This window comes from Staphylococcus lugdunensis, assembly GCF_002901705.1.
Taxonomy (GTDB): Bacteria; Bacillota; Bacilli; order Staphylococcales; family Staphylococcaceae; genus Staphylococcus; species Staphylococcus lugdunensis.
On sequence record NZ_PPPV01000012.1, the window covers coordinates 625,479 to 725,493 of the forward strand.

The following is a 100,015-nucleotide window of genomic DNA, read 5'->3' on the forward strand; positions in this document are numbered from 1 at the left end:
CCTGTGAACTAAATGCCTCATTAATTTCAAATGTATCAATATCATTTATAGAAAAAGGCGTTTGTGTTAATAATTGTTGGACAGCAGCAACTGGACCAATGCCTAGCATGGTTGGATCAACACCTTTTGTTACAGCTTGCTTAAAGACGAGTCCTTCGCTAAATCCAAATCGTTTTGCGAGTTGTTTCTCTAAGACCAATATCAAAGCTGCACCATCATTTTTCATACAACTATTTCCTACAGTTACCGTTCCTCCTGGCAAAAGTGGCTTAAATCGACTAAATTTAGCTGGTGTTAATCGTGGTTTTAAACTTTCATCTTGCGCAAAAGTTTGTCCTTTTGAGTGAATCGGAACAATCTCTTTCTTAATTTTACCGTTTTGATAAAAGGATGCAGTCTTCTGATGACTGCGAAAAGCAAATTCATCTTGTTCATCACGGCTTATATGATAATGTTGCGCTACATTTTCAGCCGCTTGAATCATTGAAACATCTTGATTATCAGGTGCAAAAGAAGCACGCTCATAAAATTGAGGTAAGTTAGTATCATAAACTGATTGAGGTCTTTTAATTTTCCATGGCGCACGACTTGTACTTTCAACGCCACCAGCTAGATATACTGACCCTGCACCACATTGAATCATCCGACATGCATAAATGACACTTTCCAACCCCGAACCACATTGGCGATCCAATGTTAAACCAGGTATGCCGTATTCTAAATTTGCCGTCAACAATGATTTACGTGCCACATTACCTCCATTCCCTACTGTATTACCAATGATAACATCCTGAATATGACCACATATATTGGGATATTTATTCTGATAAAATTGAAATAGTGGAAGTAATAATTGTTCTGGTTCTAAATGTTTAAGTTGACCCGCATACTTACCAAATGCTGTGCGTTTGGCTGCAACAATAACGGCTTCTCTCATGTAGATAATTCCCCTTTTATGTATTTTTCTTGCATCATATGCCGTGCTATTTTACCGCTTTCTGTATAAGTCATTTCTTTAACACGTTGTACGATTGAAGGTATTTCATATCTTGTCACTTTTGAAATTAAATACTGTCGAATATCTTGGTAAGTTAATGCAACCTCTCCCGTATAAAGCAAAACTGCTACTTCACCAAATTTAGCATGCGGTCTACCAATGATGATTGCTTCATCTATATCCGGATGATTATGTAACAGCCGTTCAATACGTGCCGGATAAATATTGTTACCACCAATGATTAAACGTTCATTGTGCCGACTCATTAAATAGAGAAAGCCTTGTTTATCCACATAAGCAAAATCTCCCGTCTCTAGCCAATCAATATGATTGTAGTTTGTATGATCTATATAGCCACTGAAAGCCATTTTACTATTAATGGATAACATACCAATGCCTTGTTTATCTACGTGTGTCAACTTTATATCAACACTTTCACATATCTTTCCAACCGAATCTAATGGCGCATGACGGTTATAGTTATAACTGATAAAACTTGCTTCAGAAGTACCAAAGAATTCTACAACATGAACCGATGGCATTATATCTTGAATACGACGATAAAGTGATGTAGATAATTTTGCGCCACTGCTCAATATCGTGCCTATTGAAATATGCGACAAGTCATAAGTAAGGATTGTCGACAACATGGTAGGTACAACAAATAAGGCCATTGTTGCCTGATTTGTGGATTCAAGTGATTGAATTAATTGCTTAGCATCAAAATCATCTTGCCCGCTAAAAGTACGCCCACTATAAAGTGCATACATACATGTGTAAAGTGTTAATGAGTGCTCTATTGGCCCAGGTGCCACTAAAACATCATGATTTTGACTGATGAGTGTTTCGTTCATTTTATAAGACGCTATCCAAGAAGGTTCATTTCTGTAATAAGCTTTTGGTAACCCTGTTGTCCCTGAAGTAAAACCAATGTGCAATAACTGATTAGGCTGTTGTATTAACGTATCATCATCATAGTATTCCGTTTTATGATAGCCTGAAGCATCAATAATCATATGAATATGACATTGAGTTGTTACATCAGCAACTATAGACTGATGCCATTGCGAATTCATCATTACTGGAATACCTCCAAGTTGATGCACCATAAAATAATGTACTATTCTCACCATTGACGATGGGTGCATTAAGCCTACTCTTTTATTATGTATCGAGTAAGGCATCTCACCACATGCTTGTATTATTTTATGATTAAGTTCTTTATATGTTAAATGATTATTATTTATGATTAATGCACGATTATGAGGTTGTGTTTTACTATATTGCGTTATTTTTGTCATTGTTTCAATCATTATCATCACCATATTGTTAACTATAAATAATTTCGTGTTTACAATTATACATGATGCTATTACTTTTTGGCTAAAAAAACATACTAAGATTACAAATGGGGACATAATTCCAAAATAAGCGCATAAAATGATTTGAAATTAAAAATCGTCTTTATGCTCCTATGATAGTAGTTAAAAGCACTGAACATTGTTTTAATAGCGGTTAATATAAAAAAAGAAGCAGGCAATTTCTATTGAAAATTAATAGAAATTGCCTGCTTCAACTTGTTAACAATTATTTATTTCCAGACTGATTTTAATGGGTTTAAAATGGTAAATTCATACCTTTTAGCATATTTTGCATTTGACTACGTTTACCCTTTTTACCCTTGCCACCACCAGTAAATTGTTTCATCATTTTCTTCATATCATTAAATTGTTTCATTAAACGATTGACCTCTTGTAATGAACGTCCAGAACCTTTAGCAATTCGCTTTTTACGTGATACGTTTAACGTTGCAGGATTTGCTCTTTCCATTGGCGTCATGGATTGAATAATTGCTTTAATATGGTCAATTTGCTTATCGTCCATATTTAACTTATTCATACCTTTCATCTTGTTCATACCAGGAATCATTTTCATAATATCATCTAGCGGTCCTAAGTTTTTTACCTGATCTAATTGGTCTAAGAAATCCTCTAACGTAAATGAGGAATCACGCATTTTTTTCTCTAAATCTTTCGCTTTTTCTTGATCAACATCTTGCTGCGCTTTTTCTATTAAACTTAGAACATCACCCATACCTAAAATACGTGAAGCCATACGTTCAGGATGGAACAGCTCTAGTCCATCCATTTTTTCACTCATACCGACAAATTTAATTGGTTTTTGTGTCACTGAACGAATAGATAACGCTGCACCACCGCGTGTGTCCCCATCTAACTTTGTTAATGTCACACCAGTTACATCTAGCTGTTCATCAAATGATTGTGCTACATTAACTGCATCTTGACCTGTCATTGCATCGACAACTAACATGACTTCATCTGGTTTAGAAATCGCTTTAACTTCTTGTAATTCATTCATTAATGCTTCATCGATATGCAAACGACCAGCTGTATCGATAATGACAAAATCTAAATGTTCCTCTTTGGCATGTTTTAAAGCATTTTCAACAATTTGTTGTGGCTTAACTTGATCACCTTCACTGTATACTGGAACATCTAGTTGTTTACCCACTGTTTGTAACTGATCTATAGCAGCTGGACGATAAATGTCTCCTGCTACAAGCATTGGCTTTTTATTGTATTTTTTACGCATTAAAAGGGCTAATTTACCAGCAGTAGTTGTTTTACCTGCACCTTGTAAACCTACCATCATCACTACAGTTGGTGGTTTGTTTGCCATTTTAATCGTCGTATTTTCACCACCCATGAGCTGTGTTAACTCATCTTGGACTATTTTTATTACCTGTTGACCAGGCGTTAATGACTGCATGACATCTGAGCCTAATGCGCGTTCTGACACAGTATTAATAAATTGTTTTACAACCTTAAAGTTAACATCTGCTTCTAACAATGCGAGTCGTACTTCACGCATCATTGTTTTAATATCAGCTTCTGTTACTTTTCCTTTACCACGCATTTTTTGCATCGTGGCTTGCAATCGCTCGGACAATCCTTCGAATGCCATGATATTGCCCTCCTTATTTATTCTAGTTCTTCTAATTGTTCAATATAGTCTTTTACTTTATCTGGTTGATGTATGACTTGCTTCATTTGATAGTATAGTTGACGTCGTTGTTCAAATTTTTCATATAGTTTAAGCTTCTGCTCATAATCTTCTACTAGATCACCAGTTCTTCTTATATTATCATAAACTGCTTGCCTGCTCACTTCAAATGTATCCGCAATTTCGCTTAATGAAAAATCTTGTAAATAGAAGAGTTCCAAGTAATTGCGTTGTTTTTTGGTTAATAATGCTTGATAGAAATCAAATAAATAATTCATGCGTAACGTTTTGACTAAATCATAATCACTCATGGTTATTTCCCTCATTAGCTGCTGTTTCTTGTTGTTGCTCAGGTATTTCTTCATTTTGTTCAATCATATCGGCAAATAAACCATATACATAGCTTTCAGGATTGAAAGGTTGTAAATCGTCAAGTTGTTCACCTAGACCCACGTATTTCACTGGAATATGCAATTCATTTCTAATGGCTAAGACGATACCACCTTTAGCAGTACCATCAAGTTTCGTAAGCACAATACCTGATACATTTGTAACTTCTTTGAATGAACGGGCTTGTGATAACGCATTTTGTCCTGTCGTAGCATCCAGACATAGTAATGCTTCATGCGGTGCACCTGGCACAGCTCTACCAATAACACGTTTCATTTTATCTAATTCTTGCATCAAGTTCGCTTTGTTTTGTAAACGTCCAGCCGTATCACAAATTAAAATATCCACACCTTTATTTTTCGCTGCATTAATAGCATCATACATGACAGCTGCAGGGTCTGAACCTTCACTTTGGCTTACAACATCAACGCCAACACGTTCTCCCCATACTTTAAGTTGTTGAATAGCGCCGGCTCTAAATGTATCTCCAGCAGCGAGCATTACTTTTTTGCCTTCCATTTTATAACGATATGCTAATTTACCAATAGTTGTTGTTTTACCCACACCATTAACACCAACCATTAAAATAACATTCAAGCGACCATCTTCGAGATTCATCACTTCTGATTGGTCATCCTCTTGATGATAAATTTCGACAATTTTTTCAACAATTACTTCTCTTAAATCAGCTGTGTCTTGAATATTACGTCGTTGTGCTTCCGTACGCAATTCATCAGTTAACTGCATTACCGTATTGAAACCAACGTCAGCAGTGATTAGCATTTCTTCTAAAGCTTCAAAGAAATCTTCATCTACTTTACGATAGCGTGCTATAAGATTATTTAATTGTTCTTGGAAATTTTGTCGTGACTTTTCAAGACCAGCTTTAAATTTAGCACCAATTTTTTGTGCCTCAATTTCTTCAAAGTCTTCAATTGATATTAAGCCATCTTCATCAAAATCAGCTTCGCTCAATTTTCTCGGTTTCTTTTTAGCTGGTTCTGAATCAGCTGGACTATCGGCCGATGTATCTGATGAGAGTTGTTGTTCCTCATCACTTATATCTGTTAAATCTCTTTCTTTATCATCATTAGGCTTACTAGAAAACTTATCTTTTAATTTTTTAAAAAAACTCATTCTAGTTCCTCCTTCATTACTTCATCTATAGTGTTTAAATTTACGCTAACTAAATTCGATACCCCAGATTCTTGCATCGTAACACCGTATAGTCTATCAGCATATTCCATCGTACCTTTACGATGTGTAATAACGATAAACTGCGTTTCATTAGATAATTCATTTAAATACCGGGCATAGCGAATAACATTAGCTTCATCAAGCGCTGCTTCAACCTCATCTAAAATAACAAAAGGTGCAGAACGAACTTTCAATATTGCAAAGAGTAAAGCAATCGCACTTAATGCGCGTTCACCACCACTAAGTAAAGATAGATGTTGTAAATTCTTACCTGGCGGTTGCACAATAATATCTACACCTGCTGCTAAATAATCATCTTCGGTCAATTCTAACTTAGCATGCCCACCACCAAATAGCGATTTAAAGACGTTTGTAAAATGTGTTTGCACTTGATGGAATGTTGCCTTAAAGCGTCCTGCAACCTCTTGGTCCATTTCTGAAATAATTTGTTCCAGTGTTTCTTTAGCTTCTCTTAAATCGGTACGCTGCTCATTTAAAAAGGTATAGCGTTCATTGAGTTCCTCAAATTGTTCAATTGCATTGATATTGACATGTCCTAGTTCATCGATAGACATTTTTGTAAGTTTAACCTTTTTACGCAATGACTCAATCGGCTCTTCAGCTTTATATAAATCACGTGCACGCTCAACAGTCAATTGATACTGTTCATTAAGGTGTTCAATTGCGTGATTAATCAGCACATCAAGTTTAGATTGCTTTGCTTTAATATCTTGGTAATAACTCTCTATTGATAAAATATCTTGATGATAGCTTTGTAATTGCTGTTCGCTATCTTCAATATTATTATTTAATAATTGTCGCTGTTCTTTAAGTTCCGTTAATTTATCGTTTAATATGGTTCTTTCTTGTTGTTTATCATTGATTTGAGCTTGTAATTTATCAAATACTTCTTGCCCCATCATCTCATCTGAATTAAATAAATTAATTTTGTCAGCAACATTGGTCATTTCTTTTGTTGTTTGTGCTTGTTGCTGTGTGAGACGTTCTAAAGCATCACGTTGCGTTTGAATGCGCTCTTTGATAACTGCAAGATCTGAACGTTTTTGGTTCAATATTTGCTGTGTTTGAGTCGTTGATGCCTTATCTTCTTTTGTTAATTGCGTATAATGCTCAATGTCATTTTCTAATTGAGTTAACTTTGTTTGTATTGTCTGTAAACGCTGTTGTTTCTCTACTAAGGTTTGACGACTATTTTCACTTCGGTAGCCATCATTTTTCTCAAACTCAAATTCTTCATGTTCATCTTTTAAATGTTGTTCTTGTGTTGTTAAGCGGTCTAATGATAATTCGTAATTGTGTACTTGCGCTTTGAATTGATTAAACTGTTGACTTACTTCTAAATATTGATTACCTAACTGTTCAGTTTGCGATTTCTGTTGTTGTAACGCTTGTTCAAATTGTTGAGTTTGTCTTTCATATTCTTGTAGTTGTGCACGCATTTGACTTAATTCATCTTTTTGGGTCAATATGCTTTTCGTTTTACGAGCGCCTCCACCAGTCATAGAGCCGCCTGGGTTAACAATATCTCCCTCTAACGTCACAATACGCGTCCGATAATGAATTTGACGAGCCAAATCATTCGCGTGTTTTAAATTATCAATAATAATCGTGTTTCCTAATAAATTCTCAACAATATTGCGATATGATGCATGAACATTAACCGCATCTGCAGCAATATTCACAAACCCTTTTGCTTGTTGTGCAGTTTGTTTAATTTCTTGCGCAACTCGGCGAGGTTGTATCACATTCAGCGGTAAAAACGTTGCACGTCCTAAGTTACGTTGCTTCAAATATTGAATTGCATGACGCCCATCTTGTTCAGATGTCACAATAATATGTTGAAGTGAAGCACCTAGAGCCGTTTCTATCGCTTGAGTTAATTGCGAAGGTACTTGGATAACTTCGGCTACAGCACCATGGATTCCATCTAATGCTTTATCTTTCGCTTTTAGCACATGTTTGACCCCATTAAAGAAATAAGTATAATCCTCTTCTTGAATAGCTAAACTATCAATTCTTGACTTTAACTTATCTGTATAACGATAGGCTTGATATAATTGATTTTCTTGTTCTGTTTGACGTTTTTTAGCTTGGGTCATTTGTTGCTCAAGGCGTTTAATTTCATTTTCAGCATGGGTTAACTTTGATTTAGCTTGCTTATATGCTTTTGTAGTTTCTGCCACATCATTTTGTATTTCTTTTAATTGGTTAAACGCTTCTAGTAATCGTGAATCAAGACGTGATTTTTTAGCTTCATTTTCACTAATTGTATGTTCTAAAAAGCGAATATCATTGTTGACATCTGATTGTTCAGACATCAAAGCGTAGTAGTCGTTTTTGATGTTCTCTAATTTTTCATCATGTTGTTCATCCGAAGAATATAACTGACTCTCTAACGTTTGAATTATTGAATTTAACTCTTTTTGTTTCTTTTTTAGTGTTTCAAGTTGTTCCTTTGCTAGCTGTTCTTCTATCTTTAGCTTGTCTAATTGTTGTTGCAAATTGTCCTGTTCTTCTTCATAACGGGCATTGGTAGCCGACTGATTCTTTTTGCGCTCTTCAAGTACATTCAATTGACCAGAAAATTTTTCATAATCTTCAGTTGTCTGTACTAAATCTTTATTTAACTGTTCCAGTTGATTGTCTATATGTTGACGAGTACCTTTATATTTTTGTAATTGTTGTTTTACTTGTGCTTGACTGCTTTCCTTTTGAGCTTGTTGACTTTTTAGCTCGTTCAAGCGTCCATCCAACTGCTCATTGTCTTCAGTGTAAGTATCGATATCATAAACAGTAACGATGACATCGCTTTCTTTCATTTCTTTCATCAATTGCAAATATTCTTTTGCGATGGCAGCTTCTTCTTTTAAAGGCTCAACGCGTCCCTCTAAATCATATAGAATATCTTCCACACGTGTGAGGTTATCTTCAGTTTGATCAAGTTTCTGAACTGACTCTGCCTTACGCTTTTTATACTTTAATACACCTGCAGATTCTTCAAGAATTTGACGACGATCTATTGGTTTCGCGTTTAAAATTTCATCAACTCGACCTTGTGAAATAATGCTAAAAGCATCTTTACCTAACCCAGAATCTAAAAATAAATCTACAATATCCTTTAATCTAGCACGCTCATTATTTAAAAAATATTCACTTTCACCACTGCGATATAAACGTCGAGTGACAACGACTTCATCTGCATCTATTTGCAAATCTTTTTTGGCATTATCCAAATGTAGTTTTACTTCAGCAAAATTTTGTGCCTTACGATGTTCTGCACCAGAAAAAATAATATCTTCCATTTTAGAACCACGTAAAGATTTGGCTGATTGTTCACCCAACACCCATTTAATCGCATCGGTGATATTACTCTTACCGCTTCCATTTGGCCCTACGATAGCAGTGACGCCTTTATCAAACTGTACATTTGTATGTTCTGCAAATGATTTAAAGCCAATGGCATCTATTGATTTTAAATAAACCATGTTAATCTCCTCAATCTTTACCTCGTTGTTAAGTTATAAACATAAAGCTTGTTAACAGCTTATTTTAAACATTGTCGAAATGCCATTATTTATGTTGTCGCATAATATGATATGCGCGTTCAGCTGCTTTTTGTTCTGATTCTTTTTTAGTCTTTCCTTGACCATGTGCTATCGCTTGTTGTTCTAATATCACTTCAGATGTAAACAAACGGTGATGTGCTGGCCCTTCTTCTTTAACAAGACGATACATCACATCCCCTTTATTTTGACTATGAACAAATTCCTGGAACTGCGTTTTAAAATCTACAACTCCAATAAGTTCATCATCTTCTACATAAGGGAAAATTACTTTTTCAGCAAAATGCCACACAGCTCCTAATCCTTGATCCAAATAAAGTGCACCGACAAATGCTTCAAAGGCATCAGAAATAAGTGAAGGGCGTGTGCGACCACCCGTTTTTTCTTCTCCTTTACCTAATAATATTAATTGGTTTAATTGAATTTTATTAGCAAATATTACAAGTGAGGGCTCACATACAATTGTTGCACGCATTTTTGTCAAATTGCCTTCCGGTAAGTTCGGATGTTTATCAAATAAATAACGTGAAACCGTCACTTCTAATACCGCATCTCCTAAAAATTCTAATCGTTCATTATGCTCCAAACGATTCATATTAAAATCATTAATAAAGCTAGAGTGAGAAAACGCTTGTTGGTACAATTTTATATTATCAAAATGGATACCTAATTCATTCATCTTTTGTTCAAACCGTTGTCTGAAATCTTTAATCATCTCATCTTTTTTTACGTTAGCCACACAGATACCTCCTAATTCAGTGTATAATAAAACACTTCACTCCCTATTTTAAGTGAATTAAATTAAAAACTAAAGAAAAAATCTGAGCCATCTCCTCGACGACCCAGATGTCATTTTATTATTTTTCAAGACTGTTAATATATTTAACAGCATCACCAACAGTGTTGATTTTTTCTGCTTCTTCATCTGGAATTTCAGTACCAAATTCGTCTTCTAATTCCATTACTAATTCAGCGATATCAAGTGAGTCAGCGCCTAAATCATCTTTAAAAGATGCGTCTTCTGTTACTTTATCAGCATCTACACCTAAACGGTCAACGATGATATCCTTTACTTTGTCGAAGTTTTCCACGTCGATTCACCTCCTTTAAAAAGTCCATTCATAGACTATTACATTTTCCCATTTTAAAAGCCAAAATACAAGCTAAAGTTTTATGGTAATTTTAAAATGCTGCTTGAATTTTAGACATAGTTAAATCTGGTTATTCTACTTAGCATGACGTAAATATTTTAAATGAACATGCGATATATACTTTACATATACATGCCGCCGTTAACATGAATGGTTTGACCTGTAATATATTTAGCTTTATCTGATGCTAAAAAGGCGACAGTATTAGCGATATCAGTATCTTGACCAAATCTAGCTAATGGTATTTGTTGTAGCATTTGTTCTTTAAGATCATCGTTAAGTGCGTCGGTCATATCTGACACAATAAATCCTGGGGCTACTGCATTAACAGTAATGCCTCGTGAAGCAAGCTCACGTGCAGCAGATTTAGTCAAGCCGATCACACCTGCTTTAGTAGCAACATAATTCGCTTGTCCTGGATTTCCTACTGCTCCAACAACACTAGATAAATTGATAATTGCACCACTGCGTTGACGCAACATTTGTGGCGTCACTTTTTGAATACAATTGAATGTACCTTTTAAGTTGGTATCAATCACATCATCCCATTCTTGTTCTTTCATACGCATTAATAAATTATCTCTTGTAATACCAGCATTATTAACAAGCACATCAATCGCGCCAAATTGTGCTACAACTTCTTTTATCATCGCTTTTACTTCATCACCATTTGCTACATTTGCTTGTATCGCAAAAGCATCCACACCAAGTTCTTTTATTTCGGATACGACTTCCTCTGCTTTTTCTTTATTGCCAGCATAATTTACTGCAACATTGTAACCTTCACTTGCTAATTGTAATGCAATGCTTCGTCCAATTCCGCGAGAAGCACCTGTAACTAATGCACTTTTAGCCATTTTGATTCCATCCTTTCACATCTTCTATAGTTTGAATTGACGTTAATTTAACATCTCGGTTAATTTTTTTGATTAACCCTGATAGTACTTTTCCTGGTCCTATTTCAATAAAATGATCGACACCTTGTGCAAGCAACCATTCAATAGATTGAATAAATTGTACTGGTGAATATAATTGCTTAACCATATTTTCTTTAATCACTTGTGCATCTGTCTCACCCAGTGCATTCACATTTTGTACTACTGGGAATTTGGCATTCTGCCATTCAAATCGATCAATATATGTAGAAAATGCATCTTCAATGACCTGCATCATTGAAGAATGAAATGGTCCAGAAACAGCTAAAGGCATTACGCGTTTTGCTCCTAAAGCTTTTCCTTCTTCTACAAGCTTATCTATTAAAGTTTTATGGCCAGATACTACAATTTGTCCTGGACAATTAATGTTTGCTGGTTCGATGATTTCATCTTGTGTAGATAAGGTTTGGCATATGTGGTTTACCTCTTCATAGCCTAACCCCAAGACAGCTGCCATGCTACCTACACCATTAGGAAAAGCTTGAGCCATTAATAGACCACGTTTGCGCACAATTTTTACAGCATCCTCAAAGTCAAGTACGCCGGCTGCCACTAAACTAGCATATTCGCCTAGGCTATGTCCTAACGTATAATCTGCATCAATATGTTCTAATGCATGCAGTAATGCAATACTATGCGTAACAAGCGCGGGTTGCGTATATTCTGTTTGACTTAATTTTTGTTCTTGGTCTGTAAACATGGTTTCGAATAAATCAAAATCCATCACTTCTTGGGATTGATTAAGTATCTTCGTTGCAGCTTCATTATGTTGATATAAATCTTCAGCCATACCAACTTTTTGCGCACCTTGACCTGGAAAAATTATTGCTGTTTTACTCATCGTTTGCACCTACCGTTTCTCGCATTGTTTGCACAATATGTTGTTCCCCTGCAATTTTTGCTTGTCTAATTGCAGAGTAAAATGCTCTAGCATTTGATCCTCCATGTGCTTTGACTACCGTACCATCAAGGCCTAATAGCACTGAACCACCGTATTCGGCATAATCCATTTTTTTAGCAAAATGAGCTAAATCTTTCTTTAACACTAAAGCAGCTAATTTATTTTTAAAGCTACTTAATAATGTTTCTTTTAACATCTTGCCAATTGACTTTGCTGTACCTTCAATATTTTTTAATACCATGTTTCCGGTATAACCATCGGTAACAACAACATCTGTCCTGCCATCCATCAACGTCTTAGCCTCAATATTACCAGTAAAATTAAAACTACCATCATCTTGTAATAATGTATAAGATTTTTTCGTTAGGGTATTGCCTTTAGCTGCTTCTGTACCAATATTCAATAATGATACTTTAGGTTCAGCAATACCGCGTATTTTTTGTGCATAAATATTACCTAATTGTGCATATTGCAATAAATGTTCTGGCTTAGCATCAGCATTCGCGCCTACATCCAAGAACACAAATCCTTTACCATTTATTGTTGGCAAAGTAACAACAAGTGCTGGTCTTGCAACACCTTTAATACGTCCAACAATAAATAATCCCGCTGACATTAAAGCACCTGTATTACCAGCAGAAACACAACCATCTGCTTCGCCATTTTTCACTGCTTCAGCCATGCGGACCATAGAGCTATCTTTTTTTCGTTTAATTGCTCTTACAGGCTCATCTTCCATTTCAATTTTTTCCGTACAATGCCTAAATTCTATACGTTCATGATTGAGTGTATATTGTTGCTTATCCCCAAATAGAATGATTTCTAAATCTTTGAAATCTTTAATTGCTTGATCAACTGCTTCTAAAACAATACCAGGTGCATCGTCGCCACCCATCATATCAATTGCAATTTTAACCATTATATTCATCCTCGCTTATATAGAACATTTTAAAATGACCTTTAAAAACTAATATTTCTTTAACATATGATGTAACATCAATATGATAATAGTTTTCACTATGCTTTACCACTTTAGCGCGTGCTCCTACCGTATCATTTAATTTCACTTTCTCGACAAACGTTACATTACTTTCAGATGTTAATGCAGTCGGTTTATGAATTAAAGCAACACATAATGAATTCGCTTGCGCAAATAAAATATGTCCTCGTGCGATATTATTCTTTGAAAAGACAGAATCTGAGGCAATATGAATGATCGATTCTGCCTCGATATTGGGATTCATCTTAATGATATCACCAAATATTTCATTTGCTTCTAGTGATTGTAAATGTTGATAATTTTGTTCAGCAACCAATTTAATTCGCTTGCGCAACTCTGGAATTTTGAGATGTGTACGATCTAGTCTTATCGTCTGTATACTGACGCTGAATTGCTCACAAAGTTCATGATCAGTGATAAAAGGGTTATGCTCAATCGCTTGTTGAATGGCGATGCGTCGTTCATTTTTTTTCAATTTCATGCCATCCCCCCTTTTATTTAGTACCAAGTCTTAAACATCTTCACATATCATAACATTTTATATTTAAAAAGCTCAACAAATATCCTAAGTTGAGCTTAAAATTTGCATATGTCATTAGTCAAAACTTGTATGCAACAAATGATCTTCTATAAAGCTGCGTAAATGATGATATGTTGCTGTAAAAAATTCACCAGATTGTATTAATTCAGATGCCTCATCTCGGGCAACTTCTAGCATGCGATAGTCTTCAACTACATTGGCAACCATGAAGTCAGATAGACCACTTTGTTTGACACCGAAAAAGTCACCTGGACCTCGCATTTCTAAATCACGTTCACTTAGCTCAAATCCATCGTTCGTCTGTGTCATTATCGTCATGCGTTCAATACCAGTTTCAGTCTTTGGGGAAGCGATTAATACGCAATAACTTTGATGTTCACTACGACCCACACGACCACGCAATTGATGTAATGTCGACAATCCAAAACGATCGGCATCATAAATCATCATAAATGTCGCATTTGGGACATTCACGCCTACTTCAACGACGGTTGTTGATACTAGTATATCTATTTGATGACAACTAAATTGATTCATTACGTCGTCTTTATCTTCTGTTGATAATTTCCCGTGTAATAGTCCCACACGTTCAGCTCCATAATAGTGCTGCAGCGATTCATAAATAGCGACAACATTTTGCACATCTTCGAGATGTTCAGAACTCTCAATCAACGGACAAATCACATAAGCTTGGCGACCTTTTTGTAACTCTGAAGTCATTTGATGTAATACTTGTTCGTATTGCTCGTGTTTCGCCCAGCTTGTTTTAATAGGCTTTCGTCCTTTAGGCAACTGTTTAATAGAGGATACGTCCATCTCTCCAAAAACAGATATAGCTAATGTTCTTGGAATAGGTGTTGCAGTCATAAATAAGACATTAGTCATTGCACCTTTTTCTCTCAGTAATTGTCGTTGATTAACACCAAAACGGTGTTGTTCATCAGTGATTACTAATCCTATGTTATTAAACTGAACATCTTCTTGAATCAGAGCGTGTGTACCAATTACACAGTCAATCGTACCTTGTGCTAATTGCTCTAATAACAGCTGACGTTTCTTACCTTTAACCGAACCAGTTAACAGTGCAACATTCATACGTTCACCAAAAAGTTTAACTAAGCTTTCTGCATGTTGCTCAGCTAAAATTTCCGTTGGCACCATAAGTGCAGACTGATATCCAGCTGTTTTTAAGGCATACATACAAATCGCAGCAACTACTGTCTTTCCTGATCCTACATCACCTTGCAATAAACGATGCATTCGAATAGGTGCTTTTAAATCTCTAAATATTTCATTCACACTTTGTTTTTGTGCATCTGTTAAATCAAAAGGCAACACATCTATAAAGTCTTTAACTTGCCTTAAATCATAATTAATTTCTATTGCATTATCTGCGGCCTTTTCTAATCGGTTCAACCACTGCATGCGCAACTCAAACATGAACAATTCCGTAAAGGCATATGTACGTCTTGCACGCAATAACGCAGCCTTATCTTTTGGGTGGTGTAAAATTTTAATTGTTGATTCGAGAGATTCTAGCTTATATTTTGCTTTTAGATCCTCAGAAAGCCATTCATGAATTGTCACATCACGAAGTGCTTCACGTATCATATCTCGCATATTTTTTTGTTTAATCCCATCTTTAATACGATAAATGGGTTCGAGTTTGTCCTGTTTACTGTTAGACTGATTAAAGAACATACGGTTACCATTTATTTCTTGCTTAGCACGATTCCATTTCCCTTTAACCGTAACTCGTTGATTTAAGGCGATTTTATTTTTTAAATAAGGTTGATTGAAAAACACACATTTAACAGCAATATTGTTAATCATTAAATGTATCGTTAATTTTGATTTATTACGTCCAAAAAATGCAACGGTTGGCATTGAATAAACTTCACCCTCAACTGTTACCATCGTTTGATCTTCAGCCGTCGATAAATCAACTACTGTATTGTCTTCATAGCGTGTAGGTAAATACAACACTAAGTCACCAACTGAATATATATTTAGTTCATTTAATATTGCTATACGTTTAGGGCCTAGTCCTTTTATATGAGACAATGGATACGGGCTCTCTATTAAATTTACCTTAGTCATATCAATCACCTTATTATATCTAAATTATGACAAGCTTTATTTATATTCGATTCGTTTATTTTTCATATTATTCACTACACTTATGTTACCATCTTATGTTTTAAAATAGAAAGAGAGCGCACAGATAAAAATTCTGTAACACTCTCATCATATGAGTTGACTTATGGATACACATCGTAAAAATAATACAAATCTCACTATATATCATTTAAATTGTCAACCGTTCACTAATAAATTATCTTCACATATCTGCAATTGAGAACAGATGGTTACAGACTACTCAACTGATAATAAATAGTTGTATATTGGTTGACCACCATCATGGAGTTCAACCTCTAAGTCTGGATAACTTTCCTCAAGCCATTCCGAAAGTTCATCTGTTACGGCTTGTGTTGCATCTTTCCCAGTTATAACCGTTAAAATTTCGCTATCATCTGTTAGCAATTGCTTTAATAAGCCTTGTAATGCAGCAAATTCATCGGCATCACTAATCACAATCTTGTCTTCTGCTAAGCCCATAAATTCATCTTTTTTAATTTCAACACCATCAATTTTAGTGTCTCGAACTGCAAACGTTAAAGAACCAGACTGAATAGTTTCAAGTGCCGTTTCCATGTGCGCCTTATTATCTTCTAATGACGAGCCTTCATCATATTGGAATAAAGCTGCGATGCCTTGAGGAATGGATTTGGTTGGAATTACGATTGCCTCAGCATCAACGATACTTGCTGCTTGTTCACTAGCCATTAGAATATTTTTATTATTTGGCAAAATAATAGCACGTTTACATTGTGACTGTTCGATTACTTTAACAATATCTTCTGTTGATGGATTCATCGTTTGTCCACCGCTAATAATGTGTGTTGCACCCATCGATTTAAATAATTCTGAAATGCCTTCACCCATAGAAATAGTAATAATTGCTGTTTCAACTGTTTCGTGCTTATCTTGTTTCTTTTGATTCCCACTAGCTTCTTTGCGAATTACTTCTCGATGTTGCTCACGCATGTTCTCTACTTTTAGCTTGATTAATTCACCATACTGTTGTCCATAGTTAAAAACGTCACCTGGCGTTTCGGTATGTACATGAACTTTTACAATTTCATCATCGTTAATGACAAGTAACGAATCGCCGAATTTACTCATATCACTTCTAAATTCTTGTTCATCGAACGGCTTTTTGTCTTTGCCAAAGCGCACCATCATTTCTGTGCAGTAACCATAAATAATATCTTCTGTATTAATTACACCATGGAAATCATGTTCCTCATTGACAAATGTTTCTGTATCTAATTTAGGTGCCTGAGCTTCAACTTGCTCACCTTTTAGTCCTTTTAAAAAGCCTTCATAAACACATAGTAAACCTTTGCCACCGCTGTCAACAACACCAACCTCTTTTAGTACTGCTAATAAATTAGGAGTGTTATCCAATGATTTTTTAGCTTCTTCAATTGTATGTGTCATAATTTCAACAATGTCACTAGTCTCTTCCGCTTTTGCCACAGCACCCTTAGCAGCATCTTTAGCTACAGTTAAAATTGTCCCTTCAACCGGCTTCATCACTGCTTTATAAGCTGTATCTACCCCCGCTTGAAAACTAGCTGCAAATTGTTGTGCATCTATGACTTTAGCATCTTCGATATTTTTACAAAAACCTCTGAATAATTGAGACAAAATAACGCCTGAGTTTCCTCGTGCACCCATCAATAAACCTTTAGAAAACGTTTTGCCCAATTCTCCAATATTTTGAGAAAGATTATTTTCAACTTCTTCTCTTCCAGACGTTATCGTCAGATTCATATTTGTGCCTGTATCACCATCGGGTACAGGATAAACGTTTAATGAATCTACCAAATCTGCATTATTAGATAAATTTTGTGCCCCTTGTATAATCATATCGGCAAATAATTTACCATTTATTTCGCTAATCATTATGATTGTCCTCCTAAACCTTCTTGCCCTTAGTATTCACTCGTACACCTTGTACAAATATATTAATTGAATTTACCTTTACATTAAGTGCTTGCTCTAATGTATATTTCACTGTAGATTGAACATTATTAGCTACTTCAGAAATTTTCACACCATAGCTAACAATGATATACATATCAACATCTAAAATACCATTGTTTTCATGAACTACAATGCCTTTAGCGTAATTTTCATGACCTAATATTTCAGCAATTCCATCGCGCACTTGCTGTCTGGAAGCCATGCCTACAATTCCATAACTTTCTACGGCTTTACTACCGACCACAGATGCTATTACTTCATTTGAAATATCAATTTTGCCATATTCGTTTGAAATTTCTAATGTCATCTTAAAGTCCTCCTGATTATTGGTTAAATATAAAATGACGCATGCTGAGATGATGGCTAAACATTGTCTTATGACAAGCCATTACATCTCTTTCAACTTGAATTTAACTTGGTCGACAAACTCTGACCGATTCATCTTATTTACTTATTCATTTTGGAACTTTGCTATTTGCTTTAGCTATGTCCTCACATTCACTATACTTTAACTTATCTTTAAAAGTATCATACTATATAACTCCACAGCTAACAATTATATCACAAAAATTTGTAAACGATAGATAATAATGAAAATCAAACGAAATTTTCTTGCTTATATAGTGTGATTATGGTATCTTATTCAAGTATATAAGTATCTAAGTGTATTTATATTTATTAAAGGAGGTACTTTGATGGGTAAACAATGTTACGTAACTGGTCGTAAAGCATCAACAGGTAATCATCGTTCACACGCTTTAAATGCGAACAAACGCAGATGGAACGCTAACCTTCAAAAAGTTAGAATCCTTGTAGACGGAAAACCTAAAAAAGTTTGGGTTTCTGCACGTGCTTTAAAATCTGGTAAAGTTACTAGAGTTTAATAAATATAATGCACACATTAACATGATTATATGTGGTGACCATGTTAATTCACTAGTTTGATTATCTAGTCATAAAGGAGCACATCGTTTTAAGTCGATGTGCTCCTTTTATGTTTACTCTTATGTTAATCATTATCGCGACTCCTTATTTGCAATACTTGTCCTTGATGTATGTCGATCCATGCATATGGATGATTAATTTCATTTGAAATTGTTAAAGTCGAACCAATTTCTAATTGTCGTCGTTCTAAATTGTATTTAAAACCTTCTAATGAAAGTACGACTTCACCGTTGACAGGTATAAATGAAATATAAGGGAAATGTTCATCTTTAGCTATTTTGTGTCGTCCCATTTCCAACAATTGAATGACATTTTGGGCATCAACCATTTTAATAGCAATTCCGTGGCGACGATAATGTTTTTTAAGTAATATCTGAAGTGCTCCCATAAAATGATCTAAACGTCCACCCGTAGCGCCATAGATAAAAATATCCGTATAACCATGTGCTACAGCTTGCTCCACTCCCAAAGCTAAATCCGTATCATCTTTCTCTGCTTTAACAGGATGAATATCTAATTTTTCAATTAATTGTTGTCGCTCATGCTCGCTAACTGAATCAAAATCTCCAACCGAATAAACTGGGTTTATTCCATGTTCGACCAATATAAGCGCACCACGGTCAATACCTGCCCACGCTTCATTACGATTCTGTTCTAATACACCTACAGGTAAATGTCTATCCGCACAAAGCAAATTGATTTTCATGACGTCTCAACCTTTCAAATCTTGAGTTACAACTGCATAGTCATGATGTTTAAAGAAGTAAGAACCAGCGACAAACATTGATGCACCAGCTTCAGCACACAGTTTAATTGTTTGATCATTAATGCCACCATCGACTTCAATATCAAAATCATAGGAATTGATTGCTTTAAGTTCTGCCAATTGTTGAACTTTTGCAACACAACTTTGAATGAATTGTTGTCCACCAAATCCCGGGTTTACTGTCATCACTAAGACATAGTCAACAATACTTAACACCGGCTTTATCAGTTCTACTGGTGTACCTGGGTTAATTACAACGCCTGCTTTAATATTTTGTAACTTGATGAGTTCAAGTGCACGATGAATATGTGGCGTTGCTTCAACATGAACAGAAATAAAATCGGCCCCAGCTTGAGCAAATTGTTCTATATAACGTTCAGGTTGCGCAATCATCAGATGTACGTCAATTGGTAAAGTAGTCTCACGTCTCACAGCCTCTAATACTGGAAACCCAACCGATATGTTAGGCACAAATTGACCATCCATCACGTCAAAGTGAAGACCATCAACGCCTGCTTGTTCTAGTTTGTGAAGTTCTTGATTTAATTGGCTGAAATCAGCTGATAATAACGATGGATATAATTTTTTCACTAGTATCTTACCTTTCTGTCTGCAATTTCATTATAAAGTTGTAAATAATGATCATATCTAAATTGTGCAATCTTGCCTTCTGATAGTGCAGCTTTTACTTGGCATTGGGGTTCATTAATGTGATTACAATTTCTAAACTTACAATGTTCACCATACTGATTAAATTCTACAAAATAATGTTTGATTTCATCTTTCTCAATATGATTAAAATCTAAAGCACTAAATCCTGGTGTATCGGCAATATATCCTTGATTACGATCAAATAATTCAACATGTCGTGTTGTATGTTTACCGCGATTTAAAGATTTTGAGATATGATTTGTGGTTAATTGTAAATCGGGACGATAGTGATTGATAAACGTCGTTTTTCCAACGCCAGACTGACCACTCAATACGATTAATCCTGATGGCCATTGTTGCATCATTGTTGCTTTATCATCATCTATACCAACAAATTGAGTCATATAACCTATTTGTTTATATATGTTTAATACTTCTTCAATATCTTTAATTTGTTGAGAATTTGCTAAATCTCTTTTTGTTACTAAAATAGATGGATGAAGTTTATAAGAATGTGCAATAACGATAAAACGGTCTAACAATTGTGTTGAAAATTGCGGTTCTACGGCACTCATCACGATAACTAAACCATCAATATTGCTAACTGGCGGACGTTTTAAAGCATTTTTACGCTCTCGAACATGCTGAATATAACCTTCCGTGTTATTTTGTACTTCAAAATCTACAATATCTCCAACCACTGGTGAAAATTTATTTTTTCTAAATAATCCGCGTGGCTTAGTATTAAACCGATCACCATTGACATCTACTTGATACACGCCACTTATTAATTTAACGATGCGTCCTGTTTTCAAACTGACACCTCTCAATTTTTATGATACGAGGTTATTATATCAAAACGCACCATATTAATATATCTGTAATTCACTTATTATATAATATTTTGTTGTCTAGACATTAAAAAAACGGATAAACAAAGTTAACATTATCTTTGTTTATCCGGTAATCATATAATGGTGACTCAACACTTAATGAAATTAATAATCCACATCTTTATCCAATACAATTTTATTATCAACACGCACTGTATAGCCTGCCGTTGTTCCTTTTTTTATTTTCAAAGAAATCGTAGTGGTTTTATCATCTTTAATTTTAAAACTTCGTGCAACTTCTGACGCTTTATGGTCCTCATCACGAATGTAAATATCTACTGTTTGGCTTTCATCATCTTTTCCAGAGTATGGAATATCTACTGTTTCAGAATGGGTTTTAACATCATCTGAATCACCATCTTCATCATTTTTATCCTCGTCTGAATCTGTATCTTCGCCTTTTGAAACTTTCAATTGAATCGTCGAACCTTCATCTACTTCTTTATCTTTTGGTGATTGTGAAATGACGTTTCCTTTTTTGACACTATCACTTGCTTCTGTAGTTACTTTAACTTTTAAACCATCTTCTTCTAATTCTTTTTTCGCAGTTGAATAGGCTTTGCCCTCATAATCTTTAACAAATACTTGTCTAACACCTAGGGATTCAATTAGTTCAATATGATGGTCATTAAGCCTAACCTTGCTGTCAGCTGGTAGATTTTGTTTTGCTATCAATCCTTTAGCCACTGTGCGACTGTAATCTTTTTTGATAGAGATATGATTCAAACCTAATGACTTTAATTTTTCTTGGGCTTTTGCCTTTGTCATTCCAACAACATAAGGCATTGTGACCTTTTCAGGACCTTTTGATAACACAATATCTACTGCATCACCTTGATTGATACGTGAACCTGCTTCTGGCTTAGAGTTAATGATTTGATTTTCCGCATACTTATCACTATAACTTCTAGATATATTGCCTAACTTCAAATGTTTCTCTTTGAGTAATTGTTCTGCTTCTTTTTCCGTTTTACCACTTAAATCTGGTGTTTCTTCATATTTATCTCCAAAGACACCCCATGCGATAAAACCAGCTAAACTAGCAATTAATAATATTATGATTAAAGCAATTAAAAACTTTTTCCCTTTTGACGATTTTTTCTTTTGAGGAACAAAAACATGCTCCTCTGCTGATTGAAATTGTCGTTGATTTACAATAGGTATTTGCATTGTTTGCGCAATTTTACCTTTATTGTCAGATTCTTTCATTTTACTTTTAATATCATTTTTATCGATAGCCAATGTTTTTACAGTTTCTTCTTCGTGTTGATATTTATCCTCATTTGCACGGCTATCGATAAGTGCACTACTCAAATCATCCATCATAGCTTGTATATTAATATAACGATCGCTTACATCTTTTTCCGTCGCTTTTAAGATAACATTGCTAAGTGCTTGAGGTACATCTTGTCTAATATCTGTAACGTTCGGAATTGCATCTTGGATATGTTTAATTGCAATACTAACTGCCGTTTCTCCATTAAAAGGTGGCTCACCAACTAACATTTCATACAATACGATGCCAATCGAATATATATCGGTTGATTCATCTGTTGACTCACCTTTTGCCTGTTCTGGTGATAAATATTGCACGGTACCTAATACGTGATTTGTTTGAGTTAATGATGTCTCACTTAGCGCTTTTGCAATCCCAAAATCAAATATTTTTAGTGTTTTATTTTTATCGATTAAAATATTTTGGGGTTTAATATCACGATGAACAATTCTTTTATGATGCGCTTCCTGAATCCCATTCAATATTTGTTGCGTGAACTGAATTGCAGTATCAATGTTAAGTGGCCCGTGTGTATGTATATATTCAGATAACGTTGGTCCATCAATATATTCCATAATTAAATAGAAACAATCGTCTTCTTCATCAACATCATAAACATTGACGATATTTTCACTGAAAAGTTGCGTCGAGTTATTCACTTCACGCTCGAAACGGCGAAGAGTTTCTTCCTTTTCGTTTGGTGGAATAGAAATTGCCTTAATCGCTACTTGACGTTCAAGAATCATATCTTCAGCCAAGTAAACCATACTCATTCCGCCGCCACCAAGCTTATCAATCACTTTATAACGATCACTAATTATTTTTCCGATCATACTTTGTCACCTTCTATAGCTGCAAGAATTACACTTATGTTGTCTCTAGATTGATAATCAAGTGCTAATTGTATGAGCTTATTTCCTAACTGTTCTATAGTTAACTCTTCTAAAAGCGCATCCTTGATTACGTCATTTCTTATATAATCTGTCAATCCATCAGAGCATAATAATAAATAATTATAGTAATTGATTCGCTTAAAATAAATATCAGGTGTCACATGTTTATCTGTTCCCATTACTCGTGTAATAATATTTTTTTGCGGATGATGAAATGCTTCTTCTTCAGTAATTTGACCTGTCATCACTAGATGATTAACAAATGAATGATCCTGTGTAAGCTGTTCTATCTCTCTTGAATTGACGACATATGCTCTTGAATCTCCAATGTTAGCAATAACGACTTTTTTCTCAAAAATCAAGGCACAGACACATGTCGTCCCCATGCCTCTATATTCTGGGTCTTCTTGTGCATAATAATATAATTCGAGATTAATTTGTTTTAATGTTGTACGCAACCACGTTTCAGCTTGAGACTCTTCAATCAAATTTTCTTGTTCAAAACGCGCTTGAAGTTCATTTGTTACAAACTGACTCGCTATTTCACCCGCTTGGTGACCACCCATACCATCACATAATACTAACAATTGCTGATGCGTTTTATTTAAAAATATACCACCAGCATCTTCATTTTTATCTCTATGTTGACCTGTATCAGTGAAAAATTGTGCGTTTAGCATTGTCTCTTACCTCGTTTCTACTTGTCGTTCCTTTGCTCTTAATTGACCACATGCAGCATCAATATCTGAACCTTGTTCTCGTCTTATTGTAGCATTTACACCCAATCTTTTTAATTCTTTTTCAAACTTAAAGATATCATCTTTTGATGTTTTTACATAATTTCGCTCTGGAACATGATTGACTGGGATTAAATTAACATGACAGTTTAGATTTTTAATTAGATGTGCTAATTCTCGTGCATGTTCAAGTTGATCATTGACGCCACCAAATAAGCCGTACTCAAATGTAATACGTCGGTTTGTTTTTTGTTGATAATAACGGATGGCTTCCATTAATTTATCAACATTATAAGCGCGATTGATTGGCATTAATTTAGAGCGTACATCATCTTTCGCAGCATGCAAGCTTACAGCAAAGTTAATTTGAATTTCTTCATCTGCAAAGTCATAAATGCGCGGCACAATTCCAGAGGTAGATACCGTAATGTGACGTGCACCAATGTTTAGACTATTATCATCATTAACTATTCGTAAAAAGTCCATCATTTCATCGTAGTTTTCGAATGGTTCACCAATGCCCATAATTACAATTTGTGATACTCGTTCCTCTGTTGCATCGAGCGCTTTTTGTACTGTAAGTACTTGTGACACTATTTCTCCAGCCTCTAAATTACGTTTTAAGCCACCTAAAGTAGACGCACAGAATGTACACCCAATGCGGCAGCCCACTTGTGTTGTTACGCATACAGAGTTGCCATAATCATGACGCATTAATACGGTTTCTATTGTATAACCATCTTGCAGTTCAAATAGAAATTTAATAGTGCCATCTTTACTTTCTTGTTTAACCACTGTCGTTAATGTCGTCATAACAAAATGATCTGCCAGTAGTTTACGCAAATCTTTGGATAAGTTAGTCATTTCTTCAAAAGAATTAACCCGCTTTTGATATAACCATTCATAGATTTGTTTCGCTCTAAATTTTTGTTGCCCCTGCTCAACTAGCCATTGTTGCATTTCATCAAAACGCAACGAATAAATCGATTGCTTATCAAAATCAGGTAAAAACTTATTCTTCTTCTTTTTTTGAGTGGTTATCATGCTTAACTTTCCTTTCTTTTTATCTTCGTGATAAAGAAGCCATCTGAATTAAAATCTTGAGGCAAAATTTGAAGGGTTTTGATTTGCTCACCTGTTTGTGGGTGTATCATTGGCTCAAATTCGAAATCTTTATTTTCCTTTAAAAAACTATAAATTACATTTTCATTTTCTAATTGTTCAATAGTACAAGTTGAATAAATAATTGTCCCACCAGGTTTTAAATGATGTCTTACATTATTTAAAATGTTTAATTGCAAGTCTACTAGTGCTTGTGTGCCTTCTTTGGATTGCGTATATTTAATTTCTGGCTTATGTCTCAGCACTCCTAAACCACTACATGGTGCATCCACCAAGATTTTATCATACATCTCTGTATATGGTTGAGTTGCATCATGTTGAAATGCATGTACGTTGTCTAAGCCTAATTTTTTGATATTATATTTTATTAAATTAATTTTATGTGCATGGATATCTGTAGCATCGACACTCCCTGTTGGAGCTAAAATTTCTGCCATGTGACATGCTTTACCACCAGGCGCACTACAAGCATCTAACACTTTATCATGTGCTTGTAAATTTGCCAATTGTGCTACAAACATAGAACTTTTATCTTGTATGGATATTAAACCTTCTTTAAATGCACGTGCCTCAATAACGGGGCGTCCTTGTATATGCAAGCAACTTAATATATCAGAATCCTTTGTAACCGTGTACCCGTCTTGTTCTAATGCATCAATAATATCATTTATTGACGCTTTAACAATATTAGCCCTAACAGTCGTCTCTGTGGGTGTGAGCAATGCTTGGCCTATACGATGCGTTTGAGCTAGGCCATAATGAGTTACCCAATGATCAACAATCCATTTAGGCAAGCTATATGCAATTGACATTCGCTTCTTTTCATCAGTTATATCATCCACATTAGGTAAATCACTACGCATTATCTGACGTAAAATAGCATTAACAATATTACCGTTGTGTGGCCCACCTCTATGTTTAGCTATTTCAACAGCTTCATTGATAATCGCATGATTAGGTACTTTATCTAAATAAACATATTGATAGATGCTCATCCATAGTAATTGTCGCACCCAGCCTTTAATTTTCGTTTGTACAAAAGGTCTCAAGTAATAGTCTAGTGTGAATTTTCGTTTAATTGTTCCGTATACAAGTTCAGTGTATAACCCTTTATCAACAGCTGACAAGTCTTGAGAGCTAAGCACATCATTGATTTCTAAGTTACTATAAGCCCCTTCATTCAATATCGCATGGATACTATCTAGTGCATGGCGTCTTACAGATTGTGTCATATTAATTTCTTCCCAACTAAAGAGGTTTGAACACCACTTAAGTAATTTGAAACGGGCATACGTTTTTTACCAGCCAACTGCATATCCGTTATTGCAATAGCATCATCTGATTGCGTACCAACAATGATTGCTTGCTTTGTTGTTGCAATGATTGTTCCTGGTTCCCCAGCTTTATTTTTAATGATATGTGCAGCAAAAATTTTCATATTTTTATCATCCATTGTAGTATATGCAACCGGCCATGGTGCAAGTCCTCTAATATGGTTATGAATCTCTTGAGCGTTGCGCTGCCAATCAACACGTTCGTCGGCTCGACTAATATTTGAAGCAAATGTTGCCTTAGAATCATCTTGAGGAATACTCTGATTCTTTCCTTCTAAAATGTCCGGCAATGTTTTTTGTAATAAATCTGCACCTAAAATGCTTAATTTATCATGCATAGTACCAACGTTATCATCTTCAGTAATACCAATAGCTTGTTGCGCAATGATATTACCAGCATCAAGCTTTTTCACCATGTACATAATGGTTATACCCGTTTCTGTTTCACCATCAATAATGGCTTGATGGATTGGTGCGCCTCCTCGATATTTAGGTAATAAGGAGGCATGAACATTGATTGCACCATATTTAGGTTTTTCGAGTAATACTTCTGGCAATAACTGACCAAAAGCTGCAGTGACAATTAAATCACTATCCAACTGTAATAATGCTTCCAACTCTTCAGAACCTTTTAGCTTTTCTGGTTGATAAACTGCAATATCATGTTCGAGCGCCACTTTTTTTACAGGTGGTGGTGTCAGTACACGTTTTCTACCTACTGGACGATCAGGCTGAGTAACAATGGCAATCACTTCATGTTCCTTGATTAACATTTCTAATATTGTCGTTGAAAAATCTGGTGTGCCCATAAATATGACTTTACTCATTATCAAAATACGCCTCCACTTCTTTGTCAGTTAAAATTTTTTGTGCTTTATTTGTAAATGCTATGCCATTCATTTGGTCAATAATATGTTGCATCATGCGTGCCACATCATCATAAGCCGTTAATTCTAGAGTATTTCCCTGTACATCATAACTTTGAACCACAATCATCTGACTACGTGCTACTTCACCATAAATGCCGGGTAAACTAATAGAGCCTTCAAGATCAATGACCTGTTCGTCAGAAACTTTTATAATAGTAGGATTGATAAGTTGTAATAAACCTTCCATTTCCATATCAACGATAGCCACTTGCTTATCTATCCCTATTTGAGAAGCGCATAAAGCTGAAGCTTCTTGTTGATATAACGTGTCTTCAATATCTAACAATAGTTGTGTTAATGATTTATCAAACTCAGTCACTCTTTGTGCTTTCCTTTTTAATAAAGGATGCGTCGATTTGATTAATGGTTTAACTGTCATGTATAGACTCCTCTTTAAAATTCATCATATCATTATAACTTATCTAACAAGAAATTGCGACCGCTGTTCAAATAACACCATCCATTTTAACATATGTCTTTAACCTGAAATGAATTATTTCTTAAATGCGTTGATTATTGTTCCACTTAAAACAAGCGAGCAGGACAGAATTCATTATGAATTCGTAGTCCCGCCCTGGAAAAGTTGACTAGGATTGAAAAAAAGCTTGATATAAGTGTATTTTCAATCCAATCAACTACTGTCAATATTTAGTTCATAACTTAAAACATCAATGATGTCACAGACTGTCAGGTTACTTCTGTTTTATAATTTAATATTCTTAAAATGTCATTACATCATGACTTGTGGATCGATATCTATTTTCAATGAGAGTTTATCTTTTATATATTGTTCATGATAGTAGTCATCTAAATATTGTAAAGCTGTTAATAGTTCTGGTTCTCGTTTGTATTTAACTAAAATTTGAAAACGATATTCATTATTTATTCGAGATAATGCTGCTGGAGAAGGGCCTAACACATATGATTTTGAGGTGAGATGTTGCAATAAAATATGATGAATATGCTTAGAAGCCTCCATTACTTTTTTCATCTCTTTATGTGAAATAGTGAAGTTAATTAAAAAATAATATGGTGGGTATTTTCCTAATTTTCGATAAGTCATTTCTCGTTGATAAAATGTTAAATAATTATTTTGTTTAACATCTTGAATTGCATAATGCTCTGGATTATAGGTTTGAATGATAACTTGACCTTCTTTTTCATGGCGACCAGCACGGCCTGCAACTTGTGTTAATATTTGATATGTTCGTTCACTCGCTCTAAAATCAGGTAAATTAAGCATAGTATCAGCATTTAAAACACCAACTAAAGTAATGTTAGGATAGTCTAAGCCTTTGGCAATCATCTGCGTACCTAATAAAATGTCGCCTTTTCCTTGTTCAAAATCGCTTAGCAGTTTTTCGTGTGCACCTTTACGTGATGTCGTATCAACATCCATTCGTATGATACGTGCATCCGGAAATTCTTGCTGCAACAGTTCTTCAACTCTCTGAGTACCTGTTCCCATTTGTCTAATGTGTTCGCTTTCACAATTAGGACATTGATTAGAAGGCGTTTCTTCATAACCACAATAATGGCATTTCAACTGGTCAGTGGTTTTATGATAGGTTAATGAAATATCACAATTAGGACACTGAGGTACATGACCACAATCTCTACACAACATAAATGAAGCGTATCCTCTGCGATTTAAAAACAACACAATTTGCTCTTTTTTCTTTAATCGTGCATTCATTGCATCTCTCAAATCATTTGAAAACATAGAACGATTGCCACGTGACAATTCTTCTCGCATATCGATAATATCAATATTAGGAAGCGCTTGCTGATTGACTCTATGTGGTAATGAAAGCAACGTGTAAACCCCTTTTTCAGCACGTGCAAATGATTCCAAACATGGTGTTGCACTGCCTAAAATAATTGGACAGTTATGGTATTGACTTCTCCATTGAGCGATCTCACGTGCATGATACCGTGGATAGTCTTCTTGTTTATAGGTAGATTCATGTTCTTCATCGATGATAATTAATCCGAGTTCTTTAAAAGGGGCAAAAATACTTGAGCGTGCACCCACACTTACTCGAGCACGTCCATCTCGAATTTTTTGCCATTCATCATACTTTTCTCCTGTCGATAAACCTGAATGTAAGACAGCTACATCATCACCAAAACGTCGTTTAAAACGTAACACCATTTGCGGCGTTAAGGCAATCTCTGGCACGAGCATCATAGCTTGTTTACCTTTATTTAAAACTGCTTCAATAGTTTGTAAGTAGATTTCGGTTTTTCCTGAACCAGTGACGCCATGTAATAAAAAGGTACGGGCTTCGTCGCCATCGAGCGTTGTTTTCACAGTGTCAAACGCATGTTGCTGTTCTATAGTGAGTTTTTGTTTAACTTCTTGTTCAAACACGCGATCTGCAAATGGATCTCTATCAATTTCTGCATCATATTTTTCAACGTATCCCTTTTTAATTAGTGCATCGAGACTCGAATTTGAAAATCCCATATCGTTGATTTCTTTTAAAAAGACAATATGTTGCTGCTCATCTAATAAATATGCATACAAATCATATTGTTTTATATATTTTTCCAACTTCGCTAATACTTCGTCTGGATGGTATCCTTGGATAATTTTTACCGCACGCTGTGTTTTTTTCTTTAATTTTTGTGATAATAATGTAACCTCTCGTATGTCACCATTATTCAACAACTGCACCAATTCAGCTAAATCATTGTTTTTTTGTGCATCCTTATATAAGTAATGACCTTCTTTATTAAATTTTACGCATAAACTTTCAGCAACTTCTTGTTCTTTCACAAGTTCAAATGCTTTTTGATATTTCGCTTTTATGGCACTTGGCAACATTGCTTCAAGCACCGAAATTCTTTTGGTAACATGATAATTACTCATCCATGCACTTAATTGTATTAATTCCGAAGTTAATTCTGGTTGAATATCTTGTACTTCTTTGATTTCCTTAAGCTTAGTTTCATCGATATCTTGATCTGGATGTGATTGTATATCCATAACATACCCTTGCACTGTTCTTGGTCCAAATGGCACAACAACTCTAACACCTACTTGAACAAATGCAGCTAATCGTTTGGGTATGACATAGTCAAATGTGAAATCAACACTCTTTGACGGTATATCAACAATAACCTTTGCTATCATTAATGCCACCTAGTTTCTAATTCATCTAAAATTCGTTGGGCTACGTCTATTTTTTTCCCTTTACTTATATCAATTTGTAAATGATTTTTAAAATGCATTGTTAACTCGTTATCATCCGAACTAAAACCAATCGATGTATCACCAACATTATTAGAAATAATTACATCTGCATTTTTACGTGTTAATTTTTCTTGTGCATAACGCTCGATATCTTGCGTTTCAGCAGCAAATCCCACTAAATATTGATGCGCTTTATGCTCACCTAAATATTTTAAAATATCCGGGGTGCGTTTAAAGACAACGGATAACTCACCATCTTGCTTCTTCACCTTATGGGGTTGAACCTCTTTAGGCGTATAGTCTGATACTGCTGCTGCCTTGAATACAATATCCTGGGTCTGATAACGTGCTGTCACTTCTTCAAACATTTCTTCAGCACTTTGAATATGCACAACTTCAATGCCTTGTGGGTCGTCTAGTTGTGTTGGTCCAGTGACTAATGTCACTATTGCACCGCGTTGCTTTAAGGCTTGTGCAAGTGCATAACCCATCTTGCCAGATGACCGATTTGATACAAAACGCACTGGATCTATAACTTCAATTGTAGGACCAGCTGTTACTAATGCGTGTTTACCTTTAAACGTACTTTGTTGTAAATGTTCTTGCTGATCAAAATAACGATTAATTACGTTTAAAATTTCCAGTGGTTCTTCCATACGACCTTTAGCAACATAACCACAAGCTAAAAATCCATCACCAGGTTGAATAAAGTGATACCCATCGTCTTCTAAAATGCTTATATTGTGAAGCGTGCGTGGATTCTCATACATATGTACATTCATCGCTGGTGCGATAAATTTTGGCGTCTTTGTTGCCAGCAATGTTGATGTCACCATATCATCTGCAATACCAGCACTTAACTTAGCAATCGTATTTGCTGTTGCCGGTGCCACAACAATAACATCTGCCCAATCTCCTAATGCTACATGTTGAATCTCTTCAGGGTGCGCTTCAATAAACGTGTTTGTATATACATGATGTCTACTAATTGCTTGAAACGCCAGTGGTGTAACAAATTGTTGTGCATGTTCAGTTAACATGACTTTCACTTCATAGCCAGCTTGTGTTAATTTGCTTGTTAAATCAATTGCTTTATATGCCGCAATGCCCCCTGTAACCGCTAATAATATATGCTTCATTGTTTGAACTCCTCTTTAATCTACTTAGCCATCCTTATTTATCTTCATTATACACAAATGTATGTAAGATGAAAAAAAGATAACACAGCAATAATTGTCAGCTTAACTAGTGCTAAAAAGATAAAACACACCTTTTAACCAATGCCTAAGTTGTAGTCTCATTGACTGCATTGTATTTAAAGGTGTGCTATTTGTATGACATCAATATGATTATGAATTAAAAGGATTATCCACGATATTCTGCAGGAATTTCTGGTACGATTTTACCACTTGCAATTTCTTCAAGCGCTTTGCCAACAGGTTTAGCTGAATGATAATTTGCAAGTAATGCCGTATTCGCTTTTTCATCTAATTCACGTGCACGTTTAGCTGCCGTAGTGGCAATCAGATATTTAGAATTAATTTTAGCTGTTAATTGATTTAACGGTGGGTTTAACATTATTTTTTGGCCTCCAATATCATTTTTCTATATTTTGCTTCAATACGCTCTCTCTTCAAATGCTCTGCTTCAACAATCGACTGGATTCGCTGTTTAGCCAAATTAACTTTATCATTGACTACAACGTAATCATACAAATTCATCATTTCTACTTCTTTACGTGCTTCACTTACACGTTTTTGAATCTTTTCATCAGATTCTGTACCACGACCTACTAATCTTTCTCTTAGGTGTTCTAAACTTGGTGGCGCTAAAAATATAAAAAGTGCGTCCGGGAATTTCTTCCTTACTTGCTTAGCACCTTCAACTTCAATCTCTAAGAAAACATCATGTCCAGCTTCCATCGTATCTTTGACATATTGAACAGGTGTGCCATAGTAATTACCAACGTATTCAGCATATTCGATAAACTGATCTTGTTGTATTAATGTTTCAAATTCTTCTTTCGTCTTAAAAAAATAATCTACGCCATCGATTTCTCCATCACGTTTATCACGTGTTGTCATAGATATAGAGTACTTATATGATGTGGTTGGATCATCAAATATTTGCTTACGTACAGTTCCTTTTCCTACGCCCGATGGTCCGGAAAGAACTATGAGTAATCCTTTTTCATTATCCATGCCCTACGACCTTTCTATGCTATTCTTCTATTATTTTAATATGATATCACATTGTCATTAAAATTGTATAGCATATCTTAATTAAACTTCTTTCATGACGATAGTCGTCTATCATGTTAAAATATGATGAATGAATTAAGATGAAGGTGGCAAAAAATCATGGCATTTGATGGATTATTTACAAAGAAAATGGTAGAAGCATTACAATTTTTAGTGTCCGGACGTATTCATAAAGTGAATCAACCTGAAAATGATACCGTCATATTAGTAATTCGACAACAGCGACAAAATCATCAATTACTCATGTCGATTCATTCTAGCTTTTCAAGATTACAATTAACATATAAAAAGTATGACAATCCATTTAATCCACCAATGTTTGCAAGAGTATTCCGTAAACATTTAGAAGGTGGTATTATCAAAGCAATTCGCCAAATTGGCAACGATCGTCGTGTTGAAATTGACGTTGAAAGTAAAGATGAAATTGGCGATACCATCTACCGCACTATTATCTTAGAAATCATGGGTAAACACAGTAATCTTATCTTGACAGACCATGATGGAAAAATACTAGAAGGCTTAAAACATTTAACACCAAATACAAACCAATATCGTACTGTTATGCCAGGCTTTAAATATGAAGCACCACCAACTCAGCATAAGCTTAATCCTTTTGAGATTACTGGACAACAAACGTTAAAATATATTGATTTTAATGCAGGAAAAATTGCCAAACAATTACTTAATACCTTTGAAGGTTTTAGTCCATTAATTAGTAATGAAATCGTACAACGACGTCAATTTATGACTAACGAAACGTTACCATTAGCCTATGATGAAGTCATGCAACAAACATATAATCAACCACAGCCTATTTTCCATAAAAATCATGAAACTGGTAAAGAAGATTTTTACTTTATGCCGTTGTTACAATTTTCAGATGATGTATCTGAATATGCATCTTTGCATGAATTATTAGATCGTTACTTTGATGCCAGAGGTGAACGTGATAGAGTAAAGCAACGTGCAAATGATTTAGTGCGTTTTGTGCAACAGCAATTAAACAAAAATGAACATAAGTTATCTAAATTAATTTCAGAATATGAGGGAGCTAAAGATAAAGAAACACAACGATTATTCGGAGAGCTTATTACAGCAAATATTTATCGAATTAAACAAGGTGATAAAACGGTAACTGCACTCAATTATTACACAGGAAACGACGTCACAATACCATTAAATCCAACTAAATCCCCTTCTGTAAATGCACAATATTATTATAAGCAATATCAGCGTATGAAGACACGCGAACATGAGTTAAAACATCAAATTCAACTAACGAAAGAAAATATTGCTTATTTTGAAACAATAGAGCAACAGCTACAACATATTACTGTTGATGAAATTGATGAAATTCGTGATGAACTAGCTGAACAAGGCTTTATGAAACAACGCAGACAACGCTATAAGAAAAAGCAGACAGCCATACGTTTACAAACATATTTATCCACGGATGGAGATACTATTCTTGTCGGCAAAAATAATAAACAAAATGATTACTTAACTAATAAAAAAGCGCATAAATCACATTTATGGTTTCATACAAAAGATATTCCAGGTTCTCATGTTGTGATTTTAAATGCGCATCCAAGTGAAACGACGATTAAAGAAGCGGCAATGTTAGCGGGTTACTTTTCAAAGGCGGGACTATCTGGCCAAATCCCTGTAGACTATACAGAAATAAAAAACGTGCATAAACCTTCAGGCGCTAAACCTGGATTTGTAACTTACGACAATCAAAAAACATTATATGCTACGCCTGATTACGATAAAATTCAAAGCATGAAACAATCTTAATATCAGTAGTTGCGAGTCTGGAATATAATTATATTTTAGGCTCTGAGTTCTATATTGGCAGTAGTTGACTGGATTGAAAATACGCTTATACCAAGCTTTTTTCAATCCTAGTCAATCTTGCCGGGTCGGGACTACAAATTCATTATGAATTCTGTCCCGCTCCCATAAACTTATAACACATACAAAACTAGCTTAAGTTTCTTTTTGTTGGAGGCTCCTGTGCGAGCTGAAAGCTAACGCCATACTTGTCTTGAACCCAAGCAAATTGTTTATATGGCGGCATTTCTGTTTTAGGCATGAGGATTGCGCCTTCTTTTTTTAGTCCATTGTATAGCCGTTCCATTTCGGCGTTGTCTTTTACTGTAACATATAGTGATATCGCTGGGTTCATTGGAAGTTCTTGGCCACTGTTTGCATCAATAGCCATAAAAACTTGACCATTTAATGTAAAGATGGAATGTTGAACTGTTCCAGGTTCTCCTGGACCATCTTCATCATATTTAACCATCGTTATAATCTCGCTATCATCAAATAATGACGTATATAAATTTATTGCTTCTTCTGCTTGATTATTATACATAAGAAATGTCGTAATTTTAGGGATTTCCATTTATCTTGTCCACCTTTAAGTTTATTTTTCTTTGCTCTTATTTTAATATATATACAAGTCATAAATAAATTAAACTTATGCTTTATTAAAGTACGTAACTAGATATTGACTAGATGTTGATTTTTATATAAAAGGTAAAAATCAATTCTAAATGAAGGGAGTCTTATTAATGTCAATTGGAATTATTTCGCTATTAGCCTTTTTTATCGTTTTGTTTCTAGGATGGTTATGCGTCAAATTCTTTATTCGATAATTTAATCACTTTTATTAAAAATGCATGTCACATAAACGCGCACTTACCTGCTTATGTGACATGCATTTGTTTAATTATATATGACCCTTTTCTCTTAAATTAGCTTTGGCTTCTTTAAATATATCACTTGGACGTACAAAAACATCAATTTCTTGGTGTATGTCTTGACTTTGTGACGAGTGTCGTTCATATTCTTCAACATTTTGTGCAATCGGAGAGTTAAAGTCTTCTGGTCTTTGTAAAAATTCATTTACATGCTTAAGCTGATGATAAAAATCATTGCCTTGGTTACTATCATTAGACATTATTGTCCCCTCCTTTTATACACTATATTATGCTAAATTATCGCGCCAATCAACTAATGTTTTGATATCTTCTTCCTTAATTGCACCCATTTCACGTGCAACCTGAATTAACTCGTTGTAGTGGCTCAACGTGTAAAACGGCAATTTTTGTTCCTCAAACATTTCATCTGCTTTAGCTAAGCCATAAGTAAATATAGCAACAACACCTAATACTTCTGCACCAGCCTCTTCCAATGCTTGTACGGCATTGATAGAAGAACCACCTGTAGAGATTAAATCTTCAACAACAACAACCTTTTTCCCTTTGCTTGCAGCACCTTCAATTTGATTTTGTTTACCATGACTTTTACTTTTAGAGCGCACATAATTCATTGGTAGATTCATTGTTTCTGAAATATATGCAGCATGTGGAATACCTGCTGTAGCTGTACCAGAAATAACCTCAACCTCTTCAAAATGCGCTTGAATTAAATTAACTAATCCATCTCTAATTTGACGACGTACTTTTGGAAAACCTAACGTTACTCGATTATCACAATATATCGGAGATTTAATACCTGAACTCCAAGTAAATAACGCATCAGGTGATAATGAAACTGCTTCAATTTGTAATAAAGCTTTTGCAATCTCTTTTGCCATTTAACTTAACCAACTTTCTTTTATAGAATGATAACTTTCAACTGGGTGTTCACTTTGTGTAATTGGTCTACCCACAACAATATGAGTTGAGCCTAACTGCTTAGCGTCTTCTGGTGTTGTAATACGCTGTTGGTCGTCCGCTGTTACGCCTTTTGGTCGAATCCCTGGTGTCACTTTTAAGAAGTCAGCACCTAAATGTTCTGTAAGTAATCTGGCTTCTAGCGGTGAGCATACCACACCATCTAAGCCAGCTTGTTGTGTAAGCTGTGCATAGTTTAATACGGCCTCTTCAATTGATGTTTGAATATTTTGCTCTTGATGTAGCATCGCTTCAGTTGTAGAAGTTAGCTGTGTAACAGCAATTAGTTTAGTGTTTTGATTAAACACGCGTAACCCTTTCATTGCTTCTTGCATCATAAGTGTTCCACCTGCTGCATGCACGTTAACTAAGTCTACATCAAGCTTGGCTAAACCTTGCATCGCTTTATTAACGGTATGTGGTATATCATGCAATTTTAAGTCTAAAAAAATATCATGGCCTCGTGCTTTAATATCGCGAATAAACTGTGGTCCACTTTGATAAAATAATTCCATACCTACTTTTACAAATAATGGCTCGTTAAATTGATTTAAAAAGTCATTGACTTTGTCTGTAGACTCAAAGTCTAATGCAATAATTGGTAGATTTTTCATGTTAAATTTCCACCTCCAATTCTATCTTGAAATATGGGTCTGTTTTAGGATACAAACTAAATATTGGCAGTAGTTGACTGGATTGAAAACACACTTTTACCAAGTTTTTCTCAATCCTAGTTAACCTTGCCAGGGCGGGACTACGAACTCATAATACATTCTGTCCCGGTCCCTAATTACATATTTCTCATTGTAAAGGTCATGCTCTCTATCACATTTGTTAATGCATTTGCTGTATCTAATGATGTTAAGCAAGGCACACCATTTTCAACTGTTGTGCGACGGATTTGGAAGCCGTCTCGTTCTACTTCTTTACCTTTAGTCATGGTGTTAATAACAATTTGAACATCACCATTTTGAATGCGCGTCAACAAATCATTTTCTCCACCAATTTTACCAACTACTTCAGCTGGAATATGATGCTGAGCAAGTTTATCCGCTGTGCCTTTCGTCGCTAAAATTTTATATCCCACTTCATTTAAGCGCTGTGCGAGTTTAACTATTTCTTCTTTGTCTTTATCACTCACTGTCATGAGCACCGTTCCGTGATCTTTAACTTCAACACCACTGCCTGTCAAGCCTTTGAACAATGCTTTTTCAAGTGTTAAGTCTTTACCCATCACTTCACCTGTTGATTTCATTTCAGGTCCGAGTGTTACATCGACATTTTTTAGTTTATTAAAACTAAACACCGGTGCTTTAACAAAAACACCTTCACTATATGGTTGCACACCTGGTTGATAACCTAAATCTGCTAATTTCTCACCTATAATTGCACGCATTGCTAATTGTGCCATTTGTATATCCGTAATTTTACTTAAAAATGGCACCGTACGACTAGAACGCGGATTTACTTCTAATACGTAAACACCATCATGAGCTATCACAAACTGAATATTAATCAACCCTACAATATTTAACCCTTTGGCTAACTTGATTGTATAATCTTCTAACGTATCAAGTTCTTCTTGTGATAATGTTTGCGGTGGATAAACAGCGATTGAATCACCACTGTGCACGCCAGCACGCTCAATATGTTCCATAATACCTGGAATGATAACTGTATCGCCATCACTAATAGCATCGACTTCTATTTCTTTACCCGTCAAATATCTATCAACTAATACAGGATGTTCTGGACTAGCTTTTACCGCTTGTTCCATATAATTTTCTAATTCTTGATCATTGTCGACAATTTCCATAGCACGTCCACCTAGTACGTACGACGGTCTTACAACTACTGGATAACCAATTTCACGTGCATTATTTAAAGCTTCTTGTGGTGACGTAGCCGTTTTTCCTTTTGGTTGTGGCACATGAATATCTCTTAACAATGCTTCAAATTCTTTTCGATCTTCAGCTCTATTCAAGTCTTCTAGTGAAGTACCTAATATTTGAACACCATGCTTTGTTAATTTATCCGCTAGGTTAATTGCTGTTTGCCCACCAAATTGCACAACCACACCTTTAGGTTGTTCTAAATTAATGATATTCATTACATCTTCTTCTGTTAACGGTTCAAAATATAATTTATCTGAAATTGAAAAGTCTGTTGATACGGTTTCTGGATTATTATTAACAATAATTGCTTCATAACCTGCTTGCTGAATCGCCCATACAGCATGAACGGTTGCATAGTCGAATTCTACACCTTGGCCGATACGAATAGGCCCAGAACCAAGTACTAAGATCTTTTCTTTATCTGTTACAACTGATTCATTCTCAGTTTCATATGTTCCATAATAATATGGCGTTGATGATTCGAATTCTGCAGCACATGTATCTACCATTTTGTAAACTGGTTTAATTTGATGTGCCATGCGCAGTTGATAAACCGCTTCTGTTTCCATATCCCAACGATGGGCAATAACTCGGTCACTAAAGCCATAATCTTTAGCATATTTAAGATAATCTAAATCTCCAGGATGTGCTTTTAATTCATGCTCAATATTGATAATGTTTTGGAATTTATGTAAGAAGAAATAATCAATTTTAGTCATTTCATGTATTTCTTCTAATGTTGTACCCCGACGAATTGCTTCACCAATAAAGAATAAACGTTCGTCATCTTGATGACTAATTCGCTCTTTAATATAGTCTAAATCAAAACTTTCACCATTAGGTAGTCCAAGGTGATGCACCCCATACTCTAACGAGCGAATCGCTTTCAATAACGATTCTTCATACGTGCGCCCTATCGCCATCACTTCACCTGTAGCTTTCATTTGTGTACCTAATTCACGTTCACCTTTTTCAAATTTATCGAATGGAAAACGCGGAATTTTCGATATAACATAGTCTAATGTAGGTTCAAATGCTGCATAAGATGTGCCTGTAATAGGATTAAGCATTTCATCTAATGTTAATCCTACTGCAATTTTAGCGGCTAATTTCGCAATAGGATATCCCGTTGCTTTAGAAGCTAATGCTGATGAACGAGACACACGTGGATTAACTTCTATAATGTAGTAATTAAATGAATGCGGATCTAAAGCGAGTTGAACATTACAACCCCCTTCTATTCCTAAGGCTCTAATCACCTTCAGTGAGACATCACGCAACATTTGATATTCAACGTCTGATAATGTTTGACTTGGTGCTACAACAATAGAATCCCCAGTATGAATACCTACTGGATCAATGTTTTCCATATTACAAACCACGATAGCATTATCATTTTTATCGCGCATCACTTCGTATTCGATTTCTTTAAATCCTGCGATAGACTTTTCAATCAAACATTGCGTTGCTGGACTATAATGTAAACCATTGCTAACGACTTCTTTTAGTTCTTCATCATTGTGACAAATGCCGCCTCCGGTACCACCCATCGTAAATGCTGGTCGCACAATTAACGGATAACCAACCTGTTCTTTAAAACTAAACGCTTGTTCAACCGTATTAACGATATCACTTTCTGGTACTGGCACATCCAAATCATTCATCAAAGTGCGGAATAGTTCTCGATCTTCTGCTTGTTGAATTGACTTTAATTCTGTGCCTAACAATTTAACATTATTCGCCTCTAACACACCACTCTCATGAAGTTGAATTGCCATGTTTAATCCCGTTTGACCACCTAATGTTGGCAATAAAGCATCAGGTTGTTCTTTGCGAATAATACGCGCAATAAAATCATGTGTTAACGGTTCGATATATACTTTATCTGCAATTTCTTTATCAGTCATAATCGTAGCAGGGTTAGAATTAACTAGAATGACTCGGTAGCCTTCTTCTTTAAGTGCTAAACACGCTTGTGTACCTGCGTAGTCAAATTCTGCTGCTTGTCCAATGATAATTGGTCCTGAACCTATTACTAAAATCGTTTTGATATCGTCACGTTTAGGCATGAGTATTACGCTCCTTTTCTTTAAACTCATTAATCATTGCTATAAAATCATCAAACAAATAATTAGAATCACTTGGACCTGGTCTTGCTTCAGGGTGATACTGCACTGAAAAAGCTGGTAATGTTTTGTGACGTAAACCTTCAACCGTATCGTCATTTAGTGCAATATGTGTAATTTCTAAATCAGTTTGTGCTAATGAATCTTTGTCAATCGCATAGCCATGGTTTTGACTTGTAATATCTACTTTTCCAGTTCTCAAATCTTTAACTGGATGATTAGCACCTCGATGACCAAATTTCATTTTAAATGACGATGCCCCTTGTGATAATGCAAATAGTTGATGTCCTAAACAAATACCAAAAAATGGTATTTTCCCTAAAATTCCTTTTATCATGTTGATGGCAACTTCAACAACATCTGGATCACCTGGTCCATTTGATAGCATGACGCCATCCGGTGACATCGCTAAAATTTCTTCAGCAGTTGTATCGTAAGGAACCACAGTCACATTACATCCTCTTAAATTGAGTTCACGTACAATATTTTGTTTTTTCCCAAAGTCTAATAATACTACGCTAAGATTCGAACCAGTAGATACATATGGTGTCTTTGTTGATACTGTCATTACTTCGTCTCTCGGTAATTCCGTTGACTTTAATTTGTTAATAAGTTCATCAATATTTTCTCTGCAATCTGTAAACGCTGCGCGTAATACACCATGCTGACGAATTTTGCGTGTAATACTACGTGTATCTACGCCAGAAATTCCAGGTATCTTGTATTGAACAAGTACTTCGTGCAATGTTTTTTGCTGTCTAAAGTTACTTGGATGTGTACTAGCTTCTTTGACGACAACACCATTTAAAGTTGGTGTTAACGCTTCAAAGTCATCTCTATTAATTCCATAATTACCAATAAGTGGATAAGTAAAGGTAATAATTTGTCCAGTATATGACGGATCAGAAATCGTCTCTTGATAACCAGTCATAGCAGTGTTAAAGACGATTTCGCCTATTGATAGTTCATCAGAACCTAACTTATAACCTTCATAGAATGTTCCATCTTCTAATACAAGATAACGTCGTTCCAGCATATTACACTTCCTCCTTATATTTAACATCGCCTGCTACCATTGTTAACACAGGGTTCCCGTATACTTTATACCCTATAAATGGTGTGTTATCAGCTTTAGACAAGAAATCTTCTCCTCTGATTTCTCGCTCTTCATCAAGGTTGATGATTGTTAAGTCAGCAAAACTTCCTTCTTCTAATCGTCCGTATGGCAAATCAAAAGTTTGAGCTGGTTTAATAGTTAAATAATCAACTAATTGTTGTAATGACCAATCCCCATTTTTAACAAAATGTGTGTAAAGTAATGGAAAAGCTGTTTCACTACCAACGATACCAAATGGCGCTTTCGTCATTGGTTGTGCTTTTTCTTCTTTTGCATGAGGCGCATGATCTGTTGCAATACAATCAATTGTACCGTCTAACAAGCCTTCTAATAATGCCTCTCTATCTTCTTTACTTCTTAAAGGAGGATTCATTTTAAAAATCGCATTATCTCCAGGTACATCATCTTCTGTTAATAGCAAATGATGTGGCGTTACTTCTGCAGTTACATGAATGCCCGCTGCTTTAGCATCACGAATGGCTCTAACGCTTTCTTTTGTTGAGACATGACAAACGTGATAATGGCAATGAGCTGCTTCAGCTAATAGCACATCTCTCGCAATTTGAACGGCTTCACAAATATTGGGTATACCTGGTATGCCTAGTTCTTCACTCCGCTTACCTTGATGCATTGCACCACCGTATATTAAGCTATTATCTTCACAATGTGCAACAACCGCTTTATTAACTTTGGCAGCGGCCTGCATTGCTTCGTACATCATTGCAGATTCTTGAACACCTACCCCGTCATCAGTAAAAGCAAATGCACCATCTTGAGCTAACGCTTCAAAATCAACATGTTCTTTACCTGCTTGTCTCACTGTAATAGCAGCATAAGGTAAGACTCTAACTTGTGCAGTTTCTTTAATTAATTGTTTTAAATTATCAAAATGCGTCACTGAATCAGGCACTGGACGCGTATTGGGCATAGGACATACTGTTGTAAATCCACCGCGTGCGGCTGCCTTAGTTCCTGTTTCAATTGTCTCTTTATGTTCTCCACCCGGTTCTCTCAAATGAACATGAACGTCTACAAATCCTGGTGCTACAAATTGTCCATGAGCATCTATCACTTCAACGCTATCATCTATGTTAATCGTGTCATTGATTTCTTTAATGTATTGTCCATCGATTAAAATTGACTTTTGTTTAAGTTCGCCATTATCTAAGATTTGTGCATTTTTAATTAATTTCATTAGTGATTCTCCTTTTCCTTTAAAAGTTCATTAATGACTGCCATGCGTAAGTACATACCATTTTCCATTTGCTTAAAAATACGAGATTTAGGTGCTTCAACCAAAGATGTATCGATTTCAACACCACGATTTACTGGTGCCGGATGCATAATAATCGCACTATCTTTTAATCGTTCATATCTTGACTTTGTCAAACCAAATTGTTCATGATAATGCTGCGCTTCAAAAGATGTTTGTGACGCTGCTTCATGACGTTCATGTTGCACACGGAGCAACATCACGATATCTACTTCTTCAATCACATCATCGATATCAACATATGGTGCTGATAATGTATCATCAATCCATTGTGGTGGACTTGAGAAACAGACATGTGCACCTAGTTTAGTCAAACTATCATAATTGCTACGTGCAACTCTCGAGTTCTTAATATCACCACAGATGAGTATGTTTAAACCAGCAAAATCTTTAAATTCTTCATAAATGGTCATAATGTCTAATAAACTTTGAGTTGGATGTTGACCACTACCATCTCCTGCATTAGCTATTGGGATATTAATATCTGCAAGTTCTTTGTAATAAGCATTCTGCGGATGTCTGATAACTAATAAATCTACCCCTATATGCTCTAATGTCTTACATGTATCATATAAAGATTCACCTTTTTGAACTGATGAAGTTGCTGTTTCAAAGTTAACTAGTGATAAACCTAACTTTTGTTCTGCTACTTCAAAACTACATTTCGTGCGTGTTGAATTCTCGAAGAATAAATTAGCAACAAACTGTTGTTGATGCGCCTTATCAGGATAATGTCCAGCTTTATATTGACTCGCAGTTTCAATTAAATGATAAATTTCTTCAATACTTAATTCTTCCATAGACAGTAGATGCTTCATCATTCATCCTCCTTATACATTCATTATTTTATTTGCTGTGCTTTTTCTTTTGGTAAAATCAAATTAAGTATAATTCCAGATAAAGCGGCTAAAGCCATACCTTCTAATTGAAGATTGATGCCAATGTCCTTTAAATTAATCACTAAGTTTCCTATACCCACAACTAAGACAACAGAAGCAATCACAAGATTACGATTATCCGCGAAATTAACATTGCTCTCAACTAACATGCGTAAACCACTTGCAGCAATAATTCCGAATAATAGAATGGACACACCGCCCATAACTGGTGTCGGTATAGATGAAACTAAGGCCGTGAATTTACCTATAAATGCTAAAACAATTGCGATGACAGCTGCACCACCTATAACATAAATGCTATATATTTTCGTAATAGCTAGTACACCAATATTTTCACCATAGGTTGTACTTGGTGGTCCACCAATAATACTTGCAAACATAGTCGAAATACCATCACCAATAATTGATCGATGCAAACCTGGATCTTCGAAAAAGTTCTTCCCTACAATCTTATTTATTACTAATTGATGGCCAATATGTTCACTTACAGTTACAAAGACAACTGGTATTAAAACCAAGATAAGCCCTAAATGAATAGACGGCTCATAATCTCTAAACGGTAAATAGATATGAGGCACATCTAACCATTTAGCTTTAGCTATAGGTGCAAAATGTACAAGCCCCATAAATATTGCAACGATATATCCAACAATAATACCGCACAATACCGGAATTAATGATAAGAAACCTTTAAAGAAACCTTGAACAACAATCGTAACTAGCAAAGTGATAAGTGCTACGACTAAATAGCTCAAGCTATAACCTTTCATATGTGCTGAATCTTGATAAACAGCCATATTCACTGCAGTCGGCGCTAAACTTAAACCGATAACCATAATTACTGGTCCTACAACTACAGGCGGTAAAAGATGCATTAACCACCCTGTTCCACTTATTTTAATTAAAATACCAATGATAATGTACATCACACCACTCATAAATAATGCGACAAGCATATCACCTAAACTATGTGTACTTAATCCAGTAATAATTGGCGTAATAAACGCAAAACTAGATCCAAGATATGCTGGAATCTTAGCCTGTGTAATCAATATGTATAATAATGTCCCAATACCAGAAGCTAACAAGGCTGCTGATATAGGAAGTCCAGTCAAATAAGGAACCAATACTGTTGAGCCAAACATTGCAAATAAATGTTGCAAACTTAACAGTCCCCACTGAGCCGGTCTAGGCTTATCCTTTACATCTAACACGGGTTTAACCGTGCGTTCAAACATTTGTTCATTCTCCATATTTGTTCTTCCTTTCTTATAAAAAAAGCTCTTTACATTAATTAATGTAAAGAGACTAAAAATCAAATTTATAGCACATTCTTACTCAAGTCGTGCTCAAATGATTAAAATGAAGTATGGTATTATACACAATCGGTAACGGTTAAATCTACTTTGCAACTAAATACAGAAATGCTTATCAAGGTTAACTTCTGATAATGTTGCGCTGCTTTCATTAATACAATCGGATTTTTGTGTATATTCATTTACTTCACCTTTTCCAGTCTCTCGTACTGCTTTAAAAGGCGGCTATGATATAACGACTGCCGTACGCGAATCTTTTTCTGCTAAAAATACTGAAACTGATTCGTTTTTGGAAGTCGGTATGTTTTTTCCAACAAAATCTGCGCGAATTGGCAATTCTCTATGTCCTCTATCGACAAGTGCAGCTAAGCCAATTTTGATTGGCCTTGAATGTTTAAGTATCGCATCAAGTGAAGCTCTAACAGTCCTACCCGTATATAGAACATCATCAATGATAATAACTACTTTACCAGTAATATCGACATCGATATCATAAGCAAGTTGCGAAGACGTTTGCTCAGTCAGTTCAATATCATCTCTAAATGATGTAACATCAATTGTTCCAGTAGGCACGAGTTGTTGCTCAATTTTTAATATACGTTCTTGAATGCGTTGTGCTAAAAATTCTCCACGCGTTTTGATGCCTAAAAGCACTAAATTGTCAGTGCCTTTATTATATTCTAAGATTTCATGTGCTATTCTTGTCACTGTACGTTGAACAGCTGCTTCATCCATAATAATACGTTCTGACACATTAACACCTCTTTTAAGAATTACAACACAAAAACCTCATGTCTTACAAGACATGAGGTTATCTATACAAAAGGTGTACAATATTTCTCAAGCAACTATAGTGAAATAGGCTATTTAAAATCGACAAATACACCATACATATATTAAACGTTATCATGCCTTTGAAGTCTCTCTGGACGTTCAATTAAAGACGTTGTTGGTTTTAAACTGTCCTTAGTTTACCGTTATTTTAGTAGCTTGTCAATCATGTTTTAATGCTACAGTTATCTCATTTTAAACCTCAAAGAAATGGTCACATCATACGCTACGCATCTCTCTTGCGAATGTCTTCAAGCAACTGTTCAAATGCATCAGGAAGTGCTGCTTGACGTTCAATATACTCCCCAGTTACCGGATGTTCAAAGCCAATTAAACCAGCATGCAAGGCTTGACCACCGATATCTAAAGTTTTTTTCGGGCCATATTTAGGATCTCCCACCAAAGGATAACCTATATACTTCATGTGTACTCGAATTTGATGTGTTCGGCCAGTTTCTAATTGACATTCTATCAACGTATAGTCCTTAAAGTGTTCTAATACATTGAAATGTGTCACAGCATCCTTTCCGTCATCTACAACATCCATAGACTGACGATCTTTTTTATTACGCCCAATCGGAGCATCAACTGTACCATAGTCATGAGGAATATTACCATGAACTAACGCAGTATATTTACGTTTAACCGATTTAACTACAAGCTGATCAACTAGACTACGATGCGCAATATCATTTTTAGCAACCATTAACAATCCCGATGTGTCCTTATCAATTCGATGTACAATGCCGGGTCTGATTTCACCATTGATGCCCGATAAATCTTTGATTTGATACATCAAACCATTGACTAACGTACCGCTATAGTGACCTGGAGAAGGATGAACCACCATGCCTTTAGGTTTATATACAATAGCAACATCTTTATCTTCGTAGTAAATATCTAAATTTAAATTTTCTGGTTGAATATCTGCATCAACCACTTCCTTTTCGGTAATGACAATAGAATCATGTAACTTAACCTTATAATTTGCTTTAATTGCTTTCCCATTCACGATTACTAATTCATGTTTTATCCAATCCTGAATTTGACTTCTGGACCAGTCATGATTATAGTCAGACAGCAACTTATCTATGCGTTGTCCTGTGTGTCTAGTATCTGTAATTTCTATACTATGCGTTGTCATTAAATTAACCTCCCTATTCTTTTTTAGTGTCTTTAAGTAAAGCGATTATGATGAGTAACACACCTATAGTTAAGCTAGAATCCGCAACATTAAATATTGGAAAGTCATATCCAAAAATATTGGTGTCAATAAAATCTACAACTTCTCCATTAACGATACGATCTATAAAATTCCCTAATGCACCCGCAAAGAGTAGACTAATTGCTATTTGCATAAATAAATGATATTGTGCTTCTTTAATAAAAAAGAGGACAAGGATGGCTAAAATGATAATTGTTATAATATAGAAAAATACCATCTTCCCACTCAATATACCCCAAGCTGCACCATTATTGCGGTGTGATGTAATATTTAAAAATCCAGGAATTACCTCATATGAATCTCCAATAGACATTGATTTTACAATAAGCCATTTCGTTAATTGATCAAATATAACTAACGCTAATACAACCAATGTTGAAATGCCAACATAGAATTTCTTTTGCATCTATGTTCCTCCATTCGATACTTGTTTCTTTACAACACACTTCATTATAGCTTACTCAACCATATAAAAAAAGAGAGAGTGACATTCAGTCAGAGACCTGCCACGCTCATCATACTTTATAAAATAAAGTGCAATGAATTCATGTTGTATATTCTTCTAAATGATTTAGCCTTTAATGCAAACAAAACCAAACATTTACTTTCATTAGCGAAACCTTTCATCATATCTTTATTTTCTATGACGACAACTATTGCTAGTAATATCATTAAAATGCTGGCGACGATTAGGATGATTTCTTTGTTCGTATCATGATTCTACTTTTATAAAATTAAAGCGAAATTGTAAACCATCTGGTCCTTTTAACCAAAGATGTGTTGTTTCTGGATAATAAAAATCAATCAATGCTAAACCATAAGTGTGTTCATTATCAACGCGCTTAACTCTAGATATCCAATGATTGAGTGCGATGTGATGGTGATAATACTGTGAAGCTAAAAAAAGAGACATCTTATCCAATTGGGCGCTTTTCTTTAAACCAAAGTAGGCTTTATAATATTGTTCAACTTCAGATAATCGCGTTGTTTTTAGATGGATATTGCCGATTTTTGTATCTTTAGGTATACCCTGCCAGCCAACTTCTGTCGTGTAACTCAGTAATTTAGGAATATTCATAGCTTTAATATGCATTGAATGCAGATGCGTGCGATATAGCCAATCTTCAAGAGGATAATCAACATAAAATTTTAACATGTTGCCTTCTGGATCTTCGACAAAGAGTGATGTTGATGTACTTTGCTCCCCGCCATTCATCGGAATATCAAAATCACTAAATTGAACCATAAGATTTGCTAAATCGCTATTATGCGGCAATAATATCCCTATGTAAAATAACCCTGCCTCAGTTAGTTGAGGTTCACGTCCAGATGATATCTCTTGTAAGGTAAGGATATGATGAGATAAGCCTACATCATACTGCACACAATTAATAGAAGCAGTTACTACTTGAAATCCAATAACATCCTCATAAAAAGGCCGTAAAGCTGCTAAATTTTTTACATTTATTGTTATACCATTAACAAAACGAGCTTCTGCTGAGTGAAACATAGGTCACGCTCCATTTTTATTGAATCTAAAATATATACGGTATATTTTACCTTTACAGTTTAAGTGTACATATTTAAAATTATTTTGGCTGTTTCCTACATTATATTATGAAACCTACAATGGGATATCAAGCATAAACTTAAATTTCAAATTTAACACGATGACATTGAAAGAAAAAAAGCAGCAGTGAAAATTAAAATCTGTGTAGACTTAATTAATCACTACTGCTTTTTATATAAGTTATTTACTGTTATATCAGCGTTATTTTATAATTTATTACTATTTAGTTATTGTAAAAACAATCCGTCTATGCCAAAGTTTTTACTTTTAAATCTAAATATTTTCAATTATCACAGCGTTATACTTCTATCATCTTTAAACTAACGTTTTTACAACTTCTTGACAACGTGGACAAAGATAATCTAATTCACCTACAGAACCTAAATGTTCACTATAATTCCAACATCTTTCACATTTATCGCCTTGTGCATGTTCAATACGAATATCTCCATGCTGATATGTTATACCATTATCAACTGAATCAACAACTTCAACTTGAGACACAATAAACAATTGATGCAAATCAGCAAATTGTGCTAAGAAGTCAGTAGCATTGTAGTTATCATTGTTTCCAATAATGACTTTCGCTTCTAATGATTTTCCAATGACTTTATCATTACGTGCCGCTTCTAATGCACGATTAACGTCATCACGTAAATACATAAATTGATTCCATTTATCAAGAAGCGCACGATCGACATCAACGACTTCAGGCATATCAGCTAAATGTACACTTTCTTCTTTAACATGTGGCGTATGTGACCAAACTTCTTCAGCAGTATGCACTAAGATTGGTGCTAATAATTTAGTCATATCCACTAAAATTTGATATAACACCGTTTGCATACTACGACGTTTATGTGAATTTTTCTCTTCGATATAAAGAATATCTTTACCATAATCTAAGTAAAAGTTACTTAGTTCAACATTGATGAAGTTTTGAACTTCTTGATAAATATTTAAATAATCGAAGTTATCATAGTGATGGATAGTACTTGCTGTAAATTCTCTTAAACGATTTAAGAGGTAGCGATCAACTTCAAGTAAATCTGATTCTAATACTGCATCTGTATCTGGATTAAAATCATTCACGTTACCTAACATAAATCTTAATGTATTTCTAATTTTACGATAAACATCAGATGTTTGTTTCAAGATTTCATCGGAGATACGTACATCAGCTAAATAGTCCGTACTACTCACCCATAAACGTGCAATGTCAGCACCTTTTTGTTTTACAACTTGGTCTGGAACAATAACGTTACCAAGTGATTTACTCATTTTCTTACCTTCTCCGTCCATAACGAAACCATGAGATAATAAGAATTTATATGGCGCTTGACCTCTCGTAGCTACTGCTGTAGTGATTGAAGAGTTAAACCAACCACGATATTGGTCACTACCTTCAAAGTATAAGTCCGCAGGGAAACTGAGTTCTGGACGGTTTTCTAATACACCTCTATGAGATGAACCTGAATCAAACCAGACATCCATGATATCCGTTTCTTTCGTGAATTCACCGTTAGGACTACCAGGATACGTAAATCCTTCAGGTAAGAGTTCCTTAGCTTCACGTTCAAACCAAACATTTGAGCCATATTGTTCAAATAAATCAGCAACATGATTAACTGTTTCTTTAGTCATAATAATATCGCCATTTTCCGCATAAAATACTGGTAAAGGTACACCCCAAACACGTTGACGTGAGATGACCCATTCACCACGGTCACGAATCATATTATAAATACGCGTTTTACCCCAGTTAACTTTAAATTCAGTTTCTTCTATAGCATCTAAAATATCTTGTCTTACTTTATTGATTGATGCGAACCACTGAGGTGTTGCTCGGAAAATAACTGGTTTTTTTGTACGCCAGTCATGTGGATAACTATGTGTAATAAAGCTTAATTTTAATAATGCATCTTTTTCAGTTAATAAATCAGTAACTGCTTTATTAGCTTTGTCATAAAACATACCTTCAAATTGACCGCCTTCTTCTGTGAAGACACCTTTATCGTTTAGCGGACTAATAACTGGCAAGCCGTATTTTTGTCCTACGATATAGTCATCTTCACCGTGTCCAGGAGCGGTATGAACACAACCTGTACCTGCATCTGTTGTAACATGGTTACCATTGATAACTAATGAGACACGGTCTAAGAACGGATGTTGTGCTTCGACATATTCTAGTTCTTTACCCATAAACTCTTTCTCTAATTTGATGTGATTTTTATCCCAGTCTAATGCTTCAGCAACTTCGTCAGCTAATGCTTCGGCAATAATATATTTTTTGCCATTCACATTATACTGACCATATTTAAGTTCTGGATGAACTGTAATAGCAACGTTTGATGGAATTGTCCAAGGTGTAGTTGTCCAAATAATGAATTGTGCATCTTCATCAACAACGCCTTTTGAATCTTTGACATCAAATGCAACATAAATAGATGCTGAGCGTTTATCATGATATTCAATTTCTGCTTCAGCAAGTGATGATTCACTTGATGGTGACCAGTAGACTGGCTTTTTACCTTTATAGATTAGGCCTTTGTCAGCCATTTCACCGAATAGGCGAATTTGAGCTGCTTCGTATTCTGGTTTTAAAGTGATATAAGGATTATTGAAATCCCCACGAACCCCTAAACTTTTAAAATCTTTCTTTTGTAATTCTACTTGCTCAAGCGCAAATTCTTTACATTTTTCTCTGAATTCGGCAATTGACATTTTTTTGCGGTCTACACCTTTTTTAGTCAATGCTTGTTCTATAGGTAAGCCATGCGTGTCCCATCCTGGCACGAAAGGTGCATAATACCCTTGCATTGTTTTATATCGGACAATAAAATCTTTAATAATTTTATTTAAAGCATGTCCCATATGAAGATTACCATTTGCATATGGCGGACCATCATGAAGTATATATGTTTGATTACCTTTATTTTTAGCTAAAGCTTTTTGATATTGATTGTCAGTGTCCCATTTTTCTTGTATTTGAGGCTCTTTTTTCGGTAAACCTCCTCGCATTGGAAAATCTGTTTTAGGCATTAATAATGTTTCTTTATAATTCATACTATTACTCACTCCTTATAATTAAAAAAGAACTCTAAGTTCAATTAATAGGGACGGAAAATGCCGCGGTACCACCCTGCTTAACTCAACTTAGAGCTCTCTCTTGTCATAATTCTTTTTTTATTAAATCAGTGATATAAGAAGTCATCGTTTGTCAGGCTTCCACCAACTCCTGACTCGCTTTAAAACGTGATATCCTTCTTACGTGTCTGACTTAAATATTATTCATTATTTAGGTGATGACTGATCAGTGTTATCTTGCGTTGTTTCATCTTCTGCTGATTGAGATGTATGATCTGGTTGCTGCTGTTCAGCTTTAAGTTGTCGTTCTTCTGCTGTTAAATCTTGATCATTTAAATGTTGCACGTTCTCTCGTGTAATTTGTTCAGCATCTAAATCATAGTTTAATAAGTAGTCCCAATCATCATTTTTTAATAAATCAAGCTGCGCCTCAACTAACATGCGGAAGCGTGATCTAAACACTTTAGATTGACGTTTCATATCTTCAGTTTGGAATGATAAGCGACGTGCCTTTTCGATAGCATCGTTAACAATTTGATCTGCTTTCGCTTGTGCTTGTGCCAACGTTGCTTCAGCTTGCTTTTCAGCTGCTGCTTTCGTTTGTTCACCTGCTTGTTGCGCTTGAACAAGTGCATCACTTACAGATTGATGAACACTTTGATAAGACTTAATATTAGTATCGCGCTCTTCTATCACTTTTTCAAGTTGTTTTTTATCTTCTTTAAGTCTTTCAATTTCATTGCTTAATTGTTTTAAATAATCACTCACTTCTTCAGGTTCAAGACCATTTTTTACACGAGTGAATTCTTTATTTATAATTTCATTAGGTGTAAAAGGCATGCTATATCCTCCTTCGATTTACACTATTTAAATAATGTTTGATACGTAATGTAGTATTTATCCTTTTTAGTTCTACCACCGATTTCCAACAATTGTGCACGCCCATAGCCTTGAATAGATAATAAGTCATTAGGCTCCAGCTGAAAATCCGATGCTTCAACAATTGTATGATTCACCTTGACGCGTTTTTTCTCAATCAATTGTTTCGCAATTGACCTTGATTTATGAATCATATCTTTTAATACAACGTCTAAGCGCATTGCGCTGACTGTAGTATGTTGAATTTTCCAATTCTCTTCTGATTGTATCATATCTTGTAATGGAATAGAATTAAGTTTTACTGTTGCGCCTTTAATTCGAGTTAATTCCATCATGATATACGATTCTAACTGTCTTGTCAAAACAAATTGAATACGTTGCGCAACATGTATATCTCCTACTTGCTCTCGTTCAATACCTAAAGACATTAATGTTCCCAGCACATGTTGATGTTGCAACGTAACAAATTTTTCCGGATAGTCAATCTCTAAACAACATAACTCAAAGTCTTCAACCCGCGGTTCATAATATGACGGGGCAATGATAGCTCGCTGTCTTTCTGCATAAAGCCCACCATTAAATGCGACTTGTATATCTTCATAACTTCCCACTATCACTGATAGTATATATTGTCCTCTTGGATCTAGAAAATTTGTTAATACCGGGGCATATTGTTGTGCTGCCTGATCGCATTTGTCAATTAATCGATCTATAAGCTCATGTTCTTCAGGGCGAAAATGCTGATAAATATCGATGATAAGTCCTCCTAAACGTACCAATAAAGTTCGATAACGTAATAAAACGAGGTTAAGTAGATTGTACTTCCCTCGTTTAACCGCAACTAATGCGTAGCTACATAAATAAGAATTGCTCTAAATATACTATCTAGTCCCCATTGGAATAAAATAAGTACAAAGAGTGCTACTAAAGATGAAATATCTATCATACCAAGAGGTGGAATGATTTTTCTGAAAGGTTCTAAATACGGTTCATAAATACTACTCAAAAAGCGGCCTACGACCGACTCACGTATATTAGGAACCCATGAAGTAAAGAAATAAATAATCATACCAAAATAATAAACAGTAACTAAAAATGATATGAAGTTAAATATCGTTGCTAACAAGCTAATGCTCATATTTAATCTCCTTATTCGTACGGTTGTTCCATATTTTCAATATGGTCTGTAATACTACCAGCCACTTCAACATTGTCCGGTGTGCATAAGAAGATATCTGTGCCCACGCGTTGGATATCGCCGCCAATAGCATAAACTGTTCCACTTAAAAAGTCTATAATACGTTTAGCTGATACTTTATCGATTCTTTGTAAATTAACTAATGTTGCGCGTCGATTTTTTAATTCGTCTGCAATATCTTGTGTATCAGAAAAGACACGTGGTTCAAATAAACACATTTTAGAACTTTCTTGTGACGAATAGTCTGATGATTGATCCATAGTAACGACGTTTTTAGAGCCTGATTTTGATAGTGTGTTCATTCGATAATTCCTTTCTTCATTATTTTGATTTCTTGAAGATCTTCTATTAGGTACTGATCTTAGTTCGCTTTGATTAGCTGAGAAATTCGAATTTGACTGTGTTGCTTGTGGTGTACGTGATTGTGATGGTTTTTGTGATTCTTTTTCACGATATTGTTCTGGTTCTTCGACAACTTCTTCTTCGTCAGTAAACTCGAAGAAATTATTAAATAAATCTTTAATTGCCACTGATGGCTCACTCCTATTCTCCTACCAATTTAGTTCCAATTCTTATATATGTTGCGCCTTCTTCAACTGCTACAGGGTAATCATTACTCATTCCCATAGATAATTCCGTACACGGTGCATAAGTTAATTGTCGTTGTTGTATGTCATCCCGTTTTAATCTTAATTTCTTAAATAATTCTTGAATATATTGTGTATCATCTGTAAATGGTGCCATTGTCATCAAGCCTACAATTTTAATATTCTCATAAGCTTTAATATCATCTATAAACTTGTCCACTTCATTTAAATGGATTCCATGTTTAGACGCTTCACCTGAAACATTAACTTGTAAAAAACAAGAAATAGTATGGTTCGCACGTTTGTTGATTTCTTTAGCCAAACTCATTCGATCTAGCGCATGGAAATAATCAACTTCATTGATGACATCTTTAACTTTCCTAGATTGCAATGAACCAATAAAATGCATAACAGCATCTTCTGGTAATGCAGCTTTCTTTTCTAAAAATCCTTCTAAGCGATTTTCACCAAAATGTCTCAAACCTGCATCGTATGCTTCTTTAGCTCGCTCTATTGTAACATATTTTGTAACTGCTATCACATTGATATGGCTATCTATTGTGCTTTTTTTCTTATGACTTTCAATTTCTTGTTGAATATGTGCTAAATTGGATTTCACATCCATATCTATTCATCGCCTTCCTTACTTGCGTCCGATAAAAGCTAACATTCTACCTGTATGCCCTTCTTCAAGTCGATATGAGAAAAAGAGATTTAAATCTTCAGACGTTGCATATTGTGTAATATAAATATTATTTTGAGGTACTCCCATAGATTGTAATAGTAATGCATTGGCTTTTTTCAAGTCAATGCCATGACGATTCGTTCCTCGTGTCTCAATATAACATTGACTATCAATCGGCAGCGTTTCAAACTTTTCTTTAATTTCATCATTGATTTCATAAGAATTAGACGTTGCAGGTCCTATAACAACTTGCAAGTCAGATAACGGAAATTTAATTTGATTTATCATTTCAATAACGATTTGACCATATGTTCCTCTCCAACCAGCATGCGCTAAACCTACAAAGTCATGAGATTCACTATAAAAGTATATCGGTACACAATCCGCATAACACATCGTCAGCAGTACATTTGAGTCATAAGTATATAGGCCATCAATACCATATAGCTTGTGACTAAGCGCATCGATATTTGTACCTTGGTCTCGTACGGTAACCTCAGCCACTTTGTTCTCGTGTGTTTGTATTGGAAATACCCAATGCGCTCTAGGGAAATCAATAGCTGCTGCTAATAGCTGCTGGTGCTTAGTCACATGTTCTGGCGCATCATCAATATAACGAGCCATATTAAATGCTCGTTCTGGATAAGGGCTGCTACCGCCTTCTCTTGTAGTAAAACCTAACGTTACATGTTCAAGTTTGTCATCTTCATATCGCAATAGATGTGGTTCTTTTTTAAATCTATCTTTCATATCAAGCACCTCAATTTAACCGTCTTCTTCGCAGTTATAAGCAACGTATACATTACAATTATATACTAAAATTACAGTGATTTTAAGATTAAAATAAAAAGTCATCAGACCGCTATGACCCGATGACTTTTTATGAATTTTGTATTTTACTTTAGATTAACGTCTTGTTCTTCTAGAACGTCTTTCTTCTCTATTTCTAATAAAGCTAGGAATGTCATCATCCTTAGTCGTTTGCGTACGCTCTGCTGAAGCTTCAGTGTTACGTGAAGAATGATTCGCCTTGAAAGAAGGCTCTTCTTTAGTTGTATTTGCTGTTCCAGGTGCACTTGAAGATGGCGCGCTTGAACCAAAGCCAGTGTTTGCTTTACGTCCTTGTGTTGACGGTTTATCTTCGAAACCTGTTGCAATAACTGTGACAACAATTTCATCTTGTAATTCTGGATTAATAACTGTACCGAAAATCATATTAACATCTTCGTCAGCAGCATCTTGAACAATATCTGCAGCTTCTTGTGCTTCGAATAATGATAATGATTCGCCACCAGTAATATTCATTAACACACCTTGAGCACCAACAATAGATGTTTCAAGTAATGGTGATGAAATTGCTTTTTTAGCAGCTTCAACAGCTCTATTTTCACCTGATGACACACCAATTCCCATTAATGCAGAGCCTTGGTTAGACATGATTGTTTTAACATCAGCAAAGTCTAAGTTAACTTCACCAGATACAGCGATTAAGTCAGAAATACCTTGTACACCTTGACGTAATACATTGTCTGCTTCTTTAAATGCTTCCATCATAGGTGTAGATTTATCTACGATATCTAATAAGCGATCGTTTGGAATAACGATTAATGTATCAACAGCTGCTTTCATTGCTTCAACACCAGCTGCTGCTTGAGTTGAACGCTTACGTCCTTCAAAGCCGAATGGACGAGTAACAACACCAACTGTTAATGCACCCATTTCTTTAGCTATTTTCGCTACAACTGGCGCAGCACCTGTACCAGTTCCGCCACCCATACCAGCAGTAACAAATACCATGTCTGCACCTTGAATGGCATCTTCAATTTGTTCACGAGATTCTTCAGCAGCTTTTTTCCCAATTTCAGGGTTTGCGCCAGCACCTAAACCACGTGTTAATTTTTCACCAATTTGAATTTTAGCTTCAGCTTTTGATAAGTTTAAAGCTTGTCCATCTGTATTAATAGCAATGAATTCCACATTGTTCATACCATGGTCAATCATACGATTTACCGCGTTATTTCCGCCGCCACCTACACCGATGACTTTTAGTGTCGCTAAATGATTAAATCCTTGTTCAAATTCTAACATTTAATTTTCCTCCTAGTTTTTATGGCCAATCATTCAAATAGAGATTTCATAAGTTTTTTAAATTTACTTTCTTCTTTATCAGATTTATCGTGCCCATCATGATGTTCTTCTTCAGAATTTTGATCTGTTGTATGGTCATCGTAATTTTCATGGTATTCTGGCTCATCTTTATTTTGTGTAGAATCATTTTTATTTGATTTACCTTTGAACCAGTTAAAACCAATTGATCTAGAAGTATTTTCTTTTTCTTCAGAAGCGATGACTTCTTCTTCAAATTCCTCATTATCTTGATAATTTATTGTAACATAATCTAATAATTCATCAAAAGCGATACTGCTAGAAATTGTAGAAATTGCAGATGTAAATTCAGGTTTTCTTATACCCATTTGTGATGGTGTATGTATTCTGATTTTTTCAGTTACTAATATAGTTAGTAAATCTTTCACACCTAATAAATTAGATGATCCACCTGTAACAACAAATCCGCCATTCACTCGTGTCAATTCTAAATTAATTAGAATATCAAATACGCAATTGAAAATGTCTTCCATTGTTGCTTGAATAATGTGACTTAAATCTTTTTGAGAATATTCTACCGTTTCTTCACTATCAACTTGATCTACAGTAAATACATCTTGATCTGAAGCGCTTTCTGCATAAGCATGTCCATATTGTTGCTTAATCTTTTCAGCCGTTTCATATGAAGTATTGAATGCTTCTGCAATATCACTGGTTATATCTCTACCAGCAAGTTTAATTGAAGCAGCATCAAGTAATTCACCACGTTCATAGAAAGCTACCTGTGTTAAATCTTCACCAATATCAATAACACATGTGCCTAGTTCCTTTTCCATTGCGGATAAAATGAAGCCGTAATTATAAGCATCAGAATAAACATCTAATACATCTACGCCACATGCTTCAACACATTTGATCATATTGATTAAAATTGATTTTTCAATTGCAATCACGCCTGCTTCAACTTTAAGAGAATGTCTTGCAATAATTTCTTTAGGATCTGAAACTTCGTTATTCCCGTCTAAGATAAATTTACTAGGAAATACGTTAATAATTTCCGTACCAGGGACATCATTTTTATCCCGAATACCATCTAAAACACTTTCAATGTGTGTGCCATTAATCTCAGTATCTTCATAAAATTCAATTTCATTAGTTTCATCGAACACTTCTGTTGAAACGATTGGCAATTTTAAAAACACTTCTTTAATATCTACACCAGAAGCAATAGAAGCCTTTTTGAGCGTATCTTTAATCGCTTGTTTCGCAATGTCAAAATCGTCAATCAGACCGTTTTTAATACCATTTGTGTAGGTTTGTCCTGTACCTATCACATTTATACCATTGTGAAATTTTTCGCCTACTATTATTTTTACGCTTGATGAACCAATATCTACACTAACGTAGTAATGTTCCTCCATAGATAGGCACCTCCTGACAAATTACTATTAAAATGCACTATGTTTAGTTTACAATACGTCGTTACACTTGTGAACTATAAAGACATAATATATCGGAATTTTTTAATTATTTTTTTTAGATTGTTCGTTTATTTTGTTAAGTACACTTTGTAATTCACTTTTTGCCTCATTTTCTTGCTGAGAGTTTTTTGTCACATCTTGTTCAGTTTGTGATTGTTGTGCTTCTTGATTTTTGTAAGGTATGAACGATGCTCCTACTGATAAATCAATGTATCCATCTGTTGTTAAGTTACCTGATTGATTACGTGACAACGATTGAGACATTTGTGGGTAGTACTTCATTTTATCTGCTATCGTTTTAATATTGCCGATCACTTGCATATCATCTTTCGTATACAATTTAATTCGATTTTGCTTATTCTTTTGTGGTTCGTATGTTACTTCAGCAATCATACTTCTAATTTTAGGAGACATTTCCGCTAAGGCGTGAACAATTTCTTGTTTTTTATCACCTTTAAAACCTTCAATGATAGGTCCTCGGTCTGTTAATTGCCCTTTATAGTTTTTTAATTCCGTATTCCCTTCTAATATTGGAATATAATCATCCTTATCTTTAATCATACCTACAACTTGATTTTCTTCTATTGTAATAGATAATGTATTCGGCAAATGTTTCTGTATATCAACATTTTTTATCAAAGGATTGTCTTTTAATTTGGCCTTAGCCTTACTATTACTAAATGTATACATTCTTTCGCCACTATTCGCATTTAATTGCTTATTTATTTCTGATGTTGATACATTATGATTACCTTTAATTGTTACATTTGCTATGCGACTAATTGGCGTAAACATATACAACAGAAAAAGTATGATGATAAGGATCAGCGCTGTTATAACAATGTATTGGATTGTCTTTTGACGTTTTCTACGCTGTCGTCTTTTTTGTTCTCTTAGTTCTTCAGGTGTAAGTGGCGGCGGTTTCTCAATATCTTCATTATCTTCTGTCACATCGCCGTCATCAGTATTATGTTGGATTGCTGTATCATCTTGTGCTGTACTGGATAAGTCTTCTTCAGATGGTTCATTTTGTTGCTCATGCAGATTGTTTTCTAAAGCACTGTTGTTTATTTCATCTTCTGTGTTTTGGATTTCCTCATTATTTTCATGTTGTGTAGCCGTGTTGATGTGATTTGAAGAATCATGATTGTCTATGTTTGATTGTGTGTTATCTTCTTGCTCCGTTGAAGTATCGAAGTTGTCTTTATCGCTAAATAAGCGGTTTCGTCTGCGCTTTGTACTAGATTTACGGCGCTGTCGTTCAAAATCGTTGGCATTGATATGTCTTATTTTACTATCTGATTTTTGTTCATCCATGTTTATTCACACCCTTTAATATGATGGTAAGTGTGCTTTAAAACTTTCAATAAATTTATCCCCTCGTTCTTCAAAGGTTTGATATTGATCCCAACTTGCACAAGCCGGAGAGAGTAATACGACATCATTTGGTTCTATCACATCTTGTACTTTATCGACTGCATCTGTAACATCTGTGGCTTTAATTACATATTTACCTTGACTCGTTCCTAATTTAACAAATTTCTCTTGTGTTTCGCCAAACACAACCATTACTCTGACATGTTTCATATAAGGAATTAGTTCATCAAAATCGTTACCTCTATCTAACCCACCACATAACCAAATGATAGGTTGATTAAATGAATTAAGCGCGAATTGTGTTGCTAATGTATTAGTAGCCTTTGAGTCATTGTAATATTTATTAGTTCGATTTGTACCAATATACTGCAGTCTATGTTCAATGCCTGAGAATGTAGTCAAACTATCAATGATAGCTTTAACAGGAACACCTGCCAATAATGATGCTAAGACTGCCGCCAAAATATTTTCCAAATTATGTTCACCAGGTAACACTAAATCATCAATATTTATAATTCGCACGCCTTTATAAATAATAAAGTTATCTTTAATATAAATGCCATCTACTTCTTGTTGTGTAGAAAAATAAAGTGTCTTAGCTTTTAATTGTTCTGATTCAATCAAATGGCGTTGGTGATAATTACAAATAAGATAATCATCTGCTGTTTGATTTTTATATATTTGCTTTTTAGCATTTTGATAATTTTCAAGTGTACCGTGATAGTCTAAATGCGCCGAATAAATATTTGTAATAATAGCGATGTGTGGACGATACTTATCTATGCCTAGTAATTGGAATGAAGACAATTCTGTAATTAAATATTCATCTGGGTGCGTATCTTGAGCGACTTTTGATGCAACATAACCAATGTTACCAGATAAGCGTCCAGTCAACCTGCTCTTACTAAACATATCACCTATAAGTGAAGTTGTCGTTGTTTTACCATTTGTACCAGTCACCGCGATAATGGGCGCTTCAGAAACTAGATAGCTTAATTCAACTTCAGTTACGATTTTCAAACCACGTTTTTGCGCTTCGATTAAAATAGGTAAATGATATGGAATTCCTGGATTTTTAACTATCATCGGGCTTTTATCTAATAATGACAGTGGATGTCCACCGCCAACGACTGTAACACCCATTGTTTCCAAGTCTTTTGCATGTGGATCTTGAGATAAATCTTTGCCATCATTAACAGTGACAATAGCTCCAAGTTTAGTCAACAATTTTGCTGCCTCATATCCACTTTTAGCTAAACCAAGAACAAGAACATCTTTATCTTCTAAACCTGTATAATTCTGCATGTTAATGCACTCCAATCCATAAGCCTATAAGTCCTGTAACCAAGCCAACAGTCCAAAAAACAGTAACGACTTTCCATTCGTTCCAACCACACAATTCAAAATGATGATGAATCGGACTCATCTTGAAAATACGCTTTCTAGTTAATTTATAAGAAGCTACTTGTAAAATAACTGATAATGTTTCAGCCACAAATACAAATCCAACAAACAGTAATGATAATTCTGCATTTAACATAATCGACAAGGTAGCAAATATACCACCAAGCGCTAAGCTACCCGTATCCCCCATGAAAACTTTTGCGGGATTAAGATTAAATGGTAAGAAACCTAGTAATGCAAAAATCATGATAACACAAAATGTCCCTATGGCTGGGGAATCTAAGATAAAGCTCATAATCGCGTACATTGTGAATCCAATAATAGACAATCCAGTTGCTAAACCATCTAAGCCATCTGTTAAGTTAACTGCATTGGAAAAACCAACTTGCCAGAAGACAATGAAAATCACGTAGAAAATGGATAAAGGAATGTCCACTTCTGTAAAAGGTATGTGAATCGCAGTTGAAAAATGAATTAAATGGAATACATAACTTAATACAAAAAATATAACTGCAATACCTATTTGAGCCAAAAATTTCTGTTTGCTTGTTAAACCTTGATTGTTTTTCTTTACCACAATGATGTAATCATCAATAAAACCAATCAAACCGAAACCAATTGTTACAAATAATAACAAAATGATTGGATTGGATTTGTCGACGAAGAATACAGCAATGAGCGAAGTTATTATAATGCTAATTAAAAATGTCAATCCACCCATTGTTGGCGTTCCTGTCTTTTTCATATGACTCTCTGGACCCTCTTCTCGTATACTTTGTCCAAATTTCATTCTCTTTAAAGTTGGAATAAGTACAGGTACTAATACGAATGTGATAAGTAGCGCAATAATCGCAAATAAAAAAAGCATAATTTTCTCCTTTTTAACTAAGATACAAAATTTTATACACATCATTTTCACTTTATTATTTTAACAATATGACTAACACTTCACATCATTATTTAGATGTATTTTATGTTGCCATGTGATAAGTAATATTTCATCATTACTCAATGATCTAGCCAGATAATCACGAGGAGAAGAAGCTGACAAACATTGTTATTCTGAAAATTGTTCTACAATTTACTTATAGAACAGGCATAGGGGCTTCTAGCTCCTCCATATCTAGCTGCGCAGTTAAACATAAAGCGCAAAACTGTGTGATACGTGTTTATATCTTAATTTACAAATTAAATTTTTAGTTAACTCACATCATTAATTGAAGCAAGCTAATCTTCACTGTCTTTAGCTGCATTGTCTTGTTGATCTTTTGAATCCTCTTTTGACTCTTTTGACTTAGATGTATCTTTTTTATCTTGCTTTTGGTTATCGGTTGAATCATTCTTATCCGATGAAGTAGCTTGCTCTTCTGATTGACTGCCATCAGCATCTTTTGCTGAAAGCGTAAGCTCAATTTTATCGCTTTTTTTCAGCTTCGTGCCATTTGAAATAGATTGATCAGTAACAAAGCCGGTTCCTTTTGTGATGACTTTAATATTCGTTAAACTTTGGAATGCCAATACGTCATCTTTCGTCCAACCTTTCATATCTGGCATTGTAACATCTCCATCAGTAAGAAGAAGTACTTTACTATGTGGCAATAATTCACTTCCAGATTTGACAGATTGCGTTTTTACTTTTTGACCACTGCCAATAACGATTGGATTTAACGATTTATCTTGTAGTTTGGATTTCGCATCTTGAGTGGCATCACCCTCAACATTTGGAACTTTACTATATTTTGCTTTGTTTGTTTTGTCTTTTGAGCTGCCGACATTTAAATATTTAAGTGTGTTTTCCATAATTGGTTTAAAAGCTTTACTAACACCTAATTCATATGCTTCTTGGTCATTCTTTTGTGCAAGTTTCATGCCCGCATAAACAATGATACGTGGATTTTTCTTAGGTGCATCTCCAATAAAGCTTACAAAGTATGGGTTAGGCCCTTTAACATAACCACCGCTTTTTTCATCCGCTACTTGCGCCGTTCCCGTTTTACCTTCGATATCATAGCCTTCTACACGATAATTCTGTGCATGACTTTTTTCACTGTTAACAACTTTATCAAGTTCAGTTTCTACTTTATTGGCTGTCTCTTCAGTTATTGGCTTACCTGCATAAGATTTTTCGCCTTTATAGAAGGTTTTTTTAGAAATAGGATTGTCTACTTTATTCACAAACCATGGTTTCAACATATTTCCCTTATTAAAAAAGGCTGATTGCGCTTGAATCATTTGTACAGGAGTTACAGTCGTTGATTGTCCAAATGCTGATGTTTTTTGTTGTAATTCATTAGACCATGCAATATTACCACTTGCTTCACCATCAAACATGCCGCCAGTCGTTTTACCAAAACCAAAGCGTTCATACCAAGATTTCATCTTATCTGCACCAACTAAATCTTGCAATTGCATCATAAGTGTATTTGAAGAATAAGTAAATCCTTGTGTCATAGGTATTCTACCCCAACCAACTCTATTCCAGTCAGATATTCTTGATCCCATAATATCCATGTGACCTGATTTATACTTTTCATTTGGTTTAAATTTACCTTCTTGAATGGCAGCTGCTAACCCATAAGTCTTAAATGTAGATCCTGGTTCATAAGTGTTTTGATATAAATCATTTGCCCATTTTTTTCCAAAATCTTTACCCGTTTCAGGATTAAATGTAGGTCGTTGACTAAAAGCTAAAATCTCACCTGTTTTAGCATCCATTACAACGGCAAACAGATCTTTAGGTTGATAGCGTTCAACCATACCATCCAAAGCTTCTTCCACAAATACTTGTATATTGGAATCAATCGTTAAATGTACATCATCTCCACGTTTAGGTGAGCTTTCATGTTTCGTGTTTGGTGCAATGTACCCCCATATATCTTGTATATATGATAGTGCACCTTTTTTACCATTTAAATAACTATTAAATATCTTTTCAACACCCAGTGCACCATTCAGTTCACCCGTATCTGGATTCTTCTGTGCACGTCCAATTAAATGAGAGGCAAAATTTCCATTTGGATAGAACCGCTCTGTTTCTGGATATAGTGTAATGCCTGGTAAGTTCATTTTTTCAATTTTTTCTTTTTGTTGATACGTTAAATTTGTTCCCTTTTGACCAAACTCAACTTGAAACGCCTTTTTCTGATTTAATTTTTTCTCAATATCATCTGCCTTCATATCGATGACTTCTGCTAATTTTTTAGCAGTTTTCTTTTTATCTACGACATGTCGAGGCTTTTTACTATTTTCACTGGCCTTCTTATCAATCACTGCAGTTAATTTGAAACGCTCAACATCTTCAGCTAACACTTTCCCGTTACGATCATAAATTTTACCGCGTTCGGGTTGTTCTTGATTTTTAACAAGATACGTTTCATTTGCTCGTGTTAGTAAGTCTTGTCCAGAAGAATGTCCGGTCACCATGATATATGAGTATCTTAAAACCAATATAAAAAAGAGCAGTCCGAATAAACTAACAAGGAGGACTGCTCCTAATTTATTTTTTTTAATTTTAATTTTTCGCTTCGCCATCATTACGCACTACCTTTACATTATCATTCTTAAGGCTCATACCTTGTGCTTTTGCCTTATCGTAAATGCGTTCATAAGAAGAATTCTTTTTAATTTCAGATTTAAGTGCGCTGTTCTCACTTGTTTGCTTTTCAATCTTTTGATCTAAATCTGCAATCTTTCCTCGCGTATCATACGCATCCATTTTTAAAGATAGCACATAAATACTAATCAAGGCAATGACAGTAATCAATGATATGTATAAGACCTTTTCAAATCTAGTAAGTTGTACAACTACTTTTCTTTTTACAGTTTGTCTTCTTGGTTCTGCTTGTGGTTGTTGTTTAGGAATGCTTGTTTGAGAAACATCCTGATATGGTTGGTAAATTTTTTCTACAGCCATCGTCCATTACTCCTTATTTCAATATTTCTGCAACACGTAATTTGGCGCTACGTGCCCGATTGTTTTGATTTAAATCTTCTTCAGTAGCAGTGATAGGTTTCCGATTAACTCTTTTTAACTTTGGTGTGTATTCTTCTGGAATAATTGGTAAACCTCTAGGTACCTCTGGACCCTTCTCATATTCTTGGAAAATCTGTTTGCACAATCGATCTTCTAATGAATGGAAAGTAATTACTGAAATGCGTCCATTAACCTTTACAAGTTCAATTGCCTGTTCAATTGAATCTTCAAATGCTGACAATTCATCGTTGACGGCAATTCGAATGGCTTGGAACACCCTTTTAGCTGGGTGACCACCTTTTCGTCTCGCTTTGGCAGGTATCCCTTCTTTAATCACATCAACCAGTTGTAATGTCGTTTCTATAGGCTGTAATTCGCGATGTGCTTCAATGCGCCGTGCAATTTGTTTTGAAAATTTTTCTTCACCATAGCGATAGAATATTTTTACTAATGCTTCATATGACCATTCATTTACTACTTCATAAGCACTAAGCGTTTGTGTTCGATCCATACGCATATCTAATTTCGCATCATGGTGATAACTAAATCCTCTTTCCGGGACATCTAACTGTGGACTTGAAACACCCAAGTCATAGTAAATGCCATCTACTTTTTCAATATTTAGTTCTTTTAAAATGTGTGTGAGTTCTCGAAAGTTATTATGAACAAAGGTCACTTTATGTAGATGCGCTTTAAGCACTTCCTTTGCGTTATCTATTGCTGTTGTATCTTGATCAATAGCAATCAAATGACCTTCATCATTGAGCTGATTTAATAAATAAAGGGCATGTCCTGCGCCGCCTAGCGTACAATCTACGTATACACCATCAGGCTTTATATTTAAGTAATCTATGGTTTCGTTAAGCATAACGCTGACATGATGAAACACGTTTATTCCCCCATTTAAAAATCAAAATCTATTAAATCTTCAGCAATATCCTCGAAACTATCTTCTGATTCTTCATAGAAATCATTCCATGTTTCACGGTCCCAAATCTCGATTCGATTTGACACCCCTATTACTGTACATTCTTTTGTTAAGTTGGCGTATTTTCTCAAATTTTGAGGTATGTTAATACGTCCTTGTTTATCTAGTTCTACTTCAATCGCACCAGAGAAGAACATACGCATAAACTTACGTGCATCCTTTTTAGTCATTGGTAAGGTTTTCATTTTCTCTTCAATTTGTTGCCATTCTTCTAACGTGTAACCAAATAAACATTTATCAAGGCCTCGAGTGATAATAAAACGCTCATTGAGGTCATAACGAAACTTGGACGGAATAATCATTCGTCCTTTTGTATCTAATTGATGATCGTATTCTCCCATGAACATTTTTTCTCACCTCACCTTATTTATAATTTACCACATCTCACCACTATCCTCCACTAATTCTGTAAAATATCTTAAAATTTATAAAAAAAGACATAAAAAAACCGTTTCGTCAAAAAGACGAAACGGCTATAAACCTTGATATATCAAGGTTTTACAACAATATGATCAAAAGTGTAAGAAAGTGGTGGATAGGTGGAGGGGTTGAACACATCCATCCCAAAATCATTCATTATTTGTAATGGATTCCATATTCTTTCTTGGAGTCCTCCCATTGGATGGAGTGATTCACTGATTTCCTTAAAGTGTTTCATGCTAATCACATTTTCACGTTCAATATTTAATAAGTATCTTTGTTCTAAATAATTAAGTTGTTTATGGTGGATTTCATGATTTTTATCAACTAAGTTGCTATTATTTTGGTTATGTTGTACTTCTCGCTTTAATTTTTGATACATTTCTTCATGAATCTCTTTTAATTGTGAAACTTGATCTAAAAATGTTTGCGATGCTTGTTCACGTATAAATTTTTGACGCTTTTCTTCAATTCCATTAGTTAATACCTCAGCTATATCTAATTGGTATTGTTGTAAAAGTTTCTCTATTCTAGTATAGAGATAAGTTATTTTTATACGCGGTAATACAATAGGCATTTCCACATCTAACGTGTTAAATACTTCGCTTAATTCTGCCCAATATTTAATTTCACTTGGGCCACCTATAAACGCTACAGTATTGAAGAGCCATTCTTCCATTACTGGACGTGTAACAACATTATTTGAGAATTGCGCTGGATTTTGTTCAATCAAGTCTAATAATTCATCTTCACGATAAGTAACTTCTGATTTACTTAACTTATAAATACCATTTTCTTCCGTAAGTAATTGTCTCATATTATCCTGATGTAAAAATAAATGGACGTTTGTGTCAGTCACAATCATCTTTGATAGCTTATTGTTTTCAGTCTCACGTTGCTTTTGATGAAATGCTTTATTTATATCATTATGTTTGCGCAACATATCCTTTAAAATAGGACGTTCTAACTTTCTAAGTGGCTCATATTGCGCATCTATAAATAACACACCATACACTTTGAACACTTCATGTACAAGTGCTTTAAACATATTCGACCACGTGTCATAGCGTTCTATGATTTGTAAACACATATGATACAATTCAGCAGTATGTGTTGTTTCAGCTAATTCCTTGAAATATGCTTGCAGCGCATTTTTCATTTGAACTTTGTCCGGGACATATCGACTTACGTTACTTTCCGGTGGAGTCAAAGTATGATATTTAATCTTTTCCACAGAAGCCAATTGTTGATCATAAGCAAAAGTATGATTAACTTCATCAAAATCATGGTCTTCCCCAGCTATCCAGAATACTGGAACAACGCTACAATCATAGCGCTCTCGCAACTCATTAGATAACGTTATCAAAGAAAATATCTTGTGAAAAGTATATAAAGGTCCTCCAAACAAACCAGCTTGTTGACCACCAATGACAACTTTAGCCCCTGCTGCTAAGTTTTCAATATTTTTTTGCTGTTGCTCTGATAAAGTTAAATCCGACATATAGTCTTGAATAATTTGTGCAAGTTGTTGTTCTCTACCATTATTAGGCTTGTTCATCTTAACATCAAAACTTGTTTTCTTCATCGCATCATACTGGAAAAATGATGTTAGCGATGGATCACTGTTTTTTAATTTTGTCATGAATGAATCATTATCATGTAATTTAGTAATTAAACAGTCCATACATTTTCTCCTTCAGTATCGCTATTATGAATACAGTATAAAGATTATACAACACATTGACAATTTAACGGCTTACACTTTTTAAAATTTTCGGTGCTTCGTGTTTCAAAACTAAATGAATTACACATATTTTTTTAGGGTATAGTAAAATAAAGATGCTAAGGGGGATATGTTATGGTAGAAATTAAACGATTAGAAATTAATTATAAAACAGATGAACTTTTTGAAGCTTTTCGAGAGTATGGCAATAAGGATTTATATATGGTCGATGAATTTCAAGGACAAATGATTGATGCAAGTTCTGAAACACCTTTCTATGGCATTTTTCACGGAGATAACTTGGTAGCGCGCATGGCACTATTGCGTAAAGGTGACGTGGAAGAACTTTATTTCCCAGATTACGATAATTACATACTACTGTGGAAATTAGAAGTGCTCCCCGAATATCAACATCATGGCTATGGACGTGCACTCATTGACTTTGCTAAAGAGAAAGGTCTTCCAATCAAAGCTATTGGACGCAATCAATCAAAAGATTTCTTTACTAAATTAGGATTTGAAGACGTAAACGCTAAAAATCCAGAAGGCCATGACGTGTTAATATGGTCACCTAAAGGTTAAAATGATTAGTTTAGGACATCATTATGTTTTAGACTGTGAACGATATATTGGCAGTAGTTGACTGGATTGAAAATACGCGGACACCAAGTTTTTCCAACCCTAGTCAATCTTGCTGGAGCGGGACTACGAATTCGTAACGAATGCTGTCACGCTCCTTTTTTTGAATGTACTCACATTAAGCTTGAGGACAAAATACATATTGCTGATTAAATTATGTAATTGTGATTATTTATAATAACATTTATATAGTTTTAGCACTCCACATCGTAATCATTTATTTTTTAAATTAACCGAAATAGATGATAAAGTTATTTCAGCTATTGAACACTTTATTATTTTATAGTGGCACTAAAATATACCTAGCTATTCCGTGACATAAAGTTTTATTTTCTCTTTTTATATAAAATAAAAAATCCCGTGTTACCAATGTTACAAACTAACATGGTAAAACGAGATTAATACAAATAGCGTCCTGGGAGGGATTCGAACCCCCGACCGATGGCTTAGAAGGCCATTGCTCTATCCAGCTGAGCTACCAGGACAAATTTTTAACACAAGAATTATTATATCTAATTCGACGCTATTGCGCAATAGTTACTATCTAAAAAAAGGTTATATTTTTCACTATTAATGCTATTTTAATCCATTAACGCTACTTTAATAACTTGACCCAGATAATGATTTTAAACTTAACATCAAGTTTCCTCACATTTATCCAACTTATTACCTTTTCAGCATATCTTCATGTTAAAATGCATTTAATTCTACTTTTTAAGGAGTATTTTAATATGAAATATACAACGTTGTTATTAGATTTTGACGATACATTAGTAGATTTTGATGATGCTGAAGAACAAGCCTTTTTCAATATGGCCCAAAATTACCAGTCATCTCCTACTTATGATGACTTCACTTTATTCAAAAAGATTAACCAAGCACACTGGGAAGCTTTTCAAAATAATCAACTTTCAAAAGAAGACGTGTTATCTCAACGCTTTATTAAATACTTTAAGCACCATAATATAACTGTTAATGGTCATGAAGCCGATGAGTGTTTTAGAGATGAATTGGCTAAAGCACCAGTTAAATATTTCAACGACACATTAGCTACATTAGCTCAATTACGTCAGCATTGTTCACTTTATATTGTGACTAATGGTGTCGCTATAACACAACAACGCCGTATTGCACAAACACCGTTCGATAATTTATTTGAGGGTATCTTTATTTCAGAACACACAGGTTATCAAAAGCCTATGTCTGGATTTTTTGATTATGTTTTTAATCACATTAAACCTACTGCGAGATCCACTGCAATGATTATTGGAGATTCTTTAACATCAGATATATTAGGTGGTCATAATGCTAACATTGCAACATGCTGGTTTAACTATAGAAACAAAACAAATTCAACAGCAATTAAACCTGACTTTGAGATTCGAACATTAGCCGAATTATTGCCTATTATACAATCTACTTAATGTTTTAAAATATTGTTGCATCTATCAATAACAATTTGATAAGCCATACAAATATCTTTTTTAGTATGCAAGTAGTGATAATAGCATTGCTTTTATAGTTATTTTTGGCATAAAACCCGATAACCTATAAGCTGGAATGACATACAGCTCGAAGGTTATCGGATTTCTTTATATCTTTATGTGTATCGTGTCTAAAATTTCATTATTCCGATTGCGAAAATGCAAGACTGCACGCCTTTTATTATCATCAATTAATAGTTCTGCAAAAGTCTCTTCTTTTTGACTTCTAGATTGTGAGATACTACCAGGGTTAATCACATGGACAGATCCAATCTGTTCATATTTAGCCACATGAGTATGTCCGTAAAAAGCAAATTGACAGCCTTCCTGAGCTGCTCTTTCTGCCAATTGTTGGCGTCCACGATTAACAGAATACAGATGGCCATGAGTATAGAACGCTTTAATATCATCAGATGAGATAAGTTCTTCATTTGGAAATTCTGGATAAAAATCGCAGTTCCCTTTAACACGTTGGAATAAACTTAGTTCCGTATCATGATATTCAAATTCTGAATCTCCCAAATGCAAAGCAACATCATAATCTTGATGCCAAGCGATAATTTGATATAAAATACCAGCTTCAGTATGATTATCACTTACAATAATCCATTTTGACATTATACATCACCCTTTAAGTATGCTTGAAGTTGTTTTATAGCTTCTCCTCTGTGACTAATTTGACTTTTTTCTGTTGCACTCAGTTCAGCCATTGTGCGTCCTTTTTCAGGTACATAAAAGACAGGATCATAACCAAAACCATTATCTCCTCTACGTTCATCAGTAATTCGACCAGATACCGTCCCTTTAAATGTCCGTGTTGGTTGATCTGGTTCACTCATACTAATCACACACACGAACTGAGCTTCACGTTGTGTGATATCAGTTAATTTAGATAATAATTTGTCTATGTTGTCATCATCATTTTTGTCTAAACCGGCATATCGTGCAGAGTACACCCCTGGCTCACCGTTAAGTGCAAAAACTTCCAAGCCACTATCATCAGCAATCACTCGTTTATTCAATCTTTTAGCTGCTGCTTCTGATTTTAAAATAGCATTTTCTTCAAAGGTTGTCCCTGTTTCTTCAACATCAAAGTCTTTCAACAATTCTGAAATACCGATAACATTATCATTTGGAAAAATCGCTTTAAAATCATTAATCTTTCCTTGGTTATTTGTAGCTATCACAATATCGGTCATCGTTTATCCCCCTAATTTGTTAATTTAATCTGTTCTACTTTTACTTTCATATGCAACCACTCAGCAATAATATTAGTAATATGCGTCGTATCACCTGTAGAAAAAAAGCGATGCTGTGGCTGGGCTGTATAGCTGGCGTGCTCATTACTAAATGTTAACAAAGCACTTACTTCCCTAGCTGTCTCTAGACCAGAAGAAATGACCGTTTTGTCTCCACCGAAATAATCATTCAACGGTTGATATAACAAGGGATAATGCGTACATCCTAATATGACAGTGTCCGCTATACTGTTTCGCCAGTGTTTTAATGTCTGATGAATAATAATACTCGTTATTGTTGGATCATTATAACGCATTTGTTCGACCAAAGGTACAAATCCTGGACAGGCCACACCTGTTACCTCAACATTAGGATTGATGCGTTTAATGTGATGTCGATAAGCTTCAGATTTAATAGTTCCCTCTGTTCCAAGTATAAGCACATGTTGATTTTTGGTCGTCATAATAGCAGTACGTGCACCTGGTTCAATAACGCCAATAACTGGAATAGACAGTATGTGTTGTAAATGCTCTAAAGCGACTGCAGTTGCCGTATTACAAGCAATAACCAGCATTTTAATGTCAAATTCCATTAATTTATTAGCTAGTTCAGTGGTGAAAGCTTTAACTTCGTCTCCAGGTCTTGGTCCATATGGACACCGTGCTATATCACCTAAATAATATATAGTCTCATTTGGTAACTGGCGTATAATTTCTTTAGCTACAGTTAATCCTCCAACTCCTGAATCTATAACACCAATGGGTTTATTCATATTTTTCATCCTCAATTAATTGCAATAGTATTTTTATTTTAGCACATTAAATATAGTGAAATCATCTAAGGCTATTTTAAAAATGATATCCCTACACATAAAACATCATTCTAATGTGAAAAACCATATTAATTAAAGTAGATGAAAACATAACAAAAATTGATAAAAATCTGTTGTACTTAACAGTAACATCTTTTGTTATTTGTTACACTTTAGCATCTATGTATCATCATTAAAATAAATGATATCCAAATAACTATTTTAAAGGATCATACACTGAAGCTTTGCGTTACGAAAAACACCTATCAAAGCTCGGCTATAAAATAAGCCCAAAAACGAAATCAATTGACTTCATTTTCAGGCTTATTTATTTTAGAAATCTATTTTTCTAAAGCTTGTACAGCGATTATTCCACTTTATGATCTGAACCAAAGAATGATTTGAACATATGGAACGTTGTTTCTCTGTTCATTGCTGCAATTGACGTTGTTAATGGGATACCTTTAGGACATGCATTTACACAGTTTTGAGAATTACCGCACTCTTGCAATCCACCTGTCCCCATTAATGCATCTAATCGTTCATCCTTTGTCATAGCACCTGTCGGATGTAAATCAAATAGACGAACTTGTGAGATGGCTTGTGCACCGACAAACTTATTATTAGGTGTTACATTCGGACAAACTTCTAAACACACACCACATGTCATACATTTTGACAGTTCATATGCTGTTTGTCGTTTTTTCTCCGGCATACGAGGTCCAGGACCTAAATCATAAGTTCCATCAATAGGAATCCAAGCTTTCATACGTTTTAAGTTGTCAAACATTCGTGTACGGTCAACTTGTAAGTCACGAATAACTGGAAACGTACTCATTGGTTCTAGACGAATAGGTTGCTCTAATTGATCAACGATGGCTGAACATGATTGTCTTGCACGACCATTAATTACCATCGAACATGCACCACAAACTTCTTCCAAACAATTCATGTCCCAAATAACGGGCGTTGTTTTCTTTCCTTCTGCATTTACTGGATTACGTCTAATTTCCATCAAACAGGCAATGACATTCATGTTGTCTTTATAAGGGATTTCAAACGCTTCATCGTATGGTTTAGAGTCTTGATTATCTTGACGTTTTATAATTAATTTAATTGTTTTTTGTTTTTCTTTTTGTGGTTGTTGATTACTGTCTGCATGTTGGTCTTTTGGAGTGTTATTTGCTGATAGTGTTTCAGTCATTATTTTTTACCTCCTTTAGACTTGCTAGTGTAATCACGTTTACGTGGTGGGATCAAGCTTACATCTACTGGCTCATAAGTAAATTTTGGTGCTTCATCTTTACCCATATACTCTGCTAATGTTGTTTTTAACCATTCTTCATCATTTCGTTCTGGAAATTCTGGTTTGTAATGCGCACCGCGTGATTCATTACGATTATAAGCACCAATTGTGATAACACGTGCAAGTATAAGCATATTCCATAATTGACGAGTAAAGAACACGGCTTGGTTACTCCATGTCTGTGTATCTTCCATATCAATATTTTGATAGCGTTCCATGAGCTCAACAATTTTCTTATCGGTTTCCAATAATTTATCATTTTCTCTTACAACTGTAACATTAGCTGTCATAATTTCACCGAGTTCACGATGTAATTTATAGGCATTTTCTGTGCCACGCATATTAAGTAAATTATCGAATCTTTGTTGTTCTTCATCTACCCGTGCTTGATAAATTGAATCATCTAAATCAGCATAAGTTTTATCAATATTTTCAACATATTTTACCGCATTTGGTCCAGCGACAGTACCACCATAAATTGCAGATAATAATGAGTTTGCACCTAAACGGTTACCTCCATGTTGTGAAAAATCACATTCTCCTGCAGCAAATAAACCATCAATGTTGGTCATTTGATCGTAATCAACATAAAGTCCTCCCATTGAATAGTGAACTGCTGGGAAAATCTTCATTGGTACCTTACGAGGATCGTCACCAGTGAATTTTTCATAAATTTCAATGATACCACCTAATTTAACATCTAATTCATGTGGATCTTTATGAGACAGATCCAGATACACCATATTTTCACCATTAATACCTAATTTTTGATTGATACAAACATCAAAAATTTCACGCGTTGCAATATCACGAGGTACTAAGTTACCATAATCCGGATATTTTTCTTCTAAGAAGTACCAAGGCTTACCATCTTTATATGTCCATATACGACCGCCTTCACCACGTGCAGATTCACTCATTAAACGTAATTTGTCATCACCTGGAATCGCAGTCGGATGAATTTGAATAAATTCGCCATTTGCATATTTAGCACCTTGTTGATAAACAATTGAAGCTGCTGACCCAGTGTTAATCATAGAGTTCGTTGTTTTACCAAAAATAATGCCTGGACCACCTGTAGCCATAATGACCGCATCTGAACCGAAAGATTGAATTTCTGAAGTTGTCATATTTTGAGCTATAATTCCTCTAGCTGCATTATCTTCGTCTTTAACAATTCCTAAAAATTCCCAGCCCTCATATTTTGTCACTAGTCCATCTACTTCAAAGGAACGTACTTGTTCATCTAACGCATACAATAGTTGTTGCCCTGTTGTTGCACCAGCAAATGCTGTTCGATGATACAATGTCCCACCGAAGCGTCTAAAGTCTAATAAACCTTCCTTTGTTCTGCTAAACATGACGCCCATGCGGTCTAATAAATGAATAATTTGTGGTGCAGCTTCAGTCATTGCTTTAACTGGTGGTTGATTTGCTAAAAAATCTCCACCATAAACGGTATCATCAAAATGAATCCACGGAGAATCTCCTTCACCTTTTGTATTTACCGCACCATTGATACCCCCTTGGGCACATACAGAGTGCGAACGTTTAACAGGTACTAATGAGAACAAATCCACATGAGCACCTTGTTCTGCAGCTTTAATTGTTGACATTAAACCGGCAAGTCCGCCTCCGACAACAATAATTTTCTTCTCTGCCATAGAATTGTCACTCCCCTAAATATTGAACTAAAACTTACGCTAAAACGAAATTTACATAAATGCTACAATTGCTGATACACCAATATAAGACAATATCAAAAAGACAATGAGTGATACCCAAGTGAAAACTTGTTGAGATTTTTTAGATTGTAAAATCCCCCATGTCACTAAAAATGACCAAATACCGTTAGCAAAGTGAAAAACGACTGCCACGATACAAATCATATAAATAATTGCCCACAAAGGGTGTTGTAATGTCTGATGCATCATATCATAATTAACTTCTTTACCGAAAAATGCCTTTTGTAAGCGCGTTTGCCATAAATGTACGAAAATAAAAATAAACGTAATTACACCCGTTACGCGTTGTAATGCAAACATCCAGTTTCTAAATATTGAATAATGCCCAATATTTTCCTTTGCTGTAAATGCGATATGAATACCATACAAACCATGATATAAAATTGGGATATAAATAAATAGAAACTCAACGATAATTAAAAACGGCAATGATTCCATAAACATAGATGCTTTATTAAATGCTTCAGCACCTTGAGTAGCTTGATGGTTTACCATCAAATGCACTACTAAAAATGCCCCGATTGGAATAATACCTAATAACGAATGAACACGTCTTAAGTAAAATTCGTTTTTTGTATGAGCCAAAAGAACTCCCCCCTGAAGAAACAATAATTAAAATTAGCTAATTTAAATGATGTGATACCACTAAGACATCCTATTTCTTGCTAATTGAAAAATAAAAATTTTAAGTTTTCAAATTTTTTTAAATACAATTTGCAAGTATTATAAAATGAACTGGATGGTAGATTTAGCATTTGTGTATTTTTCAATTAAAACATTATCAGGAACACTTAAATGATAATGTTTATCAATTAGAAAACGCTTCCACAAATCTATAAAAAAATTAGCTGTTTGTTAACTATATTGTAACATTTTTTACAACACTTTGGGACATGAGAATGATTCTCACGTCCCAAAATCTTAATTTTTTAATTATTTAATGCTTCTTTCAAACTTTTAGCTACTTTTTCAGGAAGGCCACAATTTTGCAATTCTGGTAAAGTTGCTTCTTTCATTTTCTTGATAGAACCAAAAGTACGCAATAATTTAGTTTTTCTTTTGCTACCTATACCATCAACGGTATCAAGTATAGAACGCATGCCTTGTTTCTGCCGTGTTTGTCGATGGAAAGTAATGGCAAAGCGGTGCACTTCATCTTGAATACGCTGTAAGAGATAAAATGCTTGACTATTTTTCTTCATAGGTACCACTTCAGCTTCTGGCCCATAAAGCAGTTCAGAGGTCTGATGTTTATCGTTTTTACGCAAACCAGCTATTGGAATATCTAAGCCTAATTCATTTTCTAACACGTCTTTAACCCCTGACATGTGTCCTTTACCTCCATCTACAATAATAAGATCTGGTAAAGGAAGGCCTTCATTTAACACTCTTGTATATCGACGACGTACGACTTCTCTCATAGATTTATAATCATCTGGACCTTCTACTGTTTTTATTTTATATTTTCGATAGCCACGCTTATCTGGTTTACCATCAACAAATGACACCATAGCTGATACTGGATCAACACCTTGAATGTTTGAATTATCAAAAGCTTCAATACGTATTGGTGATTGAATGCCCATACGCTCACCTAACTCTTCAATTGCCTTCACAGTCCGTGATTCATCACGAGCAATTAATTCAAATTTATTATCAAGCGCTACCTCAGCATTATGATTTGCTAAATCAACCATTTCTTTTTTCGCTCCACGTGCCGGCTGCACAATTTTAGTATCAACGACAGAATGAATTAATTTAGCATCTAAGTGTTTTGGTATATGCACTTCTTTGGGCAATATATGTTGATTTAAACTATAAAACTGGCCAATAAAGGTATAAAATTCTTCTTCTTCCGTTTGTTGAATCGGAATCATAGTGGCATCCCGTTGAATCATATTACCTTGGCGAATAAAAAATACTTGAACACACATCCAGCCCTTAGACACGTGGTAACCAAACACATCACGAATCGTATTATCTGATGACATAATTTTTTGTTTCTTCGTTAAATTATGAATGTGTTGAATTAAATCTCTATATTCTTTAGCACGTTCAAAATCTAATTTTTCGCTTGCAGCCATCATTCTCTGTTCTAAATTTTGTAAAATGGTTTTATCTTCACCATTAAGAAAGTCAGATATCTCTTTTGTCATTTGGGCATATTGCTGTTGATCAACATCATAAACACATGGACCTAGACATTGACCAATATGGTAGTACAAACATAATTTATCTGGCATCGTATCACATTTTCTAAATGGATAAATACGGTCTAATAGCTTCTTGGTTTCTTGTGCTGAATAAGCGTTAGGGTATGGTCCAAAATATTTACCTGTCCCTTTTTTAACTGTACGTGTTACCAATAAACGAGGATACTTTTCTTTAGTGATTTTAATAAAAGGATAACTCTTATCATCCTTTAATAATATATTATAACGCGGTTGATATTGTTTAATTAAATTTAATTCTAATAGGAGGGATTCTGTTTCACTAGATGTTACGATATATTCAAAGTCACGTATTTCCCCAACTAAACGCGTTGTTTTAGCATCATGAGCCCCTGTAAAATACGAACGTAAACGATTGCGTAAACGTTTAGCTTTACCGACATAAATTACCTGTTGTTGGCGATCTTTCATCAAATAACACCCTGGTTCAATAGGTACAACACTTAATTTTTCACGAATAGCTTGCTGATAACTCAACGTATCACACTCCCCCTTTCTCGATTATTACACACAAAAAGAAGAGGCAATTACATCAGATGTAATGCCCCGTCCCCATTTCTGTGTGATTATAAATGTTTATCCAATACTTCTGCTAAATTTTCTTTTGGTTGGAAACCTACAACTTTATCTACAGGTTCTCCATCTTTAAATACAATTAAAGTAGGAATACTCATTACTTCAAATTTAGCAGCAGTTGATGGGTTTTCATCAACATCTAATTTTAAAATATCAGCTTTACCTTCATAATCTCCTGCTAATTCTTCTAATACTGGAGCAATCATTTTACAAGGTCCACACCATGTTGCCCAAAAGTCTACTAATTTAACGCCATCTTGAATATTTTCATCAAAGTTTGAATCCGTTACTTTTACGATTGCCATGACAGCCAATCCTCCTTAAATTTAAATGATGAGCAAATTATAACAGACAATATCATCTATTGCATTGCAATTGCTCACATTTTTCTTACATCACTCATATTAACCGCAATATATAGTTGAAGTAAAGTTTATTCTATCATTTTAGCAAATGAATAGTGATGATTATTTTAATTCTGCGACAGTTACACCAAAGCCACCTTCACTTGGCATACCACCCCTAAATGATTTTACACTTTTATGTCGTTTCAAATGTTGTTGAACACCTTTTTGTAAAGCGCCGGTGCCTTTGCCATGTATGATATAAACTTGTTCATAATTACTTAATACAGCTTGGTCTAAATATTGATCTAACTCAATTAACGCTTCTTCATAACGATATCCTCTTAAATCCAGTTCCGTTTTAATCGTTTGACGATGTTGGCGTTTAATCATTTTAGTCGGTTTTTCTTGTTTCTTTTTTGTTTTTTCCAAATCTTCAATCGGCAATTTCATTTTAATGATACCCATTTGAACTACCGCTTCATCATTTCCAACTAACTCTAACACTTCGCCCTTTTGTCCATATGATAAAACTTTAACTTCATCTCCGGCTACAATTTTATCGTATTTTTGCTTTTGAACTTGTTGTTTAATCGATTTCGCTTCATATTGATTATCAAGTTGCTTTTTCTTGTCTATCAATTCATGTTCCTTAACATCGGCCCCTTTTTGATCTCTTAGCGTTCGTAACTCTTTTAATATCTCATCTGCTTCTTTTGTAGCAGCTTTAACACGTTGATTTGCTTTATCTTTCGCATCTTCTATTAATTGTTTTTCGTATGCTTGAAATTGATTATATTGTTTTTCAAGATTATCGTGTGTTTGCTGTGCTTCTTTCAATAAATGGTCAAGTTCTATACGCTGCGTATCTACACGTTTCGCATTTTTTTCAAGCGATTCTATCATTAAATTGATTTCTTGCTCATCTGTACCAATCATGGTTTTTGCTTTATTTATAATTGATAAGTTAAGACCTAATTTTTTCGATATATCAAATGCATTTGATCGGCCAGGAACACCCATTAATAATTTGTATGTGGGACTCAATGTATCAACATCAAACTCGACACTAGCATTCATGACACCTTCGCGGTTATAGCTATACGCTTTAAGTTCTGGGTAGTGTGTCGTTGCCATGACTAGCGCGCCAAGCGCTCTTGTATAATCAAGAATACTCATTGCTAATGCAGCGCCTTCACTAGGATCTGTTCCTGCTCCTAACTCGTCAAACAGTATTAAACTATGCTTATCTGCTTGTTGTAATATAGCGACAATATTTTTCATATGTGATGAAAATGTAGATAATGATTGTTCTATAGACTGCTCATCTCCAATATCACAAAAGACATCATGAAACACGCTTAACTGACTACCGTCTAATGTGGGAATTAACAACCCTGATTGTGCCATAATTATAATTAATCCTAGTGTTTTAAGCGTGACTGTTTTCCCACCAGTATTTGGCCCCGTAATAATCACTGTTTCCACATCATCAGCAAATTCAATCGTATTTGCAACAACAGTTTCTTTATCTAACAATGGATGAAAGGCATTGGGTAAATAAATTGTACGCGCTTCATAAAATGTAGGCTTTGTTCCCTTTATTGCACTTGCATAACGTGCCTTAGCTGTTAAGAAATCCAAGTGACCCATAACTTCTTCAGCTACTAAACATTGTTCAGCTTGTTGCGCAACCATTGTTGTTAATATAGTTAAAATTCGTTCTCTTTCCACAGCCTCATCGTTGCGTAAGCGACTCACTTGATTGTTCATTTCTACAATAGATGATGGTTCAATATATAACGTTTGTCCAGATGCTGATTGGTCATGCACAATACCTTTAAAATCTTGGCGATATTCAGCTTTTACTGGTATAACATTACGTTCATTGCGCACAGTTACTATAGCATCCGATAGTTTCTTTTGATTAGATTGATTTTTAACAATACGATCTAGATTTTGTCTAATGCGTTGTGTCGTACTTGAAATTTTACTGCGAATGCCTTGTAATTCGTAACTCGCATGATCATATAAATCATGTGTATCACATTTATCATTAATTTCTTGAAATAAATCAGTTAATACAGGTAAGCGCATCATATTATCATACAGCAAAGGATAATAGACTTGTTGTTCATCATCTTCAAGCAATTGATTATAAAATGTTTTAAATTGGTTTTGAACTTGAATGAGCCTTTTTAACTGATTTAATTCTGTAACATTCAATACGCTACCAATCTTAGCGCGGTGAAGTAATGGAGAAACTTTTGATAATCCACTTAGACTTGGCATCCTATATTTATTATAAATTTGTGATATTTCATCAGTTTCATTCATTTGAAAAACAACAGTATCGTAATCAGTCGCAGGATGCAGTTGTAATACTTTCTCCCGCCCCAAGTCACTAATTGTCTCATTAGCGATGAGTGCTTTAATTTTATTAAATTCTAAGACATCTAACGTTTTCTGTCTCATCAAATCCCTCTATTTCTTCATTTTAATATTGTTTGCAATGAATTTTTTAAAGTCTTCTCGCGATAAGGTATTGATGACTCTATCTTTAGTAACAAATCCTTTTTGCGCTGTTGCTACACCATATTTCATAAATTCCAAATGATCTGTATGGTGTGCATCAGTATTTATCGTCAACTTAACATTCGGATATTTTTTAACAATATCTGCATTTAAATCCAGTCGCTTTGGATTAGCATTGATTTCTAAAATTGTTTGAGTTTCTTCAGCAAGTTGCATTAATTGTTCAATATTAGGTTGATATCCTGGACGCTTCCCAATAATGCGCCCCGTTGGATGAGCAATGTGTCGTACATATGGATTTCGACATGCATGTTCTAGACGTTTCATGATATCTGCTTCAGATTGGTTAAAGCTTTGGTGTATCGCAGCAATAACATAGTCTAATTGTGCTAAAACATCATCATCATAATCCAGTGAACCATCTGGCAAAATATCCATTTCTGTGCCTGAATAAATATCAATTTCTTGATATTCTTGATTCAATTTTTTAATTTCTTCATTTTGTCGTAATAAACGTTCTACTTGCAGACCGTTGGCAACTTTTAGGCTTTGAGAATGGTCAGTAATAACCATAAAACGATATCCTTTAGCAATGTTAGCCTCAACCATATGTCGAATAGAAAATGCGCCATCACTATAAGTCGTATGCATATGGATATCACCATTGATATCATCTAAGGTAATAATATCACTTAAATCTCTTTCAAATTCACTGCCGTCTTCACGCATCGCCGGTGCAATCCAATTCACGTTAAAGTGTTTATAAATATCAGTTTCATTATTATATTGAATCAGTTGTCCATCTGACGTTTCAATTCCATATTCACTTACTTTTTCTCCCTGCGCTTTAGCAAGTTGTCGAATGCGAATATTATGTTCTTTTGAGCCAGTAAAATGTTGTAATGTATGATAAAATGCTGCTGGTTCAATGAGTCTAAAATCTACACCAATTGTTTCATCATCATATTCTATTTCTAAAGAGATTTTTGTTTGTCCCACAGCCACTTCTTTTGCTTTGTTGGGAATATTTAATAATTGCGCTTGAACTTTGTCAGGCTCCGTCGTACTTATGATGAAATCTAAATCTTTACTCATTTCTTTATAGCGACGAAAACTCCCAGCTGATGAATAATTATCGATAGCAGTCAGCGTCTTAATATAAGCGACAATTTGCTCGTTCAAACCTCGCATCTGATCAATAGGATACCGTTCTTTTTTAGCACCTAACGCTTTGACAGCCTCTAAAATATTAGTTTCTGTTTTTTTAGCGAATCCTTTTAACTGACTTACTTGACCAGCTTCACATGCACGTTGCAAACTTTCTTTATCTTCAATGCGCAACTCTTGATATAGCTTTGCGATTTTCTTGCTACCTAAACCTTGAATTTTCAACAGTGGAATCAGACCTTCAGGCACACGTTTTTTCAGATCAGATAAGACCTCTGACTCACCAGTTTGACGATATTCACTAATCACTTCGCCGACACCTTTACCAATTCCTTTTAGCTCCGTCACATCATCAATTTCTTCTAAAGGGCGTTCATCCATTTCCAAACTTTGCGCCGCTTTGCGATAAGCTGACACTTTAAAGGTATTTTCTCCATTCAACTCCATATAAGTAGCAATTTGCTCTAATAATTTAATAACATCTTTCTTTGTCATACCGTCACCTCATAAAAAGAAGACCAGGAAAAGAAATCCTGACCTTTATCAGATTTTATAAATTTAAAATATATGCTGAAACGATTGGTGTATGTAATAAAATTGCTTTACTAAGCCATGAATGAGCTAAACTCATCTGAACCCATTCATTAGGATAAAGCGCCAGCATATAAAGTAGAATTTGCACAGATATCAAGGCTGATAGCAATCCAAACAAGGCCCCTAACCAGCGACTCCAATTATATAATTTTTTGTACGTTACTATATTATCAAATGACACTACAAGAAGATACAAAATAATCTTGCTCAATATAGCAACTAGTGCAAAAGCTACAATTGCATCAAAGCGTTGCTGAACTTGACTAAAAGGCACAGCGTAAGTCATATCATAAGCTACAGTTTTCGGGAACGGTAAAAAAACTAATAATCTTTGTGCAATACCTTGATAATTGTTATGTGCAATCCACAAGGCAACCATCGTCGTCATAACGTGTAAACAATTTAACCACCATCCACGGCGATATCCCATAAGCATGACATAACCTACAAATAATAATACAATTAAATCTAGTATCATATTATAGCTCTCTACGTCTAAATTGATTCACTTCTTCTTGGAGGCGACGATTTTCTTCTTCTAATAGTACCTTTTCGTGCATAATATTGACGGCCGTTAATACAGACTTTCGTGTTGTATCAAGACCAGAAGTTTTTAGCGCCTTGATTCTCTCATCTACTAAATGAGCGACATAACGAATATGCTCAGGACTGTCTTCACCAACAATAGTATAATGTTGATCATTAATCGTTACATTAATTCTGTTTTTAAATTCACTCATAATTATGTCTCCTGACCTTTTTTATAAACTTCAGTTCTATTACATTTTTTCATCAGCTAGTTTCTATGTAATGTTATATTAAGTACATTATACATGACAGCATCTAAATTTGTAAGCCCATCCATCTGATTCAGTAAGTTATAGTGTTATACTAGAATATTACTACATCATTAATTTCATGATATGATATTGCTGGTTAATATTTTTTAAAGAAAGGATTTCTGACATCTATGGCAAATGTCGTCCAAAAACTAACAAACGAAGCAATAGAGCAGCTGTTAAATCAAATTGACTTTGAACAGCATAACTTACCACAAGGGATGCGTGCACGCACTAATTATAAACAGACAACCATTAATATCTATAACTCTGGCAAAGTCATGTTTCAAGGTAAACAAGCTGAAAATATTGCTCGAGAATTACTTCCAAATTATCACGATGCTGCCATGGCAGCAACAACTTCAAAGCAATCATCAACTCATACACTTCAATATGACAAATATGATTGTATTGGTAGCGATGAAGCCGGAAGTGGAGATTATTTTGGTCCTTTAACCGTATGTGCTGCTTATGTCACTCAATCACATGTTGCTATTTTAAAAACATTAGGTGTCGATGACTCAAAAAAACTAACTGATACTAAAATTATTGACTTGGCGGAGCAGTTAGTGACATTTATTCCACATTCATTGCTAACATTAGATAATATTAAATATAATGAGCGCCAAGCTTTAGGCTGGTCTCAAGTAAAAATGAAAGCCGTTCTTCATAATGAAGCTATTAAAAATGTTACTCAAAAAATTCATCCAGACAACATCGATTATATTGTGATTGACCAATTCGCTCAGCGTGAAGTTTATCAACATTATGCCTTAAGTGCATTACCATTTCCAGAAAAAACAAAATTTGAAACAAAAGGAGAGTCAAAATCTCTAGCAATTGCAGCTGCCAGTATTATCTCTCGCTATGCATTTGTCAAATATATGGATCAACTCGCTCGCAAAATGCATTGCGAAATTCCTAAAGGTGCTGGTAATAAGGTTGATTTAGTTGCTGCTAAAATCATTGATAAGAGTGGAATTAACAAATTAGATAGTATTTCTAAAAAACATTTTAAAAACCGAAAAAAAGCACTGAAATTAGTAGAAAGAAAGCAAAATTAGTAAGCAATAACAATTTAAGACATAAATGTAATAGATTAAAATTGAAACGCCAAAATCTTTTTATTGGATATGGTTTCCACCATATTAATTGAAACTATTAAAATTAAAGTCTCTAGTGGTAACATCTATTGCTTCAAGTTATCGCTTATATAAGGCACCTCGTTCATTTCATTTAGTGAAGTCGACTAAACAATGTGAAAGTGCCTTATTTTTTAAACCATTTAACGGTAAAATTACATGTTAATACGTAGTATTTATGGCGAGACTCCTGAGGGAACAGGACAAGCTGAAGACAGGTGCCCCAACAGATAGGCTTTCGAAAAGAAAGCCAACGGACAAAGCAATTTGGAGTGGGGCCCCCAACACAAAGAAATGCATCAAGCATTTCCGCGAACAAAGCAAGTTGGGGTGGCTGAGACGGCACCCTAGGAAAGCGAAGCCAGTAAGTATTGTCAATAAAATAGCCAGTAAATGAGTTTTTGTAAGCTCATTTACTGGCTATTTTTTCTAGGATTTGTGTCCCAGTCTGTCTCTTTTCGCCAAATTATCTTATTACAGCGCCTTGTGCTTGTAAAGCTGCTAAAATTTTATCATGTACTTTTGTGACACGTTCATCTGTTAATGTATTTTCTGTATCTAAATAATTCAAGCGAATCGCAATAGATTTCTTACCTTCACCTAAATGTTCCCCTTCGTAAACATCAAATACTGATGAATCTTGAAGAATATCATCACCATTACTATGGATTGTTTCTAACAACACTGATGCTGGAACATCACTTGTGACCTCTAAGGCAATATCCCTAGTCACTCCAGGGAATTTAGGGATTGGTTGATAGTTAATGTAGCCAACTGCTACTTCCATTATAGTATGATAGTTTAATTCAAATACGTATGTGCGATTTAAATCATTCTCCGCAGCTAATTGTGGATGCAATTCGCCAATAAAACCAATATCTTTACCTTGTAAAGATATGATTGCTGTTCTACCAGGATGTAACCCACTAATTTCACCGGCTTTATAACTGAACTCGAGATTTAACTTTTCCGCGACACGATCTACAACGCCTTTGGCAATATAGAAGTCAACGGCTTCTTTTTTATTTTGCCATGTATTAACTACATACTCACCAGTTAATATGCCGCTCAAATATTCTACCTCCTCTGGTAATTCACCTTCATCATTACCAAAGAAAACGCGTCCTATTTCATACAATTTGACATCTTTATTTTTACGCGCCACATTATATGCAACTGCTTCGATTAAATGTGGTAATAAGCTTTGACGTAAAGTGGAATGCGCTTCACTCATAGGCATTAATAAGCTAATTGTTGGACGTGTTTGTAAAGCAAAATCTTTCGCATGATCTTTTGAAACAAGTGAATACGTAATTGCTTGGTCTAAACCAGCACCTTCTAATGTTTCTTTTACTATACGCGTTTTATGCTGACGATCTGTTAATTCGCCATTTGTGACATCTTCAAAAACGGGCATTGTTGATGGGATGTTGTCGTATCCGTATATCCGTGCAACTTCTTCAATCAAATCTTCTTTAATCGTAATATCTTTACGGCGTGATGGTACATTGACTGTTAATTCGTCACCATTTTGTTGTGTTTTAAAGCCTAATTGTTCAAAAATAGCTTTTATTTCACCACAAGATAAGTTAAATCCAACTGTTTTGTTTACTTTTTCAGCAGTGATTTTAATTGGTGTCACAAATGAACCTAAATTACCCGCAGACACTCGGCCTTGTAATACGTTACCATCTGCATATGTTTGAAGTAAGTAACATGCTCTATCAACAGCTTCATCGACAAATTCAGTTGCAATACCTTTTTCAAAGCGACTAGAAGCTTCACTACGCAAGTTTAAACGACGAGATGTATGACGAATAGAAACCGGATCAAAGATAGCGCCTTCTACTACAACATTTGTTGTTGTTGCTGTAACTTCAGAAAAATCTCCACCCATGACGCCTGCTAAAGCGATTGGTTCTTTGCTATTTGAAATAACAATGTCACTATTTACTAAGGTACGCTCTGTATTATCTAAGGTAGTCATAGTTTCATTTTCATTTGCTTGGCGCACAATTATTTCTTTAGAGCCAATGTGATCTTGGTCAAACATGTGTAATGGTTGACCGTATTCTAATAAGACATAATTAGAAATATCTACAACGTTATTGATTGGACGAATACCTGCTTTAATTAAGCGCATCTGCATCCAAATTGGAGATGGGGCTATTGTCACATTTTTAACTATTCTTGCACTGTAGTATGGCACTTTTTCAGGATTATCAATAGATACTGATAACTCATTTGATGTGGATTCAGAAATTTCATCACTTTGTGTATGAGGTTTCGTCATTTTAGTTTTATATAGCGCTGCTACTTCATATGCAGTACCAATCATGCTTAATGCATCAGCTCGATTCGGTGTTAAATCAAATTCCATCACTTGGTCATTTAAGTAAAGTGCTGTTAAAGCGTCAGTCCCAGGTTCAATTGGTTCAGTAAAAACGAAAATACCATTTTCATATGCTTTTGGAACAACATTACTGGAAATACCAATTTCTTGTAATGAACAAATCATTCCTTCCGAACGTTCACCACGTAACTTAGCGCGTTTAATTTTAATGCCACCAGGTAAGCGTCCACCAACTTTAGCGACGATAACGTGTTGTCCCGCTTCGACATTAGGTGCGCCACATACAATCTGCACAGCTTCTTCTTCACCAATATCTACTTGACAAATATTTAATTTGTCTGCATCAGGATGTTTCTCCTTAGATTGGATATATCCTACAACTAAGTTCTTAATATCTTTGGTATAGTCGATTATGTCATCTACTTCAATACCTGTGCGAGTAATACGCTCTGCTAAATCTTCAATAGCTACACCTGCATCAACATAATCTTTTAACCATTCATTTGAAATCAACATTACAATTCACCTCTATCTTCTACAGCTTTAAATTGATCAAGGAATCGTACATCATTAGTATAGAAATGACGAATATCTTCAATACCATATTTTAACATCGCGATACGATCTGGCCCCATACCAAAGGCAAAGCCAGAATATACATTTGAATCAAATCCAGCCATTTCAAGTACGTTTGGATGCACCATACCAGCACCTAAAATTTCAATCCAGCCTGTATGTTTACATACGTTACAGCCTTTACCTTTACATTTAAAACAAGATACATCAACTTCAACGGATGGTTCTGTGAATGGGAAGTAACTAGGGCGAAGACGAATTTCACGTTCTGCCCCAAATAACTTTTTAGCCAATAATTCTAATGTGCCTTTTAAGTCACTCATTTTAATATGTTTATCAACGACTAACCCTTCTATTTGAGTAAATTGATGACTATGTGTTGCGTCATCTGAGTCACGTCGATATACTTTACCAGGACAAATAATTTTTACTGGGCCTACACCATTACGTTTTTCCATCGTCCGTGCTTGAACTGGAGATGTATGAGTGCGCATTAAAATATCATCTGTAATGTAGAAACTATCTTGCATATCACGCGCAGGATGTGACTTAGGTAAGTTTAATGCTTCAAAATTATAATAATCTTGTTCAACTTCATAACCGTCAACAATTTCATAACCTAAACCTAAAAATAAGTCTTCAATTTCTTCAATCGTTCTTGTTAAAGGATGTTTAGAACCTATGTTGATTTTACGACTTGGTAATGTAACATCAATCGTTTCTTCAGCAAGTTGTTGGTTCAATTTTTCATGTTTTAATAATGCTTGTTTTTCTTCTAATTCATTTTGAATGGTTTGTCTTAATTCATTTACCTTTTGACCATAGGCAGGTTTTTCTTCATTAGGTAAATCTTTCATATTTTTCATTAGAGCACTAACTGAACCTTTTTTACCTAAATATTTAACTTTTACATCTTGTAATTCGCGTTCATTTTGAGCTTCATTAATATCAACTAATGCTTGTTGTTTTAATTCTGCCATTGAATCCATCTGAGTCATATAAATGACACCTCACACTTTTTATTTTTAAACTTAGTTTTCGAGCATAAAAAAAGACTTACCTCCCTATATCTTGGGACGAAAGTCTTCCGTGGTACCACCCAAATTTATGTCATTATAAAATAAGACGCTAAGCCTTACTTTATTTTACATACACTTGTTCTGCATTGTTAACGAAGATACGCGCTCCGACTTAAATCTCTTTAAGTAACCAAAAAGATGAAAGTAACTAATCGAAATTGGAATAAGTTTCAGTCACGCTTATTCTCCCTGCACAATTCGTTCTACTAGTTAAGGTCTTTTTATTGGTTTATCATTCAATTTTATGAGTACTTGTCATCACTATACTTTATTATATACATCTAAGTATAGCCGATTTTAAACAAACGGGTCAACCTTTCAAGTGGTAAAGTAAAATACTTCCAGCAATTGCAACATTTAAACTTTCTGCTTTGCCATAAATTGGAATAATTAAATTTTTCGTCGTATGTTCTAACAACGCGTTATTTACTCCATCCCCTTCATTACCAAGTAGCAGTGCAAATGTTTCTTGGGGTTCAAGATTTTTATATGACACAGCATTTTCTAGTGCAGTACCAAATACAGGACCTTCGAACTGCTTTATAAACCCTTGTAAGTCTGCAGTCACCACAGGTATATGGAAGACACTACCTTGACTAGCTCTAAGCACTTTATCCTGATACGCATCTGCTGTTCCCTTTTCCATAACAATAAGGTCTATACCGGCAGCATCTGCTGAACGAATTAATGTTCCTAAATTGCCAGGATCTTGAATGCGGTCAATGAGTAATACTTGTTTTGCATGTGTTACATCATAGTTTGGCTTTTCAATTACTGCAAAGAATCCTTGAGGTGTAATTGTACCTGATAATGCTTCTGCCACTTTCATATTAATTTGAAATGTTTCTTCTGAATAATCTATCAATGCTTGTTCTGTTCGCTCTGGTTCAATAATAAATAATTGTTTAATCGTCAGATTACTTTGATAAGCTTCTTCAATTAAATGAATACCTTCAATGAGTGCTTGTCCCGTTTTATCACGTTCACGTTTCTTTTTAAGTTTATTTGCATTTTTAATCTTACTATTTTGTGCAGATGTAATTTGTTCCATTAAAACTCTCCAATTTTATGTAATTATGGTTGTTATATGCTTCGTCCTATATATTAGCACAACGTTGATGAACATTCAGTTACATTAATATAAAGATTGTCATTTCAATCGTATCAAATTATTTTTAAACTACGTAGTGTGATTCTGCAGTCCATTCTTGTAATGTATTTATAAAAACACATAAAGAAACCCAATGATTTGTTGTCATCATTGGGTTTCTTTATTATTCATATTATTTTAGCACTATGCTAAAATTATTTGCTAACAACTTCTTCACCATTGTATGAACCACAATTTTTACATACACGGTGAGATAATTTGTATTCGCCACAACTTGGGCATTCAGTCATACCAGGCACTGAAATTTTGAAGTGTGTACGACGTTTGTTTTTTCTCGTTTTAGACGTTCTTCTTTTTGGTACTGCCATGATTTATCCTCCTTAATATTAAAGCCAGTTAATTCTAAATGTCAGATTAGTTCCTAATTATACTATAACAAGACGTAATCTGCTATTACTCTTTATCATATAATTGTTGTAATTTCTGAAGCCTAGGATCAACTTGCATTGTTTCCGAAGATTTATCTTCATCACCCTTTGCAAGTTCAATCAATTGATCTTCGTCAATAACTTCCCAGCCGTTACCTTCTGTTAACATCTGATTGCTGTTATCAGAATATGCACGCATGGGTTTCTCAATTATGACTAGCTCTTCCGCAATATCTTTAATGTTTATCATACCATCAGTGGCTAGATGATAATGTTCATCAAGCTCACTTTCATCGGCATAATCATTATATCCCTCTAAATCAAATACTTCCGAAGTTGTCACATCTAGTGGCACTTCAACTGGTTCCAATGTACGTGCACATGGCATCGTATATGTCCCAGTTACATGCATATCTGCAATCACTTCATTCGACTTAACATTAAGTTGACCTTCTACATGAATCTCAGACAAATCAATAAGACCTAGCGATTCCTTTAAGTGATCAAATTTCGCTGTTTCATTAAATTCAAAGGGCTGACCTTGATATTTTCTTAATTGTGTTATTGACCATTTCATATGGCTTCACCTCTAACAAGCACAAAATTTATTTTAACTTTCTCTACAAGAGTTGTCAAGATTTTTTCTTAACATCAAAGTATCTGTTACAATACTTATGATGAATACTGAAAGGACGAATTGCAAATGAAAAGTGTTGGACTTATAACGGAATATAACCCATTTCATAATGGTCACTTGTATCATGCCCGACAATCAAAAAAACTGTCCAATGCCGATGTCACCATTGCATTGATGAGCGGACAATTTGTAATGCGTGGCGAACCAGCAATATTCAATAAGTTTATTCGTGCCGAGATGGCCTTAGAAGGCGTCGATTTAGTTGTTGAACTTCCTATAATTGGCAGTCTATCTTCATCAGATTACTTTGCCAAATACGGTATATTGCTTGCCGATTATCTAGGCATAGATACGATTTCATTTGGTAGTGAAAGTGCCAATATTGAGGCGTTGACTAAAATAGCTCAAGATATTCAACAATTTGAAACAAATCCAAAGTATAGGGCTCAAATCAATAGCGGTAAAAGTTACCCACGTGTTTTAAGTGACCATTTTAATCAACATCACATTTTACAAACTCCAAATAATATTTTAGGACTTAGTTATTTAAAAGCTATTCATAATTTTGCACCAAACATTAATGCTATGACGATTGAACGCTTAGGTACATATCATCATCAATCATCAATTAATCACCAAACATTGGCAAGTGGTAGTGCAATTCGTCACGCTTTAAATTCAAATGACGCACTTTGGAAACAAGTTGTACCAAATCACATGTGGCATCTTTATGAGCAGCCACAAATGACAAAAGAAGCATTGTTTCCTTATATTCAATATGCTTTAATTACACAATCATCGGAAGACTTAGCACAAATATACACAATCAATGAAGGCTTAGAACATCGTTTACAATCATTGATAACTAAAGCAAACAATTTAGATAGTTTCATAACCCTCGTTAAAACGAAACGCTATACATACACGCACATTCAACGTGCCTTAATGAACATCGTACTCAATATACGCCAACAAGATGTTCCTACTAATATAAAAGCAGCTCGTATTTTAGGCATGACTAACAAGGGTCAACAATATTTGAAGTATCTAAAAGCACAATTTCCAGAGCGAAATTATATCACAAATATAACAAAGAAAACTGCGCCCTTTTTCACGCAAGAAATTAAAGCTACGCAACTTTATAATTTATGTACCCATAGTACTCAAAATGATTTTAACACGCCTGTTATTCGAAAATAATAACGCTATACCGATGACAACCCCTTTTGAAAGCTCGTTAAATAGTACTTTCAGAAGGGGTTGTTTACATATTATTTAAATTTTTCTTTCAATGCAGTTGCTACGTTAGGTGGTACAAAATCACTTATATTTGCTTTATATTGTGCTACTTCCTTAACAACACTTGAACTAATGAAGGAATAATTTGTACTTGTCATCATGTACATCGTTTCAACATCACTATTAAGCTTTTTGTTCATAGATGTTAATCGCAATTCATATTCAAAATCACTAACCGCACGTAAGCCTCTAATAATTGTTTTAGCACCTATTTGATCACAAAAATCAACAAGTAATCCATCAAAATGATGGACCTGAACATTAGATAAATGTTTTACAGACTCCTCAATAAGTTCAATGCGTTCATTTACCGTAAATGTGCCAGCTTTATTACTATTTTTCAACACACAAACATGTAATTCATCAAATCGTCCCGCACTACGTTCAATAATATCTAAATGTCCGTACGTGATTGGATCAAAACTTCCTGGAATAACTGCCTTTGTCTTACCCATTTTTATCTCCTTTTTCTAACAGCAACGTGTCTGTTAAACCATAATGATAGCGTTTAAGCTCTTTGAATGATTGTATAGCAATATCTTCTTGATGACTAAACTCACAGATGATGATACCACTTTCTTTTAACAAATTAAATGTTTCAATTTGAATTAAAGCTTTATCTATAAGTCCTTTATTGTATGGCGGATCTAAAAAGATATAATCAAATTGAATATCCCTTTTATTTAAAGCTTTTAATGCTCTATCTGCATTATTTTTGTATACTTCAGCTTGTTCTGTTAAGTCTAATTGTTGTAAATTCGCTTGAATTACTTTGATTGCTTTAAAATTCTGATCAACAAAGATTACTTTATCCATTCCACGTGACAAACCTTCAATACCAAGCGCACCACTTCCAGCAAATAAATCTAGTCCAAGTCCACTTACATTGTGAAGACTATTAAAAATGCCTTCTTTAACTTTATCCATTGTTGGTCTCGTGTTTCGACCTTCTAAACTTTCAAGTGCTTTACTTTTATGTTTACCAGCTATCACGCGCATGTTAATACACTTCCATTTCATCTTGTGTTTTACTATAATTTGATTAAAAAAGGAGAATTACTTAACTAATGAAACAATCATTTATCGTTCTTGGAGAAGGGTTGACTGACCTGTTTGAATTTTTAACACTGATAGATTATGACCATGCTCGTGTAGATAAAATAATGTACTTCCACACGCCAGAATCTGAAAAGCAACGATCATCTATAGCACTCGTTATGCAACCTACTGAAGGCCATCATTTTCAAGCTATGTATATCATGCTTAATGCGATGTCTTATCCTTATCCAGAAAGTAACAAAAAGTTTCAGATGATTAATGAGAAAGCTGAACAATATAATATTCAAACGATTGGTGTTGATGTTCAGCCTATCGAAGCCTTTCACGATTTAGACCTATACTTTAAATATCTAATCAGCATTTTGCGTTTACAAAATTGGATACCACCACTCCAATGATATTTAAACTATTGAATTAAAGCGTTTCGTGCTTTTCTTTTTCATATGTTTTCTTTAAGTATTTATATGGCGAAGCATCAATGTGCCGAACGTATTTCATTTGCATCAGCTTATGCACAATTACATCTGCATCAACTTCATTAATATAAATAATGACATATCTTTCTTGCTTATTTGTATGAACAATATGTCCGTATTTTCGCAGCTGTCGCTCATGTTTAATGTGTTTTAAATAAACAGTCAAACTCGTTCTAGGTATTAAGTTCATTGTTTGTCATCACTCCATTTATTTATGCATTCATTATCATATCATGTCTTAATATTTTAGAAAATAACTTCGTCCTAATACGAAATAAAGTACCTTTACTGTTACCTAATATATAAATTTGATACGCTTATATTAATACCTTTGAGGAGGCACCATATATGTCAATAAAAAATAAACGTTTAATAAACTGGGGATTAGCTGGAATAGGTATTATGAGTGGCCTATTATTCTATAAACGACAACAATCCCAACAACAGCCAAAGACGATTCCACCATTCTTCCAAGGACGTTCACCTTATATTTTTGCACATCGAGGTGGCATGGCCGTAAGACCAGAGCAAACTCAACTTGCATTTGACCATGCTGTATCTTTTGATGTAGATGGTTTCGAAACAGACGTACGCCTTACTAAAGATGAAAAACTCATTGTTTTTCATGATGCTACAGTTGATCGCACCACAAATGGTTCAGGTAAAGTAAGCGAACATACTGTAGCTGAATTAAAAAAATTGGATGCGGGTTATCATTTTACAGATATAAATGGAACCACACCTTATCGTGGTCATGAGAAAACAGCTATTCTAACATTTGATGAATTACTAAAATTATATCCAAACATGCGAATTAACGTTGATTTAAAAGATCATCCAGGGAGCTATGAAGAATCTATTGCACCACAAAAGATGTTTGACGATATTTTAAATAATCAAGCGCAAGACCGTGTATTAGTTACAAGCTTCTATAGTGAACAAATTGACAGGTTCAATAAAATAGCGCAAAATTCAGTTGCAATTGGCGCTAGTCAAAAGGAAGTCGCAGAAGGATTTTTGAAGTTCTTAAGTGGCACTGCACGTAGCTTTCACCCAAAAGCAAATACTTTCCAAATGCCAACACATTTCAAAGGCATACCATTAACTTCTCGTCGCTTTATCCAGTGGTTAAATACCCTTAATATTGTACCGGGATATTACGGTATTAATAGCATTGATATGATGCATGATTTATATTTAAAAGGTGTACACACACTGGTAACAGATTGGCCTGATCTTGGAAAACAATTTAAGGATTCATTAACGATGAAATAAAATATCGTGAAAAACCTTCAAATGTTTGACTGCTATAGTCTCACTTGAAGGTTTTTACTATATATGTTAATTATAATCTAATTCTACTTATAACGAGCACTTGCATGAACCTCCTGATGCACAACCATGCTCATCCGTTTGGAAAAAGGGATTTCCTGCCTCAATTTTCACATTTGCATATACTGCATGTGCGATTTTGCTTATAAGTTCATCTATTAAATTTTGTAACTTAACTTCCTTAACTTTATAGTCCATCACAACCGGAAGCATTTCATAAGCACGTTTGCGACGCCGTGTTTCTAACATTATAGTTTGATAGTCAGGATGGTATCGGCCAAAACGCATGACTTCATCATACATATGTTTATGTTTTAAGAAAGCTTCATACATGAGATGTGCTTCATCATCACGATTTAGCTTTAATTGAGCCTCTTTAAACTGATAATATATTTCTGAATCAGTAACCATATCTGATAACTTTTCGATTTCATCTAAAATATAACCCATTTCTTCTGTGTACATCTTTGGCTTACCTCCTTTATTTATCTTCCACAAAAATAAGTGAGTAGTAATTTTTCATAACTTCTCCACCCATTTCATTGTATTTTTTATTCAATAATCTTGAGCGATGTATATCCGAATTCATCCAACTATGGATGAGTGTTGGGACATCATCAAAATCATAACCAACATTTTGACTTGTCGTTTTAAATTCAATATTTTGATTCTCTAATTGATTTCGTAACGTATCTTCAGTAAATGCTACACTATCAGAATCTGTAGCATCATATAAGTTAATTGCGGCGATATGGGCAATATCATTATTAACACGCATCGGTTTAATTCCTTTTAGTTTACGTATTTCATTAGTTATTTCATAAAGTGTCATAAGCTGATTTGGGTTTTGCTCAAAAGGAATATCTGCAGAATGCTTGATGCGAGACTGCGATGATTGTTCATCATCTTCTAAACGATAAGGTTTAAAAAGTGCAAGTGCCTCTTTATCTAAATAACGTATTCCCATAATATCATTCGTTTGTTGATCAACATAAACTTGAGCATAATTTTCACCATATTTTATCAATGTTTGAGTTTTCAAATCTTCATCTGATAATTCAAAGTGATATGTCCTATTATTAACTTTAAATGTTGGATCAGGGTTAATACTCGTATTCTCAAAAATTCTAGCTGCACTATCATTAATTTTTAAAGGGGCAACATTGGCATTTTCACCCGTAGCATAAACCGATTTAATACGCTTATCTCTAACTAATACAACATAATAAGCATCTTGTTGTTTAAAAACATAGTTTTTATAATGATCACTATATCGATATGACCGATCTGCCTGTCCAAACTTTTTAGTTAAATAAGAGATGTCTTTTCCTATCCAAGTGCCAATTCCTTCTTTAGGCTTAGGATTTCCATCATCTTTTTGATTGTTTTGATGTGCACTTTGATCTGAACGACTCGTATTAGTAGATTTATTTGGATTTTCTAATACATCAAATTGTAATCGAGGTGAATAAAATAAATATATTAAAAATGTTACTAACAGCACGACACCTAATATTTTCAATAATAATTTGATTATCTTTCACCTCTTACTTAATAATATATTATAAAAATTGATACTTTAGACTACAAAACATTTTATATAAGGACTTCGGCTTTTATTGTACTTTAATTTAATCGTAATATTCAATTAAGTAGATAAAAAACTGGTAAAACAACAAGTTTCACCAGTTAATAGAGCCCCTATAGCCCAGTTGTATTGAGATTATAATCCTAACGTTGCCTTAATTACCGACGTCGTCTCCCCGCCTGGATATAATACATAAAGTAGTATATACACCGTAACACCTGTAATAGCTGTCAAAAACCAAATAACAGATGCTGTAGGACCAATTTTTCTATGAATATTAAATTTATCCTTAAAAGCAGTAATAATCTGTACTAAACCACCAATACCACCTAATGTAGCTAGGTTTATGTGGAAAAATAAAAAACCTTTATAAAATGGTCGCAATGAATCGGGACCACCAAAGTCCGTATTACCTATAAACACAGTACGTGTTGCATAAATAATAAAGAACGTTAATGCGAATACAGCAGCCCATAACATTGTTTTCTTATGAGCATTTACATGCCTATGCCAAATTTGCCACCAACCGATGGCAATTAAAATGGCACTAATTACAATACAACTCGTACTAATCGTAGGTAGAATAGGTACATTCATAAATTTCATCCTTGCCTTCAGTATTTTATATCATTTTAATTAATGAAACTACAACAACCATTACGAAAAATACTACTAAATAATTGAGCGAGTATATAAACATTTTTGTAGCCCATTTTGTTTGGTCTGTATCCTTTTTAAATGTTGTCAAACCAATGAAAAGCCATCCTAAATTTAATAAAGTAGCTAACACAATAAATGTAGTACCTAAATTAGTGAAGAAGAATGGTAAAGGCAATAAACAAACAAGCCAAAAGAACATGCTAACACGCGTTCTTTTGATACCTTTAACGGATGGTAACATTGGAATGTTGGCTAATGCATATTCATCCTTTCTTTTAATTGCTAAAGCGTAAAAATGAATTGGTTGCCAACAAAATACCACTAAAAATAGTCCGAAAGCAGCAAGACTTAATTGTCCGTCAATAGCTGCCCATCCAATTAATGGAGGTACTGCACCAGGAAAACTACCTACTACAGTATTCCACGTTGTATGACGTTTAGACCAAATAGAATAAAATGATACATAACCAACTATACCTACAAGACCTAGCACACCAGTTGGAATATTTAATAAAAATAAACAAGCTTCCCCCACTAACATCATTCCGAAGCTTAATAGCATTAAGTTTCTATCTGAAATTCTATCATTAACGGTCGGTCGGTTTTGTTTACTTGGCATAATACAATCTATATCTTGATCGTAGTAGTTGTTTATTGCACAAGCGCCCCCCATAATCAAAGTCGACCCTATTATCATTAATATAATTTGTGGAATCGATGATAGGAAGGAATGGCTAGTCATAACGACTGCAAGCCAAGCACCCGCAAATGCAGGAATCAAATTACCTTGAACAAGACCCATTTTAATTATTTGTTGTAATTCTTTGAAAGAAACGCGACTTGAAGTGTGTGATAAAGTCTGTTCTTTATTCATATGCCCCCTCCTTAAAATTTCCATATAGTACTATGATATATTAAATATAGTAAATTGACCAGTTGAATAAAAAATTATTTGTGACACTTTATCGACATTCAAAAACTCTCTTTTTGAAAACACTATGAATGATGTATAATTGAAATAATGGCTAGAATAGAAATATGGACATTAAATTATAGTCATCCGAGGTATAATTTAGGCTAACTATTATTTAATGATGGGGTGTATAAAATTGTTTAAACAAAAAAACCTTAAATGGTTATCCGTACTAGCTGCCATAATTATGGGGTTTGTACAATTAGGTGGGGCTTTAGTAACAAAAACTGGTTCTGAAGATGGTTGTGGTGCTTCATGGCCACTATGTCACGGTGCTTTATTACCAGAAAATTTACCAATCACAACGATTATTGAATTAAGTCACCGAGCAATGTCAGGTTTATCTTTAATCATTGTTTTATGGCTTGTTATTACAGCATGGAAAAATATTGGTTATATCAAAGAAGTGAAGCCACTATGTATTATCAGTGTCGCTTTTTTACTTGTACAAGCATTAGTGGGCGCAGCAGCCGTTATTTGGCAACAAAATTCTTATGTTTTAGCATTACACTTTGGTATTTCTTTAATTAGTTTCTCATCTGTTTTTGTCTTAATGTTGATTGTTTTTGAAGTAGACCAAAAATACGAAGCTGATGAATTATATATCAAAAAACCACTAAGAACATTAACTTGGATTATGACGATTATCGTTTATCTTACAATTTATACTGGTGCTTTAGTACGTCATACCAAAGCAAGTCTAGCTTATGGAGCGTGGCCAGTTCCATTCGATTATATTATGCCACATGGTGAACAAGAATGGGTACAATTTGTTCATAGAGGTATGGCATTGATTGCTTTTACATGGATTTTAATTACCTTTATTCATGCCGTTAAGAATTATTCAGAAAATAGAACGGTTCGTTATGGTTACACTGCAGCATTTATACTTATTATTTTACAAGTTGTGACTGGTGCACTTTCAATCATTACACACGTTAATTTAATTATAGCTTTATTCCACGCATTGTTTATTACAATACTGTTTGGTATGATTGCATACTTTATTATGTTAATGCTTCGAACAATTCGCAGCTCACATTTATAATTTTAAATAAGGGTCTGGGACATTAAGTTCTTAAACAATGTAAAAAAGACAATTTCTATTAA

At 34.7% G+C, this 100,015-nt stretch carries 91 protein-coding genes and 1 tRNA gene (1 of these 92 running past the window's edge); 9 read left to right on the top strand and 83 right to left on the bottom strand.

Features of this window, described 5'->3' with window-relative positions:
* From CD041_RS03720 to CD041_RS03790, 15 genes are all read right to left on the bottom strand, one after another.
* A protein-coding gene (locus CD041_RS03720; RefSeq protein ID WP_062077541.1) for an acetyl-CoA C-acyltransferase crosses the window boundary here: on the bottom strand, positions 1-937 show its 5' portion. 209 nt of this gene lie to the left of the window's left edge; the window shows 937 of its 1,146 coding nt (coding positions 1-937); it begins with the start codon at positions 935-937; the stop codon falls past the left edge of the window.
* Entirely contained in the window at positions 934-2,310 is a 1,377-nt protein-coding gene (locus CD041_RS03725; protein ID WP_070648635.1) for an AMP-binding protein, read from the bottom strand. The genes CD041_RS03720 and CD041_RS03725 overlap by 4 nt, the downstream gene beginning before the upstream one ends.
* Before the next feature lie 304 nt (positions 2,311-2,614).
* Positions 2,615-3,982, bottom strand: coding sequence for a signal recognition particle protein (gene ffh / locus CD041_RS03730; RefSeq protein ID WP_002459312.1), 1,368 nt, complete (start codon positions 3,980-3,982; stop codon positions 2,615-2,617).
* Between the two features lie 17 nt (positions 3,983-3,999).
* On the bottom strand, positions 4,000-4,332 hold the full coding sequence (locus CD041_RS03735) for a putative DNA-binding protein (RefSeq protein ID WP_002459313.1): 333 nt from the start codon (positions 4,330-4,332) through the stop codon (positions 4,000-4,002).
* Positions 4,325-5,548, bottom strand: a complete 1,224-nt coding sequence (gene ftsY, locus CD041_RS03740) for a signal recognition particle-docking protein FtsY (RefSeq protein WP_002459314.1) — start codon at positions 5,546-5,548, stop codon at positions 4,325-4,327. The genes CD041_RS03735 and ftsY overlap by 8 nt, the downstream gene beginning before the upstream one ends.
* Positions 5,545-9,114 carry a chromosome segregation protein SMC gene (smc, locus tag CD041_RS03745; protein WP_080606589.1) on the bottom strand — a complete coding sequence of 1,190 codons (3,570 nt, stop codon included), beginning with the start codon at positions 9,112-9,114 and terminating at the stop codon, positions 5,545-5,547. Before smc ends, ftsY begins: the two co-directional genes overlap by 4 nt.
* An 85-nt stretch (positions 9,115-9,199) precedes the next feature.
* Positions 9,200-9,907 (bottom strand): ribonuclease III, encoded by a 708-nt coding sequence (gene rnc / locus CD041_RS03750; protein ID WP_207754609.1) that lies wholly within the window; start codon positions 9,905-9,907, stop codon positions 9,200-9,202.
* A gap of 142 nt (positions 9,908-10,049) precedes the next feature.
* On the bottom strand, positions 10,050-10,283 hold the full coding sequence (locus CD041_RS03755) for an acyl carrier protein (RefSeq protein ID WP_001830184.1): 234 nt from the start codon (positions 10,281-10,283) through the stop codon (positions 10,050-10,052).
* Positions 10,284-10,465: 182 nt separating this feature from the next.
* Complete coding sequence (gene fabG, locus CD041_RS03760; protein ID WP_002459317.1) at positions 10,466-11,200, bottom strand: 3-oxoacyl-[acyl-carrier-protein] reductase; 735 nt, start codon at positions 11,198-11,200, stop codon at positions 10,466-10,468.
* The gene (gene fabD, locus CD041_RS03765; protein ID WP_002478301.1) at positions 11,193-12,119 is read right to left on the bottom strand and encodes an ACP S-malonyltransferase; all 927 of its coding nucleotides are present in this window, start codon (positions 12,117-12,119) and stop codon (positions 11,193-11,195) included. Before fabD ends, fabG begins: the two co-directional genes overlap by 8 nt.
* Positions 12,112-13,098: a phosphate acyltransferase PlsX gene (plsX, locus tag CD041_RS03770; protein WP_062077536.1), complete on the bottom strand. Its 987-nt coding sequence runs from the start codon at positions 13,096-13,098 to the stop codon at positions 12,112-12,114. The genes fabD and plsX overlap by 8 nt, the downstream gene beginning before the upstream one ends.
* On the bottom strand, positions 13,091-13,660 hold the full coding sequence (gene fapR, locus CD041_RS03775) for a transcription factor FapR (RefSeq protein WP_070648639.1): 570 nt from the start codon (positions 13,658-13,660) through the stop codon (positions 13,091-13,093). Before fapR ends, plsX begins: the two co-directional genes overlap by 8 nt.
* A 114-nt stretch (positions 13,661-13,774) precedes the next feature.
* Positions 13,775-15,820 carry an ATP-dependent DNA helicase RecG gene (gene recG, locus CD041_RS03780; protein WP_070648642.1) on the bottom strand — a complete coding sequence of 682 codons (2,046 nt, stop codon included), beginning with the start codon at positions 15,818-15,820 and terminating at the stop codon, positions 13,775-13,777.
* Between the two features lie 276 nt (positions 15,821-16,096).
* Positions 16,097-17,752, bottom strand: a complete 1,656-nt coding sequence (gene fakA, locus CD041_RS03785; RefSeq protein ID WP_070648644.1) for a fatty acid kinase catalytic subunit FakA — start codon at positions 17,750-17,752, stop codon at positions 16,097-16,099.
* 13 nt (positions 17,753-17,765) lie between these two features.
* Positions 17,766-18,140: an Asp23/Gls24 family envelope stress response protein gene (locus CD041_RS03790; protein WP_002459323.1), complete on the bottom strand. Its 375-nt coding sequence runs from the start codon at positions 18,138-18,140 to the stop codon at positions 17,766-17,768.
* Positions 18,141-18,528: 388 nt separating this feature from the next.
* Between CD041_RS03790 and rpmB the strand changes: the two genes are divergently transcribed.
* Positions 18,529-18,717 carry a 50S ribosomal protein L28 gene (gene rpmB, locus CD041_RS03795; protein WP_002459324.1) on the top strand — a complete coding sequence of 63 codons (189 nt, stop codon included), beginning with the start codon at positions 18,529-18,531 and terminating at the stop codon, positions 18,715-18,717.
* Positions 18,718-18,842: 125 nt separating this feature from the next.
* On the opposite strand, the gene CD041_RS03800 is transcribed toward rpmB, so the two are convergent.
* The 13 genes from CD041_RS03800 to gmk all read right to left on the bottom strand — a co-directional run bounded on the left by CD041_RS03800 (position 18,843) and on the right by gmk (position 32,779).
* Positions 18,843-19,484, bottom strand: a complete 642-nt coding sequence (locus CD041_RS03800) for a thiamine diphosphokinase (protein WP_070648646.1) — start codon at positions 19,482-19,484, stop codon at positions 18,843-18,845.
* 6 nt (positions 19,485-19,490) lie between these two features.
* Entirely contained in the window at positions 19,491-20,135 is a 645-nt protein-coding gene (gene rpe / locus CD041_RS03805; RefSeq protein WP_002459326.1) for a ribulose-phosphate 3-epimerase, read from the bottom strand.
* The gene (gene rsgA / locus CD041_RS03810; RefSeq protein WP_002492929.1) at positions 20,135-21,010 is read right to left on the bottom strand and encodes a ribosome small subunit-dependent GTPase A; all 876 of its coding nucleotides are present in this window, start codon (positions 21,008-21,010) and stop codon (positions 20,135-20,137) included. Before rsgA ends, rpe begins: the two co-directional genes overlap by 1 nt.
* 183 nt (positions 21,011-21,193) lie before the next feature.
* On the bottom strand, positions 21,194-23,197 hold the full coding sequence (pknB, locus tag CD041_RS03815) for a Stk1 family PASTA domain-containing Ser/Thr kinase (RefSeq protein ID WP_070648648.1): 2,004 nt from the start codon (positions 23,195-23,197) through the stop codon (positions 21,194-21,196).
* Positions 23,194-23,937 carry a Stp1/IreP family PP2C-type Ser/Thr phosphatase gene (locus CD041_RS03820; protein ID WP_080606590.1) on the bottom strand — a complete coding sequence of 248 codons (744 nt, stop codon included), beginning with the start codon at positions 23,935-23,937 and terminating at the stop codon, positions 23,194-23,196. The genes pknB and CD041_RS03820 overlap by 4 nt, the downstream gene beginning before the upstream one ends.
* Positions 23,938-23,943: 6 nt before the next feature.
* Complete coding sequence (gene rlmN, locus CD041_RS03825; RefSeq protein WP_002459330.1) at positions 23,944-25,038, bottom strand: dual-specificity RNA methyltransferase RlmN; 1,095 nt, start codon at positions 25,036-25,038, stop codon at positions 23,944-23,946.
* A 2-nt stretch (positions 25,039-25,040) separates the two neighbouring features.
* Positions 25,041-26,348: a 16S rRNA (cytosine(967)-C(5))-methyltransferase RsmB gene (gene rsmB, locus CD041_RS03830; protein WP_070648650.1), complete on the bottom strand. Its 1,308-nt coding sequence runs from the start codon at positions 26,346-26,348 to the stop codon at positions 25,041-25,043.
* On the bottom strand, positions 26,345-27,277 hold the full coding sequence (fmt, locus tag CD041_RS03835; protein WP_002493087.1) for a methionyl-tRNA formyltransferase: 933 nt from the start codon (positions 27,275-27,277) through the stop codon (positions 26,345-26,347). The genes rsmB and fmt overlap by 4 nt, the downstream gene beginning before the upstream one ends.
* Positions 27,270-27,758: a peptide deformylase gene (locus tag CD041_RS03840; RefSeq protein WP_002478313.1), complete on the bottom strand. Its 489-nt coding sequence runs from the start codon at positions 27,756-27,758 to the stop codon at positions 27,270-27,272. Before CD041_RS03840 ends, fmt begins: the two co-directional genes overlap by 8 nt.
* A 351-nt stretch (positions 27,759-28,109) precedes the next feature.
* On the bottom strand, positions 28,110-30,518 hold the full coding sequence (gene priA, locus CD041_RS03845) for a primosomal protein N' (RefSeq protein WP_070648652.1): 2,409 nt from the start codon (positions 30,516-30,518) through the stop codon (positions 28,110-28,112).
* The gene (gene coaBC / locus CD041_RS03850) at positions 30,518-31,717 is read right to left on the bottom strand and encodes a bifunctional phosphopantothenoylcysteine decarboxylase/phosphopantothenate--cysteine ligase CoaBC (RefSeq protein ID WP_070648654.1); all 1,200 of its coding nucleotides are present in this window, start codon (positions 31,715-31,717) and stop codon (positions 30,518-30,520) included. The genes priA and coaBC overlap by 1 nt, the downstream gene beginning before the upstream one ends.
* 226 nt (positions 31,718-31,943) lie before the next feature.
* Positions 31,944-32,156, bottom strand: coding sequence for a DNA-directed RNA polymerase subunit omega (gene rpoZ / locus CD041_RS03855; protein WP_002459336.1), 213 nt, complete (start codon positions 32,154-32,156; stop codon positions 31,944-31,946).
* Entirely contained in the window at positions 32,156-32,779 is a 624-nt protein-coding gene (gene gmk, locus CD041_RS03860; protein ID WP_002459337.1) for a guanylate kinase, read from the bottom strand. Before gmk ends, rpoZ begins: the two co-directional genes overlap by 1 nt.
* Before the next feature lie 159 nt (positions 32,780-32,938).
* Here gmk and CD041_RS03865 point away from each other — a divergent pair, with 159 nt between their 5' ends.
* Positions 32,939-34,636 carry an Rqc2 family fibronectin-binding protein gene (locus CD041_RS03865; protein WP_062077520.1) on the top strand — a complete coding sequence of 566 codons (1,698 nt, stop codon included), beginning with the start codon at positions 32,939-32,941 and terminating at the stop codon, positions 34,634-34,636.
* A 187-nt stretch (positions 34,637-34,823) separates the two neighbouring features.
* Here CD041_RS03865 and CD041_RS03870 read toward each other — a convergent pair whose 3' ends face one another.
* The 30 genes from CD041_RS03870 to bshC form a co-directional block, all read right to left on the bottom strand.
* A complete protein-coding gene (locus tag CD041_RS03870; protein WP_037545897.1) occupies positions 34,824-35,246 on the bottom strand; it encodes a VOC family protein in 423 nt (140 codons plus the stop codon).
* Positions 35,247-35,573: 327 nt separating this feature from the next.
* Positions 35,574-35,804: a hypothetical protein gene (locus CD041_RS03875; protein ID WP_070648656.1), complete on the bottom strand. Its 231-nt coding sequence runs from the start codon at positions 35,802-35,804 to the stop codon at positions 35,574-35,576.
* Positions 35,805-35,831: 27 nt separating this feature from the next.
* A complete protein-coding gene (pyrE, locus tag CD041_RS03880; RefSeq protein ID WP_002459341.1) occupies positions 35,832-36,443 on the bottom strand; it encodes an orotate phosphoribosyltransferase in 612 nt (203 codons plus the stop codon).
* Complete coding sequence (gene pyrF, locus CD041_RS03885; RefSeq protein ID WP_002459342.1) at positions 36,444-37,136, bottom strand: orotidine-5'-phosphate decarboxylase; 693 nt, start codon at positions 37,134-37,136, stop codon at positions 36,444-36,446.
* Positions 37,137-37,312: 176 nt separating this feature from the next.
* Positions 37,313-40,486 (bottom strand): carbamoyl-phosphate synthase large subunit, encoded by a 3,174-nt coding sequence (carB, locus tag CD041_RS03890; RefSeq protein WP_002459343.1) that lies wholly within the window; start codon positions 40,484-40,486, stop codon positions 37,313-37,315.
* Positions 40,479-41,579, bottom strand: a complete 1,101-nt coding sequence (locus CD041_RS03895) for a carbamoyl phosphate synthase small subunit (RefSeq protein WP_002478321.1) — start codon at positions 41,577-41,579, stop codon at positions 40,479-40,481. Before CD041_RS03895 ends, carB begins: the two co-directional genes overlap by 8 nt.
* Position 41,580: 1 nt before the next feature.
* On the bottom strand, positions 41,581-42,855 hold the full coding sequence (pyrC, locus tag CD041_RS03900) for a dihydroorotase (protein ID WP_070648658.1): 1,275 nt from the start codon (positions 42,853-42,855) through the stop codon (positions 41,581-41,583).
* Complete coding sequence (locus CD041_RS03905) at positions 42,855-43,751, bottom strand: aspartate carbamoyltransferase catalytic subunit (RefSeq protein WP_037553650.1); 897 nt, start codon at positions 43,749-43,751, stop codon at positions 42,855-42,857. Before CD041_RS03905 ends, pyrC begins: the two co-directional genes overlap by 1 nt.
* A gap of 23 nt (positions 43,752-43,774) precedes the next feature.
* Entirely contained in the window at positions 43,775-45,085 is a 1,311-nt protein-coding gene (locus CD041_RS03910; protein ID WP_002459347.1) for a uracil-xanthine permease family protein, read from the bottom strand.
* Between the two features lie 288 nt (positions 45,086-45,373).
* The gene (pyrR, locus tag CD041_RS03915) at positions 45,374-45,901 is read right to left on the bottom strand and encodes a bifunctional pyr operon transcriptional regulator/uracil phosphoribosyltransferase PyrR (RefSeq protein ID WP_002459348.1); all 528 of its coding nucleotides are present in this window, start codon (positions 45,899-45,901) and stop codon (positions 45,374-45,376) included.
* Positions 45,902-46,205: 304 nt separating this feature from the next.
* Positions 46,206-47,123, bottom strand: a complete 918-nt coding sequence (locus CD041_RS03920; protein WP_070648660.1) for an RluA family pseudouridine synthase — start codon at positions 47,121-47,123, stop codon at positions 46,206-46,208.
* 13 nt (positions 47,124-47,136) lie between these two features.
* Complete coding sequence (lspA, locus tag CD041_RS03925) at positions 47,137-47,610, bottom strand: signal peptidase II (protein WP_002459350.1); 474 nt, start codon at positions 47,608-47,610, stop codon at positions 47,137-47,139.
* A 306-nt stretch (positions 47,611-47,916) separates the two neighbouring features.
* Entirely contained in the window at positions 47,917-48,714 is a 798-nt protein-coding gene (locus CD041_RS03930; protein WP_070648662.1) for a VOC family protein, read from the bottom strand.
* A gap of 375 nt (positions 48,715-49,089) precedes the next feature.
* A complete protein-coding gene (ileS, locus tag CD041_RS03935; protein ID WP_080606591.1) occupies positions 49,090-51,840 on the bottom strand; it encodes an isoleucine--tRNA ligase in 2,751 nt (916 codons plus the stop codon).
* 228 nt (positions 51,841-52,068) lie between these two features.
* Entirely contained in the window at positions 52,069-52,701 is a 633-nt protein-coding gene (locus tag CD041_RS03940; protein WP_002478327.1) for a DivIVA domain-containing protein, read from the bottom strand.
* Positions 52,702-52,724: 23 nt separating this feature from the next.
* Positions 52,725-53,519: a YlmH family RNA-binding protein gene (locus tag CD041_RS03945; RefSeq protein ID WP_002459355.1), complete on the bottom strand. Its 795-nt coding sequence runs from the start codon at positions 53,517-53,519 to the stop codon at positions 52,725-52,727.
* Between the two features lie 62 nt (positions 53,520-53,581).
* Complete coding sequence (locus CD041_RS03950; RefSeq protein WP_002459356.1) at positions 53,582-53,878, bottom strand: YggT family protein; 297 nt, start codon at positions 53,876-53,878, stop codon at positions 53,582-53,584.
* An 11-nt stretch (positions 53,879-53,889) separates the two neighbouring features.
* Positions 53,890-54,468: a cell division protein SepF gene (locus tag CD041_RS03955; RefSeq protein WP_002459357.1), complete on the bottom strand. Its 579-nt coding sequence runs from the start codon at positions 54,466-54,468 to the stop codon at positions 53,890-53,892.
* Positions 54,469-54,481: 13 nt separating this feature from the next.
* Positions 54,482-55,150 (bottom strand): YggS family pyridoxal phosphate-dependent enzyme, encoded by a 669-nt coding sequence (locus CD041_RS03960; protein ID WP_002478328.1) that lies wholly within the window; start codon positions 55,148-55,150, stop codon positions 54,482-54,484.
* An 18-nt stretch (positions 55,151-55,168) separates the two neighbouring features.
* A complete protein-coding gene (pgeF, locus tag CD041_RS03965) occupies positions 55,169-55,960 on the bottom strand; it encodes a peptidoglycan editing factor PgeF (protein WP_002459359.1) in 792 nt (263 codons plus the stop codon).
* Positions 55,961-56,116: 156 nt separating this feature from the next.
* Positions 56,117-57,298: a cell division protein FtsZ gene (gene ftsZ / locus CD041_RS03970; protein WP_002459360.1), complete on the bottom strand. Its 1,182-nt coding sequence runs from the start codon at positions 57,296-57,298 to the stop codon at positions 56,117-56,119.
* 29 nt (positions 57,299-57,327) lie between these two features.
* On the bottom strand, positions 57,328-58,737 hold the full coding sequence (gene ftsA / locus CD041_RS03975) for a cell division protein FtsA (protein ID WP_070648665.1): 1,410 nt from the start codon (positions 58,735-58,737) through the stop codon (positions 57,328-57,330).
* Between the two features lie 102 nt (positions 58,738-58,839).
* Positions 58,840-60,114, bottom strand: coding sequence for a cell division protein FtsQ/DivIB (locus CD041_RS03980; protein WP_080606592.1), 1,275 nt, complete (start codon positions 60,112-60,114; stop codon positions 58,840-58,842).
* 15 nt (positions 60,115-60,129) lie between these two features.
* A complete protein-coding gene (gene murD / locus CD041_RS03985; RefSeq protein WP_002478330.1) occupies positions 60,130-61,479 on the bottom strand; it encodes a UDP-N-acetylmuramoyl-L-alanine--D-glutamate ligase in 1,350 nt (449 codons plus the stop codon).
* Position 61,480: 1 nt separating this feature from the next.
* Positions 61,481-62,446 carry a phospho-N-acetylmuramoyl-pentapeptide-transferase gene (gene mraY / locus CD041_RS03990; protein ID WP_002493096.1) on the bottom strand — a complete coding sequence of 322 codons (966 nt, stop codon included), beginning with the start codon at positions 62,444-62,446 and terminating at the stop codon, positions 61,481-61,483.
* Positions 62,447-62,805: 359 nt separating this feature from the next.
* A complete protein-coding gene (locus CD041_RS03995; RefSeq protein WP_037540435.1) occupies positions 62,806-65,109 on the bottom strand; it encodes a penicillin-binding protein in 2,304 nt (767 codons plus the stop codon).
* A complete protein-coding gene (gene ftsL, locus CD041_RS04000) occupies positions 65,090-65,491 on the bottom strand; it encodes a cell division protein FtsL (RefSeq protein WP_002459366.1) in 402 nt (133 codons plus the stop codon). Before ftsL ends, CD041_RS03995 begins: the two co-directional genes overlap by 20 nt.
* Positions 65,492-65,504: 13 nt before the next feature.
* Positions 65,505-66,440, bottom strand: a complete 936-nt coding sequence (gene rsmH / locus CD041_RS04005; protein ID WP_002459367.1) for a 16S rRNA (cytosine(1402)-N(4))-methyltransferase RsmH — start codon at positions 66,438-66,440, stop codon at positions 65,505-65,507.
* Between the two features lie 14 nt (positions 66,441-66,454).
* Positions 66,455-66,886: a division/cell wall cluster transcriptional repressor MraZ gene (mraZ, locus tag CD041_RS04010; protein ID WP_002459368.1), complete on the bottom strand. Its 432-nt coding sequence runs from the start codon at positions 66,884-66,886 to the stop codon at positions 66,455-66,457.
* 143 nt (positions 66,887-67,029) lie between these two features.
* Positions 67,030-68,643: a bacillithiol biosynthesis cysteine-adding enzyme BshC gene (gene bshC / locus CD041_RS04015; protein WP_002478334.1), complete on the bottom strand. Its 1,614-nt coding sequence runs from the start codon at positions 68,641-68,643 to the stop codon at positions 67,030-67,032.
* A 174-nt stretch (positions 68,644-68,817) separates the two neighbouring features.
* Here bshC and CD041_RS04020 point away from each other — a divergent pair, with 174 nt between their 5' ends.
* A complete protein-coding gene (locus CD041_RS04020) occupies positions 68,818-69,264 on the top strand; it encodes an N-acetyltransferase (protein ID WP_002478335.1) in 447 nt (148 codons plus the stop codon).
* A 468-nt stretch (positions 69,265-69,732) separates the two neighbouring features.
* Here CD041_RS04020 and CD041_RS04025 read toward each other — a convergent pair.
* Positions 69,733-69,806 (bottom strand) — tRNA-Arg (locus CD041_RS04025).
* Between the two features lie 246 nt (positions 69,807-70,052).
* On the opposite strand from CD041_RS04025, the gene CD041_RS04030 reads away from it, so the two are divergent.
* The gene (locus CD041_RS04030) at positions 70,053-70,745 is read left to right on the top strand and encodes a YjjG family noncanonical pyrimidine nucleotidase (RefSeq protein ID WP_062077511.1); all 693 of its coding nucleotides are present in this window, start codon (positions 70,053-70,055) and stop codon (positions 70,743-70,745) included.
* Between the two features lie 168 nt (positions 70,746-70,913).
* Here the strand turns inward: CD041_RS04030 and CD041_RS04035 are convergent, their stop codons facing one another.
* The 12 genes from CD041_RS04035 to zapA form a co-directional block, all read right to left on the bottom strand.
* Positions 70,914-71,423, bottom strand: coding sequence for a YfcE family phosphodiesterase (locus CD041_RS04035; protein ID WP_002459372.1), 510 nt, complete (start codon positions 71,421-71,423; stop codon positions 70,914-70,916).
* Positions 71,423-72,004, bottom strand: a complete 582-nt coding sequence (locus CD041_RS04040) for an XTP/dITP diphosphatase (protein WP_002459373.1) — start codon at positions 72,002-72,004, stop codon at positions 71,423-71,425. Before CD041_RS04040 ends, CD041_RS04035 begins: the two co-directional genes overlap by 1 nt.
* Before the next feature lie 11 nt (positions 72,005-72,015).
* A complete protein-coding gene (gene racE, locus CD041_RS04045; RefSeq protein WP_002478338.1) occupies positions 72,016-72,816 on the bottom strand; it encodes a glutamate racemase in 801 nt (266 codons plus the stop codon).
* Between the two features lie 406 nt (positions 72,817-73,222).
* Positions 73,223-74,059, bottom strand: coding sequence for a succinate dehydrogenase iron-sulfur subunit (gene sdhB, locus CD041_RS04050; protein ID WP_002459375.1), 837 nt, complete (start codon positions 74,057-74,059; stop codon positions 73,223-73,225).
* Positions 74,059-75,825 carry a succinate dehydrogenase flavoprotein subunit gene (gene sdhA, locus CD041_RS04055; protein WP_002459376.1) on the bottom strand — a complete coding sequence of 589 codons (1,767 nt, stop codon included), beginning with the start codon at positions 75,823-75,825 and terminating at the stop codon, positions 74,059-74,061. The genes sdhB and sdhA overlap by 1 nt, the downstream gene beginning before the upstream one ends.
* 51 nt (positions 75,826-75,876) lie before the next feature.
* Positions 75,877-76,491 (bottom strand): succinate dehydrogenase, cytochrome b556 subunit, encoded by a 615-nt coding sequence (sdhC, locus tag CD041_RS04060; protein WP_002478339.1) that lies wholly within the window; start codon positions 76,489-76,491, stop codon positions 75,877-75,879.
* Positions 76,492-76,835: 344 nt separating this feature from the next.
* Entirely contained in the window at positions 76,836-78,614 is a 1,779-nt protein-coding gene (gene uvrC / locus CD041_RS04065) for an excinuclease ABC subunit UvrC (protein ID WP_002478340.1), read from the bottom strand.
* Positions 78,615-78,703: 89 nt separating this feature from the next.
* Complete coding sequence (gene trxA / locus CD041_RS04070) at positions 78,704-79,018, bottom strand: thioredoxin (RefSeq protein WP_002459379.1); 315 nt, start codon at positions 79,016-79,018, stop codon at positions 78,704-78,706.
* Between the two features lie 162 nt (positions 79,019-79,180).
* Positions 79,181-81,532: an endonuclease MutS2 gene (locus tag CD041_RS04075; protein WP_070648669.1), complete on the bottom strand. Its 2,352-nt coding sequence runs from the start codon at positions 81,530-81,532 to the stop codon at positions 79,181-79,183.
* 9 nt (positions 81,533-81,541) lie between these two features.
* A complete protein-coding gene (gene polX / locus CD041_RS04080) occupies positions 81,542-83,254 on the bottom strand; it encodes a DNA polymerase/3'-5' exonuclease PolX (protein ID WP_070648671.1) in 1,713 nt (570 codons plus the stop codon).
* 55 nt (positions 83,255-83,309) lie between these two features.
* On the bottom strand, positions 83,310-83,831 hold the full coding sequence (locus tag CD041_RS04085) for a CvpA family protein (RefSeq protein WP_002478343.1): 522 nt from the start codon (positions 83,829-83,831) through the stop codon (positions 83,310-83,312).
* A 1-nt stretch (position 83,832) separates the two neighbouring features.
* Positions 83,833-84,093 carry a cell division protein ZapA gene (gene zapA, locus CD041_RS04090; protein WP_002459383.1) on the bottom strand — a complete coding sequence of 87 codons (261 nt, stop codon included), beginning with the start codon at positions 84,091-84,093 and terminating at the stop codon, positions 83,833-83,835.
* A gap of 230 nt (positions 84,094-84,323) precedes the next feature.
* Between zapA and rnhC the strand changes: the two genes are divergently transcribed.
* Positions 84,324-85,256, top strand: coding sequence for a ribonuclease HIII (gene rnhC, locus CD041_RS04095; protein ID WP_070648675.1), 933 nt, complete (start codon positions 84,324-84,326; stop codon positions 85,254-85,256).
* Between the two features lie 544 nt (positions 85,257-85,800).
* Here rnhC and pheT read toward each other — a convergent pair.
* From pheT to CD041_RS04125, 5 genes are all read right to left on the bottom strand, one after another.
* Complete coding sequence (pheT, locus tag CD041_RS04100) at positions 85,801-88,203, bottom strand: phenylalanine--tRNA ligase subunit beta (RefSeq protein WP_070647967.1); 2,403 nt, start codon at positions 88,201-88,203, stop codon at positions 85,801-85,803.
* Positions 88,203-89,261: a phenylalanine--tRNA ligase subunit alpha gene (gene pheS, locus CD041_RS04105; protein ID WP_002459387.1), complete on the bottom strand. Its 1,059-nt coding sequence runs from the start codon at positions 89,259-89,261 to the stop codon at positions 88,203-88,205. The genes pheT and pheS overlap by 1 nt, the downstream gene beginning before the upstream one ends.
* 391 nt (positions 89,262-89,652) lie before the next feature.
* Positions 89,653-90,393, bottom strand: a complete 741-nt coding sequence (locus tag CD041_RS04110) for a TrmH family RNA methyltransferase (RefSeq protein WP_002478346.1) — start codon at positions 90,391-90,393, stop codon at positions 89,653-89,655.
* Between the two features lie 254 nt (positions 90,394-90,647).
* Entirely contained in the window at positions 90,648-90,821 is a 174-nt protein-coding gene (gene rpmF, locus CD041_RS04115; protein ID WP_002435373.1) for a 50S ribosomal protein L32, read from the bottom strand.
* Positions 90,822-90,906: 85 nt separating this feature from the next.
* Complete coding sequence (locus tag CD041_RS04125; RefSeq protein WP_002459389.1) at positions 90,907-91,458, bottom strand: YceD family protein; 552 nt, start codon at positions 91,456-91,458, stop codon at positions 90,907-90,909.
* A 126-nt stretch (positions 91,459-91,584) separates the two neighbouring features.
* Between CD041_RS04125 and CD041_RS04130 the strand changes: the two genes are divergently transcribed.
* A complete protein-coding gene (locus CD041_RS04130) occupies positions 91,585-92,718 on the top strand; it encodes a nucleotidyltransferase (protein ID WP_070647966.1) in 1,134 nt (377 codons plus the stop codon).
* Between the two features lie 71 nt (positions 92,719-92,789).
* On the opposite strand, the gene coaD is transcribed toward CD041_RS04130, so the two are convergent.
* The gene (gene coaD / locus CD041_RS04135) at positions 92,790-93,272 is read right to left on the bottom strand and encodes a pantetheine-phosphate adenylyltransferase (RefSeq protein WP_002459391.1); all 483 of its coding nucleotides are present in this window, start codon (positions 93,270-93,272) and stop codon (positions 92,790-92,792) included.
* Positions 93,265-93,816, bottom strand: a complete 552-nt coding sequence (rsmD, locus tag CD041_RS04140; protein WP_002478348.1) for a 16S rRNA (guanine(966)-N(2))-methyltransferase RsmD — start codon at positions 93,814-93,816, stop codon at positions 93,265-93,267. The genes coaD and rsmD overlap by 8 nt, the downstream gene beginning before the upstream one ends.
* A gap of 68 nt (positions 93,817-93,884) precedes the next feature.
* Here rsmD and CD041_RS04145 point away from each other — a divergent pair, with 68 nt between their 5' ends.
* A complete protein-coding gene (locus CD041_RS04145) occupies positions 93,885-94,274 on the top strand; it encodes a DUF7147 family protein (protein WP_002478349.1) in 390 nt (129 codons plus the stop codon).
* Positions 94,275-94,290: 16 nt separating this feature from the next.
* Here the strand turns inward: CD041_RS04145 and CD041_RS04150 are convergent, their stop codons facing one another.
* On the bottom strand, positions 94,291-94,542 hold the full coding sequence (locus tag CD041_RS04150) for a YlbG family protein (RefSeq protein ID WP_002459394.1): 252 nt from the start codon (positions 94,540-94,542) through the stop codon (positions 94,291-94,293).
* Between the two features lie 158 nt (positions 94,543-94,700).
* On the opposite strand from CD041_RS04150, the gene CD041_RS04155 reads away from it, so the two are divergent.
* Positions 94,701-95,627: a lysophosphatidylglycerol phospholipase D gene (locus CD041_RS04155; RefSeq protein ID WP_080606594.1), complete on the top strand. Its 927-nt coding sequence runs from the start codon at positions 94,701-94,703 to the stop codon at positions 95,625-95,627.
* A gap of 87 nt (positions 95,628-95,714) precedes the next feature.
* Here the strand turns inward: CD041_RS04155 and CD041_RS04160 are convergent, their stop codons facing one another.
* The 4 genes from CD041_RS04160 to cyoE all read right to left on the bottom strand — a co-directional run bounded on the left by CD041_RS04160 (position 95,715) and on the right by cyoE (position 98,806).
* Positions 95,715-96,149 carry a YlbF/YmcA family competence regulator gene (locus CD041_RS04160; protein WP_080606595.1) on the bottom strand — a complete coding sequence of 145 codons (435 nt, stop codon included), beginning with the start codon at positions 96,147-96,149 and terminating at the stop codon, positions 95,715-95,717.
* A 16-nt stretch (positions 96,150-96,165) separates the two neighbouring features.
* Positions 96,166-97,221 carry a CAP-associated domain-containing protein gene (locus tag CD041_RS04165; RefSeq protein WP_070647964.1) on the bottom strand — a complete coding sequence of 352 codons (1,056 nt, stop codon included), beginning with the start codon at positions 97,219-97,221 and terminating at the stop codon, positions 96,166-96,168.
* Between the two features lie 186 nt (positions 97,222-97,407).
* On the bottom strand, positions 97,408-97,869 hold the full coding sequence (locus CD041_RS04170) for a DUF420 domain-containing protein (RefSeq protein WP_002478353.1): 462 nt from the start codon (positions 97,867-97,869) through the stop codon (positions 97,408-97,410).
* Between the two features lie 25 nt (positions 97,870-97,894).
* On the bottom strand, positions 97,895-98,806 hold the full coding sequence (gene cyoE / locus CD041_RS04175; RefSeq protein WP_012990880.1) for a heme o synthase: 912 nt from the start codon (positions 98,804-98,806) through the stop codon (positions 97,895-97,897).
* A gap of 235 nt (positions 98,807-99,041) precedes the next feature.
* Between cyoE and CD041_RS04180 the strand changes: the two genes are divergently transcribed.
* Positions 99,042-99,953 carry a COX15/CtaA family protein gene (locus CD041_RS04180; protein ID WP_080606597.1) on the top strand — a complete coding sequence of 304 codons (912 nt, stop codon included), beginning with the start codon at positions 99,042-99,044 and terminating at the stop codon, positions 99,951-99,953.
* Positions 99,954-100,015: the final 62 nt, after the last annotated feature.

What these genes read in the sequence shown, in the direction of transcription:
- CD041_RS03725 (WP_070648635.1), bottom strand. Translation starts at nt 2,310, where the DNA reads ATGATTGAAACAATGACAAAAATAACGCAATATAGTAAAACACAACCT.
- ffh (WP_002459312.1), bottom strand. Translation starts at nt 3,982, where the DNA reads ATGGCATTCGAAGGATTGTCCGAGCGATTGCAAGCCACGATGCAAAAA.
- CD041_RS03735 (WP_002459313.1), bottom strand. Translation starts at nt 4,332, where the DNA reads ATGAGTGATTATGATTTAGTCAAAACGTTACGCATGAATTATTTATTT.
- ftsY (WP_002459314.1), bottom strand. Translation starts at nt 5,548, where the DNA reads ATGAGTTTTTTTAAAAAATTAAAAGATAAGTTTTCTAGTAAGCCTAAT.
- smc (WP_080606589.1), bottom strand. Translation starts at nt 9,114, where the DNA reads ATGGTTTATTTAAAATCAATAGATGCCATTGGCTTTAAATCATTTGCA.
- rnc (WP_207754609.1), bottom strand. Translation starts at nt 9,907, where the DNA reads ATGATTAAAGATTTCAGACAACGGTTTGAACAAAAGATGAATGAATTA.
- fabG (WP_002459317.1), bottom strand. Translation starts at nt 11,200, where the DNA reads ATGGCTAAAAGTGCATTAGTTACAGGTGCTTCTCGCGGAATTGGACGA.
- fabD (WP_002478301.1), bottom strand. Translation starts at nt 12,119, where the DNA reads ATGAGTAAAACAGCAATAATTTTTCCAGGTCAAGGTGCGCAAAAAGTT.
- plsX (WP_062077536.1), bottom strand. Translation starts at nt 13,098, where the DNA reads ATGGTTAAAATTGCAATTGATATGATGGGTGGCGACGATGCACCTGGT.
- fapR (WP_070648639.1), bottom strand. Translation starts at nt 13,660, where the DNA reads ATGAAATTGAAAAAAAATGAACGACGCATCGCCATTCAACAAGCGATT.
- recG (WP_070648642.1), bottom strand. Translation starts at nt 15,820, where the DNA reads ATGACTAAGGTAAATTTAATAGAGAGCCCGTATCCATTGTCTCATATA.
- fakA (WP_070648644.1), bottom strand. Translation starts at nt 17,752, where the DNA reads ATGATTAGCGAAATAAATGGTAAATTATTTGCCGATATGATTATACAA.
- CD041_RS03790 (WP_002459323.1), bottom strand. Translation starts at nt 18,140, where the DNA reads ATGACATTAGAAATTTCAAACGAATATGGCAAAATTGATATTTCAAAT.
- rpmB (WP_002459324.1), top strand. Translation starts at nt 18,529, where the DNA reads ATGGGTAAACAATGTTACGTAACTGGTCGTAAAGCATCAACAGGTAAT.
- CD041_RS03800 (WP_070648646.1), bottom strand. Translation starts at nt 19,484, where the DNA reads ATGAAAATCAATTTGCTTTGTGCGGATAGACATTTACCTGTAGGTGTA.
- pknB (WP_070648648.1), bottom strand. Translation starts at nt 23,197, where the DNA reads ATGATCGGAAAAATAATTAGTGATCGTTATAAAGTGATTGATAAGCTT.
- CD041_RS03820 (WP_080606590.1), bottom strand. Translation starts at nt 23,937, where the DNA reads ATGCTAAACGCACAATTTTTCACTGATACAGGTCAACATAGAGATAAA.
- rlmN (WP_002459330.1), bottom strand. Translation starts at nt 25,038, where the DNA reads ATGATAACCACTCAAAAAAAGAAGAAGAATAAGTTTTTACCTGATTTT.
- rsmB (WP_070648650.1), bottom strand. Translation starts at nt 26,348, where the DNA reads ATGACACAATCTGTAAGACGCCATGCACTAGATAGTATCCATGCGATA.
- fmt (WP_002493087.1), bottom strand. Translation starts at nt 27,277, where the DNA reads ATGAGTAAAGTCATATTTATGGGCACACCAGATTTTTCAACGACAATA.
- CD041_RS03840 (WP_002478313.1), bottom strand. Translation starts at nt 27,758, where the DNA reads ATGACAGTTAAACCATTAATCAAATCGACGCATCCTTTATTAAAAAGG.
- priA (WP_070648652.1), bottom strand. Translation starts at nt 30,518, where the DNA reads ATGATAGCAAAGGTTATTGTTGATATACCGTCAAAGAGTGTTGATTTC.
- coaBC (WP_070648654.1), bottom strand. Translation starts at nt 31,717, where the DNA reads ATGAAGCATATATTATTAGCGGTTACAGGGGGCATTGCGGCATATAAA.
- rpoZ (WP_002459336.1), bottom strand. Translation starts at nt 32,156, where the DNA reads ATGTTAAACCCACCGTTAAATCAATTAACAGCTAAAATTAATTCTAAA.
- gmk (WP_002459337.1), bottom strand. Translation starts at nt 32,779, where the DNA reads ATGGATAATGAAAAAGGATTACTCATAGTTCTTTCCGGACCATCGGGC.
- CD041_RS03865 (WP_062077520.1), top strand. Translation starts at nt 32,939, where the DNA reads ATGGCATTTGATGGATTATTTACAAAGAAAATGGTAGAAGCATTACAA.
- CD041_RS03870 (WP_037545897.1), bottom strand. Translation starts at nt 35,246, where the DNA reads ATGGAAATCCCTAAAATTACGACATTTCTTATGTATAATAATCAAGCA.
- CD041_RS03875 (WP_070648656.1), bottom strand. Translation starts at nt 35,804, where the DNA reads ATGTCTAATGATAGTAACCAAGGCAATGATTTTTATCATCAGCTTAAG.
- pyrE (WP_002459341.1), bottom strand. Translation starts at nt 36,443, where the DNA reads ATGGCAAAAGAGATTGCAAAAGCTTTATTACAAATTGAAGCAGTTTCA.
- pyrF (WP_002459342.1), bottom strand. Translation starts at nt 37,136, where the DNA reads ATGAAAAATCTACCAATTATTGCATTAGACTTTGAGTCTACAGACAAA.
- carB (WP_002459343.1), bottom strand. Translation starts at nt 40,486, where the DNA reads ATGCCTAAACGTGACGATATCAAAACGATTTTAGTAATAGGTTCAGGA.
- CD041_RS03895 (WP_002478321.1), bottom strand. Translation starts at nt 41,579, where the DNA reads ATGCTGGAACGACGTTATCTTGTATTAGAAGATGGAACATTCTATGAA.
- pyrC (WP_070648658.1), bottom strand. Translation starts at nt 42,855, where the DNA reads ATGAAATTAATTAAAAATGCACAAATCTTAGATAATGGCGAACTTAAA.
- CD041_RS03905 (WP_037553650.1), bottom strand. Translation starts at nt 43,751, where the DNA reads ATGAAGCATCTACTGTCTATGGAAGAATTAAGTATTGAAGAAATTTAT.
- CD041_RS03910 (WP_002459347.1), bottom strand. Translation starts at nt 45,085, where the DNA reads ATGGAGAATGAACAAATGTTTGAACGCACGGTTAAACCCGTGTTAGAT.
- CD041_RS03920 (WP_070648660.1), bottom strand. Translation starts at nt 47,123, where the DNA reads ATGACAACGCATAGTATAGAAATTACAGATACTAGACACACAGGACAA.
- lspA (WP_002459350.1), bottom strand. Translation starts at nt 47,610, where the DNA reads ATGCAAAAGAAATTCTATGTTGGCATTTCAACATTGGTTGTATTAGCG.
- CD041_RS03930 (WP_070648662.1), bottom strand. Translation starts at nt 48,714, where the DNA reads ATGTTTCACTCAGCAGAAGCTCGTTTTGTTAATGGTATAACAATAAAT.
- ileS (WP_080606591.1), bottom strand. Translation starts at nt 51,840, where the DNA reads ATGAATTATAAAGAAACATTATTAATGCCTAAAACAGATTTTCCAATG.
- CD041_RS03940 (WP_002478327.1), bottom strand. Translation starts at nt 52,701, where the DNA reads ATGCCTTTTACACCTAATGAAATTATAAATAAAGAATTCACTCGTGTA.
- CD041_RS03950 (WP_002459356.1), bottom strand. Translation starts at nt 53,878, where the DNA reads ATGAGCATTAGCTTGTTAGCAACGATATTTAACTTCATATCATTTTTA.
- CD041_RS03960 (WP_002478328.1), bottom strand. Translation starts at nt 55,150, where the DNA reads ATGGATGTGAAATCCAATTTAGCACATATTCAACAAGAAATTGAAAGT.
- pgeF (WP_002459359.1), bottom strand. Translation starts at nt 55,960, where the DNA reads ATGAAAGATAGATTTAAAAAAGAACCACATCTATTGCGATATGAAGAT.
- ftsZ (WP_002459360.1), bottom strand. Translation starts at nt 57,298, where the DNA reads ATGTTAGAATTTGAACAAGGATTTAATCATTTAGCGACACTAAAAGTC.
- ftsA (WP_070648665.1), bottom strand. Translation starts at nt 58,737, where the DNA reads ATGGAGGAACATTACTACGTTAGTGTAGATATTGGTTCATCAAGCGTA.
- CD041_RS03980 (WP_080606592.1), bottom strand. Translation starts at nt 60,114, where the DNA reads ATGGATGAACAAAAATCAGATAGTAAAATAAGACATATCAATGCCAAC.
- murD (WP_002478330.1), bottom strand. Translation starts at nt 61,479, where the DNA reads ATGCAGAATTATACAGGTTTAGAAGATAAAGATGTTCTTGTTCTTGGT.
- mraY (WP_002493096.1), bottom strand. Translation starts at nt 62,446, where the DNA reads ATGCTTTTTTTATTTGCGATTATTGCGCTACTTATCACATTCGTATTA.
- CD041_RS03995 (WP_037540435.1), bottom strand. Translation starts at nt 65,109, where the DNA reads ATGGCGAAGCGAAAAATTAAAATTAAAAAAAATAAATTAGGAGCAGTC.
- ftsL (WP_002459366.1), bottom strand. Translation starts at nt 65,491, where the DNA reads ATGGCTGTAGAAAAAATTTACCAACCATATCAGGATGTTTCTCAAACA.
- mraZ (WP_002459368.1), bottom strand. Translation starts at nt 66,886, where the DNA reads ATGTTCATGGGAGAATACGATCATCAATTAGATACAAAAGGACGAATG.
- bshC (WP_002478334.1), bottom strand. Translation starts at nt 68,643, where the DNA reads ATGGACTGTTTAATTACTAAATTACATGATAATGATTCATTCATGACA.
- CD041_RS04020 (WP_002478335.1), top strand. Translation starts at nt 68,818, where the DNA reads ATGGTAGAAATTAAACGATTAGAAATTAATTATAAAACAGATGAACTT.
- CD041_RS04030 (WP_062077511.1), top strand. Translation starts at nt 70,053, where the DNA reads ATGAAATATACAACGTTGTTATTAGATTTTGACGATACATTAGTAGAT.
- CD041_RS04035 (WP_002459372.1), bottom strand. Translation starts at nt 71,423, where the DNA reads ATGTCAAAATGGATTATTGTAAGTGATAATCATACTGAAGCTGGTATT.
- CD041_RS04040 (WP_002459373.1), bottom strand. Translation starts at nt 72,004, where the DNA reads ATGACCGATATTGTGATAGCTACAAATAACCAAGGAAAGATTAATGAT.
- racE (WP_002478338.1), bottom strand. Translation starts at nt 72,816, where the DNA reads ATGAATAAACCCATTGGTGTTATAGATTCAGGAGTTGGAGGATTAACT.
- sdhB (WP_002459375.1), bottom strand. Translation starts at nt 74,059, where the DNA reads ATGACTGAAACACTATCAGCAAATAACACTCCAAAAGACCAACATGCA.
- sdhA (WP_002459376.1), bottom strand. Translation starts at nt 75,825, where the DNA reads ATGGCAGAGAAGAAAATTATTGTTGTCGGAGGCGGACTTGCCGGTTTA.
- trxA (WP_002459379.1), bottom strand. Translation starts at nt 79,018, where the DNA reads ATGGCAATCGTAAAAGTAACGGATTCAAACTTTGATGAAAATATTCAA.
- CD041_RS04075 (WP_070648669.1), bottom strand. Translation starts at nt 81,532, where the DNA reads ATGAGACAGAAAACGTTAGATGTCTTAGAATTTAATAAAATTAAAGCA.
- polX (WP_070648671.1), bottom strand. Translation starts at nt 83,254, where the DNA reads ATGACAAAGAAAGATGTTATTAAATTATTAGAGCAAATTGCTACTTAT.
- CD041_RS04085 (WP_002478343.1), bottom strand. Translation starts at nt 83,831, where the DNA reads ATGATACTAGATTTAATTGTATTATTATTTGTAGGTTATGTCATGCTT.
- zapA (WP_002459383.1), bottom strand. Translation starts at nt 84,093, where the DNA reads ATGAGTGAATTTAAAAACAGAATTAATGTAACGATTAATGATCAACAT.
- rnhC (WP_070648675.1), top strand. Translation starts at nt 84,324, where the DNA reads ATGGCAAATGTCGTCCAAAAACTAACAAACGAAGCAATAGAGCAGCTG.
- pheT (WP_070647967.1), bottom strand. Translation starts at nt 88,203, where the DNA reads ATGTTGATTTCAAATGAATGGTTAAAAGATTATGTTGATGCAGGTGTA.
- pheS (WP_002459387.1), bottom strand. Translation starts at nt 89,261, where the DNA reads ATGACTCAGATGGATTCAATGGCAGAATTAAAACAACAAGCATTAGTT.
- CD041_RS04110 (WP_002478346.1), bottom strand. Translation starts at nt 90,393, where the DNA reads ATGGAACAAATTACATCTGCACAAAATAGTAAGATTAAAAATGCAAAT.
- rpmF (WP_002435373.1), bottom strand. Translation starts at nt 90,821, where the DNA reads ATGGCAGTACCAAAAAGAAGAACGTCTAAAACGAGAAAAAACAAACGT.
- CD041_RS04125 (WP_002459389.1), bottom strand. Translation starts at nt 91,458, where the DNA reads ATGAAATGGTCAATAACACAATTAAGAAAATATCAAGGTCAGCCCTTT.
- CD041_RS04130 (WP_070647966.1), top strand. Translation starts at nt 91,585, where the DNA reads ATGAAAAGTGTTGGACTTATAACGGAATATAACCCATTTCATAATGGT.
- coaD (WP_002459391.1), bottom strand. Translation starts at nt 93,272, where the DNA reads ATGGGTAAGACAAAGGCAGTTATTCCAGGAAGTTTTGATCCAATCACG.
- rsmD (WP_002478348.1), bottom strand. Translation starts at nt 93,816, where the DNA reads ATGCGCGTGATAGCTGGTAAACATAAAAGTAAAGCACTTGAAAGTTTA.
- CD041_RS04145 (WP_002478349.1), top strand. Translation starts at nt 93,885, where the DNA reads ATGAAACAATCATTTATCGTTCTTGGAGAAGGGTTGACTGACCTGTTT.
- CD041_RS04150 (WP_002459394.1), bottom strand. Translation starts at nt 94,542, where the DNA reads ATGAACTTAATACCTAGAACGAGTTTGACTGTTTATTTAAAACACATT.
- CD041_RS04155 (WP_080606594.1), top strand. Translation starts at nt 94,701, where the DNA reads ATGTCAATAAAAAATAAACGTTTAATAAACTGGGGATTAGCTGGAATA.
- CD041_RS04160 (WP_080606595.1), bottom strand. Translation starts at nt 96,149, where the DNA reads ATGTACACAGAAGAAATGGGTTATATTTTAGATGAAATCGAAAAGTTA.
- CD041_RS04170 (WP_002478353.1), bottom strand. Translation starts at nt 97,869, where the DNA reads ATGAATGTACCTATTCTACCTACGATTAGTACGAGTTGTATTGTAATT.
- cyoE (WP_012990880.1), bottom strand. Translation starts at nt 98,806, where the DNA reads ATGAATAAAGAACAGACTTTATCACACACTTCAAGTCGCGTTTCTTTC.